Source organism: Pseudomonas sp. GW822-FHT02D10 (genome assembly GCF_058802345.1).
Genome location: NZ_JBXAOB010000001.1, coordinates 55,817 through 170,376, shown reverse-complemented (window position 1 = coordinate 170,376; position 114,560 = coordinate 55,817). Strand labels below are relative to the sequence as shown.

Annotated in this window: 104 protein-coding genes and 6 pseudogenes (2 of these 110 running past the window's edge); 45 read left to right on the top strand and 65 right to left on the bottom strand. The window is 56.3% G+C overall.

Going from position 1 to position 114,560, the window contains the following annotated elements; genetic code table 11:
* Nucleotides 1-91 carry the 3' portion of a CaiB/BaiF CoA transferase family protein gene (locus AC1RPZ_RS00825; protein WP_493133850.1) on the top strand. Its footprint begins 1,112 nt before the window's first position, so 91 of the gene's 1,203 nt are visible here — the last part of the coding sequence; the start codon falls outside the window, past its left edge; it ends in the stop codon at nt 89-91.
* 152 nt (nt 92-243) lie between these two features.
* Nucleotides 244-1,080: an HpcH/HpaI aldolase/citrate lyase family protein gene (locus tag AC1RPZ_RS00820; protein WP_493133848.1), complete on the top strand. Its 837-nt coding sequence runs from the start codon at nt 244-246 to the stop codon at nt 1,078-1,080.
* Between the two features lie 140 nt (nt 1,081-1,220).
* Here the strand turns inward: AC1RPZ_RS00820 and AC1RPZ_RS00815 are convergent, their stop codons facing one another.
* From AC1RPZ_RS00815 to gabD, 3 genes and pseudogenes are all read right to left on the bottom strand, one after another.
* Complete coding sequence (locus AC1RPZ_RS00815; RefSeq protein WP_493133846.1) at nt 1,221-1,853, bottom strand: alpha/beta hydrolase; 633 nt, start codon at nt 1,851-1,853, stop codon at nt 1,221-1,223.
* An 84-nt stretch (nt 1,854-1,937) separates the two neighbouring features.
* Nucleotides 1,938-2,123, bottom strand: a pseudogene (locus tag AC1RPZ_RS00810) (DUF7740 domain-containing protein); the annotation flags it as partial.
* A gap of 169 nt (nt 2,124-2,292) precedes the next feature.
* Nucleotides 2,293-3,735, bottom strand: a complete 1,443-nt coding sequence (gabD, locus tag AC1RPZ_RS00805; RefSeq protein WP_493133844.1) for an NADP-dependent succinate-semialdehyde dehydrogenase — start codon at nt 3,733-3,735, stop codon at nt 2,293-2,295.
* Between the two features lie 626 nt (nt 3,736-4,361).
* Here gabD and AC1RPZ_RS00800 point away from each other — a divergent pair.
* Nucleotides 4,362-5,939 carry an APC family permease gene (locus tag AC1RPZ_RS00800; RefSeq protein WP_493133842.1) on the top strand — a complete coding sequence of 526 codons (1,578 nt, stop codon included), beginning with the start codon at nt 4,362-4,364 and terminating at the stop codon, nt 5,937-5,939.
* 338 nt (nt 5,940-6,277) lie between these two features.
* Here the strand turns inward: AC1RPZ_RS00800 and can are convergent, their stop codons facing one another.
* Complete coding sequence (can, locus tag AC1RPZ_RS00795) at nt 6,278-6,916, bottom strand: carbonate dehydratase (RefSeq protein WP_493133840.1); 639 nt, start codon at nt 6,914-6,916, stop codon at nt 6,278-6,280.
* A 751-nt stretch (nt 6,917-7,667) separates the two neighbouring features.
* Between can and AC1RPZ_RS00790 the strand changes: the two genes are divergently transcribed.
* Nucleotides 7,668-8,435, top strand: a complete 768-nt coding sequence (locus AC1RPZ_RS00790; RefSeq protein WP_493133838.1) for a helix-turn-helix transcriptional regulator — start codon at nt 7,668-7,670, stop codon at nt 8,433-8,435.
* Between the two features lie 325 nt (nt 8,436-8,760).
* Here AC1RPZ_RS00790 and AC1RPZ_RS00785 read toward each other — a convergent pair whose 3' ends face one another.
* From AC1RPZ_RS00785 to AC1RPZ_RS00695, 19 genes are all read right to left on the bottom strand, one after another.
* Nucleotides 8,761-9,366, bottom strand: coding sequence for a thiamine pyrophosphate-dependent enzyme (locus AC1RPZ_RS00785; RefSeq protein ID WP_493133836.1), 606 nt, complete (start codon nt 9,364-9,366; stop codon nt 8,761-8,763).
* Between the two features lie 8 nt (nt 9,367-9,374).
* The gene (locus AC1RPZ_RS00780; protein WP_415769031.1) at nt 9,375-9,890 is read right to left on the bottom strand and encodes a thiamine pyrophosphate-binding protein; all 516 of its coding nucleotides are present in this window, start codon (nt 9,888-9,890) and stop codon (nt 9,375-9,377) included.
* A gap of 235 nt (nt 9,891-10,125) precedes the next feature.
* Nucleotides 10,126-10,578 (bottom strand): VOC family protein, encoded by a 453-nt coding sequence (locus AC1RPZ_RS00775; protein ID WP_493133834.1) that lies wholly within the window; start codon nt 10,576-10,578, stop codon nt 10,126-10,128.
* Entirely contained in the window at nt 10,578-11,372 is a 795-nt protein-coding gene (locus AC1RPZ_RS00770; RefSeq protein WP_493133832.1) for an NAD(P)H-dependent oxidoreductase, read from the bottom strand. Before AC1RPZ_RS00770 ends, AC1RPZ_RS00775 begins: the two co-directional genes overlap by 1 nt.
* A gap of 210 nt (nt 11,373-11,582) precedes the next feature.
* Nucleotides 11,583-12,860: an aspartate aminotransferase type Ic gene (locus AC1RPZ_RS00765; protein ID WP_493133830.1), complete on the bottom strand. Its 1,278-nt coding sequence runs from the start codon at nt 12,858-12,860 to the stop codon at nt 11,583-11,585.
* Nucleotides 12,857-13,462 (bottom strand): TetR/AcrR family transcriptional regulator, encoded by a 606-nt coding sequence (locus tag AC1RPZ_RS00760; RefSeq protein WP_493133828.1) that lies wholly within the window; start codon nt 13,460-13,462, stop codon nt 12,857-12,859. The genes AC1RPZ_RS00765 and AC1RPZ_RS00760 overlap by 4 nt, the downstream gene beginning before the upstream one ends.
* Nucleotides 13,463-13,480: 18 nt before the next feature.
* Nucleotides 13,481-13,876, bottom strand: coding sequence for an acetyl-CoA carboxylase biotin carboxyl carrier protein (locus tag AC1RPZ_RS00755; RefSeq protein ID WP_493133826.1), 396 nt, complete (start codon nt 13,874-13,876; stop codon nt 13,481-13,483).
* On the bottom strand, nt 13,873-15,243 hold the full coding sequence (gene accC, locus AC1RPZ_RS00750; RefSeq protein ID WP_493133824.1) for an acetyl-CoA carboxylase biotin carboxylase subunit: 1,371 nt from the start codon (nt 15,241-15,243) through the stop codon (nt 13,873-13,875). Before accC ends, AC1RPZ_RS00755 begins: the two co-directional genes overlap by 4 nt.
* On the bottom strand, nt 15,236-15,742 hold the full coding sequence (gene accB / locus AC1RPZ_RS00745; protein ID WP_493133822.1) for an acetyl-CoA carboxylase biotin carboxyl carrier protein: 507 nt from the start codon (nt 15,740-15,742) through the stop codon (nt 15,236-15,238). Before accB ends, accC begins: the two co-directional genes overlap by 8 nt.
* 11 nt (nt 15,743-15,753) lie before the next feature.
* Nucleotides 15,754-16,524 carry a LamB/YcsF family protein gene (locus AC1RPZ_RS00740; RefSeq protein WP_493133820.1) on the bottom strand — a complete coding sequence of 257 codons (771 nt, stop codon included), beginning with the start codon at nt 16,522-16,524 and terminating at the stop codon, nt 15,754-15,756.
* 37 nt (nt 16,525-16,561) lie between these two features.
* Complete coding sequence (locus tag AC1RPZ_RS00735; RefSeq protein ID WP_493133818.1) at nt 16,562-17,512, bottom strand: 5-oxoprolinase subunit C family protein; 951 nt, start codon at nt 17,510-17,512, stop codon at nt 16,562-16,564.
* Nucleotides 17,509-18,177, bottom strand: a complete 669-nt coding sequence (gene pxpB, locus AC1RPZ_RS00730) for a 5-oxoprolinase subunit PxpB (protein WP_493133816.1) — start codon at nt 18,175-18,177, stop codon at nt 17,509-17,511. The genes AC1RPZ_RS00735 and pxpB overlap by 4 nt, the downstream gene beginning before the upstream one ends.
* A gap of 9 nt (nt 18,178-18,186) precedes the next feature.
* Nucleotides 18,187-18,963 (bottom strand): SDR family NAD(P)-dependent oxidoreductase, encoded by a 777-nt coding sequence (locus AC1RPZ_RS00725; protein WP_123364314.1) that lies wholly within the window; start codon nt 18,961-18,963, stop codon nt 18,187-18,189.
* A gap of 95 nt (nt 18,964-19,058) precedes the next feature.
* Entirely contained in the window at nt 19,059-19,775 is a 717-nt protein-coding gene (locus tag AC1RPZ_RS00720) for an ABC transporter ATP-binding protein (RefSeq protein WP_493133814.1), read from the bottom strand.
* Nucleotides 19,772-20,647 (bottom strand): ABC transporter ATP-binding protein, encoded by an 876-nt coding sequence (locus AC1RPZ_RS00715; protein ID WP_493133812.1) that lies wholly within the window; start codon nt 20,645-20,647, stop codon nt 19,772-19,774. The genes AC1RPZ_RS00720 and AC1RPZ_RS00715 overlap by 4 nt, the downstream gene beginning before the upstream one ends.
* The gene (gene livM / locus AC1RPZ_RS00710; protein ID WP_493133810.1) at nt 20,644-21,978 is read right to left on the bottom strand and encodes a high-affinity branched-chain amino acid ABC transporter permease LivM; all 1,335 of its coding nucleotides are present in this window, start codon (nt 21,976-21,978) and stop codon (nt 20,644-20,646) included. Before livM ends, AC1RPZ_RS00715 begins: the two co-directional genes overlap by 4 nt.
* Before the next feature lie 2 nt (nt 21,979-21,980).
* Complete coding sequence (locus tag AC1RPZ_RS00705) at nt 21,981-22,895, bottom strand: ABC transporter permease subunit (protein WP_493133808.1); 915 nt, start codon at nt 22,893-22,895, stop codon at nt 21,981-21,983.
* Between the two features lie 80 nt (nt 22,896-22,975).
* Entirely contained in the window at nt 22,976-24,091 is a 1,116-nt protein-coding gene (locus tag AC1RPZ_RS00700; RefSeq protein ID WP_493133806.1) for a branched-chain amino acid ABC transporter substrate-binding protein, read from the bottom strand.
* A 338-nt stretch (nt 24,092-24,429) separates the two neighbouring features.
* Nucleotides 24,430-25,149 carry a helix-turn-helix domain-containing protein gene (locus AC1RPZ_RS00695; protein ID WP_493133804.1) on the bottom strand — a complete coding sequence of 240 codons (720 nt, stop codon included), beginning with the start codon at nt 25,147-25,149 and terminating at the stop codon, nt 24,430-24,432.
* A 362-nt stretch (nt 25,150-25,511) separates the two neighbouring features.
* Between AC1RPZ_RS00695 and AC1RPZ_RS00690 the strand changes: the two genes are divergently transcribed.
* Nucleotides 25,512-26,684: an NAD(P)/FAD-dependent oxidoreductase gene (locus tag AC1RPZ_RS00690; protein WP_493133802.1), complete on the top strand. Its 1,173-nt coding sequence runs from the start codon at nt 25,512-25,514 to the stop codon at nt 26,682-26,684.
* Between the two features lie 68 nt (nt 26,685-26,752).
* On the top strand, nt 26,753-28,021 hold the full coding sequence (locus tag AC1RPZ_RS00685) for an MFS transporter (RefSeq protein WP_493133800.1): 1,269 nt from the start codon (nt 26,753-26,755) through the stop codon (nt 28,019-28,021).
* Between the two features lie 14 nt (nt 28,022-28,035).
* Here AC1RPZ_RS00685 and AC1RPZ_RS00680 read toward each other — a convergent pair whose 3' ends face one another.
* Nucleotides 28,036-28,488 carry an Lrp/AsnC family transcriptional regulator gene (locus AC1RPZ_RS00680; protein ID WP_008004522.1) on the bottom strand — a complete coding sequence of 151 codons (453 nt, stop codon included), beginning with the start codon at nt 28,486-28,488 and terminating at the stop codon, nt 28,036-28,038.
* A 147-nt stretch (nt 28,489-28,635) separates the two neighbouring features.
* On the opposite strand from AC1RPZ_RS00680, the gene AC1RPZ_RS00675 reads away from it, so the two are divergent.
* From AC1RPZ_RS00675 to AC1RPZ_RS00665, 3 genes are read left to right on the top strand one after another with little or no spacing between them, the layout of a single operon-like run.
* On the top strand, nt 28,636-29,253 hold the full coding sequence (locus AC1RPZ_RS00675) for a LysE family translocator (RefSeq protein WP_248795887.1): 618 nt from the start codon (nt 28,636-28,638) through the stop codon (nt 29,251-29,253).
* 26 nt (nt 29,254-29,279) lie between these two features.
* A complete protein-coding gene (panB, locus tag AC1RPZ_RS00670) occupies nt 29,280-30,122 on the top strand; it encodes a 3-methyl-2-oxobutanoate hydroxymethyltransferase (RefSeq protein ID WP_248795886.1) in 843 nt (280 codons plus the stop codon).
* Between the two features lie 30 nt (nt 30,123-30,152).
* Complete coding sequence (locus AC1RPZ_RS00665) at nt 30,153-30,653, top strand: MaoC family dehydratase (protein WP_248795885.1); 501 nt, start codon at nt 30,153-30,155, stop codon at nt 30,651-30,653.
* Between the two features lie 85 nt (nt 30,654-30,738).
* Here the strand turns inward: AC1RPZ_RS00665 and AC1RPZ_RS00660 are convergent, their stop codons facing one another.
* From AC1RPZ_RS00660 to AC1RPZ_RS00650, 3 genes and pseudogenes are all read right to left on the bottom strand, one after another.
* The gene (locus AC1RPZ_RS00660; RefSeq protein WP_493133797.1) at nt 30,739-30,927 is read right to left on the bottom strand and encodes a tautomerase family protein; all 189 of its coding nucleotides are present in this window, start codon (nt 30,925-30,927) and stop codon (nt 30,739-30,741) included.
* 34 nt (nt 30,928-30,961) lie between these two features.
* A pseudogene (locus tag AC1RPZ_RS00655) lies at nt 30,962-31,588 on the bottom strand (DUF4011 domain-containing protein); the annotation flags it as partial.
* A gap of 166 nt (nt 31,589-31,754) precedes the next feature.
* Complete coding sequence (locus tag AC1RPZ_RS00650; protein ID WP_248795883.1) at nt 31,755-32,759, bottom strand: hypothetical protein; 1,005 nt, start codon at nt 32,757-32,759, stop codon at nt 31,755-31,757.
* A gap of 283 nt (nt 32,760-33,042) precedes the next feature.
* Here AC1RPZ_RS00650 and AC1RPZ_RS00645 point away from each other — a divergent pair, with 283 nt between their 5' ends.
* Both AC1RPZ_RS00645 and AC1RPZ_RS00640 read left to right on the top strand, forming a co-directional pair.
* Nucleotides 33,043-34,221, top strand: coding sequence for a phospholipase D family protein (locus AC1RPZ_RS00645; protein ID WP_493133795.1), 1,179 nt, complete (start codon nt 33,043-33,045; stop codon nt 34,219-34,221).
* 256 nt (nt 34,222-34,477) lie between these two features.
* Nucleotides 34,478-34,651: a type II toxin-antitoxin system CcdA family antitoxin gene (locus AC1RPZ_RS00640; RefSeq protein WP_248795881.1), complete on the top strand. Its 174-nt coding sequence runs from the start codon at nt 34,478-34,480 to the stop codon at nt 34,649-34,651.
* Nucleotides 34,652-35,027: 376 nt separating this feature from the next.
* Here the strand turns inward: AC1RPZ_RS00640 and AC1RPZ_RS00635 are convergent, their stop codons facing one another.
* From AC1RPZ_RS00635 to AC1RPZ_RS00610, 6 genes are all read right to left on the bottom strand, one after another.
* On the bottom strand, nt 35,028-35,363 hold the full coding sequence (locus AC1RPZ_RS00635; protein ID WP_248795879.1) for a hypothetical protein: 336 nt from the start codon (nt 35,361-35,363) through the stop codon (nt 35,028-35,030).
* A 23-nt stretch (nt 35,364-35,386) separates the two neighbouring features.
* Nucleotides 35,387-36,115 (bottom strand): metallophosphoesterase, encoded by a 729-nt coding sequence (locus AC1RPZ_RS00630; RefSeq protein ID WP_248795878.1) that lies wholly within the window; start codon nt 36,113-36,115, stop codon nt 35,387-35,389.
* Between the two features lie 154 nt (nt 36,116-36,269).
* Nucleotides 36,270-36,485, bottom strand: a complete 216-nt coding sequence (locus AC1RPZ_RS00625; protein WP_248795877.1) for a hypothetical protein — start codon at nt 36,483-36,485, stop codon at nt 36,270-36,272.
* 41 nt (nt 36,486-36,526) lie between these two features.
* The gene (locus AC1RPZ_RS00620) at nt 36,527-36,907 is read right to left on the bottom strand and encodes a hypothetical protein (RefSeq protein WP_248795876.1); all 381 of its coding nucleotides are present in this window, start codon (nt 36,905-36,907) and stop codon (nt 36,527-36,529) included.
* A 45-nt stretch (nt 36,908-36,952) separates the two neighbouring features.
* A complete protein-coding gene (locus AC1RPZ_RS00615) occupies nt 36,953-37,228 on the bottom strand; it encodes a hypothetical protein (protein WP_248795875.1) in 276 nt (91 codons plus the stop codon).
* 188 nt (nt 37,229-37,416) lie between these two features.
* On the bottom strand, nt 37,417-37,824 hold the full coding sequence (locus tag AC1RPZ_RS00610; protein WP_248795874.1) for a DUF6957 family protein: 408 nt from the start codon (nt 37,822-37,824) through the stop codon (nt 37,417-37,419).
* A gap of 246 nt (nt 37,825-38,070) precedes the next feature.
* Here AC1RPZ_RS00610 and AC1RPZ_RS00605 point away from each other — a divergent pair, with 246 nt between their 5' ends.
* On the top strand, nt 38,071-38,544 hold the full coding sequence (locus tag AC1RPZ_RS00605) for an XRE family transcriptional regulator (RefSeq protein ID WP_493133791.1): 474 nt from the start codon (nt 38,071-38,073) through the stop codon (nt 38,542-38,544).
* A 305-nt stretch (nt 38,545-38,849) separates the two neighbouring features.
* On the opposite strand, the pseudogene AC1RPZ_RS00600 reads toward AC1RPZ_RS00605, so the two are convergent.
* From AC1RPZ_RS00600 to AC1RPZ_RS00560, 9 genes and pseudogenes are all read right to left on the bottom strand, one after another.
* Nucleotides 38,850-39,296: pseudogene (locus AC1RPZ_RS00600) on the bottom strand (AAA family ATPase); the annotation flags it as partial.
* A 565-nt stretch (nt 39,297-39,861) separates the two neighbouring features.
* Nucleotides 39,862-40,407 (bottom strand): hypothetical protein, encoded by a 546-nt coding sequence (locus AC1RPZ_RS00595; RefSeq protein ID WP_493134813.1) that lies wholly within the window; start codon nt 40,405-40,407, stop codon nt 39,862-39,864.
* Nucleotides 40,408-40,494: 87 nt separating this feature from the next.
* Nucleotides 40,495-40,923 (bottom strand): annotated as a pseudogene (locus AC1RPZ_RS00590) (TniQ family protein); the annotation flags it as partial.
* A 1-nt stretch (nt 40,924) separates the two neighbouring features.
* Nucleotides 40,925-41,656, bottom strand: a complete 732-nt coding sequence (locus tag AC1RPZ_RS00585; RefSeq protein WP_493133789.1) for a P-loop NTPase family protein — start codon at nt 41,654-41,656, stop codon at nt 40,925-40,927.
* The gene (locus AC1RPZ_RS00580) at nt 41,653-42,528 is read right to left on the bottom strand and encodes a TniB family NTP-binding protein (RefSeq protein ID WP_493133787.1); all 876 of its coding nucleotides are present in this window, start codon (nt 42,526-42,528) and stop codon (nt 41,653-41,655) included. Before AC1RPZ_RS00580 ends, AC1RPZ_RS00585 begins: the two co-directional genes overlap by 4 nt.
* Nucleotides 42,528-44,357: a transposase gene (locus AC1RPZ_RS00575; protein ID WP_493133785.1), complete on the bottom strand. Its 1,830-nt coding sequence runs from the start codon at nt 44,355-44,357 to the stop codon at nt 42,528-42,530. Before AC1RPZ_RS00575 ends, AC1RPZ_RS00580 begins: the two co-directional genes overlap by 1 nt.
* A 2,244-nt stretch (nt 44,358-46,601) precedes the next feature.
* Nucleotides 46,602-46,799, bottom strand: a pseudogene (locus AC1RPZ_RS00570) (hemerythrin domain-containing protein); the annotation flags it as partial.
* A gap of 574 nt (nt 46,800-47,373) precedes the next feature.
* On the bottom strand, nt 47,374-48,741 hold the full coding sequence (locus AC1RPZ_RS00565) for an MBL fold metallo-hydrolase RNA specificity domain-containing protein (protein ID WP_493133783.1): 1,368 nt from the start codon (nt 48,739-48,741) through the stop codon (nt 47,374-47,376).
* Between the two features lie 124 nt (nt 48,742-48,865).
* Nucleotides 48,866-49,777 (bottom strand): universal stress protein, encoded by a 912-nt coding sequence (locus AC1RPZ_RS00560; protein ID WP_493133781.1) that lies wholly within the window; start codon nt 49,775-49,777, stop codon nt 48,866-48,868.
* Between the two features lie 478 nt (nt 49,778-50,255).
* Here AC1RPZ_RS00560 and AC1RPZ_RS00555 point away from each other — a divergent pair, with 478 nt between their 5' ends.
* Together AC1RPZ_RS00555 and fnr are read left to right on the top strand one after the other, a co-directional pair.
* Entirely contained in the window at nt 50,256-50,681 is a 426-nt protein-coding gene (locus tag AC1RPZ_RS00555; RefSeq protein ID WP_493133779.1) for a potassium channel family protein, read from the top strand.
* 151 nt (nt 50,682-50,832) lie between these two features.
* Complete coding sequence (gene fnr, locus AC1RPZ_RS00550; protein WP_493133777.1) at nt 50,833-51,585, top strand: fumarate/nitrate reduction transcriptional regulator Fnr; 753 nt, start codon at nt 50,833-50,835, stop codon at nt 51,583-51,585.
* Between the two features lie 40 nt (nt 51,586-51,625).
* Here fnr and AC1RPZ_RS00545 read toward each other — a convergent pair whose 3' ends face one another.
* Nucleotides 51,626-52,558: a universal stress protein gene (locus tag AC1RPZ_RS00545; protein WP_493133775.1), complete on the bottom strand. Its 933-nt coding sequence runs from the start codon at nt 52,556-52,558 to the stop codon at nt 51,626-51,628.
* A 222-nt stretch (nt 52,559-52,780) separates the two neighbouring features.
* Between AC1RPZ_RS00545 and AC1RPZ_RS00540 the strand changes: the two genes are divergently transcribed.
* Nucleotides 52,781-53,344, top strand: a complete 564-nt coding sequence (locus tag AC1RPZ_RS00540; RefSeq protein WP_493133773.1) for a GNAT family N-acetyltransferase — start codon at nt 52,781-52,783, stop codon at nt 53,342-53,344.
* A gap of 53 nt (nt 53,345-53,397) precedes the next feature.
* Here the strand turns inward: AC1RPZ_RS00540 and AC1RPZ_RS00535 are convergent, their stop codons facing one another.
* The 4 genes and pseudogenes from AC1RPZ_RS00535 to AC1RPZ_RS00520 all read right to left on the bottom strand — a co-directional run.
* Nucleotides 53,398-54,321 (bottom strand): universal stress protein, encoded by a 924-nt coding sequence (locus tag AC1RPZ_RS00535; RefSeq protein ID WP_493133771.1) that lies wholly within the window; start codon nt 54,319-54,321, stop codon nt 53,398-53,400.
* Between the two features lie 139 nt (nt 54,322-54,460).
* Nucleotides 54,461-55,699, bottom strand: a complete 1,239-nt coding sequence (locus tag AC1RPZ_RS00530; RefSeq protein ID WP_493133769.1) for an MgtC/SapB family protein — start codon at nt 55,697-55,699, stop codon at nt 54,461-54,463.
* 39 nt (nt 55,700-55,738) lie between these two features.
* The gene (locus AC1RPZ_RS00525; protein ID WP_493133767.1) at nt 55,739-55,981 is read right to left on the bottom strand and encodes a hypothetical protein; all 243 of its coding nucleotides are present in this window, start codon (nt 55,979-55,981) and stop codon (nt 55,739-55,741) included.
* Nucleotides 55,982-56,048: 67 nt separating this feature from the next.
* Nucleotides 56,049-56,199 (bottom strand): annotated as a pseudogene (locus AC1RPZ_RS00520) (NAD(P)-dependent alcohol dehydrogenase); the annotation flags it as partial.
* Between the two features lie 301 nt (nt 56,200-56,500).
* Here AC1RPZ_RS00520 and AC1RPZ_RS00515 point away from each other — a divergent pair.
* The 3 genes from AC1RPZ_RS00515 to AC1RPZ_RS00505 all read left to right on the top strand — a co-directional run bounded on the left by AC1RPZ_RS00515 (nt 56,501) and on the right by AC1RPZ_RS00505 (nt 59,110).
* Nucleotides 56,501-57,427, top strand: coding sequence for a universal stress protein (locus AC1RPZ_RS00515; RefSeq protein WP_493133765.1), 927 nt, complete (start codon nt 56,501-56,503; stop codon nt 57,425-57,427).
* A 131-nt stretch (nt 57,428-57,558) separates the two neighbouring features.
* Nucleotides 57,559-58,671, top strand: coding sequence for a CapA family protein (locus AC1RPZ_RS00510; protein WP_493133763.1), 1,113 nt, complete (start codon nt 57,559-57,561; stop codon nt 58,669-58,671).
* 247 nt (nt 58,672-58,918) lie between these two features.
* A complete protein-coding gene (locus tag AC1RPZ_RS00505; protein WP_493133761.1) occupies nt 58,919-59,110 on the top strand; it encodes a hypothetical protein in 192 nt (63 codons plus the stop codon).
* Between the two features lie 46 nt (nt 59,111-59,156).
* Here AC1RPZ_RS00505 and AC1RPZ_RS00500 read toward each other — a convergent pair whose 3' ends face one another.
* The 6 genes from AC1RPZ_RS00500 to AC1RPZ_RS00475 form a co-directional block, all read right to left on the bottom strand.
* Entirely contained in the window at nt 59,157-59,510 is a 354-nt protein-coding gene (locus tag AC1RPZ_RS00500) for a DUF1428 domain-containing protein (RefSeq protein ID WP_493133759.1), read from the bottom strand.
* Nucleotides 59,511-59,661: 151 nt separating this feature from the next.
* Nucleotides 59,662-60,954: a sensor histidine kinase gene (locus AC1RPZ_RS00495; protein WP_493133757.1), complete on the bottom strand. Its 1,293-nt coding sequence runs from the start codon at nt 60,952-60,954 to the stop codon at nt 59,662-59,664.
* Between the two features lie 26 nt (nt 60,955-60,980).
* Nucleotides 60,981-64,058 (bottom strand): efflux RND transporter permease subunit, encoded by a 3,078-nt coding sequence (locus tag AC1RPZ_RS00490; RefSeq protein ID WP_493133755.1) that lies wholly within the window; start codon nt 64,056-64,058, stop codon nt 60,981-60,983.
* Nucleotides 64,055-65,248, bottom strand: a complete 1,194-nt coding sequence (locus AC1RPZ_RS00485) for an efflux RND transporter periplasmic adaptor subunit (protein ID WP_493133753.1) — start codon at nt 65,246-65,248, stop codon at nt 64,055-64,057. The genes AC1RPZ_RS00490 and AC1RPZ_RS00485 overlap by 4 nt, the downstream gene beginning before the upstream one ends.
* A complete protein-coding gene (locus tag AC1RPZ_RS00480) occupies nt 65,245-66,606 on the bottom strand; it encodes an efflux transporter outer membrane subunit (RefSeq protein WP_493133751.1) in 1,362 nt (453 codons plus the stop codon). The genes AC1RPZ_RS00485 and AC1RPZ_RS00480 overlap by 4 nt, the downstream gene beginning before the upstream one ends.
* Before the next feature lie 143 nt (nt 66,607-66,749).
* A complete protein-coding gene (locus AC1RPZ_RS00475) occupies nt 66,750-67,439 on the bottom strand; it encodes a response regulator transcription factor (protein ID WP_493133749.1) in 690 nt (229 codons plus the stop codon).
* Between the two features lie 119 nt (nt 67,440-67,558).
* Here AC1RPZ_RS00475 and AC1RPZ_RS00470 point away from each other — a divergent pair, with 119 nt between their 5' ends.
* The 3 genes from AC1RPZ_RS00470 (at nt 67,559) to pmrG (ending at nt 70,580) form a co-directional block, all read left to right on the top strand.
* Nucleotides 67,559-68,251, top strand: a complete 693-nt coding sequence (locus AC1RPZ_RS00470; protein ID WP_493133747.1) for a response regulator transcription factor — start codon at nt 67,559-67,561, stop codon at nt 68,249-68,251.
* The gene (locus AC1RPZ_RS00465; protein ID WP_493133745.1) at nt 68,229-69,602 is read left to right on the top strand and encodes a sensor histidine kinase; all 1,374 of its coding nucleotides are present in this window, start codon (nt 68,229-68,231) and stop codon (nt 69,600-69,602) included. Before AC1RPZ_RS00470 ends, AC1RPZ_RS00465 begins: the two co-directional genes overlap by 23 nt.
* Nucleotides 69,603-69,899: 297 nt before the next feature.
* A complete protein-coding gene (gene pmrG, locus AC1RPZ_RS00460; RefSeq protein WP_493133743.1) occupies nt 69,900-70,580 on the top strand; it encodes a lipopolysaccharide core heptose(II)-phosphate phosphatase PmrG in 681 nt (226 codons plus the stop codon).
* Nucleotides 70,581-70,644: 64 nt separating this feature from the next.
* Here the strand turns inward: pmrG and AC1RPZ_RS00455 are convergent, their stop codons facing one another.
* Complete coding sequence (locus AC1RPZ_RS00455) at nt 70,645-70,809, bottom strand: hypothetical protein (RefSeq protein WP_493133741.1); 165 nt, start codon at nt 70,807-70,809, stop codon at nt 70,645-70,647.
* Nucleotides 70,810-70,954: 145 nt separating this feature from the next.
* On the opposite strand from AC1RPZ_RS00455, the gene arnT (AC1RPZ_RS00450) reads away from it, so the two are divergent.
* The 5 genes from arnT (AC1RPZ_RS00450) to AC1RPZ_RS00430 all read left to right on the top strand — a co-directional run bounded on the left by arnT (AC1RPZ_RS00450) (nt 70,955) and on the right by AC1RPZ_RS00430 (nt 78,374).
* On the top strand, nt 70,955-72,604 hold the full coding sequence (gene arnT, locus AC1RPZ_RS00450; RefSeq protein ID WP_493133739.1) for a lipid IV(A) 4-amino-4-deoxy-L-arabinosyltransferase: 1,650 nt from the start codon (nt 70,955-70,957) through the stop codon (nt 72,602-72,604).
* 158 nt (nt 72,605-72,762) lie between these two features.
* On the top strand, nt 72,763-74,298 hold the full coding sequence (locus tag AC1RPZ_RS00445) for an ArnT family glycosyltransferase (RefSeq protein WP_493133737.1): 1,536 nt from the start codon (nt 72,763-72,765) through the stop codon (nt 74,296-74,298).
* 329 nt (nt 74,299-74,627) lie between these two features.
* Entirely contained in the window at nt 74,628-75,644 is a 1,017-nt protein-coding gene (locus AC1RPZ_RS00440; RefSeq protein ID WP_493133735.1) for an iron ABC transporter substrate-binding protein, read from the top strand.
* Between the two features lie 4 nt (nt 75,645-75,648).
* Nucleotides 75,649-77,271: an ABC transporter permease gene (locus AC1RPZ_RS00435; RefSeq protein WP_493133733.1), complete on the top strand. Its 1,623-nt coding sequence runs from the start codon at nt 75,649-75,651 to the stop codon at nt 77,269-77,271.
* Entirely contained in the window at nt 77,268-78,374 is a 1,107-nt protein-coding gene (locus AC1RPZ_RS00430) for an ABC transporter ATP-binding protein (protein WP_493133731.1), read from the top strand. Before AC1RPZ_RS00435 ends, AC1RPZ_RS00430 begins: the two co-directional genes overlap by 4 nt.
* A gap of 10 nt (nt 78,375-78,384) precedes the next feature.
* Here AC1RPZ_RS00430 and AC1RPZ_RS00425 read toward each other — a convergent pair whose 3' ends face one another.
* A complete protein-coding gene (locus AC1RPZ_RS00425; protein WP_493134763.1) occupies nt 78,385-79,308 on the bottom strand; it encodes a site-specific integrase in 924 nt (307 codons plus the stop codon).
* A 541-nt stretch (nt 79,309-79,849) separates the two neighbouring features.
* On the opposite strand from AC1RPZ_RS00425, the gene arnB reads away from it, so the two are divergent.
* Genes arnB through AC1RPZ_RS00380 form a run of 9 tightly spaced genes read left to right on the top strand, consistent with a single transcriptional unit; the run spans nt 79,850 to nt 90,278 of the window.
* Nucleotides 79,850-80,992, top strand: a complete 1,143-nt coding sequence (arnB, locus tag AC1RPZ_RS00420) for a UDP-4-amino-4-deoxy-L-arabinose aminotransferase (protein ID WP_493133729.1) — start codon at nt 79,850-79,852, stop codon at nt 80,990-80,992.
* A gap of 5 nt (nt 80,993-80,997) precedes the next feature.
* On the top strand, nt 80,998-82,017 hold the full coding sequence (arnC, locus tag AC1RPZ_RS00415; RefSeq protein WP_493133727.1) for an undecaprenyl-phosphate 4-deoxy-4-formamido-L-arabinose transferase: 1,020 nt from the start codon (nt 80,998-81,000) through the stop codon (nt 82,015-82,017).
* Nucleotides 82,014-84,005 (top strand): bifunctional UDP-4-amino-4-deoxy-L-arabinose formyltransferase/UDP-glucuronic acid oxidase ArnA, encoded by a 1,992-nt coding sequence (gene arnA, locus AC1RPZ_RS00410; RefSeq protein WP_493133725.1) that lies wholly within the window; start codon nt 82,014-82,016, stop codon nt 84,003-84,005. Before arnC ends, arnA begins: the two co-directional genes overlap by 4 nt.
* Nucleotides 84,005-84,889 carry a 4-deoxy-4-formamido-L-arabinose-phosphoundecaprenol deformylase gene (arnD, locus tag AC1RPZ_RS00405; protein ID WP_123424690.1) on the top strand — a complete coding sequence of 295 codons (885 nt, stop codon included), beginning with the start codon at nt 84,005-84,007 and terminating at the stop codon, nt 84,887-84,889. The genes arnA and arnD overlap by 1 nt, the downstream gene beginning before the upstream one ends.
* Nucleotides 84,886-86,535 (top strand): lipid IV(A) 4-amino-4-deoxy-L-arabinosyltransferase, encoded by a 1,650-nt coding sequence (arnT, locus tag AC1RPZ_RS00400; protein WP_493133723.1) that lies wholly within the window; start codon nt 84,886-84,888, stop codon nt 86,533-86,535. Before arnD ends, arnT (AC1RPZ_RS00400) begins: the two co-directional genes overlap by 4 nt.
* Nucleotides 86,532-86,876: a 4-amino-4-deoxy-L-arabinose-phosphoundecaprenol flippase subunit ArnE gene (gene arnE / locus AC1RPZ_RS00395; protein ID WP_493133721.1), complete on the top strand. Its 345-nt coding sequence runs from the start codon at nt 86,532-86,534 to the stop codon at nt 86,874-86,876. The genes arnT (AC1RPZ_RS00400) and arnE overlap by 4 nt, the downstream gene beginning before the upstream one ends.
* A complete protein-coding gene (gene arnF / locus AC1RPZ_RS00390) occupies nt 86,873-87,286 on the top strand; it encodes a 4-amino-4-deoxy-L-arabinose-phosphoundecaprenol flippase subunit ArnF (RefSeq protein WP_493133719.1) in 414 nt (137 codons plus the stop codon). The genes arnE and arnF overlap by 4 nt, the downstream gene beginning before the upstream one ends.
* Nucleotides 87,283-88,656 carry a UDP-glucose dehydrogenase family protein gene (locus tag AC1RPZ_RS00385; protein WP_123424694.1) on the top strand — a complete coding sequence of 458 codons (1,374 nt, stop codon included), beginning with the start codon at nt 87,283-87,285 and terminating at the stop codon, nt 88,654-88,656. The genes arnF and AC1RPZ_RS00385 overlap by 4 nt, the downstream gene beginning before the upstream one ends.
* 14 nt (nt 88,657-88,670) lie before the next feature.
* Nucleotides 88,671-90,278, top strand: a complete 1,608-nt coding sequence (locus AC1RPZ_RS00380; protein ID WP_493133717.1) for an ArnT family glycosyltransferase — start codon at nt 88,671-88,673, stop codon at nt 90,276-90,278.
* A 201-nt stretch (nt 90,279-90,479) separates the two neighbouring features.
* Here AC1RPZ_RS00380 and AC1RPZ_RS00375 read toward each other — a convergent pair whose 3' ends face one another.
* From AC1RPZ_RS00375 to AC1RPZ_RS00365, 3 genes are all read right to left on the bottom strand, one after another.
* Nucleotides 90,480-93,146, bottom strand: coding sequence for an EAL domain-containing protein (locus AC1RPZ_RS00375; RefSeq protein ID WP_493133715.1), 2,667 nt, complete (start codon nt 93,144-93,146; stop codon nt 90,480-90,482).
* Nucleotides 93,143-96,466: an ATP-binding protein gene (locus tag AC1RPZ_RS00370; RefSeq protein WP_493133713.1), complete on the bottom strand. Its 3,324-nt coding sequence runs from the start codon at nt 96,464-96,466 to the stop codon at nt 93,143-93,145. Before AC1RPZ_RS00370 ends, AC1RPZ_RS00375 begins: the two co-directional genes overlap by 4 nt.
* 509 nt (nt 96,467-96,975) lie before the next feature.
* Nucleotides 96,976-97,941: a LysR family transcriptional regulator gene (locus tag AC1RPZ_RS00365; protein WP_493133711.1), complete on the bottom strand. Its 966-nt coding sequence runs from the start codon at nt 97,939-97,941 to the stop codon at nt 96,976-96,978.
* 294 nt (nt 97,942-98,235) lie between these two features.
* Between AC1RPZ_RS00365 and argH the strand changes: the two genes are divergently transcribed.
* The 9 genes from argH to AC1RPZ_RS00320 all read left to right on the top strand — a co-directional run bounded on the left by argH (nt 98,236) and on the right by AC1RPZ_RS00320 (nt 107,637).
* Complete coding sequence (gene argH, locus AC1RPZ_RS00360) at nt 98,236-99,663, top strand: argininosuccinate lyase (RefSeq protein WP_493133710.1); 1,428 nt, start codon at nt 98,236-98,238, stop codon at nt 99,661-99,663.
* A gap of 189 nt (nt 99,664-99,852) precedes the next feature.
* A complete protein-coding gene (locus AC1RPZ_RS00355; RefSeq protein WP_493133708.1) occupies nt 99,853-100,728 on the top strand; it encodes an amino acid ABC transporter permease in 876 nt (291 codons plus the stop codon).
* A 20-nt stretch (nt 100,729-100,748) separates the two neighbouring features.
* Nucleotides 100,749-101,513, top strand: coding sequence for an amino acid ABC transporter ATP-binding protein (locus AC1RPZ_RS00350; RefSeq protein WP_401113709.1), 765 nt, complete (start codon nt 100,749-100,751; stop codon nt 101,511-101,513).
* 24 nt (nt 101,514-101,537) lie between these two features.
* Nucleotides 101,538-102,362, top strand: coding sequence for an ABC transporter substrate-binding protein (locus AC1RPZ_RS00345; protein ID WP_493133706.1), 825 nt, complete (start codon nt 101,538-101,540; stop codon nt 102,360-102,362).
* Nucleotides 102,363-102,505: 143 nt separating this feature from the next.
* Nucleotides 102,506-103,354 carry a polysaccharide deacetylase family protein gene (locus AC1RPZ_RS00340; RefSeq protein ID WP_493133704.1) on the top strand — a complete coding sequence of 283 codons (849 nt, stop codon included), beginning with the start codon at nt 102,506-102,508 and terminating at the stop codon, nt 103,352-103,354.
* On the top strand, nt 103,347-104,234 hold the full coding sequence (locus AC1RPZ_RS00335; protein ID WP_493133702.1) for a polysaccharide deacetylase family protein: 888 nt from the start codon (nt 103,347-103,349) through the stop codon (nt 104,232-104,234). Before AC1RPZ_RS00340 ends, AC1RPZ_RS00335 begins: the two co-directional genes overlap by 8 nt.
* Nucleotides 104,231-105,580 (top strand): MmgE/PrpD family protein, encoded by a 1,350-nt coding sequence (locus AC1RPZ_RS00330; RefSeq protein WP_493133700.1) that lies wholly within the window; start codon nt 104,231-104,233, stop codon nt 105,578-105,580. The genes AC1RPZ_RS00335 and AC1RPZ_RS00330 overlap by 4 nt, the downstream gene beginning before the upstream one ends.
* Before the next feature lie 16 nt (nt 105,581-105,596).
* Nucleotides 105,597-106,772, top strand: coding sequence for an MFS transporter (locus AC1RPZ_RS00325; protein ID WP_493134761.1), 1,176 nt, complete (start codon nt 105,597-105,599; stop codon nt 106,770-106,772).
* 157 nt (nt 106,773-106,929) lie between these two features.
* A complete protein-coding gene (locus tag AC1RPZ_RS00320; RefSeq protein WP_493133698.1) occupies nt 106,930-107,637 on the top strand; it encodes an HPP family protein in 708 nt (235 codons plus the stop codon).
* Here the strand turns inward: AC1RPZ_RS00320 and astA are convergent.
* The 7 genes from astA to AC1RPZ_RS00285 form a co-directional block, all read right to left on the bottom strand.
* A complete protein-coding gene (gene astA, locus AC1RPZ_RS00315; protein WP_493133696.1) occupies nt 107,634-108,668 on the bottom strand; it encodes an arginine N-succinyltransferase in 1,035 nt (344 codons plus the stop codon). The genes AC1RPZ_RS00320 and astA overlap by 4 nt on opposite strands.
* Nucleotides 108,668-109,603, bottom strand: coding sequence for a citrulline utilization hydrolase CtlX (gene ctlX, locus AC1RPZ_RS00310; protein ID WP_493133694.1), 936 nt, complete (start codon nt 109,601-109,603; stop codon nt 108,668-108,670). Before ctlX ends, astA begins: the two co-directional genes overlap by 1 nt.
* A 228-nt stretch (nt 109,604-109,831) precedes the next feature.
* Nucleotides 109,832-110,308: an Lrp/AsnC family transcriptional regulator gene (locus tag AC1RPZ_RS00305; RefSeq protein WP_071550219.1), complete on the bottom strand. Its 477-nt coding sequence runs from the start codon at nt 110,306-110,308 to the stop codon at nt 109,832-109,834.
* Between the two features lie 12 nt (nt 110,309-110,320).
* On the bottom strand, nt 110,321-111,082 hold the full coding sequence (locus AC1RPZ_RS00300) for an ABC transporter ATP-binding protein (protein ID WP_493133691.1): 762 nt from the start codon (nt 111,080-111,082) through the stop codon (nt 110,321-110,323).
* 78 nt (nt 111,083-111,160) lie between these two features.
* Nucleotides 111,161-111,871 carry an ABC transporter permease gene (locus AC1RPZ_RS00295; protein WP_493133689.1) on the bottom strand — a complete coding sequence of 237 codons (711 nt, stop codon included), beginning with the start codon at nt 111,869-111,871 and terminating at the stop codon, nt 111,161-111,163.
* On the bottom strand, nt 111,868-112,629 hold the full coding sequence (locus tag AC1RPZ_RS00290) for an ABC transporter permease (RefSeq protein ID WP_493134759.1): 762 nt from the start codon (nt 112,627-112,629) through the stop codon (nt 111,868-111,870). The genes AC1RPZ_RS00295 and AC1RPZ_RS00290 overlap by 4 nt, the downstream gene beginning before the upstream one ends.
* A 39-nt stretch (nt 112,630-112,668) precedes the next feature.
* The gene (locus AC1RPZ_RS00285; protein ID WP_493133687.1) at nt 112,669-113,448 is read right to left on the bottom strand and encodes a transporter substrate-binding domain-containing protein; all 780 of its coding nucleotides are present in this window, start codon (nt 113,446-113,448) and stop codon (nt 112,669-112,671) included.
* A 457-nt stretch (nt 113,449-113,905) separates the two neighbouring features.
* Here AC1RPZ_RS00285 and AC1RPZ_RS00280 point away from each other — a divergent pair, with 457 nt between their 5' ends.
* Nucleotides 113,906-114,560: the 5' portion of an enoyl-CoA hydratase/isomerase family protein gene (locus AC1RPZ_RS00280; RefSeq protein WP_493133683.1), read on the top strand. Its footprint extends 452 nt past the window's final position; only the first 655 of its 1,107 coding nucleotides appear in the window; the start codon lies at nt 113,906-113,908; its stop codon lies off the right edge, out of view.

Sequence of the window (114,560 nt, the reverse complement as noted above, 5' to 3'; positions counted from 1 at the left end):
GGGATTGGGAGAACACAACACGGGAATACTCGCTGAGTTGGGCTTCTCCGACGAAGATCAGGCGCGATTGCAGGCAGCGGGGGTCATCTGAGACCAGCCCCTCCGACGATCTCTTTTAGGAGTCGACTTGTTGACGCGAGGCCAGACGCAGTGTGTCCGATAAAGCCTCGCCAACAAGCTGGCTCTAACAGAGGTCAATGAAGCAATCCAACCGCTAAACAATGACAAAAAAGGAAGCCTTCCATGTCCGGTTCCACCATTCGCTCCGCACTCTTTGTGCCTGGTAGCCGCCCTGAACGCTTTGCCAAAGCACTGGCCGCGGGTGCCGATGCAGTTATCGTCGATTTTGAAGACGCCGTCGAAGAATCCCTCAAGCGTCAGGCACGGGACAATCTCGCGGCATTTCTGCAGGCCGAAACACAAGCATCGGTCTGGGTGCGAATTAATGCTCCCGAGCACCCTGAACATGCCGCTGATATCGTGTTCTGCCAACAGCAATCGGGCATTGCCGGAGTGCTGTTGCCAAAGGCTGAATGTGCGGCTCAGGTCGCCGCTGTTGCTGTCACTGACAAACCGATATGGCCAATCATAGAAAGTGCACGCGGGGTTTTAAAACTCGCTGAAATCGCTGCCGGACAGGGTGTTCAACGCCTGGCATTTGGTGCATTGGATTATGGGTTGGATTTGAACCTGAAGATTGACTCACCCTCAGCTCAGTTCGTACTCGATCAAGCACGCGTTGAGTTGTTGCTGCGCTCACGGGACGCCGACTTGCTGCCGCCGCTGGATGGTGTCTACCCAGGCATTGATGACTTGGAAGGTCTGCATCACGCTATCTGTCACGCCCATGAAATGGGCTTCGCTGGCGCTATGTGTATCCACCCCAAGCAAATTCCAGTGATCCATCGGGCGCTGACCCCGGGTGCAGAAATGTTGGCTTGGGCGCAACGGGTCGTTGACGCCGGCGCACACGGTCGTGGCGCCTTTCAAATTGATGGGCAGATGGTCGACGCGCCAGTGCTGATCCGCGCGCAACGGATACTCGCGATGGCTTCAATCAATCTGAATGCTCAGCGATGAAGGTGAGATTCTCTTAAGTATCCGGTCTTGTGTGCACTGCCTGTACCCACGCACTACATTCGCTGAGGTAGAGTGCCGTGCACATATGACTTGTCTTTACGATGAGAAGATGACTTGCCCAAACGTAGACTGAGTTTCGGTTACATCTTTGACTTGATCCTTTCAGAGACCAAAGTTGCGAGCATATCCAGGCGCCCAGTGAAAAAATGATCCGCACCTGGTACGACTCTTACTGACGCGTTACTCCGCTCAGCCCACCGGAGAGCTTGCGACAGCGGAGCGCTCTCGTCCAACTCCCCGTGTATCAAACATGCTCCAGCGACTACCGGTGTTGCGTAGTGTCTCTTGCCAGGAACCTCGCCATCTGGAAGCCCACAGAGAATGACGTCATCACTGGATAGAGAGGCCTGTGCCAATGCCTGCTCTACCCTTGCGGCAATGAAGGCACCAAAGGAAAATCCCATCAGAATGAAGGGTAACCTACCCTCCTTTTCGCGCAGCAGGTTGGTCAGATCGATGATGTCCTGAGTCTCAAGAACTCCACCATCATATTGACCTGATGATTTCCCGACACCTCGGAAATTTGGACGATAGACACTCACACCTAGCGCGTTAGCGGCACGCATCATCGTGAAGGGGACTTTGTGATTAGCATTACCCCCCAGTAACGGATGGGGGTGGGCGATCAACGCAACCGCTTTCGGTGATTCCAGACGGTCGATCAACACTTCTGTGACGCCATTGGATACTTCAAATAACTCATGGGTTGCCATGGAAAACACCGCCGGCTAATTTGCATTTCCCTCTGCCTGGGCGCTCGCATCAGCGTCCGTCGCGGGACTTAACTCTGGGACAGGTACATCTTCAACAATGCGCGACAGCAGCACCATCGGTTTTTTGCTATTTATAACGGCAAACATCATACCCCTAGAGCTTCTGGGCAATTTCTTGACAAGACTCTTGGCCGTGTCCCTGAGCGCTTGATCCGTCCCGTGAATCTTGGCCGCCAGAAGTAGACAGATAGTTGCATCGATCATATTCATGAAACGTTGGTCTCGACAGCTACAACAGGGTTTATAACGTCCAGAAGACACCGTTTTCCCGATAGTTCATTACTGGATACGCTATCGAGGCTGAAAATCAGCCTCATGTGTCGCTCAGCACGACGCAGTAGAACTAACATCGTGCTGGCTCATTGGCCGAGTATTGGAACTAGACGCTAAGGCACAGGTATTTGATTTCCAGGTAGTCTTCAATGCCGTATTTGGAACCTTCTCGTCCCAACCCGGAGGCTTTAACACCGCCAAATGGGGCAACTTCGTTAGAGATCAGTCCTGTGTTGATGCCAACCATCCCATACTCGAGTGCTTCAGCAACGCGGAACACTCGACTCATATTTTGTGCGTAGAAGTAAGAAGCCAAGCCGTACTCTGTGTCGTTAGCCATCGCAATGACTTCGGCTTCGTCTTTGAAACGGAACAGCGGCGCCAGTGGCCCGAAGGTCTCCTCCTTGGCTACGGCAGCATTCGTGGGCACATCAATCAAAATAGTTGGCTCGAAGAAATTACCCTCCAAGCCGTTCCCACCCGAAAGAATCCTGGCCCCCTTACTCACTGCGTCAGCGATGTGCTCTTTGATCTTCGCCACAGCTTTTTCGTCAATCATTGGCCCAGTGGTCGTACCCAAATCCATACCGTTACCAACCTTCAGCTTAGCCACTCCTGCTTTTAGCTTTTCTGCGAAGGCATCATAAATAGCGTCCTGTACGTAGATCCGGTTGGCGCACACACAGGTTTGCCCGTTGTTGCGATACTTGGAAATGATCGCCCCCTCAACGGCTTTATCAAGATCGGCATCATCGAACACAATAAACGGTGCATTACCGCCCAACTCAAGAGAAACCTTCTTGATGTCCTTGGCACACTCACCCAACAACTGCCGGCCAATTTCGGTGGAGCCAGTGAACGAAAGCTTACGCACGATCGGATTGCTGGTCAGCTCTGAGCCGATATCGCCAGCGCTCCCGGTGACCACGCTGAATACACCAGCAGGAATTCCTGCTCGTTCTGCGAGTGCCGCTAAAGCGAGTGCTGAATAGGGGGTTTGAGAAGCGGGTTTGAGCACCATGGTGCAACCGGCGGCCAGTGCAGGGCCAGCCTTGCGAGTAATCATCGCCGACGGAAAGTTCCAGGGTGTAATGGCTGCAGTAACGCCGATGGGCTGCTTTAAAACGATCAATCGCTTGTCCGGTTGGTGGCCAGGGATCACATCGCCATAAATTCGTTTCGCTTCCTCAGCAAACCACTCAAGGAAGGAGGCCGAATAAACAACCTCCCCTTTAGCTTCAGACAAAGGCTTGCCCTGCTCCAGCGTCATCAAACGAGCGAGATCGTCTTGATTTGCAATAATCAGCTCAAACCAGGCCCGCAATTTACTTGAACGCTCTTTGGCAGTCAGAGCACTCCAGGCTGGAAGTGCGCGGTTTGCAGCCTCAATGGCACGCCGAGTTTCTGCTGCGCCCATTTTAGGCACAGTGCCAAGAATCTCATTGGTGGCTGGATTGTTCACCTTGATCGTCTGGCCACTGTCGGCGTCAACCCACACGCCATCTACATAGGCTTGCTGACGAAATAAACTGGAGTCTTTGAGCTGCATGATCACTTCCCGTCTTATGATTTTGTGTCGAAAACTGCTCCGGTGAGCGGGCCATCATCGTTGGACTCCAACGAGGGAAACTCGGCCACTGTGGTTACTTAGGGGGCATTAAAGTCTACCCCTAGCGTCACAGACACGAAGCAGCTTCAATCCTATCTCCAAAAGTTAACGGTCTGTTTTTTCGCGCATTCACATTTTCCGATGCCCCCGTTCACCGAAAAAATATTCAATCGTTAGTTTTAAATAGTTTCCTTCGGAGCCCACTCAATATACGAGCATATTTTGGGCTAACAACGATGACTTTGCTCAGGGAAACTACTCTTTTAAAAGGTTCGGCCCCTGATGACTTGGCCTGCACTATGCAGAAACCAGCGGCTAACTGACCGTATTCCTGCAAGCCGTCGCCAAAAGTCGCGGATAGACTGACCATTCCACTCGAAGATCCCGCTTACCGCGGAAATCTGACTGATCCAACAACAAGAAAAAGCTCAGTTGATTACAAAGCGGGTTCGTCCCGCCCAGATACAAGCTGTCCTTACCGTCCTACCTCTAACGCTGTGCGCCAATGATGTGTCACAACTCGTGCGTGGCCGCTGTTTGTTCACGCTTTCGAATGGAAGAAAAGAATGTCAAACCTCAATAATCTCAAACGCAAATTATCCCTACTGGATCTCACACTTATAGGACTGGGGGCTACATTCGGTTCTGGTTGGCTATTCGCATCAAGCCACGTTGCAGCCATTGCCGGGCCCGCGGGCATCATCTCTTGGATAATTGGTGCTGCTGCCGTGTTTCTCCTGGGTCTCATGTACTGTGAGCTTGGGGCGGCGATGCCAACCACTGGCGGGATATTGCAGTACCCGATCATCAGCCATGGCCCAATGCTGGGATACATGATGGGGTTTATCACACTCGTTGCTTACTCCAGCGTCGTAGCGATCGAGGTAGTAGCAGCAAGACAATACGCAAGCGCATGGTTTCCATCTTTGACCGAGGTGGGGTCAAGCTCACCGACAATGCTAGGGTGGATGGTTCAATTTTGCTTGCTTTGTTTGTTCATGTTGACGAACTACTTCAGCATCAAATCGTTCGCCCTCGCCAACAACATCATCAGTCTTTTCAAATTTATAGTGCCCATCTGCGTCGTTGTGGTGCTATTCCGACATTTCAACAGTGACAACCTGACTCAGTCTGGATTCGCTCCAAATGGTGTTGAAGGTATTGGCGCTGCGATATCCGCAGGCGGCATTATTTTCGCATACCTCGGATTGACTCCAATCATCTCAGCGGCAAGCGAGGTTAAAAATCCTCAACGCAATATTCCACTGGCTCTCATGCTCTCCATCGCTTGCTCAGCCGTCATCTATTTGCTTTTACAAATAGCCTTCCTGGGCAGCTTGCCCACTGAGATGCTGGCCAATGGCTGGAGTGATTTGGGTAGCAAGCTTCCACTCCCCTTCCGTGACATTGCGTTGCTGCTGGGAGCAGTATGGCTTGCGACTATTGTGGTTGCTGATGCCGTCGTGTCCCCAACAGGTTGTGGCAACATCTTCATGAACTCCACGTCACGGATCGCTTGTGGTTGGGCAGGATCGACAACTCTGCTTAATGCTTTTGCTAAGGTTGACCCAAAGTCAGGCATCCCGCGTCGGGCATTGTGGTTGGCATTTGCACTCTCAGTCGCCTGGACGCTGCCTTTCCCATCCTGGGAAAAATTGATCAGCGTCGTTTCAGCAGCGCTCGTGCTTAGCTACGCAATCGCTCCAATTTCGGTTGCGGCATTGCGGGAACGGAAGTTCACTCGGCCATTCAAGGTAAAAGCGCTTTTTTTGCTTGGGCCGTTGTCGTTCTTCGTCGCTAGCTTGCTGGTGTTGTGGTCAGGATGGGACGTCATCTCCTGGTTGGCAGGCTTGCAGATCTTGATCTTTATCGTGCAGTTGGCGCTTAAGTCAGTAAGCAGTACACGTTCTACGATGCCAAGAGAAATCAGATCTTCACTTTGGTTAGTTGTTTATTACGCCGGAATGATGGGACTTACCTGGGCATGCGGGCCTGGGAAAGTAAGCGAAGCAACCGTCATTTCTATCCTTGCGATTTTCTCGACTGCGATTTATTTCTGGGGGGCCGCGAGCTCTTACCCAGTCACCGAGAAAACAGACTCCCTTGTTATGCCATATGGCGCTTTAAAACCAGATACCGTCTAATCAATCATATATTTGCCCCAAGCCGGCCATCATGGCCGGCTTGTCACATGTGAAGTCTGCAACATTCCCCCCCGTTTTCCCATCATCCACGATTATTGACCTCCTTCTCCCCCCTCAGGCTCAGCGCCTCGTGATTTCGGATCCGTGAATCAGCGTCGATGCTGCATATGGGAAATGGCATTGTATTGACCACCTGGTTGCGTTCTCGTTGACCAGGTATTTGCATTCGCACTGACCAGCAGTTGCACAAACTGCAACTCAGACCAAGACTACTTGAGCGACCGGGCCCGTCGATCGCCCGTCCCTTTTGGAGACAGGATGAAGCAACTTAGGTCGACTCAGTCGATCGACCGCAGGCGATATTGCGGCGGCAGTTGCTCAAGGCCGCTGATGGTTGCGTTCAAGCTCTTCCAGCGGCCATCCTTGATACCATAGATGCAACCATGGATCGACAGGCTCTGGCCGCGGTGCCAGGCGTTCTGGACAATACTGGTATGGCCGACGTTGGCCACTTGCTGGATCACGTTCAACTCACACAGCCGGTCGACACGCTCTTCTTCTGTCGTAAACTGGCCCAGCTCCACGCGTTTCTCGTAGTACAGGTCGCGAATCGAACGCAGCCAGCCATCGATCAGGCCCATTTGGCGATCCTGCATCGAAGCACGCACACCGCCGCAGCCATAGTGACCGGTCACGAGAATGTGTTTGACCTTGAGCACATCGACCGCGTACTGAATCACCGACAGGCAGTTAAGGTCGGTGTGCAGCACCACGTTGGCCACGTTGCGATGTACGAACAAATCGCCCGGGAGCATGCCTACGATTTCGTTGGCAGGCACTCGCGCATCCGAACAACCGATCCAGAGGTATTCGGGGGTTTGCTGACGTGCCAGCTTGGCGAAAAAATCAGGATCTTCCTGCTTAATTGCATTGGCCCAACGTGCGTTGTTATCGATCAGTTCTTGTAGATCGTTCATGTTCAAACCTCATAAATGATCCGCAGCTTTGGCGCGCGGCAAGCGCCCGAGGTCACGTTTCCTTTCGCGGGTCGCGGGCAAAATCTCCGAATTCTCATGTTGAATGCCGGGCCTATTCTCAAATACAGCCCCAAGCATGAGTAGTAGTCATAACTTGGTCATTGCGCCTGATGGCGATTCAGTCGTTCTGCAAATTTGCATCTCCTCTCATAACCAAATTGCATCGTAGCAAGTCAGTACAAACGCAAATTCCTGGTCAACGGAAATACTTCTGGTGGTCAATTGGCGTGCAATTTTGCGACATTGCGATACTGACGTGCCTAACACCACCCCTTCCACTTGTGCCAAACGTGGGGCGTTTGAATCATTGCTGACACTCACATCAGAAACTCACCTGGCCACACCTAAGCAACCAAATTCGACGCATAAAAAAACCGCTTGGTATTTGCTAACCAAGCGGTAAAAAGCGCTGACCAAGCGCAAGCCAATAGTTCAAAGTTACTCGTCAACCATGCCGTGTTGTGCATAGCGAAGATGATAGCTTCATAAAAGCAAGCATTACTATCGTAACTGAGATGGTCATCAGCCTTCGCAAACGTTGATAAATCATACAACGACCCATATTCATTCGCTGTATGATCTCTCCGTGATATTTTGCGGCATTTAGCACAGCAGCCAGCGCCTGCACAAATTAATCTCATGCATTGCGAGAAAACTAACACCTTGGCTTCTTACTAGAGCGGCGTTTTAAATGATCGACAGTAAAGATTTGCTACATTGGATCGACAGAGATCTCTCCTTGATGGACAAGCTCTTTGATCGCATGCCTGACTTGATGTTTTATGTCAAGGATACGTTAGGTCGATACGTCGTGGTTAATCAGACTCTCGTTCGGTATAGCGGGAAACGAACAAAACAGGATGTCATCGGCCTGACAGCGGACGATTTGTTTCCAATTACGAGTTCGAGCATCGTCGCTCAAGATCTGAGTGTCATCCACACAAGAAAAGAGATAATTGACGCTTTGCGACTTTTTCGCTCTGCCGATGGTCATCGACAGTGGTGTCTGAGTTCAAAATTCGGAATTGTTGATGGTAGCGACCAGGCCACTGGACTGGTCGGGATATCTCGAATGCTTGCACGACCTGATGAGAAGCATCTGGGCTATAAGCGTCTAATGGAGTTCTCTAGGCTGGTTAAAGAAAACCTTGGCCAGCCGCAGCTGATTGCTGATATTGCCAGAGAGGTTGACCTCTCAATGGATACTTTGCAGCGATTAACCCGTGAGGTTTTTCAATTGTCGCCAAAGCAGATATTGATGAAGGCAAGGATCGAAAAGGCATGCGACATGCTCGAGCATAGCGAGACGAGTATTACCGACATAGCCACCGAGTGCGGGTATTCGGATCACAGTGCATTTAGCCGGCAGTTCAAGGCAACGTTACATTGCACCCCACAGCAATACCGCAGCACAACGATTAAAAATACGGCGCAAGAAAATTTGGCGTCAGCATTGTAAAGTGCTGCCCCCAAAAAAATATCCGCGATCATTGGAGGTCGATGTCGCGGACAAATATTACTTCAGAAGGTTGGAAGTTCTCCCAAGCGCTCAACAATGTCGATACACCAGCACTTGAAACGTATACACCAGAATTTTTTTATCATTATTGTCTCCACCCGAGAAGCAGTTACAATTCGACCCAGCGCCAATAAGGGCGCCCACGGCCTCCCTTTTTAATCGGTTACAACAAAGCAAAAATTGAATGACTCACCAGATTTGAAGCAAATACATTGATAGCGCAGGCACGCCATCAATGTATTGAAGGTTCCAAGTACGCCGATCATCAAACGTGACTGGCGCTTCCCATAAGGGCCTCTCTGAAACGACTTCTCAGGTAAGGGCCATCGCGAGGTGGCAATGCTGTCGGTGCTGGATCCGTCGTAACCTTCACACACAGCGTAACCGGGCCCTGGTGGCTATAAAGTGTGTCGATTGCCTTCTCAAGACCCTCCTGGTCGTGCACGAGAATGCTTTGGCTAAAGCCCACGGCAGTAGCGACAGCGTTGATACTGACACCGCGCCCCGCGTGGGCTGGCTGCATGCCAGTTTCTGCGTAGTGCTCGTTGTCAATTACGACAATGCTGAGGTTGTCAGGGCGATGGCACGCAACTGTAGCCAACGAACCAAGGCCCATCATCATTTCGCCGTCGCCGACAAATACAATGACACGTTTGGTCGGCTGAGCCAGAGCTATCCCCATGCCGAACATCACTGCTCCACCCATTGCCCCCCACAGGTAAAAATTCTGGGCGCAGTCGCCTGCAGCAGCAACGTCGAAAGTGGGGTTGCCGAGACTGGTAACAGCTAGTGCATCACCTCGATCTTGTAGGATCCGGGCCACGACTTCACGGCGATTAAGAGTCGGTTTAATCTTCTGAATAGCCTGCATGATCACACTCACTTATTAAAGTTTTTGGTGCCGATGACGCGCTGCCCAATCAGGACTGCAACCATACGGCCGGTCTGGTAAGCGAAGCGTGCGCCGGCGCTGACTGTCGCCTCGACCTCTTCGGCAGAATCGGCGCGGTATACATACACACCAGACGCTTCCAAAACTTCTTGAGTAGACTTACCCATAGCGACCTGCCATGGGTTGAACTCGCCCCATTCTCCTCTCATGGTAACAATCATGAAGAGTGGCATACGGGTTTCATGCTGCAAGGAAAGCATGTTGATGCAGTTACCTACACCGCTTGACTGAACCAGAAGAACGCCACGCTGCCCTCCCGCCCAGGCACCACCCAACTGAGCAACACCCTCTTCTTCTGTAGTCAGTGAAACGGAGTGAATTTCCGGATCAGCATCACACATCTGGATCAACTTGCTGTGTCCGGCATCCGGAACATACACAACTTGCTTTACATCCAGCTTTTTAAACTCGGCAAATATTTGCTCTGGCCAATTTATCGTCACGTCTGCTCAACTCCAGTTGTTATTTTTGGCAAGAAAAAGCATGCAGCCACCGCGAATTGCGGCAGCAAAATAACGTTGCTTAATAAATTACAGGTACATCGATATACAAGCCTTCGGGCAACCTGAAAGCTGACAAGAAACGCTCAACCAGACAACTTAGTTTCGCTTTATTTTCCACGACAGGCCTCCTTCGCGAGATGTTTTAGATCTCGCTAGTGTTCAATAAAATTTGATGCTACTTAACGGCGCGAACTTGGAGTGTCACCCCTGAACCATGCTCGGCGGAGTCAAAGTAGGTAAAGCCATTTCTGTTAGGCAAGCGACCGCGAAGAATCGGTGTCAGCCCGACAGCAAATGCCTCGGATTCCGCAACATCGCAGTCTGGAACTGTGAACCCTAGATGGAACACTCCCTCACCTCGTTCCTCAAGGAAACGACGTTGAAGAGTGTTTCCTTCGGGCGGCGCACATAATTGAAGCTGGAAATTTTCGAGATTGGCATATTTGTAGTGCAGCTTCACAAAGTCTTCGGCATTCGGAGCAAGCAACTCCCCTTTGAAAGCTTCCAATGAAGGAAATTGATTCCAAGGGCCTATTCCGAGAGACTCGTAGTAAGCGACAGCCTTGTCCATGTCGCGAACAATTACGCAGACATGATGAAGAGTTTTGAAGATGCTTGTGTCGCTCATCACTTCACCTGTTTTTTTGCAAAGGCATCAGCGGATTCGACAAAGCTTTGACCGATCAGCGGATTCCATTGCACACCGGATTTAGCTTCTACTCCTGGTTTAAGACGCTGAGTTTCGTCATAGTCACTCCACGGGTGCATGAACAAGGGTTCAGCACTTTCCAACGTCGCTAGACGCTCCGCATAGCCAGCGAGGTAAGCCACTCGCTCCTCAGCAGTCACACGGCCTGGCATCCATGCCGCAAATGGCGGCAGGACAGAGAAGCCGGTATATGCCAGAAGGCCGTTGTGAATTGGCCAAAGTACATGCAGCAAATCCCCATCAATGCCGTTGGGCTCATAGAGTGTCGACGCAGTCCCTGTCGTCAGGCACAGCATTGCCTTCTTGCCTTTGAACAGGCCCGAGTCGTATTTGCGGCCGGCAGCATAGGCAAAACCACGACTGAACACGCGATCGCACCAGCCCTTCAGGATCGAAGGCATGGAGAACCACCACACTGGAAAGTGGAACAAGACAAGGTCAGCCTCTGCGACTTTCTGTTGCTCACGAACAACGTCAGCACTTTGGGCATTCTGAGCAAATGCGTGCTCCTGCTCACGAGAGAGATCCAGGAACTCCGCATTCTCGCGGTCAGCAAAATCTGCTGCCGACAGCACTGGATTCCACCCCATTGCGTAGAGGTCGCTGACGACAACTTCATGACCTAGGCGGGTCAACGTTTCCACCGCTGTGTTTTTTAGCGATGCGTTGAACGATGCCTGCTCCGGGTGTGCATAAACGATGAGAGCTTTCATTAGGTACCACTCTGGATCTGAAAAAAGGAGGCTTAAAAAACAGCCGAAACGAATCTGCTGTGGTCAACTTTAGGTCGCAAAGGGTTCAGTGTCTTGATGATCCTCGACCAGTTTCTGCGGTTTTTTGCATAGTCCGAGTTTTCCTTTTCACCGCAAGGTTGGCCGCACAGGTGGCACCGCGCCTAAGAGCCCGCTCAACAATTGCAACGGTTAAGCCAGCTTTTGTTCACAAGCGGCCAACAACATCGACGCACAAATGACTTCCGAAGCTGTCCGCAGTGCGTCAACGGCAGGTGATGAAGGTGCTATGCGCAATTGCCGATCCAGAGGATCGATGCCATAGGGGAAGCACGCGCCCGCGTCTGTCAATTGAACGCCCGCTGCTTTAGCCAGTGCCACAACATGTTTCGCGGTTCCGGGGTAAGCATTCACGCTAATGAAATACCCGCCCTTGGGCGTACTCCACTGCGCAAAAGCGTGTTGGCCGAGCTTCGCTTCCAGGATTTCGAGCACCGCGTCAAAACGAGGTTTGAGAAGAGCCCTATGGCCATCCATTAGCGCCTTGAGGCCACTCAAGTCACGCAAGAACCGGACATGGCGCAGCTGATTTATTTTGTCGGGCCCGACGCTGCGCACGGAGGCATGTTTCAACCACCATTTAATATTGGCCTCCGAGCTGCCAAGCATGGCCAGTCCAGCCCCAGCCTGGGTGACTTTGGAAGTCGAGGCAAAGACAAGCGCACGATCTGGATAGCCATTTCTCGTGCAAGCTTCATGGACGTTTTCAATCTGGATATCCTCGTTGGTTAGGTGATGCACGCTGTAGGCATCATCCCAAAACAAGCGAAAGTCCGGCGCAGCCGTAGGCATTGAAGCGAGCGCTTCAATAACCAAATCACTGTAAACAGTACCCGTTGGGTTGCTGTACTTCGGGACGCACCACATCCCTCGGATGGAGGTATCTTGGGCAACCAGGGCGCGGACTTCATTCATGTCCGGGCCATCGTCCAGCATCGCAACAGGGATCAAGCGAATGCCGAAAGCTTCACAGAGCGTGAAGTGACGATCGTATCCCGGCACAGGGCAAAGAAAGGCCACCGACTCCTTTTCTTGCTGCCACGGCCGTATAGATCCGGGTACTCCGCCGCGCATGGCGAACGACAGACAGTCATACATAAGCGCAAGGCTTGAGTTGCCGCTGACCACTACCTGGCTTTCAGGCACTCCCAGCACTGGTGCAAACAGCCTACGAGCTTCAGGGATACCCTGTTGCCCCATGTAGTTTCGGCAATCCGTACCGTCCTCTGCGAGGTAATCCCCAATCCCTGGCAGCTCTAGCAACTTATTCGAGAGTTCGAGCTGCTCGCTACTGGGAACCCCGCGAGCCATGCTAATCGACAATTTCAACTCGCAGAGGCGAATGTAATCATTCTGCGCGCGCGCATGCAGCTGTGAAAGATCTTCCCTGGAGAGATCATCCAGTTTCATTTGTTAAGCCTCTGACTATTTTGAATACCCAGCAAACGTCGGGACAGTTCGGTAAGTGTCTGTACAGCAAGTGATTCGGAATCAGCTATAAAAGTTGCTCCGCCGGCCAACAATCCCATCAGAGCCCGAGCGGCAATATCGACATCTGAAACATTGAAAATGCCAGTTGAGACGCCTCGCTTGATAATCGCGATAAGCTCCTTGCGGTACCGCTCATCTTGAGCAACGACCGTCGCGCGCTGGGCCCCTTTTAGATTTTTGAGCTCGAGCATTACCAAGTCTTCCTCTCTAGCGTTTCGCAATACGCGACCCACATGGAACGAGATGAAGGCATTGAGCTGCGTTAACGCGCTGGCGCGTTTTGGCTTGATGGTCAGCCAGTCGTTTAGACGCTGCTGTAGCAAGGAATCCAGCACCTCTTCGAGCACATCGATCTTGCTAGGAAAATGGTAGTACAGGCTGCCGGCCTGCATGCCCGCCTTCCTAGCCAAACTGCGCATCGACATTGCAGAAAAGCCGCCCTCCATAATCAGATCAATAGCAGCGTTCACAATGAGCTGATCAGAGCCCACCTCAGTTGTTACCGCATTTGCCTGGTGCATATGGATAAAAACCTTGAGTTAACGGAGTTCAAATAGGGGCTGCGCGAAGCCAATGACTTGCCCTTCATGAGCAATAGCCGCGACCAGAACTCCTGAACAATTTGCTTTAACTTCCTCCAGCAGCTCGTCGTTCTGCAGAAAGGCAACGATCTGACCTTCCTTGATCTCACTCCCGACCTTTACAAACGGCTCATCTCGCTGAGGATGAGCGAGATGCAGGACGCCCATGGACGGCGAGTGGATAATTTTGCAAGGCTCCTCCCCTACTTTCTCAAGGTGATCAGTGGGTGATGCAGCGTTCGCCTTGGCGTCGAACTTGAGGCTTAAACAGGCACCCGCCTGCTCAAATTCAAACGCTCTCAGAGAATGCTTTTGAAGCAGAACCACAACCTTTTCGATGAATTCGGGGCTCATTGCGACGTCTCCTTATCCTGATCGAGATAGCGTTCTAGATGGTGAATATCGAATCCCCCTTGAACGAAACCTGGTTCGCTCATCAGGCGTTGATGCAGCGGGATATTGTGTTTTATGCCAGTGAGCTGCGCCTCTCCCAAAGCACCAGCCATACGGTTGATGGCTTCCTCTCGGGTGGCACCATGCGCGAGAAACTTGGCGACGAGCGAGTCATAGTGGGGAGGTACCTGATAGCCCGAATACAGGTGACTATCAATGCGAATACCTGGCCCTCCAGGTGGTAGCCAAGACTTCACAGTCCCTGGGGCCGGGACAAAACTGAACGGATCTTCAGCATTAATCCTGCATTCGACAGCATGGCCCCGAAGGATGACTTGGCTTTGATTGATCGACAGCGGGAAGCCTTGAGCGATCAGCAGTTGCTCGCGCACGATATCTACCCCTGTTACCAACTCGGTAACAGGATGTTCAACTTGAACTCGGGTGTTCATCTCGATGAAAAAGAACTCACCGTTCTCATAGAGGAATTCGAATGTGCCGGCGCCCCTGTAACCAATCAGTTGGCACGCCTTCACACAGCGCTCGCCGATGAATTCAATAGCCTCTCTATCGACGCCTGGTGCCGGGGACTCTTCGATAATTTTCTGATGGCGCCGTTGCATCGAGCAGTCGCGCTCGCCAAGCCATACGGCGTTGCCAAAATTGTCAGCCAGAATCTGGATTTCGATATGGCGGGGATGCTCTAGAAACTTTTCCAGATACACCTCAGGATTACCAAAGGCTCGCCCGGCCTCCTCACGCGTCATGGCCACCGACTCATTCAGCTCAGCCGGCGTGCGGACAATGCGCATACCGCGCCCTCCACCGCCTCCAGATGCTTTTACAATGAGCGGATATCCACACGTCTCAGCAATGTGGCGAACCTGCTCAGCATCATCAAGCAGTGCACCTGGTGAGCCCGGGACACATGGAACACCTGCTTCCAGCATCGCTTGCTTGGCCGAAACCTTATCGCCCATCAGGCGGATGGATGCAGAGCTGGGCCCAACAAAAACGAGTCCTGCTGCTTCGATGTCGGCAGCAAATCCTGCATTTTCAGCCAGGAAGCCATAGCCCGGGTGGATAGCCCCGGCGTCTGTCAGCTTCGCAGCTTGAAGCAGGCGCTTGGAGTTCAGATAACTTTCGCTTGCCGCAGCCGGGCCGATGCAAATGGCTTGGTCAGCCAATGCCACATGGCGCAGACCTGCATCAGCTTGAGAGTGCACTGCGATAGTTCGCAATCCTATGTCCCTGGCAGCTCGCAATACACGTAACGCAATTTCACCGCGGTTTGCGATAAGTACACTGTCAAATAGCGGCTTACTCATGATCGTCCATCGCCTCGATTGTGAACAAAGGGCTGCCGGCTTCAATCATCTCGCCGTCATTTTTAAGGATTGCCACAACGCGACCACTACGATCAGCCTCAATGGGATTGAGCATCTTCATGGCCTCAACGATTGCCAGCGTCTGCCCTTCCTCGACAACATCCCCCACCTCAACAAAGGGCGGTTTGTCTGGTGAAGGGGAGCGATAGAAAATTCCTACCAAACTGGAGGACACTGAATAGCCTGACTTATCTGATGACACGGATGGAGTTTCTTTTGAGTCATCTTGGGTCGACATGCCAGCAGGAGTGATGTTGGCGGTAACCAGCCCACGCTGTGCGGGAACGCCTTCGGTCAGACCGTGCAAGCCGAGGCGGATGCGACAGTCTCCCTCGCTGTATTCCAGCTCCGCTACTTTCGAGCGTTCGACAATTTCGATCAGGCGCTCGATAAACTCTATGTTCATATCTCTTCTCGCTTTGACGATACCGTCAGTCATTCGCTTAACGCTCAAACGAAACTGGCAATGACAACGTTTTGGGTTTCCAGAGTGCTTCGCACATGGGCGGCGATTGCGACAGCAGCCGGTGTATCGCTATGGACACAAATTGAATCGATGGGGCATGGAATGATCTTGCCCGATAGGGTTTCGATACCTTGAGCACGCACCATTCGTACAACCCGATCTGCAGCTTCGTTAGGGTCGTGGATTACTGCACCAGGCAATTTGCGTGAGACGAGATGCCCTTCTTCGGTATAAGCACGATCGGCAAAAATCTCCGAGCGCACTTCAAGGCCCATTTCGGAAGCAATGCGCGCCTGGTGTCCCAGGGCAATAACCAGACAGATCAAAGAAGGGTCTACAGCATGGATAGCGCGGCATACTGCGGCAGCGACGTCCGGATCAGTTTGCGTCAGATTTCCGAGTGCGCCATGAGCCTTGACGTGCGTGAGCGTATGCCCGGAAAAACTCGCCATAGCTTGCGAGGCACCGATCTGGTACGCCACTAACCGCTCAATTTCTGATACTGAGAATGGAATATTGCGACGGCCAAAACCCCACAGGTCGGGAAAGCCGGGATGTGCGCCCACGGCAACTCCACGATCTTTTGCCAATGCGTAGGTAGCAGCCATGATGTCAGGGTCGCCACCATGAAAGCCGCAAGCGATATTGGCAGAACTGACGATGTTCAAGATGGCTTCATCATCGCCCATCGTATATGCGCCAAAACCTTCGCCCATGTCCGAGTTCAAATCGACCGTCAATGAGTGCTGTGACATGAAAATATTCTCATAAAAAAGTGGGCCTGCCGGCCAGTCAAAGGGTCAGGCCCAACGTCCGTTCCAGCGTATTGAGTTCATGATCCAGCTGCTTCTGTGCTTCGATAGCTTCAGCCAGGTCAATCTCCAGAAATCGCAGTTTGCTGCCGACCGGCGCTTGAGCGAGCAGCGACAAGTCCGCGTCGATGACGTTGGCAATTTTTGGGTAGCCACCACACGTATTGGCCTCCGCCATCTGAATAATGGGCTGGCCAGAAGGAGGTACTTGAATCGTGCCGGGAAGAATTCCATGCGATAAAAGTTCCAGCGGGCTGCGTAACTTGAGCTCCGCACCGCTAAGTCGCATGCCCATGCGATTGGTTTCCTGGGTCACCTGCCAGAGCTCAGAAAAAAAACGCTCACGGGCCTCGTCCTTGAAATCCTCATACTGCGCAGCAGGCAATACACGGATGACGGTTTCTGTAGTCAATGACGGCATCTCACGAACACCAGAGAGTCCGTAGCTTCCGGGACTTTTCGCTCGGGGAGGATTCATCGTAAGTTGGTCGCCACGGATAAGGCCACGCCCCTGAAAACCTCCAAAACCACTCTTCAAGTCCGTCGCGCGTGAGCCCATTAGCACCGGAACATCGATGCCTCCTGCAAAGGCCAAGTAAACGCGCGCGCCTCGACGCGGGGCGTGAATAATCAATATCTGGCCAGCTTTGCCATTACACGCCCAATTGGGTGGTAACTCGAGGTCATCCAAGAGAGTTGGAGCGTCTGCACCGGTCATCGCAAAACGACAGTCCGTTACGAACCTCAGACGCATCGGAAAAAGGACAATCTCCAGACCCGCGTAATCAGCTGGATTACCCACCATGATGTTGGCAGTGCTTAACGCCAGCCTGTCCATAGCACCCGATTGGCCAACCCCAATATTGAGGTAACCCTTACGCCCTAAATCCTGAACAGAGTTCAAGGCGCCAGTAGATAGAATTTCGATCATGATTCAATTCCAGCGATGCTGAAGCGAATGCGATCACCTGGTTGCAAGAACGATGGAGACTCACGCTGCTGGTCGAATAGTTTCAGTTCTGTTCGACCAATGACGTGCCAACCGGAAGGGGCCGAGCACGGCATGATCCCCGCCTGGGTACCACCAATAATGATCGCGCCCTCCTCCAGCCGCATCCGCGGAACTGAGCGGCGGGGGGTTGCGAGCTTAGGGTTCAATCCAGATAAGTATGGGAATCCCGGCATCGCGCCGACACAGGCAACCTGATAAAGCGCCTCGCTGTGCAGCCGTATGAAAGTTAGGACGTCCATCTTCGCTAGCTCGGCGATGACAGCTAAATCCTCACCCTGATGACCACCATAGATAACCGGTACGTCGATCTCTCGTCCCACTTGCTCATTCACAGTCACATGCGACCAAGCGTGAAAAAGCTGCTCCGTGAGTGCACCGACTGAAGTGTCCGCGGGTGAGTAAACGACCAGCAAATTGTTCATTCCTGGCACAACTTCACGCACACCCGGCAATTGAGTCATCAGGTTCGCCGTCGCTAGCACACGCTGTTGTACTGGCTCACTGAATCCAGCTGAAGTGGCATCAAGAAATAGACCTTGGCTGCCCGCAATGCAGATTTTTGGCAAGGGATCGAGAGAGGACATATCAACGACTCACTCGTTAACAGGAACGGTGTAGTTGAGGATGAGGCGACCGCCATCTGGATAGATTGTTTGACCAACAATGTAAGACGCGTCCTCACTCGCCAGGAATGACGCAACACTGGCCACCTCTGACGCTTGACCTACGCGTGCGATTGGAGTGCGAGACAATACGGTGTGCCGCTGTGCAGGGCTGGCCATTACCGAGTTCATCACCAGATCGGTCGCAATCGTTCCTGGGCCGATGGCATTGACCCGGATTCCATGCGAGATCAAACCAACGGCCATAACGGCTGTCAGTTGCTTGATTCCACCTTTCGAAACTGCGTACGCAACCGCGGTAGGGTTGGCGAGCACTGCATTGATAGACGACATGTTGATGATCGAACCTTTGATCCCCTTTTCGATCATGACGCGGGCGGCAGCCTGGCCGATCAAAAAAGGAGACTTCAGGTTAACGCGCTGAGTTTTATCAAAGGCGTCTTCGGGGTAATCAACGAAGTCCGCGGTGATGATAATTCCGGCGTTGTTTACGACGATATCCAGCGAGCCAAAATGATCCACTGCCTTCGCTACAATGGCCTTGGCCATGGCTGAGGAAATATCGCTCAGATCAGCGGCATACCACGTTGCGTTTTCACCCAGGCGCTCGGCCTGTGCACGAACTTTATCCTCTTGCACATCGACCAATACCACCTTGGCGCCGTCAGCCAAAAAGCGCTCGGCACAAGCCAAACCCAAACCCTGAGCAGCACCCGTTACCAGTGCGACCTTGTTAGCATGTTTCATAGGTACTCCCGTTCACTTTGGATAATAGAAAACTTATTTCGAAGTTTTTTAGGCAGGCACATCAACAAACTCATTAACGAGTTGGAACGACATGGTCAGTGGCCTCCCAGGTATGCGTTGCGAACTTCATCGTTGGTCAGTAGCTCGTGGCCGGTGCCTGTGAGACGAATCTCACCGTTGACCATTACGTAGGCACGATCCGACAGCTTCAGGGCGTGGTTGGCGTTCTGCTCCACCAGGAAGATCGTCATCCCGGTTGCCGCAAGCTCACGCAGAGTGGAGAAAATCTGTTTAACGACGATTGGTGCCAGCCCCAGGCTTGGCTCATCCAGCAGCAACAGCTTGGGACGGCTCATCAGGGCACGTGCAATGGCCAGCATTTGCTGTTCGCCGCCGGACATCGTCATCGCACGCTGGTTCCTGCGCTCCTTGAGGCGTGGGAACAGTTCGAACATGCGCTGCATGTCTTCGCTGGCGTGTTTGTCCCCGATCGGGATGGTGCCCATCATCAAGTTCTCTTCCACCGACATATCGGGGAACACACGGCGACCTTCCGGCGACTGCGCAATGCCGTTAGAGGCAATGTAGTGCGACGACTTGTGGGTGATCTCGGTGCCTTGAAAGATGATCTGCCCGTAAGCTGCACGCGGCTGACCGAAGATCGACATCAGCAGTGTGGACTTACCCGCTCCGTTGGAACCGATCAGGCTGACAGTTTCGCCTTCGTTAACTTCCAGCGAGACTTTCTTCAGCGCCTGAATCGGCCCGTAGTACACGTCAATCTCTTTTAGTTCGAGGATCGGCTTTCTCATACCAACTCCTCCTCATCTGCGCCCAGATACGCAGCAATCACTTTCGGATCGTTGCGGATCTGTTCCGGCTTTCCCTTGGCGATTACATTGCCGTGGTCGAGCACGACGATATCGTCAGAAATCCCCATGACCATGCCCATGTCATGCTCGATCAGCACGATGGTCATGTCATGGTCGTCGCGTAGGTAGCGAATCATCCCGCTCAGCGCTTCGGTTTCCTGTGGGTTTAGACCGGCAGCTGGTTCGTCCAGGCATATCACCTGCGGACGGGTGCACATGGCGCGGGCGATTTCCAGCCGGCGTTGCTGACCATAGGAAAGCTCCCCGGCCAGGCGGTTGGCGCAATCCACCAGATCGACCACTTCCAGCCAGTAGAAAGCGGTGTTCATGGCGTCCTCCTCAGCCTTGCGGTAACCCTTGGTGTTGAGGATCCCGGCAACCATGCTGCGGTTGACCCACATGTGCTGGGCGACCAAAAGGTTCTCGATAACGGACATCTCCTTGAACAGACGAATGTTCTGGAATGTCCGTGCAAGCCCTGCACGGTTCACCAGGTGCGTACCGCCGAACATCTTGTAGAACAGACGTCTGGCGAAGCGGTTTGGCGAGATGAAGTCGGTGGGGAGAAATTGTTCACCAAGCAACTGAATTACATTGGTCTTCTTGCCGCGAGCATTAAGTTCTATACGCCCGCCTGTTGCCTTGTAGAAACCGGTCAGGCAGTTGAACACGGTGGTCTTGCCCGCACCGTTAGGGCCAATCAAGGCAAAAATAGAATTACGGCGCACCTGCAGGCTAACGTCGCTCAGGGCTTTGATGCCACCGAAGTGCATCACCAGGTTTTCAACAGACAGAACGATTTCGTTGCTCATGACGCGCCCCCTACTTTGGCCATCACGCCCTTGCGTGGACGTACACCGGTACGGCTGACACGGATCAGGCCACGTGGGCGCCACATCATCATCAGCACCATCAAAACGCCGAACAGCAGCACGCGGTACTCTGCGAAGCTGCGTAGCATCTCCGGCGCGACAGTCAGCACAAATGCGGCGATCACAACACCCACAGTTGAGCCCATGCCGCCGAGTACGACGATGGCGAGAATCAGCGCAGACTCAAAGAAGGTGAACGAGGTCGGGTTGACGAAGCCTTGATAGCTGGCAAAGAACACCCCGGCCAGACCTGCAGTCGAGGCACCAATGGCGAACGCCGAGAGCTTGACCAGGACGTGATTCAGACCCATAGAGCGGCAGGCGATTTCATCTTCACGCAAGGCCTCCCATGCGCGACCGATCGGCATGCGGGTCAGGCGATGTTTGATGTACAGCACAGCCAGCACCACCAAAAACAGCACGACATAAATGAAGATGAATTTGAGGTTGGGGTTGTAATCCATGCCCAGCAATTGGTGGATCGGTATTCCCCCCCCTTTCGCCTGCCTGCCGAACTCTATGCCCATGAATGTAGGTGCGGGCACCGGCAAGCCGTTAGGGCCGCCAGTGAAGGACAGCCAGTTGTTGAGCACCAGTCGAATGATTTCACCGAAGCCCAAGGTCACAATGGCCAGATAGTCGCCATGCAGCCGCAACACTGGAAAGCCCAATAGGCAACCGGCGAACCCGGCAGCAATCGCGGCCAGTGGCAACACAGACCAGAACCCGAGCCCCAGGTACTGATATCCCAATGCCAGGCCATAAGCCCCGATCGCATAAAAGCCGACATAACCCAAATCCAAAAGACCGGCCAGACCGACCACGATGTTCAGGCCAAGCCCCAGAAGCACGTAGATCAGACCAAGGATGACCACGGTAATCAGGTACTTGTCAGCGAAGGCAGGAAAGATCAGAGCGGCGAGCACCACCAGTGGCATGATCCAGAGCAGGCGTGATCTGTGATCAGGCTTTAGGACATGCACACCACTGTCGGCGTGAGTGAAGCGATGGGATAACCGCTGCCCTGTTTGAGTTTGTAGAAACAGGCTCAACGCAAAACGTCCAGCCATGACAATCGCTGTCATCCACGCTACTCGTGCGGGTTGCCAGTTGAAGCTGTAACCGTCCAGAACAACACCCACAACTGGGCCAAAAACGATCAACGCCAAGAGGCCAGCGACCAACGTCTCGATAAGGCTTTTTTTGATATCGTAGGATTTGAAGCGATGCGCTTCATTCCCTAGTGCTTTATTCAGGGTTATGGAAGACATGCTCACACCTTTGTAACTAGGGGGCGGCCAAGCAGGCCTTGTGGTCTCAGGATCAGGATGAGTACCAGCAGCGCGAAGCTAAAAACGTCCTTGTAATCGCTGTTAACCATCCCGGCGAATTGCGATTCAGCAACACCCAAAATCAAACCACCAAACATGGCCCCTGGTAACGACCCAATCCCACCGAGTACTGCTGCTGTGAATGCCTTTATGCCGATGATGAAACCTGCATAAAAATCAAACGTGCCGTAGTTCATCGTGATCAGAACACCTGCCAAAGCGGCCATGGCAGCGCCAATGATGAACACGTAAGAAATAACCCGATCCGTATTGATCCCCAGAATCGAGGCCATTTTTCGGTCTTGCTGCACGGCGCGACACATCCGTCCAAGCTTCGTGCACTTGATCAGCCACGTGAGGATCGCCATGCCGACGAAAGCTGCAATCAGGATGAAAATCTTGGTGTAGGTAAGCTGAACAAAGCCGGTGCCGATCGAAAACCTCATCGATCCTTCAAGCAAGGTAGGCACGCCCTGCTGATGCGCGCCCTGGCTGATTTGCACATAGTTCTGCAGGATCAGAGACATGCCTATGGCACTGATCAACGGTGCCAATCGGGTCGAGTTACGCAGCGGTTTATAGGCCACGCGCTCAATCACCAAGCCATAAACACCGGTGACCACGATTGTGAAAACCAGAGTGCCTAGAATGAGGAAGGGAAACGACTGGACGCCAAAAAAAGAAAATACTGCCAACCCGATAGCGGCCAAATACGCAGAGACCATATACACATCGCCATGGGCGAAGTTGATCATCCCGATAATGCCGTAGACCATGGTGTATCCGATCGCAATCAGCCCATACACAGAGCCAAGCGTCAGGCCATTCACCATCTGCTGAAGAAAGATGCCGTCCACGATTAGAATTCCGTCAGTGAATTGAGAAACACGCACCCTGCGCTCGACCCGTTAACGGGTCGAGGCAAGTGAGCACCCGGTCAAAGTTGCTTGTATTTGCCGTCGGGGCCCCACTGGTACATCACATAATCGGAAACCTTCAGATCACCGTTTTTATCCCACTCTTTATTACCAATCGCAGTAGGTACCGGATGGCTCTTCAACCAAGCAGAAGCCTTCTCACCGTTGGTGCTTTTGGTCGCATTGAACGCTGCCGCTAATGCTTGAACCGAAGAATAGGAATACAGGGTGTAGCCTTCAGGCTCGTACCCATTGGCTCGGAATTTTTCAACAACCGATTTGCCAGCAGGGTTGTTACGCGGATCAGCCCCGAACGTCATCATCACGCCGTTGACGTACTGAGCCCCCCCGGCGGCGCTGACTAGCTCATCAGTCACGATGCCATCGCCAGAAATGAATTTCGCTGTCACACCCTGCTCACGCAGCTGCCGTACAAGCGGGCCAGCCTCTGGGTGCAAACCACCGAAATAAACCACTTCAGGATCGGTCGCTCGAATTTTAGTAACGAGGGCATTGAAGTCTTTCTCTCCACGGGTCAGTCCCTCGTAAAGCACTTCCTTTACACCCTTTTTGTTGAGCTCAACCTTTGTTGCGTCGGCCAGGCCCTGACCGTATGTGTCCTTGTCATGAATAATCACGACTCGCTTGGCTTTAAGGACATCAACGATGTAATCGCCTGCGACAATGCCCTGCTGATCGTCACGTCCACAGTTACGGAAAACTGTCGGCAACCCACGCTCAGTCACTTTGGGGTTGGTTGCTGCCGGACTAATGGTGATGACTCCAGCATCAGCGTAAATCTCATTCGTCGGAATAACCGAGGACGAACAGAAGTGACCGACCACTGCGACCACTTTGTCTGATTCGATCAGCCGGTTCGCAACAGCCACAGCTTGCTTTGGGTCACAAGCATCGTCGCCCTTCACGAGGCGAATCTTGTCGCCATTGACACCACCATCTTTATTTATGACGTCAGCGGCAGCCTGTGCCCCGCGCCAAACCTGATCCCCGTAAGCTGCATAGGTGCCCGTAAAAGGCCCTGCCACACCGATCACCACATCAGCATGAACGACACCACTGACTAACGCAGCTGCCAAGGTTGTACTCACCAAAAACGGTTTCGCTTTACCACTCATATCGCTCGCTCCAAGGTAGAACAGCTCTATTGCGACCCTCAGCTCCAAACCGCAAACTGCACAACGCGACTGAAAAAGAAGGTCTTTAAGGGATCAGCAGAAGAAAGTTGGCAAACTCTGGGAAGCCGCCCGCCAACATCAAGGGCTTATTTTATTGATCTTCATATGGGTGCCGGCCCTGGCATGTGTGCTCATTCTGCCGACAACATGCGGGAACTGGCTTGCACTAACACAGCCGATTCGATGCGGTTTTTTGCATAGCATGCGGGCAAGCGGGCGCGAAATTCCCCACCTGGATACAGCAGCGTCCAAATGAAAAAAGTCGGATAAGCGAGGAGTTACTGAGCCTGAAGGCTCAGTCGGTACTGCTGAGGGGTGAAGTGCGTTGCGGCTTTGAACTGACGAGAAAATGCGCTGTGATCAGCATAGCCGCACTCGCCAGCGATGTCGGTGATACTGGCTTGCGACTCCTCCAACAATCGACAGGCCTTGTCTATACGAATCCGGATGAGCATCTGCTTGGGCGTAAGCTGGAAGATCTCTTTCGTTAAACGCTCCAGCGTATCAACGGACAGATTGACGCTCTGGGCAACATCCGAAATAAGCAGTTTTTGATCGCTATCTGTTTCCAGAATTCGTATGAAATCCATCAGTCTTTTATAGCTACTTTTTTTCTCATCCGGTCTAGGCAAAATTCGCGATATCCCGACCAGGCCAAAATTCCCCGTCACCGGATCCTTGAATTGGAATTTAGAGCTGAGACACCATTGCTTCCTTCCGTCAGCAGAGAAATACAAACGAAGCAGATCCACGATTTTTTTCCCGTCGTTGATCACGCTCATATCCTGAGCCAACGTGTTGTGACCTGTACCAGGAAAAAGCTCATCGGCGGTTAAGCCTATAACCTGCTGCTTGCTACGCATTCCTGCCTGATCAACGATCGCCTGATTGACCATTACATAGCGTGCTTGACTGTCTTTGACGAAAAACATCACATCAGGGAGTCGATCAAACACCTGCTCCAGCAATGGCAGGTTTTCGTCGACGCTACGTAGCAAATCATCACACCTGAACATGTTTGCATCCGATCCAACACTTACTGGGATTTACCTTACACCAGCCTAGCCAGAGGCATAGGGGAAAATCAAGGTATCTCATTGTGCAACCTCCCGCTAGAAGCCCGCCAAGGATACCGCACCCCATGGGGGCATCATCTACCAAGCGCGCACCGAACATGCTCAAGAAATGCTAGTAAACATACAAGCTGAGGAGGAACCTGCGTTAACTCAACGTGACAATCCTAGATCGCGCGGGCAAAAATGACTATGCAGAAAGCCGTAAAAATCCACGGAGTAAATCACAAGCCACCGCTACCCGGTTACAGCAGACTGTGCCGAGTTCGCTACTTGAGGATTTCCCCGTGACCCACCCAACCGATTCAGTTGTCATCATCGGCGGCGCCATCATCGGCAGCTTCGTCGCTTACTTCCTGCGACGTGAGGGCCATAAAGGTTCGATCAAAGTTATCGAGCGCGATAGCACCTATCAGTTCTCTTCCACTGCGCTATCCGCGTCCTCGATCCGCACCCAATTCGGCTGCCCATTCAACATCAATATGAGCCTGTTCAGTGCAGGAGTTTTCAAAGACATCAAGAAGTGGTTTGGTGAAGATGCCGACATTGGTTTTGAGGAGCGTGGGTATCTCATGCTCGGTTCGCCAGATGGAGCCGACGTGCAACGCACCACAGCTTTGATGCAACGCGAACATGGCGCCACGGTTGATATTCTGACCCCTGAACAAACCAAAGAGCGCTTCCCCTGGATCAACGCCGAAGACCTTGGAATCGCGACCTATGGAGCCGCCAACGAAGGCTGGTTTGACGCTTGGGCGCTACTGCAATTGGTTCGCCGTGAAGCCAAAAAACTTGGCGTTGAATATGTACAAGGTGAAGCCTGCAGCATCACCCAGAGCGATGGCAAAGTCGAATCCGTTCAACTCTCCGACGGAACCAGTTTGCCATGTGCCTGGTGCGTCAACGCCGCTGGGCCGGCAAGCGGAAAAGTCGCAAGCTGGCTGGGGATTGACCTTCCAGTAGAGCCCCGTAAGCGAACCGTCTTTCACATCAAAACACCGGTGCCGACCGAAGGCTTTCCAATGCTCTTTGATAATTCGGGTGCGTGGATTCGTCCGGAAGGCGATGGATTCATTGCTGGTATTGCTCTGGAGGAACCAGTGGACGTACATGCCGAGGGCGACTTCGAGCCGAGCCATCATTTGCTCGAAGAAACACTGTGGCCACTTTTGGCACACCGCATCCCTGAAATGGAACAGATTCGTCTGCAACGGTCGTGGGCAGGTCACTATGAAATGAATCTGCTGGATCATAACGGCGTCGTTGGCGCACACGACCAAATCACCAACTTCGTATTCGCAACCGGTTTCTCCGGCCATGGAGTCATGCACTCCCCCGCAACTGGCCGCGGAGTGGCTGAACTGATCGTTCACGGCAAATACCAGACTCTGGATCTGTCGCCCTTAGGTTATGAGCGCATACGTGACAATCAGCCCATCGTTGAGTCGGTTATCTACTAACTCCTGCGCGAGCCGGCATCGTCCGGCTCGCTATGCGATGCATCCTCGGTTACCTAGCGGAATTGAACGTGACAGCTGTCTCGAAAGTACTCATCCCCTCCTCCTCCCACCAGCAAAACCAAGTGCCATCTGACTTACCAGCTGCCTCGGGATACATCGAGACAGGAACCCCTGAGTTTCGTAAAACCTCATGGGCACTTCTAGCGGGTGGGTTTTCCAGTTTTGCTCTGCTTTATTGCGTTCAACCGATGATGCCTGCTCTGTCAGAGGCTTTTTCAATCAGTGCAGTCCAGAGCAGTCTCATCTTGTCTGTTTCAACCATTACCTTGGCAATTGGCCTCCTTTTTACTGGCCCAATTTCAGATGCCTTAGGTCGAAAGCGTGTGATGGTGGTCGCATTGATGGGGGCTGCGCTATGCACGATCCTGGAATCGATGATGCCAAACTGGCAAAGCTTGCTAGTGATGCGTGCGCTCCTCGGGTTGTCGCTTAGCGGCATAACGGCGCTTGCTGTGACCTACCTGAGTGAGGAGATACATCCTCGCAACATAGGCGTCGCGATCGGCTTATACATTGGCGGCAGTGCGATTGGAGGTATGTCAGGACGCCTGTTCAGTGGCCTGATTCTGGAGTACGGATCATGGCGCATCGCGGTGGGTGCGATAGGCATAGTTGGTGTGTTTGCCGCAGTACTTTTCTGGCGCTATTTGCCGGAGTCCAGGCATTTCACTCCGCGCGCGATCAACACGAAAAATTTAGTGGGAGGGTTTCTTCTCCACTTCCAAAATTCGGCATTGCGCCTCCTTTTCCTTCAAGCATTCTTGCTGATGGGCAGCCTGGTAACCTTTTTCAACTACATCGGTTATCACCTACTCCAAGGCCCGTTCTTTCTCAGCCAGCAGACAGTCAGTCTGTTGTCTTTTGTGTACCTGACAGGCCTCTACAGCTCGGCCAAAATTGGCTCTTTGGCAGACCGAGTCGGACGACCAAAAGTGTTCTGGAAGATCATTCTCCTGACATTGATCGGCGTAGTGCTCACGCTAGTGAATAATCTCTACTCACTCGTCATTGGCACAGTGATTTTCACCTTCGGTTTTTTTGGTTCTCATGCTGTTGCCAGTAGCTGGATCGGTCGATGTGCGAAGACTGCAAAAGGACAAGCTACGTCCCTTTATCAGATTTTCTTCTACATAGGAGCCAGCGTTGTGGGTACTTGGGGAGGGATGTTCTGGCAGCGTGCTCACTGGCTCGGCGTTGGACTTTTCATCGCTGGCCTGCTGACCGTTTCTCTTCTGATCTCACTGAAACTCGCTCAAAAGGCGGCCAGCCAATCCTGACACTCTGGCCCCGATCACAAAGGAAGAGGTCTGTCCTGAACGACCCGTTTCATGACAAGCGTTGAGGTCAGACGTTGCACGTTGGGCAGCGTTGAAAGGCTCTCATCATAGAGCCTTTGAAACGCAGGTAAATCCTGAGTAATGACGTGCAACAGGTAGTCCGGCTCGCCAAATAATCGTTGAGCGTCGACCACTTGCGGGATATCAACCAGCGCCCTCTCGAAAGCCTCAACCGCTTGCCTGTCACCTTCACGCAATGTGGCAAATACCATGGCGGAAAAGTTAAGGCCCAATGCGCCTGGATCAAGTTGTGCGCGATAACCGAGCAACACACCCGACTCTTCCAGTGCCCGCACCCGTCGATGGCAAGGGGAAAGGCTCAGCCCCACGCGTTCGGCGAGTTCGGTGACCGAAAGGCGACCGTCCTTTTGCAGTTCAGAAAGAATCTTGCGATCAATTCTGTCCATTTAGAAGAATCTCCCCATCTGCAGCAATCCGATGATTATCTTTGGAAGTAAATTCTAACAAGATTTCATTATTCTTCCTCGTATCAGTAATTATTGGAGCGAGACGATGCAACGAGCGATATGCCAGCAACTGAGGTGGGCAGCACCATGACCTTGAGCGTTTTTGTTGCCTTTTGGGCCGTGTCGATTCTATTCGTCATCACGCCGGGCGCAGATTGGGCCTATGCGATTTCAGCGGGCCTAAAGGGCCGAGTCGTCATACCTGCCGTGGGCGGACTCTTGTCCGGCCATTTGATCGCAACCATGATCGTTGCCGGTGGTGTCGGCACGCTGGTGGCCAACCACCCCACTGCCTTGGCCGTGCTGACCGTTGCCGGGGCAGGTTATTTGCTTTGGTTAGGTCTAAATATGCTTGCCCACCCCGCTACACCACATTCTGATGATGTTCAGGCGTCGAGTTCCTGGAAGCACTGGGCGATCAAGGGGCTTTGTGTAAGCGGGCTGAATCCGAAGGTATTCCTGCTGTTCCTGGCGCTGTTGCCTCAGTTCACCGACGCCACCGCTGCCTGGCCTGTTCCGATGCAGATGATTGCCCTGGGGCTCATCCACACGGTCAGTTGCGGCGTGATCTATCTGCTGGTCGGATTTGGCTCGCAGGTGGTGCTGCAAGCGCGTCCAGTCGCGGCTCGTTTCGTCAGCCGTTTCTCCGGCGCGGCTATGATCATCATCGCGGTCGTTCTGCTCACCGAGCAGGTGCTGGGTTGATCCATTTTCTAAACGAGGCAAACACCATGACCGATCAACCTTCACCATATGGCGGTGCTCCACAAGTCTCCAAGGCGCCACGAATCCGGATTCCGCATCTGAAACAGATGAAAGTAGAGGGGCAGAAATGGGCGATGCTCACCGCGTATGACATGTACAGCGCAGCTATTTTCGAAGAAGCCGGAATACCCGTCCTGCTAGTCGGCGACTCTGCGTCCAACAATGTCTACGGTAATGAATCCACGTTATCCATTACCGTTGACGAACTGATCCCTCTGGTTCGTGCAGTAAGCCGTTCGACACAACGAGCACTGGTAATTGCTGATCTTCCATTCGGCTCTTATCAGGCCTCGGCGGAGCAGTGCTTCCACACAGCCGTACGTTTCATGAAAGAAGCTGGAGCGCATGCGGTCAAACTCGAGGGTGGTATCGAAATGCTGCCTCAGGTCGAGAAACTCGTGAGTTCAGGCATACCCGTCATGGCGCACATTGGCTTCACCCCACAGATGGAACATCAACTGGGAGGCTACCGTGTCCAAGGTCGGGGCGAAGATGCGCAGCGCTTGATAGACGCAGCCAAAGCGCTTGAGGCCGCCGGTGCCTTTGCTGTTTTGATTGAGATGGTGCCCGGTGATGTGGGTCGAGCGATCTCTGAAGCCATTTCAATCCCGACTGTCGGGATTGGAGCAGGTAACCAATGCGATGCCCAGGTGCTGGTCTGGCAGGACATGGCCGGGCTACGCAGCGGATGTCTGCCGCGATTCGTCAAACAGTACGCAGATCTTCGATCGGTACTTCACACGGCAGCGAGGGACTTTGCGCTTGAGGTGAATGCAGGAACATTTCCAGGCCCTGAACATACTTTTTAGGTGCCTCCCCTCACCTTCCAAGGAGTTGTGATGAAAAGTCCAAGAGAACGTGCTGCCGAAGGTCTTGAGGTCGGAGACCGGTTCACGATAGTCCGCTGTTTTTCCGAGGACGATATTCGTCAATTCGCTCAGATTTCTCGCGACTACAACCCGGTTCACTGCGACGCACGCTACGCGGATCTGCGCAAGTTCAAGGCGCCTATTGCTCATGGCCTGCTGACAGCCAGCCTCCTCACCGAGATTGGGGGGCAAATAGGATGGCTAGCAACAGGAATGAGTTTCGAGTTTAAACGACCGGTATACGCGGAAGAACAGATCACCTGTCACTGGCTCATCACTGAAGTAGATGAACGCGGTCACGCAAAAGCCGAAGTCAGGATACTTAACGCAGAAGGAATCCCGGTGATGGAGGCGACGACTTCTGGTGTACTACCTGGAACTGAAGAACGTGAACGCCTTAAACAGATGCTCGCTGACGGAGATCCCACCAACGGCGCCATCCACGTCCTAAATCACCTGCCTCAGCGCTAGGGGTCTCCGCCACGAATCGGATGCTTCCCTAGCCTTGAGTAGAGGGATAGCTGTCCTTATCTTATGTAGCCTGTCGACGCATGATCTACTTTTCCGACTCGAATAATTCCCCCGCTACGGCCCAATTGCTGGCAGGGACATCCTCAAAAAGAACGTAGACCCACTTGGGATCAACCCCGGTATGTTTTATCAGCGTTTGAGTGATCTCTGCGGCAACGTGCTTCTTGGCATCCTGGTCTTTATCGTCGAACCAGGTTACACGTACAACAGGCATAAGCTTTTCCTCTGGATTGATTCAGTCATTTGTCTACGTGTTGGCCCGAATCGTCCCGAGGGAGCTCGGTCTCAAGCGACCCGAGATTCAATTCGAAATCTTGGCGAAGCATCTCGATGAGTGTCGGGTTGAATCTAGGTTCGTCGTCGTGCAGCACCATCGAAAAACCTGAACGCGCGCTTTTGCGCTCAAGCGTCACAGGGATCAGGACAAGCGGCGCCCGGTACTTCTGCCCGCCTTTGTCCGCTCGCTCCCAGCTGAGAAAACCCAGAGCAAGGTAAAGGGTGTTAGAGCCCCCTTCTTGCAAGGCAGTTCGAGCTCCCCGATAGAGTTCGATCAGCCGTGCTTCCATTTCAGTGCTGGAGAGGCCGACAAACACCTCATTCCGTTTCAAGGCGTCCAGGGCGTGGAGACGACGAACATCTTCTCGCTCACGTAATTCGTACAGTACCTGGTCACGTGGGTCAGCCCCATCCATCAGGTCGGGACGTGTCAGCAATTTCAGTTTTTTACCGCTGGCCAGGAAATCTTCCAGCGCTGCAGGATCGGGAGACTCGAGCTTCAGAGACTTTTTCCCGGCCTTGAAGTTGAGCAAATTATTGCGAAGCGACAAGTCCAGTAGCTTGCGTTGCCACCGCCCCAGGCGATCTTTTGGATCAAGCAGGCGCTCATGCGCTTCCCCTATCCTGCCTATGGTGGCGCACATGAACGCGGAGCATGGTGAGTGGGCTCAACGCGGCAAGTAGGCGCCGGAAATGATCGCCATCTTATAACGGGTTCCCGGGGGCAGTCCCCTTCAAAGGTGGTTCGCCAAGACCGTCTATCTGTTAGGCGTTCGTGACGAACTGTCGAGCATCCAACGCATTAACAGGTTGGAAACCGGACGTCTTTTTAAAGGATGTGTTGTGCACGAAATTTTTCATGGAATCGGAAGGATCGATCGAATCCATATTCAATGCTTCCAGGGTGTGCCTGGAGAGCGCTACGCTCAATATAGGTAACTCTTCTATATGCCCCGTAGCTGAGTTCAGCACAGCGTCGATGGCCGTCACGATCACAAGGTCATCAGGGAGCATCGACAAAAGCTCGCGCCCTACCCTCAAAACACAGCTGCACACATAGTCCTGCAAAAGCTCATTGTACTTTCCGGCTGGCATCTTCTTCGTTGAAAGCTTTCCGCTCTGCAGCAAGGACTTGATCTCAGCTGGAATGACGCGAACACCATGAACGCCAAGACTAGCCTCCACTAGACCCGTTTCCCCTATTGAGAACTTGATCGATGTGCCGAGATGAGAAATGTCAGTGAATGGATCGACGAGCTTGATAGCTTCTAGCTTCGCCTTCCCTGTACCGCTCAGGACACCCTGCGCGATAGTGTATTCCTGGTGCCAAGAGTCATGCTCGACTCGCCACTTCGCGACAGCGGCCTCATGCTGTTTAGCATCGTGTAGGCGCCCCGTCTCAATGGCGGCAGCCAAGTTTTTACGTTGGCGCGTTTCGAGCTTGAACAACTTTGCGAAGAAACCAGGCTTATAGGTTTGCTCTTGAGCTTTAGCATGCGCTTCACTCGTATCTGCGAATGCGGGCTTTACGGGTTCAGCCCTATCAACGAATGATTGCCAATCTATTTCCTCCCCACATTCTTTATGCACGGAGAGCAGAACATCGATTAGGTTTCCGTAGACTTCGACTTCGTAGGCTGCTTGCTCAAGCGCCTCCATCTTGGCGTATTCTTTTTGGCGTGACTGAAGCTCACGTTGCCTACGCTGGGCGTTACGATCAGCTTTACGCGAAGCTGCCTGCATCGAACGCAACGTTCCTTTCCAGCCCATATCTCATTCCTTCGAAGTATTGGTTGATCGGTTTCAGACCACGAACAGCCTCGGATGATGATGGCAGCTTAGCACCAAGACTCGATTTGGAAAGGTGATGAACTTGATGAAGACTGCACGAGCTTGATTGGGCTATACAACGAATCAGAAGACCAGCTTCTTCGCCGTATTCCGGGCTCGTTTGTATTGGGCTAACCGAAGGCCACTTTGGTAACCCTCGACCTGACCGCTGCCACTGGCAAACCCAGCGACGCCACCTCAACAACAACGCGGATTTTTTTGCATGAAATTGCTTTTACTTCCCAAACGTTCCGGCACCGAGCTTCAAGACGTCTATCGTCGCGCCCTTCGCGAATCGACTCATCTGTACATCGTCAGCGCTTACCTGACTCATTGGGACATCAAGGGCGACCTGGGCCACCAGTGCGAGTCATTCAAGTTCATAGTTGGCAAAGACTTTGGAATTACCCGCAAGGCAGCTTGCGAGGACGTACTCCGATGGCTTCCCTCAGACAGGCATGATGATTTTCTCGCCGCGGAAACAATAGACGGATTCCACCCGAAGGCCGTTTTTTGGAGAGAACTGGATGGCAAATCCTACGCGCTTGTCGGTTCTTCAAATCTCTCTAAAGCTGCTTTCTCTACCAATTACGAAGCTAATGGCTACTCACTGATTTCTGATGAGACTTTCAAAGCCGCCGAACAGTGGATCGAAAAGCTCGCAAACATGTGTGTAACCCTCGACGAAAATTGGATTCGTCGCTACCGAGAGGCCATCCAACCTAAGAAGCCGAAATCACCAGATACATCAGAAACAGAAGGCGAAGATGATGGAGCTGTCTTTGAGCTGATACTACCCGATCCCCATACGCTCAAGCGTTACGCGGCCGTTCTCGCCAGACGACGACAACAGATGCGCCTGTTCAAAAGCGTCAGGCCCGACCTCGAAACTTTATTCCGGACGACTGCGAGAGCCCGCGCATGGAATCCGTCTCGCAACCTAGACTTTTACGGCAACCTAAACGAGCTATGGTCACTCCATACCGGAAGCCGGTTCCAAGGTCTTGGTTGGGAAAGACACGGGCGAGGTAGTAATTTTCAAGAGCTTGCGAGAAGCCTGGTGCGAATATTGGACGCGCAGGTAGTATCCCGAGATCGTGTCGTGAAGGTAGAAATTGATCGCCTGCACCACATTGGCGTGAACACCAGAGGCGCCCTCCTCTCAGAGATGCTCTGCCAATTCTTCCCGAAGCAATACCACGTGCTCAATAAACCAGTCAGAGATTGGCTACGAGACTCAAGCCTAGACAGAGTACGAGGCGCGACCGAGGGCGAGAACTACATTCGCTGTGCACGCCTATTTCGTATAGCGCTCGAGCGCGCGAAAGATTATCCAGCGAAAAACATTGCTCAACTCGACGCCCTTATCTGGTTGGAGAGTAATCCCGACTCAGAATTTTAAACTGATGCGTCGAATGCGAGCTGCTTCCATCGGCTCAGGCCCATATGCGTCTAAGGACTCTCCCCCTTCGGAAAGCTGTTGCCCTTGTCACGCAGTAGCTTAGCCAAGAGGTGATGCAGGACGAGGATGCGCGGTAGTCATGTTTTCGTGCTTGACGAGTACAAACCAGAGCCCAAAATCTAACGCCGGGGCTAGCAGTTTGCGGCAACACGGCTACCGGTATCTTGTTGATAGCGATTCAGAAGAGGCGATGGCCATGCACCAACAGGAAGACATTATCCTCTCTGCGATGATGGAGCGGAATCGAGCGGAGGCGCTGCGTACGGAGCGGCACGAGGAATGGCTGGCAGAGAACAGGGAGGAATTAGATGCCTACAACCAACACGTAGAGGCCCTTGGAGTGTTCAGCGACAATGTGCGGAGCTTTTGAAGCAATCACTTCGCCAGCGGATCGCACTCACATCATCGAGGGCATGACTGCATCAAGTCAGTGGATGATATCGACCAGGGGCAAGGCACCGTTTTGGTACCACCAGTGGCAGATCACGTACCTACTACCATTACGTGTCTCGCAAACCCGATATCCCTTAAGCTCGAACACCCTTTCGATCCTGGAAGTGCGGATTCTCCCGCCGTCTACAAATCGGCCCCGCGATTCTGAAAAAACAACTCCAGTCATGCACGGAGGCTGAATCTCAGCAAAGCAAATGTATCCGCTGATCCGGAAACCGAAATCAATTTCCTGTGCCTCTAACACGCTCTTTGGGAATCCCAACTATCAACCCTCTTAGCATTCGATACCGACGTCAGTGAACTCGATCAAACCGGTCTAAAGCGCCATTGTCATAAAGCCAGTGGGCTACGACATACTTACCGCCATCGGCTGCAATCACGACTTCGTATCCATCTCGATTGTGTCGATCAGCAATGGGTTGCGTATGGATTGGCAACCCTTCCGGAAAGCTCCTGGCATGATCGCAAAACAAAAGCCCAGTCATGCGCGGAGGACGCTCCAATGCGCATAGCAAATAGCCAAGGACGTCTGGATCAGCAACAGCTTTGCGTGCTCGCTCAATGACCTTCGGCAGCCTGTACAACCGGAAGTCAGACAGCTCCGCTCCATAAGTTTTGATCCAGTGCACTTGGGCGTCCCCCTCTACAGCGATCAGATTTCTACAGTCAAATTGGGGGCAAAATCCGCGTTTCCCCCTGGGTAACCACGGGGATTCGAAATGATTCGGCATCCACCTAACGAGATATCCACCGCTCGATGCGTGTGGCCAAAAATCCACACGTCCACTAGCGGCAGAAGCGCGTGCCAGCGGTTGAAAAATGCGGCGCTGAGATGACCGTCATAGTTTTCACGGCCCGCTTCGGGGACAGGGCAATGATGCGTAACGACGACGGTTTTGCCATGAAATGGCTCGCTAAGCTCGCGCTTCAAAAATTCAAAAGCCACGCGATTTCGCTCAATCACATCTGCTGGGCATAGACGGCGAAAGTTGTCCTCAGTCGCAATCATCTTGAAGTCATTCATCAATTGCCCACATATCAACGTCGCCGCGATTACGTCCCCGGTAGATGAGAAATCCGTCCACCCTGTTGTGACCAAAAACCGGATTTCATCGTGAATCCAAACCTGGTTTTCCAGGACGTGAATATTGGGTGCGGCAGCGTCTCGCATTTTGTGAAGGGTGTGATCGATGTGGCCACCGTAAAATTCGTGGTTCCCACAGACATAAATGACTTCACGATCGAACGTCTGATTCGCCCACTCCACGCCACGACATTTTGTGTGGATGTCTCCCGCCAAGATCACCAAATCTGCGTCGTTCGGAGGCGGCACGAATTCAGAAAACTCGAGGTGTAGGTCTGAAAGGACGTAAACCTTCATCTGTGACTCCTCAAGCTCATTCGCTAGGTGCGCTAGGAAAAATATGAGCCAGTGAAAGGCGAGCAAGTTGCACCATGACGATTGAATCGCTCCTTCGCGCAAGCGCCTAGCTTCACCGTGTCCTCATCAGCCAGCGAACAATTGCCTGGGCTAATCAGTGCTTCGTAGGTTCTCCAGCACCCCACGTCGGTGGGTTTTCAACAATATCGATCGTCATCGTCAGCTCAAATTGCATACGAGCAAAAACAGCATCGAGGTTCGGATGAGATCCCGATTCACGAAGCGCTGTTACTAGCTGACGCAGCTCCTTGCCACTAGCAAGGGACATTTGAACATTGCAATACACGGTATCGTCGTCTTCCCGAGCCATATCAAATCCAGATTCCCATGCTGCGTTGGCGTGCCCTGTGCTCACTGAACAGTCGGTGACACGGGAGACCCATTCGTAGCGGGTTGCATGAAAGCTCTGAAACTTGGCCGCCCTACCCCTTTCATGAAAGAAGCGACCAAATATCGCGAATTCATGGTCGTCAACACCCAGAACTTCCCCTCCTTTTTTGCATAGCGAATGCTGGATGTGCGCATCAAATGTCCATCCGCGAAACGCCCAAAGCGATCCATCTTGGTATGGCCAAAAACCACACCAACAGCCACGCCATTTGATACGAAGACATCGCTCAAGCATGCAGTGATCGGCGCGTCATAGACGTATTCACTTGCACGAACGATCCGACGCAGCTGGAACTCCGTAAGACGCTTTGAGTGAAGATCGACTTCGTGGATGTCGCTCATTAATTTTCTCCGATTCAGTATTCGCCCAGCGATGGAGTAAAAACGTCAGTAAATTTTTCTGACGTTAGTTAACGCCTCCGGCTTGAAAGAGCGATCGTGAGTGTCTGTGTAGATCTTGCCGCTCTCAACCTCAAGCACGCATATCACGCAGCCATTACGGTCATGGCCGATGGAAATCGCCTTGATTATTTCCATTCGCCAACTTTTGCCGCCATTCATCCAAGAGGGTGTCAACGCTTGGATTTCAGTAATGACAAAGTCTTCATTCTGCGACTCAAGAAGCTCAAGCAGCCGTGTCTCGTCATTCAACATCTCAATCATGTTTACGAATCGACCGTCGTGCCTCTCTCTAACGCATACGTGGTACCAGTGAATATTCAACGCTCGCGAAATGCCATGCCAGTGAGCGAGACCCTCCCCGAACATACCAGGTACTCCCTCAATGTCTTCGATTTTGGTTCTGAACATTCTTGTCTCAGTTGGAAATCATTGCCTGGGCAACGCGTCGTCTAAAAGAAAGAAAAAATTGTTTTGAGGCTCGCTGGTTTTTCGTGGCCGCCCCCACAAAGGACATACACAGTGTTCCTCGTTTCGAAAAGAAATCCATCTTCAAACGAAACCGCAAAAGTGCTGCGCACCCAGTCGCCGACATCAAAACGACGCTGGCTGTCGAAGCGTACATTGTGAGCAAACAACACAAGCGGGAGCTGTCCCGCCGCGTGGATTTTTTGTAGCTCGTCTTCGGTGACTTCGGCTCGAAAAATCGTCCAGTCCTCCACTAAGCAATACGGTTTGCGGGGATAGAGGGCCTGCACCAGCCCCATCAGAATCTCATCTGAATCCACGACACCTTGGCGAGGTACGCCAGGATCGCCATCGAGTAGCTCCTCAGCACCTTCTTTTTTATGCGTGCTCAATCTCAAACCTCCGTCAATAAATCTGCTGTCTTCGTTGAGGGATGACCACCAGAAAGGGCTCTTGAACCGGAGTACCCATCACGGGTTAGGCGGTCTTGATGCTCCTTGAGACAGCTCTGGTGATGCCCCACTATCTTCACACCACTGCTTGCGGCCCACTGGGGCATCGCTTCAACGGATAATACACTATATTGACGTTTATTCGTAAACCTCAGTTATGGCTATATCCTGACTTTTGAGAAAGTCATGGAACTGAGAACCGCATTTGCAGGCGTACTTCGGGCGCTCCGCCTCGTCCGGCGCGCCAAGTACGCTGACGTCTCGGATGCGACTCACCGACGTAAAGTCAGTGCTCTCGAGAACGCGCAGACCAGCATCACCGTCGAGCAATTTGACGAGTTGGCGCAATCACTTGGTCTCGATCCCATAGCGATGCTTACCCTCTGCATCGCCCACCGCCAGGGTGAGGAGCCACTTACCGTAATTGGCCGTGCATTGACCGACGTGGCGGCCTTCGAAACTGAGGGTGGTATGAAGGTGCTCAGCGATCAGTTTGACGCTGAGGGTAACCTGATAAAACGAGGACGCGGCAAACCGCTAAACGCAGATAATGAGAGAGCGGTACTGGCACTCAAAGCGGAAGGTGCGACGCAGCAGCAGGCAGCGGCGCAGTTGGGGCTGGCGTTGACGTCGGTGAGGGAGTATTGGAGAAAGCGATAGCCGAGGTATCTTCGCTGGCAGGCGAAGTAATTTGTCAAGAGCGGCAAGTGAATGAGGACGATGGCTGAACCAAGATGCTCATTTGGTACATCATTGTGGCGAGACCTATAGAGCTCTCGCAGCCCGAGTATCAGGCCAAGTTCAGTCGCACCTTCACAGACAAGGATCCTGCGGGCGAATAATGCCCTCGGCGCGTGCTTCAGGACTTTAGCCAATGCATCCGTTTGCGCCCGATTGATCCATGCGACGCCATTGAATCGACGCATTACAAAAATCGATTCGCTCTTCAGCTCCGAAAGCACCACATCTGAGTGAGTCGTGATCAGAAGTTGACCCGTAGCAGTGCGTGCAGCCAACGCTCGCTCATGGGCAGTCCGAAGGGCCGAAACCGCTCCGAGAACACGATGAGGTTCCAGCCCCTGCCCCAACTCATCAACAAGAACGATGGCCCCTTTCATGATCGAGGCTCGCTGGATCGCGAGAGTAGCTAATCGACGTGTGCCTAGACCGGACAGCCTAAGTGGTGTCGTACCATCATGTAGAGCAATAGAACCTGAACTAAAACCGCCTCGACCGAGCTCTAGATCCCGAGCAAAACCATCCTTGACGTATGCGCCTAACTCTTTGGCCAATTGCTCAGCGCGTCCGGCCGCCGCTACCAACGAGGGAATGGATGACAAATTGGCTGTTTGCTTCGCAACCCGATACGCCTCTGCAAGTTGTTGAGCGGCGCCGTCCTGATCGCCTGTCATTCTAGAAAGTACAGAGCCTTGCCCCCAGGTCAGGTGACGAGACTCATCGCCGGCTAAGCGCACCACACCAAAAAGGGAGCGATCACGGTTGGATAGAACACGACGTGTAGGATAACGATCGCAGATGAGCTCCCACACTGGTTCCATGGTCGCGTCGACGGTAAGCCTGACGGTCAATAGCTCACCTTGCTGTCTGGCTTGTTCGCAACCATCACCGCGTCCCTGTAGATCAAGAGCTCGATCCTAGAGCTAGCCTGGCCTCAAGGTTTCACCGGTATATGTGAACCGAGTGGGTCACTCTAGTCGTAACTCGCTAGCTGGTGAGCTTCTAATACCGCAGTAACGTTGCCGTATTGAAGCTTCCAAAAACGGCCTTGAACAGTGGTGGTCTCAAATGCGCCTAGATCTACTAGATTTTGATCGAGATCAAAAACAGTCATGCACGACGCCTGAAGTCTTCACTCCGGCGCTGCCTGGGTGACTGAGTTTGGCGGCGCTCCGGGAATGGCGGTCTTGAAGACCTCATCGCCTGCGGAATGATTTGGCCCAGTAACGCGTGGACGATTTAACGCTTTGGCCGGCTTGAACGAAGGGAGCGGGATGTGGCTTCATCTAAACCTTCCAAAAAACTCGACATCATGGTGGATGGTATCTCCCCCAGATTGACCAGTTTCTCTCGAACGACCATCACTTCCTCTGCACTTAGGGTCAGGGTTACCAAGCGCCCCAATTGCTGTGGTGAGGGTGGCAGCGTTCTGCGGACGCAATGGTCATGGTGCCCCAAGTAGACGATTTCTGCCGGTGAAACCATACCGCTCAACCATCCGATCAAAAGCAAAGCCCCCATCCGCTGGTACGGATCACTGTCATTCAATCCAAACTCGATGCGCTCATGCAGATCCAAGTTTACTTTGCACAGGAGTTGTTGAGTGCGAGAAAACCCTGCTGATGCTATCCCACCGGGTGCAAACGCCGTCCGCTTCGCAAGCAGCAGTCCATACAGAGTTTCCACCCCTTCGTTGAGTGCCTGCCCTACTACCAGAGATTCAATCCATTGCTGCACGCGTATTGTGATTCCCGCAATCCGCCGATCAAATAAAGAGTGCTTCACTGGCCGCTCCCCTCTTGAATAGAGGTAAGCATCCCAGATCCGTCTTTCGGGGGTAAACGTATCTCGAGGCCTCACCAACACGCGTCGGTGATCAACGCAATATGCGCTGGTCATGTAACACCAAGATTGGCGCCAAATAGGAAATCCTGTTCTCCGCATACTTTCTTTTAGACATGTAGAGCAGTAGGCGTGTCGGTAATGAATGTGAAGCAAACGAGACTGCCGGGAGGCAAACAGCTGCTGCATCAAAACCCCATCGGTACCATAGGTGGCACGCATCACTTTGAAAAGCTCTGTGGCACAATCAAACTCAATGTCCTCGAATGCGGGGAAAGGCCACGACTCCACTATCCCGGGAAGCACGCGTTTGGGGACAGAAAGGCCTCGATTGATTGCCTCCCGAAATAAGTGAGGGTTTCGGAGCTTGTTGTGGGCAAGCCCCCGCATCACCCAGGAAAGTAGCGTTTCTCCCAGAACGAAACGAGGCGCTGCCCCTGATGAGAACTCGTCGAGCAAGTTAGAAATTCCACATGTTACGCAGACACTCGATTGGCAAAGATGGACAAGCCTTGTAGCTGGAGTTACGCGCTAGTGTCTGGAGGATTTGAATGAGAGCGCCACTGGCACCATGAGATCTATCCAAAAGACCCTTGATGAAATCGTCATTGAGCAATTGAGAACGTTTGAAGCCACATGCCTCCCCAACCCGTGTAATGAAGGTTCGGAACTGTTGGTCATCCTGCCACAAGCCGATGTCGACATAGCGAGCCTCCTTGGCAACGACCTTTTTCAGATCTCCATCTAAAATATTGAGCCCAGACACAGCCAATATTTTTAAGTTCTGAAATCGCCGTAGCAGGGCCCCGACTAAATCAATGGAATTATTTCGTTGCTCCGCACCGCCGCCAAAGTGAACTCTTGCATCGTCAAACACCAGACGAAACTCTCGACCACCGATCAGATCGTCAAGTGCATGTTCGACATTTCGAAAAGACATAAAATGACTGTTCAAGGGAAGGCCCAGAGCTGCCGCGAATGCCGAGTAGACGTTGCCATATGCCGTAGTAAACCTTCCAGGCACATAAGCAGTATACACTTGTGCCCGGTCGGCACTTTTAAGTAACCTCATGGCAACTGTAGTTTTTCCTGTTCGAGCCTCCCCACCCAAAATAGTAAATACGTTATCGGAAAAGCCTCCCATAATACCCTGTTGTGCTTGATGCTGCTTCGGACACAATAGATACTTCATTCGTCAACTTCTGACGGGAGTATGCGGGTATTCCATTTTGACCGATTAGCGGCCTGCAAGCACTTAAGAGTAATTTTCTCGTCGCCCCATATTACTGCCAAACAGGCCGCCGCTCGAAGTAGAGAGCAGATATTTCCAATTACCCCCGATGTAACGCCATAGATATAATCGGCGATTGGCTTAGAGGAAAGATGCGACTTCTTGGCGAGGGGAACGATTTCTTCCCAAGTATCCAAAAAATTAAGATACTCCGCATCTGTTTTAGACCACGGAGTAAGTTCGTAAAGCTCAAATCGGCGTACATACTGAGCGTCGATCGCGAGCGCGTTGAGAGCCTCATCAATACCAAAAACGAAAAAACTGAGATAAGCCGGTGCCCCGCATAAACCTCGCAACAAGGAGAGGAATGTATCCTGCTCACCCTTAGAAAGCCCCTTGATAGAGTCATGGAACTCATCCATAAATACACCGCGAATATCGTTAGCGATGCAGTATTCGGCTACCATACTAATAGGAATCCCAGCTTTCCCAGGATCCATACCCAAGGCCGTCAAGAGTTTCACCATAGGCTTTGTTTTTTCAGTGTCCTTGACGAACGTGACATACCTGACTTTATGGCGCCATGAGGCGTTCATCCCCCTAACCGCATTGCAAATTGTTGTTTTGCCGTGATTAGAACCGGCGGACACCACTAGACACGGAGCCTCCATACTGCCACGTGTGATGTTAAGCATATTATGAACAATGTTAGAAACGGTGAGCAAATGCTCCGTGTCGACCTTGATGTCTTGCCGAATGATCTGGCAGCGCTCCTCATCTGATAAGGCCAATGCATAACGCTGATTCTCATGCAAATGTTCTCCATCCAACATCAATTCTCCCACTTCAGTGTTTTACGAGTTTGATCAACACTAAGTTCTTTGGTTTTTCCCTGAAGCAGATGTCCTTCCCCGCCGTAGGAAAGAAAAGACATAGTTTCAGCGGCCGTAACTTTCTTGGCGACGTTTTGCCGGAGCCGTTTGGTCGTAGCCTTTGAATTTTCCACTAACTCATGATTCTCCAAGCGAACTTGGTGCAACTCCTCGTCCACCAGTGTTCCCGGGCGACGGTCGCGAGGTCGCGAAAACGCCCAGTATTCGCTGTACGAGACAGGTGTTTTCGTCAGATCCGAATAAGGAATTTCATGATACCGGCCATCTTGGCGCAACCATATCTTTGAAAGGTTCAATGGATTGTACTTAAACGAAAGTCGTGAACCAACGAACCTTCTGAGTATTGCCGAAGAGTAGAATGACCTACTAAACTCGACACCCTTTGGTTGCACCGTTCGTATAACACTTGGAAAGAAGTCAAGAGCAAATGTTTGAAAGTTCCCCGGCATAGGAGGTACATAACCCGGCCCCTTCTTGGCCATCTCTGCATCCCAAACCTCGAACGGCGCAAGTCTGTTCAACCCTTCATGAGCACGCCCATGATAGATCGCCACTTCATTTGCGAACCACTCACAAAATGCTGAAAAGGTCATAGCTGAATGCTTGGCAGAGTCGTAGTCTGCTTTCTTCAGCACATTCGAGTAGGTAGTACCTGGCAGAAGATGCACCTTCCCCATCAGCGTACCGATAATCCGTTCAACGTGCCCTCCGTAATGCTTTTTTCCAACAGGCCGCAGCATGGGGACGATTTTGTAATATTGCAGGGTGGCTTCAAGTTCTGGGCTAGTAAATTCCGCGGCGTTATCCATACCAATTGCACCAGGCACTCCCCAGTACCTGTGGCGAGTATTCTGACCACCACCGAGAGCGATTGGAAAGTCTTGCTTAGGAAAACAGGCAGAAAGCATCGCCATGGCAACGCTGAGTGAGCTAGGCGGATGGAGTGCAAGATAGTAACCAAGAATAACGCGACTCTTAAGTTCGATAACTACCGTCAGCCAAGGCCGCATGAGTGGCCGACCATGCTCGTCGCAGATAATTACATCCACCCGTGTGTGGTCGATTTGCACCATAGTAAGTATGGTATCTACATGAATCATCCCTGGTTTCAGATCAAACTTTTGAAGCATCGGCTCTCTGCCGTGCAGAAGGGAGTAAACGGCTTTCTGCCCGAACGATTCAAGCCTTCGCCTCAGAGCATTAAGACTCGGGGTTTTAACACCCATGGTATGACATAGAGAGTCGACATATTCCCAAAGAGAAGAAAACGCTTCTAATTTTTTAGTCTTATCATTGAGGCGTTTCGAAATTGCTTTCTCCATGATTTTCTCTTGAATATCAGAAAGCAATCGTGAATTTTTTTTACGCCCCCTGACACTTCTAACAAGAGAAACAGCACCGAGTTCTGGGTCATATCTTTTCAATAGACGTCGAATCGTTGTTTCTGATGAGTCGAGTTTTTCGATAAGCTCTGCCCGTGAAATTTTGCCCTGTAAGTAGTCGTTAATATTTTTTGCTCGATCCGAAGCAATAGCCAACTCTTTGATATTGACGTCTGTTTGTTCCATCCAAATCAAACGGCGATCGTTGTATAGCTCATGTTTTTCTTGATCGACCTCAACCAGATTTACCTGAGTAAAGAGCACATCAAAGGAGTGCTCACTTTCCAGGCTTTTTAGGGTAATGTTGCCATCAACTCCACAAGCTATTACTCGATATACCTTTTCCTCAAAGCTAACTAAGTTTCCTTCGACTATGGGTTGCAACATAAGGACTCGGCACCGACTGGTTGAAAATCTAGGTGTGCAAGCATAGTTCTAAACCCCCCGAACTTGTCAACAGTCATATATTTGGCGTTAGGCATCAACTAATTTTGCGTTAGGCACTGACTTAAATTTCGTTTATTGACGAAGGACTTGAACTTGATATTGTGTTAATTGACGCCGAACTTAAAAATATTGAATTAATTGACACGCCTAGTTCCAGCAATAAGCGGGCCAAGCACCTGTGAGCGCCGTATTTACGAGTCATGGATTATTATTTAATAAAATTTTCCGCTCGCCGCGTGAAGTGTCAATTATTCAATAAATACATCTAAGCTGAATAAAATTTAGGTACGAACTCTTGATGTATGAACCTCATTCACGTTGGAGGGGGCATTTCCTGAGCCAGCCCCAAATCAATTGACAGCCTTGAAAGAAATTATTCGATTTTGGGACTCGAAATAACCGCCAAGATAATGGCACGACTCTATAAACTGGAGTCCCAGGAGCTGTTTCCGACGCCAAAATAGGCTAATTATTGTATTAAAAAGCTGCTTTTACTTATATTGACAGCGAGCCAAGTCAGCCTATCAGAGCGCCTGTAATCTCAGCCTGTGACCCGCACTCCACATTCAATGGCATAGCAAGGGGTACCTAGCCCCTTCCCCCCTTCGTAGCCAGCCATGGTTAAAAGTCGACGTAATGTGCCCTCCAGCGCCCTATGGGGCTTACAGAAGGCGTTACCGCGCGCTGACCATCGTTCACGAGGCATGTATCCAACTTTGTTTCCGTGCACAAGGCTGTAGCTGAGAGTAGTCACTGTCTATTTGAGTCCTCCCTGATCCCCCGTGTTAGTAAACGCTCCTTGAACAACGGCTTTACGACGGAAAACAGGAGCGATCCTTCTGGACTTTTAGAACTGGCTGATTTCTCCAGGCCTCACGGGCTTAAACCTTTAAAAAAAACTTCTACAAATCAATAGGTTGGATGCCATTACCAAAACCTGGATGCAGCTGTTATTTAAGCCCCCCCGTGCGTATACGGGCTAAGACTGCACTCTCTTTAAAATGATCAAATCCACTATTGCATCTAGGCTTTCAGCCATTTTTAAAAGTCAGAATCGCTAGAAGCCACGGTTCCTGAGGGCTTGAGCGTTTAACCACTTTTAAAGGAGGGCCACACCGATAGCCTGCACTGATGATCCACGACGAGTTCATTTTTGGTCTCCATTGGTCCTCGTGGTCTCCGCTTAACGAGTTCACTTACCAGACCGGTGTGGGTCGTGGCGGGCTTCGGCGCGCCTGATTTTGCCTATTCGTTTGATTTAAGAAGGCTTTCTGGGGGCGGCTTGTTCGTTTACGGCATTACTTACGTCACAGGTCTATCTGCAAGCGCGTCGCTGTGTGAAATCTGAAGCGTTCAGCATGGAGTTGGCGCGTAGATTTCAAGGGCTGCCTACGTGTAGAAGACAGGCGCCGGCTGATGCACCTGAAAATTAGGTTTGGCGTTGCACTTTTTGTGCTTGAAGGCTGTAGAGCTTTTCCTGCCACCAAATACCCTGGAAGCTCACCAGAATTTGACTGGATGAAATGCTCAGTAAAATGCCAGTCCGTTACCGTTGTTAACCACAACTTTGACTTGTTAACCACCGTAGTTAACAAGTCAAAAAACAGAGTTACAGCGTTGTACTGAACCTCCATGGTAACCTTGGTTTGCCTAGCGCTCCTGGGATTTCAAGCCTCCGTATCGCTGTTCGAGCTCCGGGGTTTTCCGGTTGAAATGGTCACACTTATTATCACTCGTGTTGCTCTGTCAGCCGTGATAGTAATCATCGGTTTCGGTAGGTGTTGCCCCTCCTTATCTACCAATAAAACGTCGAGCTCAGACGTACAAAACTCAACGGACCTCTCCATTTTTTGGCACCCTGCAAGAATGGGTTGGAGAACATCAGAACGCCTTGGAGCAGCAAGTCTGACGAGTGATTTGTGCTTTAGAGGATAGTCAATGCACTACCAACCGCCAAAGGCACACTAACAGGCTCTACATGGAGAACATTAGCTAGCTCAACTAAACGTTCATTTAGTTGAGCTAACTTATGAGCGCCCTGCCCATACGGCTATTTACCCGAGGGCGCCCCTGCTTGAATAGTCAGGCTTTCTAAAATGCAAGATCTTTTTGCGTGATTACTTTGCGAGCTCAAGTATTAAGTCGGACCCCAATACTAGCGAAAGAGGACGGTAAGAACTCTGATTAATGCCACTGATGTTTTATTTCCTGCCACTGGATGTCTGATAGCCACTTATCTGCCATCGGAAAGAAAATGCTCTCCTCAGCTTCCATATGATCGTAGTATTTCCTGATGAAGTCATCGATGGCATCAGCGATGACTCTCGCCTCCCGAGTTGAGTCCTCCAACATATTGAGCTGTCCAGCAATACGCTCAAATGCCAATAGCTAGTCGGTGTGCTGTAGGTTGAAAAAACCAAATCCCGCTCATTCGGTTCCGGGGAAAGCGCTATGTTCTGGTTTCGCCATCATCAATGTGCTGTGGGTGTTAGCGTTCGGCATGGCACGGATGCCTGGCAAAACCCAGCCATAATCCGGCCACCTCCCACGTTTCACTCAACACCCTACAAAACAACGATGGTCACGACGTCCATGACATCGGCTGCCTTCAATACTGTGCTGATGCAACGATAGCTCCAGTCCTTCGCCCTGCCCTATTCTATCCCTTCCTATTGGACCTGCTACTCTTTCACCAAATAGCAACTCAAGGGTTCACGCCGTGAAAGGCGCTCTCCCTTCTTTGTGACTCACACAGCTGCTAAGGAGCCGGAAATGAAGCATGCTTTTTTTGCAATGATGGCCCTACTCTTTTGCTCTTTGAGGTTGATGCAATACAGCAATACCTGCATCAGCAGAAGTAGTGTATCCGTCTCGACTAGACGATTATGCTGAGCCTGACTTTCTCATTCTCGTGTCAGCCAGAACCCAAAATTTTGTCATCGCGCTTTTGGTGAAATTAGTGAGCGCCCGTCAGCTCAACGCTGTCACGGTACTCCGGCACCGAGACCGACCACCCCAGCTCCAGGCTGATGCGTCGGCGCAGCACATCCGAGGCATTGGGTTCCCCGTGCACGACATAGGTGTGTTTCGGCGGCCGCTTGAAGCCCCTCAGCCACTGCATGATTTCATCCCCGTCGGCATGAGCAGACAAGCTTCCCATAGGCACCACTTCGGCCCGAATCGGCACGTCCTTGCCATGGATGCGCACCGATGGAGCCCCGGCGACGATCTGTGCACCACGAGTTCCCCCCGCCTGGAAACCGGGAACCAGCAACGTATTGAGCGGGTTGGGTGCTAGCGCCTTGAGGTGGTGAAGCACCCGCCCCCCGGTGGCCATGCCACTGGCGGCAATGATCACCGCTGGGATGTGCTGTTGGTCAAGATCCATGGAGTCTCTGGCCGAGCGCACGAAATGCGCAACATGGCACATGCCTTCGCACTCCTCCATAGACAGCCGGTGCTCGCTGCGAAAGCGCTGATACAAGCGGGTAACATCGGTGGCCATGGGGCTGTTGAGGTAGATCGGCAGGTCGGGGATCACCTTCTTCTGTTTCAGGCAATACAGGTGATACATGAGCAACTGCGCTCGACCGACGGCGAACGACGGCACCAGGGTAATGCCGTGGCGAAGTGCCGTGCGGTTGATGACCTCGGCCAGTTGCTCCTCTGGAGCCTCGACAGGGTGCTGACTGTCGCCGTAGGTCGACTCCACCAGCAAATAATCGGTCTGTTCGATTGTTTCCGGGGCGAACATCAACGGATCATTCGGCCGCCCCAAGTCCCCGGAGCACACCAGGGTGATGCCATCTGCGACCACTTCCACCGTGGCCGCACCGAGGATGTGTCCGGCGCAGCGCAACTGGATGCTCATCCCTGGGGCAATGTCGACCCGATGGTGCAACGCCATTGGCCGCAATAGCTTCAGCGCCCTCTCAGCGTCTTGTTCGGTGTACAGCGGCAAGGCCGGGTCGTGCTTGGAAAGGCCATGGCGATTCGCGTACTCAGCCTCCTCCTCCTGTAAACGGCCACTGTCGAGCAGCAGGATTTTGACCAGCTCACAGGTGGCGGCCGTGGCATAGACCGGGCCGCGATAACCGTTGCGCACCAACACAGGCAGGTAGCCGCTGTGATCCAGATGAGCATGGGTCAGAACGATGGCCTCCAGGTCTCGAACCGGCAGCTGAAAAGGCTCCCAGTTGTGCAAGCGCAGCTGTTTGTAGCCCTGGAACAGGCCGCAATCGATCAGTACATGTTTGTCGTTATGCTCCAGCAGGTACTTGCTGCCCGTGACCGTGCCAGCCGCACCGAGAAATGTCATTCGCATGCCCATCTCCTTGAACATTGATAGGGGCTCTATTGATCGCTCTTTTACGTCCCTGGGCATTTGATTTTTATCAACCGAGGCCGTACCAACGACCAATATCAGCCTCCATCACCACTATTCGGCGCTAAAGCAGCGGTTTGACGATCATCAAACTGCAGGGAGCCCGATCCAGCGTGCTCTCGGCGGTACTGCCAATAAAAATGCTTACCCCCCTATGATGCACGGTCCCCATAACAATCATGTCGAAGGCATTATTCGCCGCGAAGCGCTCGATCATTGTGTGGGGAGTTCCGGTCACTCGATGCCGTCGTACCTGTGGAACCCCGTAGCGTTCGGCGAGCGTATCAAAGGCCTCTTCCTGGGCGTCGTTGACGGCATCTCTTAAACTTTCTCTCAGGGCCAGGTTTTGCAGGTTTACCTCGGAGTCACCCTCTACTGTCCAGCCACTGACGTTCAGCAGATGCAACTTCGCTCCACAGGACGAGGCCAGCGTCGAGGCCATGTCGAGAATCCGGTCATTGAGCCCTTGCGTCAGCTCTTCGAGATGGGAAAGGTCGATCGCCGCGAGAATTTTCATGGGCGACGGGTTTCTTGCATCGGTAACCAGGTGCAAGGGCGCCGGGCAGTCACGCAGCAATAGCCAGTCCAGGGGCCTGTAGAAAACCCGTTTAAATGCCGATACACGCTGTACATCCTTGATCACGATGTCCGCCCGAAAGTCATTCACGTACTCAAGCACCTCCTCGATACTCGGTTTGGCCCAGACCACTTCCGTGGTCACTTGCAGGCCTTTGCACTGCCCAAACCGGGCTTGCTGCTCAAGCCAGTGACGGTGTACCTGCAAGTACCCCTCGCGCGCCTGCACCATGGCTTCATGGTCAAACAGCCCAGCGACAGCCAATGCTTCGACGTAATCGAAAGCGACCATGTGCAACATCGCACCTGTCGCTCTGGCCAGGGACTCTGCCCGATCAAACGCGGGGGTACGGGCCATTTCGCTCGGAGTGATCAGCAGTAAACGGTGAATGTCTAACATCACACACCTCGTCGGCAGACGCTTTGTCAGTTGAGTCTGATGAACAGCACACCTGTGCTGGCTTTCCATCAGCAAACGGATCGACGAAAAAAACATCACTGATGAATATCAATAGTGAGTGGAAGGCGTTGGATGAGGTTGATAAAGATCACAAAAAGCAGTCGTCGTACGCTTAAGACTGAAAAGCGCCTTTTCTGAAAGAAATATTGTTGATACCGCTCAATAAATGCCCGGCCCCAAGCGTAGAACCATAAGTAGCTACCGGGCTCCCGCTGTCCGTTGCGAGCTACGTATCGAACACAGCGGCCCACACGCCTAGTCCGTATCAGGAGTGAAGAAAGTGGAAGATCACCTGCTGATCGCCTGATGCACAACAGGGTCTGACAGCTCGGGGTTCAGCGTAAACCCGGTTCCCGAGCTGATGGCGTCTAGAATCGTATTCAGATGCCCAAAGGGCTATCGGCACAGGAACTTCGCCATGCTTGCGGTAACGCTGATCAATACACTGGTGGTAATCGTGGCTGTGATTATCCACTACGAATGTTTGTTACGCCTGAATGACTGGCTACCCAGGCTCAAGCTTTGGAGTCGCTTCCGGATCGTCGTCGGGGTATTTGGCGCGCTACTCGCCCATGCTCTGGAAGTCTGGTGCTTCGCGCTGGTCTATTACCTGATGACACGCTCGGGCGAGTGGGGAGGTCTGAGAGGTAACTTCGATGGCTCGTTCATGGACTGCGTGTACTTTTCCTTCACCACCTTTACCACCATCGGATTCGGCGATATCTCGCCCATGGGCAAACTCAAGTACCTGACCGGGTTGCAGGCACTGACCGGCCTGGTGCTCATCTCCTGGACCGCATCGTTTCTGTTTCTCGAGATGCAGAAATACTGGAAGAGCAAATAGCCGCCTCGGGTGGACAATTGCTTCCACGCACCTAGTGTCTATCTGTTAGGCCCCATCTCCGTTCGTCGTACATCCTCCCCCCGGTTTACACATTAAGGGCTGGCCTGGGTTCTCAACACCTATGCTTGATACATTCATTGAGGGGCGCGTCATGTCACCGTTTGAGGTCCACCCCCATCAGGCTCATTACCTCAAGGCTGCCTGTTCCAACTGCAGCGTGCTGGAGTTGTGCCTACCAATTGGCCTGACCGGCCAGGAAGTCGAGCGATTGGACACCCTGATCATCCAGCGCGTGAAAGTCAAAAAAGGTGCAGCGTTGTATCGAACAAGCGATCCATTGCGCTCGCTTTACGCAGTACGCATAGGCTCTTTCAAGACTAATGTGCTGTCTCTAGACGGTCGCGAGCAGGTCACCGGTTTTCAAATGCCCGGCGAGATGCTCGGCCTGGACGCCATCAGCGAAGAGCGGCACGCCTGCAACGCTTTCGCTCTTGAGGATAGCGAAGTGTGCCCCATCCATTTCGCCCAGCTAGAGAAGCTCGCCCATGAGTTGCCTTCACTGCAGCACAACCTGAACAAACTCCTGAGCCGCGAAATAGTGCGTGATCACGACATGCTGATGTTGATGGGTAATATGAACTCGGACGAACGGCTGGCGGCCTTTCTGCTGAACCTGTCGCAGCGGCTTAACATGCGCGGCTACTCATCCAGGGAGTTCGTACTGAAGATGCGTCGCGAAGAGATCGGCTCCTACCTGGGGCTGCGCCTGGAAACCGTCTGCAGAGGCATTGCCCACCTGCGCGACCAGGCTCTGGTCGAAATTTCGGGCCGTAACGTCAAAGTCCTGAATATGGACGGGCTCAAGCATCTGATCGCAGGCTGTCACCGGGACACACCTCTCTGACGCCGTAGGTATCTTCGCCTCTGGAGAATCGTCATGCGCGCTATGGTGCTGCATACCCCCTGACCGCCAAACCGGGTGACCTCACCGCCAGAATGCTGCCAGGCACCGAATAAAGAGCCCGTTCAGTGGTGCTGCCAATCAACCGATCCAACCCGACCCGATGCACAGTGCCCATCACCACCACATCGGCCAGGTACTCTTCGACAAATTCACTCAATGCCCGAACCGGTTGGCCCATGACAAAGTGCCGACGTTCAGGGGGTACACCGTAGCGGTCGGCCAGGGTCACAAATGCCAGGTGCAGGGACTCACGCAGCTCCTCGATGAAATCCACACCCCATCCTTCGTTGACCAATGCTGAATCACCGTTGAAGGCTGGCGACAAGTCATAGGCGTACAGCAAATGCAGTGGTGCATCGCACTGCAGGGCAAGGGCGTTCGCGGTTTGAATGATGGTGTCGTTGAGGCCGCTGATTTGGGTTTGCGGGTCGAAGGGGTCCACCGCCGCCACGATCCGATGAGGCAAACCGTAACGGGCCTGGTTGACCAAGTGCACAGGCACCGGGCACTCACGCAGCAGATGGCAATCGAGTGGCGTGATGAACACCCGTTTGAGCGCGGGCTCCAACGTGGCGTCCTTGATCAGCAGGTCAGGCTTGAACTCCTCGACTTGCTTCAAGATATCCAGCAGTGGATGGGTGGTGAAGACCACTTCGACCGAAACCTTTAGCCCCTCTCCGCTCAGCCGCTGGATTTCCTCCGACATCCAGCGACGATAGCGACGCAGATAGCTCTGAAAAGCCACCTCGTCGACTTTTTCCTCCCACAAATGAATGATCGGCACCGGTTCGACAAAGGCACACACGTGCAAGGCCGCCCCGCTCGCCTTGGCCAGGGCGACCGCGCGCAGCAAGGCCGGAGATTGATGCAGGGTTCGGTCGGCGATCAGCAGTAAACGTTGATATTGACCCATCACACACCTCGGCGCGACGCCGGTCGATCCACCGGCATGTTCCAAGACTGCGCCCATTTCCCCCCCAGTCAGGTTGATCTACATCAAGTCCAGGCGATTGATGACACCCCACCGAGTATCTGATCCAGATCAGATTCGACCGCCGCCAATGGCGTAAAAAGGAATGAACCGCGTGGCCTTTTACCGCACGCGCCCCCTTTATGTCAGATGGAGGATTGCACCATGCTCACTGTCAAAGACCACAACGAGCGAGCCGCTGCCGCCTATGCCGCGGTCTCTGGACAATACTGGATTGAAGCGCTCAGGGATGGCCGACATGTACTGATCCGGCCATTGATGGAAAAGGACCGCGAGCGCGAGTACGCCTTCATCAAGCGCTTGTCCCCCGAATCCCGGCATATGCGCTTTCTTGCGCAAATCAATGAACCCGGTACAGCCATGCTCGACCAATTGATGGACATCGACTGCAAGCAGCGCATGGCTTACATCGCCTTGATCCACGAAAACGGTCAATTGATCGAAATCGGTATCAGCCGCTATGCCGTCACCGCCGAACATGAATGCGAATGCGCGATCACGGTCGCCGATGAATGGCAGCACCTGGGGCTGGGTACGCTGTTGATGGAGCATTTGATCAAGACCGCCCGCAAGAACGGTTTTCATCAGATGTATTCCATTGATGCCTCAAGCAATGCCCCCATGCGTGATTTGGCAAAAGCCCTGGGATTTGAAGTCCATAATGATCCTGACGATACCCGCCAAGTCATTCATCGCCTCATGCTGTAAAAAAACGCCCCTTGGAGCACCAGACACTGGCGCTCCAAGGGGCGATTCAACATCTATGACTGCAACAGCTCGCCCGGTTTGATCGCCAGCACACTGCACGGCGCTTGATGCAAGAGATGTTCGGCGGTGCTGCCCAAAAGTTTGTTCAACCCACCATGCTGCACCGTCCCCATGACGATGACGTCCGTCAGATGATCGGTCGCGAACTTGCAGATACTCTGCAGTGGTGCGCCCTCAATGAAGTGGCGACGATCAGGTGGAACGCCATGGCGCTCGGCCAAGGCTGCAAATGCTTCATGTTGAGCCGCCCCTAATGCCTCATAGACACCGGTGGCAAGGGGCAACGCGCCAAAGCCCATGTCCGAGGCGTATACCGCTACCCAGTCATACACATGCACCAACTCAAGGCGGGCGCCGCACTGTTCGGCCAGTTTCACTGCCGCCTCGATAATCTGATCGTTGAACACCAGGTCCTGGTCTTCACTGCGCAACACATCGACGATCGCCAGCATGTTGCGTGGCCTTGGGTTGCAGGCGTTGGTGACCAGATGCACCGGTACCGGACAGTCGCGCAGCAACTGCCAATCCAGTGGGGTAAAGAATATCCGCTTCAACGCAGACTCCTCCTGGGCATCCTTGATAATCAGGGCCAAGGGCATCTCGTTGACGAAGTGAAGGATCTCTTCATAGGGGTGTTGGACCCAGACCACTTCACACGTGACCTCGACCCCGTGTTTCTTCGCCAGCTCGGCTTGCTGCTCGAGCCATTGCCGATGCGTTTGAAGATAACCCTCCTGAGCCAGGCTTATTTGCTCGGGGGCAAACAGACCGGCCACCGCCAAGGCTTCGATGTAATCGAACGCCACGATATGCAAGGGTAATTGCGCCGCCAGAGCCAGGGCCGTAGCGCGCTCAAACGCCGGAGTACGGGTCATTGCTGGGGGGGCAATTAACAATAAACGTTGAGTCTGCGACATAAGGCACCTCGGCACGCGGCCATTTCAATGCGGTGAGTAGGACTCAAGGTTGAACGCTCCAGACGCAGACGACTTGATCTTTATCAGCTCTATGCATGCTGCTCCTTGCCTTAACGGATACGGCGAGGCATCAAACGCCTCAGTGCAACAAGATGCCCGTCCACATCGACAGCGTCAGCAATACCTGCCCTGGGATGACATAAGCGGCAAACCGTCGACCACCGCTGACCCAAGCCACCACACACTTGCTCAGCGAATTGCTACTGACAGCGATCATCGCAGGACCGGCGATGGCATCGAAGGGTATCTGGCCGGCCTTGGCGAGTGAGGCAATGGATGCCGTCGAGGAATGAGCATCGGCAAAACCGGTAAAGACCGCTGTCAGCATTATGCCCACCTGGCCAAAGTAACTGAGCATCACCGAAGACAGTAAGGTAATAGCGGTTATGGTCAGCGTCACAATCAAGGCCAGCCTGAGATTGAACGCACCACCGACCTTGATCGGCTCGTCGGCGCCTCCCGTCGGTTTGGGAAACATCAAGCAAACACCATACAACGCCGTGGCAACGATGCCGGATAACAGTGCCCCCCACATAGGCCGCAACAGACCAGGATCGACTGTCCCGAGTATCAGGCCCACTTGAGTCACAGTTGCCAGATTGGAAAGCACCGCAGCGGCGCTAAGGACTCTGATGTTCGCCGGTTCCTTGGCGACGATATGCCCCATGACCGCGATGGTTACAATACTGGATGCAAACCCTGACGCGATTGCACTGATCGGATAGCCATAGCGGGTGCCCACGGTGCGAACCGCGATATGCCCCACCGCACCTACCGCCATCAACAGCACGGTCAAGGTGCAAATGGTACGTAAATTGATTGCGGCATACGGCCCGATGAAGCGATCCGGCGCCAGGGGTAGCACCACCAGCGCGGTGATCAGCAATACCAGTCCATCGCGCATTTCCGCTTCGGTCAGCTGGCTGCGTGCAAAGTGATGCAACCTCTGCCGATAGGTCAGCAGTCCCGCCATCACCACGCCAATGGCAATGGCCAACTCGGGAGCGGTGTCACACATTGCCCCCAATACCAACACCGTGAGCAAAGCCACTTCACTGGTAATGCCAGGATCGTTGCCAAGGTTTCGCCAATAAGCCACGGTGAGCAGCAGCGCCAGACAAATTGCAACGATCCCCAATAGCAGACCGTCGCCCACCTGCACAGTGACATAACCCAACAACGCGGTGATCGCGAATGTCCGCAACCCGGCACAGGCCCGGCTGTCACCCCGTCCTTTATGGCGCTCGCGCTCAAGCCCCACCAGCATGCCGATCCCCAGCGCAGCGGCTGCATTGGCCATGCCGAAGGTTTCATTCATTGGATATGCACCTGGTCATGCCCTCCCTGAGCTCGGCACTTATCTCGCGAGGTCAGCCAACGCCCTTTGCACAACGGCAGCGCCAGATTGGTTACCAGGCGCCTGTCCGGTCAACGGTACTGTGGCGGCGGTTACCGGCCAGGCATGAGGCGCATTGATGCGCGCCTTGAGTTGCCTGACGAACGCCTCGGCTTCATCCAGACTGTCGAAACCCGCCTCCCACCCATCCATGTGTACGAGCCAGCGATGTCTTGCCAGTTGTTGTGTTATTTCAATGATCATAGCCAGCCTCGGTTCAAGTCCCGTAATCGGGTCTGCAGGCGGTGCGTCCTGGCTTCCAAATACTCCATCACAGTGTAATCGCGACCTTCATCATGCCGTCACGTTGATGACCAAACAACTCATAAGCCGCTTCAATATCGTCCAGTTTGAAACTGGTGGGTCACCAGCGGTGACAGATCTACGCCACCGCTGGCCACCACCACCGCCACCAAGCGGCGCTCGCCGCTTTCATGGTTGCCATGATGATCTCTCCCGCCCTGTACGAGGGCTTGAAATACGCACGAACCTCAGGCTGCACCGGGGTCGAGGACGAGAAATTGATCATGGTCAATAATTCCGGGATTCGAGGTGTAGCAAACGACCGTATGTCGGGCGACGGGGCCGGCCTCTCGCCCGTTTGATACAGATCAAACTCGGGCGCCTGGCTAGCGGCACGATCAGACCATGGTTTCAGGAGCTAACGATTCATCGCTCCCATAGAAGACCGCCGATTTTGTGTCTACCCATGAGAGGTTCGTCATGTCTGGTCAATCACGCTTTATGCTGATCGTCTCGCCACTGATGCAACACAGTCCGGCCTTCGGCAGGGCCGCAGCACTGGCCAAGGCCGAAGGTGCGGCGCTACACATCGTGGCCTTCGACTACCTGGAAGGCCTGGCGACTGCCAGCCTGGTCAACGACCAGGCCCGGGAAGAGATGCGTCTGGGTTATGTCGAACGCCACCGCCAGTGGCTTGAGGAACAGGCCAGGCCCTTGCGCAAGATTGGCCTGGAGGTCACCACCGAGGTGACATGGGTCGAACGCCCACTCCAGGAAATCCTCATCCACCTCAAAGAACAACCCATAGAGTTGGTGATTAAAGCGCTGGAGCATGAATCGCTGCTCTCGCGCCTGATGTTCACACCTCTGGACGTGCACTTGCTGCGCGAGTGTCCGGTACCGCTGCATTTCGTCAGTAATACAGCACATGCGTTGCCTCGCAAGGTGATTGCGGCGGTCGACCCTTTCCACCGCGATGGTCAGTACCAGGCCCTCAACGACCGGATACTCCACGAAGCAGTAAAACTGGCGAGCGCCTGCAACGCCGAGGTCGACGTCGTCTACGCTTATGACCTGTCATCCATCAGCGCAGACGAATTCGACTTCAACAACGTTTCGACCTTCTTTTCTTCAGGCAAAGCCAAGACGCTGTTCGACGCTCAGGGGGACACCTTCAACGCAATGGCCGAGCGCAATTGCATCCCGCCGGAACAGCGTCACATGATCATGGGCAACCCGGCCAAGGTCCTGGCCAGTTATGCCGATGCCTATGACGTCGACGTGATTGTCATGGGCCGGGTCGCTCATCGGGGAATGGGCCGATTGATTGGTAGCACAGCAGAAAGCATTTTGTACAAAATGCCATGCAGTGTGTGGGTGGTTTCACCCGAGGAGCTTGATGATTGATAACGGTGGATATTCACATGAGGTGATATTGGACAGGATGGCGTCCAGCGCTTTACCCGCCACTAGCCAGTTACTTGGGAGGTCTCGGTGGCCACGCCCTCAGGGTGTTTCGGGATATCCGGGAGGCTGCCATGGCAGCTGTTACCGATACGCTGAAGCTGTTTCTCGCCGGCGACGTCATGACCGCCCGCGGCATCGACTCAGTTCTGCCGCATCCTGGCGATCCGCGGCTTTACGAAGCTTACGTCAAGAATGCCGGCGATTACGTCCGGCTGGCAGAAAGACTCAATGGCTCGATTCCCCGCCCAGTCGATTTCAACTATGTCTGGGGCGCTGCGCTGGATGAGTTCAAGCTTCGCCAGCCACACGCACGCATCATCAATCTGGAAACTGCGGTGTCCCGCCGCGGACGACCGGAGCAAAAGGGCATCAATTACCGCATGAGCCCGGAGAACTTCCCGGCCATCAGTGCTGCCGGCATCGACTGCTGCGTGCTGGCCAACAACCATGTGCTGGACTGGGGGGCAGCCGGCCTGGCCGATACGTTAGATACCCTATCGAGCAACGGTATGTGCAGCGCCGGCGCCGGGCGCAACCGGCAATCTGCGCAAGCGCCCGCCGTGCTGCCGCAACCTGGCGGGCGACGCTTGCTGGTGTTTGGCCTCGGCGCACCCGACAGCGGCATTGCGCCGGACTGGGCCGCCACGGATAGGCGCGCGGGCGTCGCGCGGCTGGAGGACTTGTCGATGCAAAGTCTGCGCCCTGTGGCCAAACGGATTATCGAGGGCAAAAATCCTGGGGATCTAGTGGTCGCCTCCATTCACTGGGGCGGCAACTGGGGGTTCGAGATCCCGCGAGAGCAGGTCCGGTTCGCCCATGCCTTGATCGACGAGGCCGGAGTTGACGTGGTGCACGGGCATTCCTCGCACCACGTCAAGGGCATCGAGGTGTACCGCGAACGCCTGATTCTCTATGGCTGCGGTGATCTTCTGAACGATTACGAAGGCATCGAGGACCATACAGCCTTTCGCGGCGACCTGGGGCTCTTATACTTTGCCTCGTTGGACCCCGGCGGGCACCTGCAGTCGCTGGACCTGATACCCACCCGCCTCCGTCGCTTTCGCATCTGTCGTGCCGAAGGAGATGACCGTCAATGGTTGCACGACACCCTTTCTCGCGAGTGTGCACGCTTGGGCAGCAGCATCCAGCTGGGCGCGAACAATGCCTTCGAATTGCGTTGGTAGGAGCGTCTGGACACCGCCCAGGTCGAGGCATTTACAGACGCGCAACAAAAAACCCGCGCATGGCGGGTTTTCTGTTGATGGGGTCAAATCCTTTTGTCAGTTCAATCTGCGCTCCCGTATGTGAGCGATTCGTGAAAAGCATGTCGCAGGACTGAAAAGAAGACGGACCGCACCAAACACTCCCGAGTTCTGGCGCCCCCGGTCATCCACGTTATAGTTGAAGGGACCCAAACCACTTGGAGGGGGTATGCGCCAGATTGTCAGCAAAGAGCCATGGTGGGCTGCGCCGCCCAAACCTGGGCAGGATGAGTCTGAACTGGAGTGGGGTTGGCTGGTCACGTACAGCGAGGGCGAACCGCGCTTTGAGTTTGTCAAAGAGCGGCCGACGGATAACGAGATCCGCAATCGCAAGAGTTGCAGGATCACCACTCAGGAATAGGGACGGGGCTGCGTCCTTGCTCGCCCCGCTCCGGGTCACGCGAACCTCACACGCTTACGATCGTCTCGAAGCCGCCGAAGATCATCCGCTGACCATCGAAGGGCATTGAGTTGCCCTCCGAGCGGACTCGAGGGTCGGCCATGAACTGTTGCATGCCAGTGTCACGCGTTTTGCGGTCCGGCCAGATGATCCACGAGAAAACCACGGTCTCGCCTTCCTTGAGTTTCACCGCCATCGGGAACGAGGTCACCTTGCCTTCGGGCACGTCGTCCCCCCAGCATTCAGTCACGCTCAATGCGCCGTTCTCTTTGAAAATGGCGGCCATGAACTCGGCGTGTTGCTTGAATTTATCGCGGTTGGTGGTGGGTACGGCAGCAATGAAACCATCGACATAGGACATGATCACTCTCCTCGTTGAATTGCGTCATCGATTTACCGCTTAGTCGATCCGCAGGACCGCAAATCGACCGGCCTGTCACAGGATCCGACCAACGGGCACTTTCGCACCGGCTTCAGTGCTCGAACCCGCCATCGGTTTCATCGCCACGCTGTCAGAGCAGGACTTGCTCCTGATGCTCTGTCAGGTCCACGGCGAAGTGGCAGCCGTGGGGTTCGCGGGTGGTGAGCTCCACACGCCAGTTCTGATTGGTGCAGATCCGCTGAACCAGCGACAGCCCCAGGCCCAGCCCGTCGCCCCGGTGTTCGTCGCCCCTGACAAAGGGTTGGAACATCGCGTGGCGTTTTTCCTCCGGGATGCCGATCCCGCTGTCTTCCACGCTGAAGCCGTGGTCACGAAGGGTCAGGCGAATGAAACCATGATCAGTGTAGTGCCAGGCGTTGCGCAGCAGGTTGCCCATCACCGATTGCAGGAACGTCAGGTTGTAGGGGGTGTTTGAGGCCTGCTCGTTGACGTAGATGAACTCCAGACCTTTTTCCCGGATCAGCCGGCCCCATATTTCCGCCAGGCTGTCGGCGACTTCTTTCAAGGATGCGCTGACACCGTTGCCGGAGTCGCTGTCCCGATCACGCGCCAGCATCAGGAAGGTGTCGACCAGTTGCCGCATTTCATCGCTGGCCCTGGCAATACGGCTGACCTGGGCCATCGAGCGCTGATCCAGGGCACGATGGCTCAGCAAAAGCTCACACGAACTGGCGAGCACCATCAACGGGGTTCGCAACTCGTGACTCACATCGCTGGTGAAGAGTTTTTCCCGGCCCAGTGCCTCACGCAGTCGGCCCAGGGTTTGATCAAAGGAAACCGCCAGTTCGCCAACCTCGTCGACGGCATACTCGGGCGCCAGCGGTGGCGCGAGTTCCAGTAACTGGTCGCGGTGACGCACCTGGCGCGCCAGCCGGATCACCGGCGCCATGACGCGTCGGGCCAGCAGCCAACCCAACAGGATCGCCAGCAGGATGCTCAACACGAACCCGACAATCACCACTGCGTACAACACCCGTTCGCGTTGTTCGTGGCTTTGCTGATCTTTGAGCAGGATGTATTGGCGGCCGTCGACCACCCGCACCACGGCGTAGTAGTCCTCGCCGCGATAGACAATTTCCTGAAAGCCCGGATGCAGCGCCTTGAGCTGTTCGTCGGGGGTCATTTCGCCCAGCCCGCCCTCAAAGAAAAACAGCTCGTCTTTCTCCGGTCGATGGGTCCAGTCGTCGGTGTTGTCCATCAGCAGCAAACGTTGCAGCCCGCCACTCAGACTGGTCGTGGTGAGCTTTCCTTCAACGACGTGCACGGTCACGACAATACCGACCGCAAAGACCCCCGCGACAAACGCAGTCATCAGTGCGAAAACAATCACAATCCGTTTCGTCAGGCTCTGTTTGGAGTCCATGTCTTTCCAGTGTTTGAATGCCGGCTTCACACCTTGATGTCTTGCGCGACGAGTTTTTGGCTGCGACGCCGACGCTCAAACCAAAGGTAGACGACCGGTGTGGTGTACAACGTCAGGATCTGCGAGACCGCCAGGCCACCGACGATGGCGATGCCCAGCGGTTGGCGAAGCTCCGAGCCGGCACCGTGGCCGAACGCCAGGGGCACCGCACCGAGCAGCGCCGCCAATGACGTCATCAGGATCGGCCGCAGCCGCAACAAACAGCCTTCACGCACGGCGTCTCTGGCAGACAGGCCACGTTGCTGGGCCGAGAGCGTGAAGTCAACGATCATGATCGCGTTCTTCTTGACGATACCGATCAGCAGAATAATGCCGATCATCCCAAGTACCGACAGGTCCTGTCCACACAGCATCAGTGCCAGCAGCGCGCCGAACCCGGCGGACGGCAGGGTCGAGATGATCGTCAACGGGTGAATCGCGTTCTCGTAGAGCACGCCCAGCACGATGTAGACGGTCAGAATCGCCGCCAGAATCAGCCAGGGCTGGGATTTCAGCGAGTCCTGGAACGCCTGGGCAGTGCCCTGGAAACTGCCGACCACGGTGTCGGGCATCGCCACCGCCAGGGACGCCTGATTGATCGCGCTGACCGCATCGCTCAGGGCCTGACCGGGTGCCAGGTCAAACGACAGGGTAATGGCCGGAAACACCCCTTGGTGGTTGATGATGATCGGCACTTGCTCGGTCTTGATGCTCGCCAACAGACTCATCGGCACCAAGGTTCCGGAACTTGCACGCACATATAAATGGTCCAGCGTGGTGGTGGACGTCTGCCAGTGCGGGTCCAGTTCGAGAATCACATGGTTCTGGTCGAGTTGGGTGAACATCGTCGCGACCTGACGCTGCCCGAAGGCGTCGTACAGCACGTCGTCGATGGCCTGCACCGTCACGCCCAGTCGCGCTGCCGTGGCACGGTCGATCACCAGGGTTGCCTGCGCAATGGCCTGCTGCTGGTCAGAGGTCACGTGTTGCAGTTGCGGCAAGGTCTTGAGTTTTTCCAGCAACACCCCGCTCCAGTGGTCCAGTTCGGCACTGTCCGGGTCCTGAAGGGTGTACTGATACTGGGTTTTACTGGCGCGGCCACCGATCTGGATGTCCTGGTTAGCCTGCAGGTAGACCTTGACCCCGGACAACTGATCGAGGGCCGGCTGCAAGCGGCTGATCACCTCGCGGGCACTGTCGGTGCGCTCGCTGAACGGCTTGAGGTTGATCATCACCTTGCCCTGGCTGACCGTCGGGTTCGGGCCGATCCAGAAATACACCTTGGCCACCGCCGGGTCACGACCGACGACTTCGGCGACACGGTTGACCTGTTCACGCATGGCCAACGGCGAGATATCGGCAGCGGCTTCGGCCACGCCCTGGATCAGGCCGTTATCCTGCTGCGGGAAGAAGCCCTTGGGAATGCTCACGTACAACACCGCGGTCGCCAGCAATGTCGCCAACGCCACGCCGAGGGTCAGACGCTGATGGTCGAGTACCCAGTCGAGGCTGCGGCGATAGCCGTTGTGCAAGCCAGTGAACGCCCGCTCGCATGCCTGGGCGAAACGCCCCTCCTCGCTTTCGGCATGTGGTTTGAGCAGCCAGGCACAGAGCATCGGCGTGATGGTCAGCGAGACGATGCAGGACATGATGATAGCCACGCTGACCGTGACCGCGAACTCGCGCATGAGGCGCCCGACGATCCCCGACATCAACAGGATCGGCAAGAACACCGCGATCAGCGACACCGTCATCGAGACTATGGTGAACGCCACTTCGCGCAAGCCATCGACCGCCGATTGCAGGCGTGACTTGCCCATTTCCAGATGGCGCACGATGTTTTCCATCACCACGATGGCATCGTCCACCACAAAACCGACGGCAATCGCCAGGCCCATGATCGACAGGTTGTCGAGGCTGTAGCCGAGCAAATACATGACGCCGAAGGTCGACACCAGCGACAGCGGAATGGTCAGGCTGGGAATCAGGGTGGCGGTGGCCTTGCGCAGGAACACGAAGATCACCACGACCACCAGGGCAATCGACAGCAGCAAGGTGAATTGCATGTCATTGACCGAGGCTTCGATGGTCTGGGTGCGGTCGCCCACCACCTGGACCTGCACATCACGCGGCAATGAAGCGGTCAGTTCGGGCAGCTTGGCCTTGATCGTGGCGATGGTCGACAGCAGGTTGAAACCCGGTTGTTTGTGAATGTCGACGATCACCGTCGGCTCGGCACCCAACTGCGCGGCCTGCTGGGTATCTTCGGCACCGGCGATTACCCGGCCGAGGTCACCGAGTTTGATCGGCATGCCGTTTTTATAGGCAATCACCTGATCCCGGTAATGCTGCGGGTCGAGCATCTGGTCGGTCGCGCCGAGGGTGATGGAACGGGTCTGTCCGTCAAGGGTGCCCTTGGGCTGATCCACCGTGCTGACGCCGATCACGCTGCGCACGTCTTCCAGGCTCAGGCCGCGCGCGGCTAGCGCATCCGGGTCGATTTGAATGCGCACCGCCGGTTTTTGTTCGCCATGAAAATCCACCAGCCCCACACCGGGCATCTGCGACAAACGCTGGGCAATGTAGTTGTCCGCGTAACGGTCGAGTTCCGGCAGCGTGCGCGTCGGCGATGTCACGGCCAGCGACAACACCGTACCTTCCGCCGGGTTGACCTTGTTGAAGGTCGGCGTGCTGGTCATGGTCTTCGGCAAGTTCGGGGTGGCGGTGTTGATCGCGGTCTGCACATCCTGCGCGGCGCCGTCGATGTTCCGCGACAGATCGAACTGCAAGACAATCTGGGTCTTGCCGGCCGCGCTCGATGAGGTCATCGAAGTGACTTGCGGAACGGCGGCAAACGCTCTTTCGAGTGGCGTCGCCACCGATGAAGCCATGGTCTCGGCGCTGGCCCCGGAGAGTTTGGCGGTGACCTGAATAGTCGGGAAATCAACCGTAGGCAGGGGTGCCACCGGCAATTGGAAGTAAGCAAAAGCCCCGAGCAGCATGACCCCAAGTGCCAACAGGCTCAGGCCAACGCGTCGTTGAATCAGTCCGGCGAGCCCTTTCATCGCGCACTCTCCACGGGCGTGGCGGACACCAGCGCAGCGGCTTCGTCAGCCTTGATCGGCGCGACTTTGACGCCCGGCGCGATGCGTGACTGGCCTTGCACCACCACCGTTTCTCCAGCGGCCAGCCCCTGACGAATCCACTGTTGGCCATCGACCACGGCAGCTGCATCGACCTGACGCGTCTGCACTCGCTGATCGGCACCCACCACATAGACGAAGTTGCCCTGACGACCGAACTGCACCGCATTGGCCGGCACTACCGTGACGTCCTGACGGGTGCTGACCAGCAAGCGCGCGCTGACCAGTTCGCCGGGCCACAACTGGTTGGCACTGTTGTCGAACTCGGCCTTCAACTGGATCTGACCGCTGGCCGCAGCGACCTGGCTGTCGATGAAGCTCAGACGGCCGCGAGCGATTTCCTGATGGCCGTCGCGGGTCATGGCGACCACTTGCAAGGCGTTCTTGGCGTTTTCTTCGAGAATCTGCGGCAGTTCGTCCTGGGAGACCGCGAAGGCCACCGAGATCGGGTTCATCTGGGTAATCGTCACCAGGCCCGTGGCTTCCGCGCCATGGGCGATGGCGCCAACATCCAGCAAGCGCTGACCGGTGCGCCCGGTCAACGGTGCCTTGACCTGCGTGAACTCCAGTTGCAGGCGCGCATTATCCAGTGCCGCCTGGTCAGCCTGCACCGTGGCCTGCTGTGCCGCCAACTCGGCGCGATAGGTGTCGACATCCTGGGTCGGCCCGGCCTTGGCGGCCGCCAGTTTGCTGGCCCGGTCCAGATTCACCCGCAGGTTGGCCAGCTGTGCCTGATCCTTGGCCACCAGCGCTTGCGCCTGCGCCACTTGCGCCTGATAGACCCGTGGATCGATCACCGCCAACAGACTGCCGGCGTTCACTGTCTGGCCTTCCTTGAACAGGACTTTCTGCAACTCGCCATCCACCCGAACCCGCACATTGACGCTGTTGAGCGGCTGAACGTTGCCGATCGCACTGAGCCAGATCGGCAAGTCCTGTTGGCTGACTTGCGTCAGTTGCACCGGCACTGCCGTGGCTTCAGCCTTGGTGGGCGCGGCCTGGGCCCGTTTGATCCACTGAAAGCCGCCGACGCCGGCACCTATCAGGAGGACCAGTAGCGCCCAGGAGAGTGCTCGATGGCGAGGGTTCGCAACGCGTGGCTTGGCATTCATGGGTGAGACGCCTGAGAAGGAGAAAGAGAGGCGATGGCGTCGGGCGTGAAATCGCCGCCCAGCGCCCGAAACAAACCGACAGCGGCCTGCAGGTGTTGCAGGCGTACCTGCAACAACGTGTCTTCGGCCTGATACTGGGTGCGCTCGACGATCAGCAAGGTCTGGAAGTCGGTGGAACCCAGTCGATAACGAACCTGCGCCAACCTGGCGGCCTCGCGGGCGGAGTCCACCGCGGCCTGATTCAAGGCATAGCTTTTGTCCAGTTCGCGGGTGGCGCTCAGTTGGGTTTCGACGTCTTGCAGCGCCTCGATCACCGATTCACGGTAACTGGCGGTCAGTTCCTGTGCGTGGGCTTGATCAAAATGCAACTGGCCATTGAGCTGGCCGCCGGTGAATACCGGTTGGGCCAATGTGCCGACCACGCTCCAGATGTTGCCGCCAGCAATAGTGTCGATACCGCCGATCAGGTCCAGCGACAGATTCGGCAAAAACGCCGCACGGGCCACGCCTACATCGAAGTTGGCCGAGACCAGTCGCGCTTCAGCGGCTTGCACATCGGGCCGCTGACGCAGCAGGCCGATCGGCAAGCCAGCGGACGGACGCGGAACCTGCAAACCGTCAAGACCTGCGCTTTTCAGGTGGAAACCTTGCGGCGTCTCGCCCACCAGTACCGCCAATTGATAGAGCGCCAGATCGCGCTGCTGACGCAAAGGTGGCATCGCCGCCTGGAAGGTTTCCAGGGCATTGCGTTGCTGCGCCACTTCAAGATTGGACACGGCGCCCTGACTGGCCTGGACTTCGACCAGGTCGAGTACCTGCCTGGCGTCATCGGCAATCGACTGGGCCAGGCGCAGCCGTTCTTCCAGCGACAAGACCTGGAAGTAGCTGTCGGCGATGCTCGCCCCCAGGCTCATGCGCAGGGTTTGTGCATCGAACACACTGGCATTGGCCAGCGCGTCGGCGGAATCGGCGGCCGCGCGTTGTTTGCCCCAGAAGTCCAGTTCGTAGGTCGCTTGGGCGAACACGCTGCTTTTTTTCGTGGTGCCGTAATTATTCTGACGCTGAACGTTGCCACCCAGCGCCACTGTCGGATATTGACCGGCACCGACGACCTGAGCCGAAGCGCGTGCTTCTTCGATGCGGCTGGCCGCAGCTTTAAGGGTGTAATTGGCCGAGAGGCCGCGGGCGATCAGGTCATTCAGTTCAGCACTGTGGAATTCGCTCCACCACTGCCCTCCTCGTGCGGCGGAGGTTTGTTCGGCGCCATTCCAGTTTGCCGCCAGCGGCACGTCCGGCTGATGATAAGCGGGCACCATCGAACAACCGCTGAGCATCAAGACGCCCAGCAGTATCGACATCGGTAAGAGGTGACGCCTCGGTGAGGTTGCAACTGACATTGACACGCGATCTCCGGCTCAAGCCTTTGTGGAGCAAGTCCACGAATGAGCCGAAGATAGCCAACAGCGCCTAGCAGAGCGTTCGCCTGTAGGTAAACTTTTGTTTAATCGGGCTCGGGGCCGGCCTGAAAGCTGTAGCCCGCACCCGGGATGGTCTTGATCAGCGAGTACTCGAAACCTTCATCAAGTTTGCGCCGAAGACGATGGATATGTTTATCGATGACATTGTCGTTGGGGTCGAAAGCGTAATCCCAGGCGCTGTCGAGCAGCATGTCGCGGGTCACCACCTGGCCGCTGTGACGCATGAGTTTTTCCAGCAGTAACGCTTCACGCTGCTGCAAGGTAATGCTGCGCCCCTGACGCACCGCCGTACGCGTCGCGCAGTCGAGTTCCAGCTCTCCAACGATCAGCTTGCGCCCTCCAGCGCTCGGTTGATCGGCACCGCGCAACAAGGCGTCGAGTCGCGCCAGCACTTCGGCGAAGGCATAGGGTTTGGCCAGGTAATCGTCGCAACCGGCTTGCAGGCCTTCGACCTTTTGCGCGGTGGTCGACTGAGCACTGAGCATCAACACCGGAATACGCAAGCCACGACTGCGTATCGCCCGCACCAACGCGATACCGTCGAGCCCCGGCAAGCGCCGGTCGACAATCAACGCGTCATGAATGCCTTCCAACGCCATGGCCAGGCCATCGTTGCCTTCTTCGGCGACATCCACCACGTGCCCGCTTTCCGTCAGCCCACGCAACAGGTAGGTCGCGGTCTGGGCATCGTCTTCAACGACTAGAATGCGCAAGGAGCTTCCTCTCATAACAAAAAACTAAACTTTTATTTATCTGGCGGCGACGTTGGCGTCTGCCTGGATTTGACACACTATGCCATCTCTCACTCGTTCAAGTGGCCGGTTCAACTCCCATGACCCACGTTCTGGTCGTCGAAGACGACAACTCCACCGCTCGTGAAATTGAAGCAGCACTGCAGGATCACGGCTTTACGGTCACTTGCGTGAACAACGGCCGTGACGGTTTGCTCAAGGCCCTCGGCGAGCCCTTCGACCTGATCGTCCTCGACCGGATGCTGCCCGGTGGCATCGATGGGCTGGGCGTATTGACCGCCTTGCGGGCGGCGAGTGTGAGCACGCCGGTATTGATCCTCAGTGCCCTGAGTGCGCTGGATGAACGTGTTCGAGGCTTGCGCGCCGGTGGCGATGACTACCTGACCAAGCCCTTCGAATTCATCGAACTCACCGCACGGCTGGACGCCTTGAGCCGTCGCCGTGCCGAACCCAGCACCCGCGAGCCGGACAATCAGCTGCGCGTCGGCAACCTGCACGTCGACCTGTTACGGCGCAGTGTGCGCCGTGGCGATCGGACCATCGACCTGGTTCCGCGTGAATACGCGCTGCTGGAACACCTGATGCGCAACGCCGAACAGGTGGTCACGCGCACCATGTTGTTTGAAGCCGTATGGAATTACAGCTATGACGAGCGCACCAATGTCATCGAAGTGCACATCGGCCGTCTGCGTCGCAAGATCGACGCCGAAGGCGAAGCGCAGATGATCCACACCATTCGGGGGGCCGGTTATGTTCTCCGTTCACCTGAGTGAGATTCCGCGCACCATCAGCTTTCGCACGGGCCTGATGTTTCTGGGACTGTTCGGTTGCTCGTTTCTCGCGCTGTTTGGCTACATCTACTGGCAGACCGCGTTTTACCTGAAGACCGAGGCCGACACTGCGCTGTATCGCCAGGTAGAGAGTCGCAGCCAGCAAACCCCGCAGCTGCGTGAAGAGGAAATCCGCAAACACGCCAGTTCGGACACAGAAGGCCGCCTGCCCCATAGTTTGTTCGATGAAAAGGACCAGTACATTGTCGGCGCCATTCATCAACTGCCAGCGTTCAGCAAATATGATCGCCCCACCGAGTTCGACTGGCAGAAAAGCAACGATCGCTCTCGTCCCGTGCGGTTTATCGCCCATCGACTGGAAGACGGCAAAACCCTGCTGGTCGCCCAGGACATGCACGATATCCAGGAGTTCGACGAACTTCTGGTCCATGCACTGATTTCCGGTGGGGTCCTGCTGCTGGTGGTCGGCCTGTTAGGCGCGATCGGACTGGGTTACTCGGCGCGGCGCCGGCTCGACCGGTTGAGCGATTCGATCAAAGGCATTATCGAAGGCGACTTGAGTGGCCGCTTGCCAACCCTGGGCAACAACGATGACATCGACCGCCTCGCCAACGTCGTCAACAGCATGCTGGATGAACTGGAACGGTTGATGAGCGAGGTCAAAGGTGTCTGCGACGACATCGCCCACGACCTTCGCACGCCCTTGACCCGGCTGATCGCGGGCCTTGAGCGCGCGCAGCGTCGAGGTCTGCGTGAGGACGAATATGCCACCAGCATTGATTCGGCTCTGGCCGAGGCCAAGGGCTTGCTGATGACGTTCCGTGCCTTGTTGCGCATTTCGGAGATTGAGGACAGTGCGCGACGCAGCCACTTTGCACCGGTCGATCTGAACCTGATTGGCGCCGATGCCGCCGAACTCTACGAACCGCTGGCCGAGGAGCGCGGCATCAGCCTGGCGTTCCATGCCAGCACGGAGTCAGCGCTGATCGCCGGTGATGCCCAATTGCTGTTCGATGCGTGCTGCAATCTGTTGGATAACGCAATCAAGTTCTCTCCCGACCATAGCAGCGTCAGTCTCAGGGTTATTGCTGATGGAGCAGACGTCGGTATTCGGGTAACCGACAATGGTCCGGGCATTCCGGAAGCCGAGCGCGAGGCGGTATTTCGCCGGCTCTACCGTTCAGAGCTGAGTCGCCACACCCCCGGCAATGGATTGGGCTTGAGCATGGTCTCGGCGGTGGCGCGGTTACACGACATGAAACTGGCGGTTTACGACGCCGGCCCGGGTTGCAGAATAGATCTGCTGGGGAAGCCGCCCCACGAAGCAATTTGAAACAGGTGCGCCTGAGCGGGCACTTGCCGACTCCCCCGACGACCGCACTCGCGGTCCCGGCGAGGCGGCGCCCATGGTGGGCAATGTACTTGAAATCAACTAATTAGCCTTGATTAAGTGAAGGTTAAGAGTCCCCGCAAAATTTTCACATTCGTTTCACTTATCCCCCACCTGCCTGCCCCTAAATTGACCGGCACAATTCGACCTTCAATGCTCGCGTTTCTTATGTACTGACTAAGCTGCCTGCTTGAACGGTGTCGAACTTCTTCGTCCCAATACTATTGACAGGTGAAAGGCGTGGTTAATTCTGCAATGCCCAAGGACTCGCCTAAACGGGCGATCAAAAACCGCTTCATGAAAGTGACCCTCGCCGCATCGGCGGTGATCGTGGCAGCACTGGTCACCGGTTTCGTCTTGTGGCCCCACACTCCTGCGATGCTGGCGGAAGGAAATCACATGGCAACGGCTGGTGTCTTCGAACACTGGCAGGCTGGGGATGTGGTGGTGCTGGTTCGGCATGCCGAACGTTGCGATCAGTCGAAAAATCCTTGCCTGGGCCCGGCCGACGGTATTACCCAGGTAGGCAGTGCGGCATCGACCGAGGTGGGCAAGGGGTTCAACGCTCTGGGCATGGACCATGCGGATGTGTTCAGCAGCCCGGCGACCCGCACGATGCAAACCGCGCAATACATGTTCGGTAAAGAGGCGACGCATCAGGAATGGCTGGCCCAGTGCGGCAAGGCCATGCGTGACGATGTCGTTGCACACAAAACCGCGCATCGCAACCTGGTCCTGGTCACCCACAGCGGCTGCATCAGTGACTTCGAGAAGCAAACCGGCTTCAAGCATGCCCCCACCAGTGAGTACACCAGCGCCCTGTTCGTCTCGGTTACCGCTGACGGGCAGTTGAAAATCCTCGGCATTGTGAACTCCCAGGACTGGCCAACCGTGCTGGATAAACGATTCGCCAGCAAATAGTGCTTGCGGTCAGTGCACGCAGACGCGGTTAACGAACTCAAAACGTCGCCACTACGGCAGTTCGTCAGCGTTTGCGTGCGCTTGAAACAAGCTGAATAACTTTATTTTTTAATGTCATGCGTCGCCGTTTTTCTTTTGCCGAATAATACGGCCGGATCGTCGCTACAGCGATGTCTATGCCCCAGCGCGCGCCTTTGTTGGACAAAGCCTGCGCAGCACCGAACGTCATAACCAAAACACTAAAAACCGAGCAATGTCTTCCGGTATCAAGGCCGTCTCATGAAGCGAAAAATCATACTCGTCACGCATCACTTTACTGATTGCTCACGCAGCAATCCGAACCGTCGCATGAAGTCGCAGGGAGCACGAGTCAAATGATCAAACGCTGGGCTTTACCTTGCCTGTTGTTGGCCTTTGGCCTGTTTTACCTGCTGCCGATGGTGGGCCATGGGTTATGGATTCCCGACGAACCCCGCTACGCGCAGATCAGCCAGGAAATGTTGCTGAGCGGTGACTGGGTGTCTCCGCATTTCATGGGCTTTCGTTATTTCGAGAAGCCCATTGCCGGTTACTGGATGATCGCCATCGGTCAGGCGATCTTTGGCGAGAACCTGTTTGGTGTGCGTATTGCCTCGGCGGTCAGCACCGGGCTGAGTGTGTGGCTGGCTTATTTGATCGCCCGTCGGATGTGGAACGATCCGCGCAAGAGTTTCGCTGCCGCCCTGCTCTACATGAGCTTCGGCCTGATCGCCGGCCAGGCTGGCTACTCCAACCTCGATCCGCAGTTCACTTTCTGGGTCAACCTGAGCCTGGTTGCCCTGTGGTTTGCCCTGGATAACAAAACCCCACGCGGCAGACTCGGTGCCTGGGCCCTGCTCGGCCTCGCCTGTGGCATGGGTTTCCTGACCAAGGGTTTCCTTGCCTGGCTGTTGCCGGTGTTGATCGCAGTGCCTTATATGATCTGGCAAAAGCGCTTTGGCGAGTTACTGCGCTATGGCCCGGTAGCGATGGTTGTCGCCATTGTTGTCAGCCTGCCGTGGGTGTTGTCGATCCACAGCCAGGAACCCGATTTCTGGCGGTACTTCTTCTGGCAAGAGCACATTCGCCGGTTCGCCGCCGAAAATGCCCAGCACACCCGGCCGTGGTGGTTCTTCCTGCCGATCATGGTGGTTTCGAGCTTGCCGTGGGCGGCCCTGCTGCCATCGACGCTGGCCCAGGCCTGGAAAAACAAGACTCAGAACACCACTGGTTTCCTGCTGTTGTGGATGCTCCTGCCGCTGGTGTTTTTCAGCCTGAGCAAGGGCAAGCTGCCAACCTACATCATGCCGTGCCTGTTGCCGCTGGCCTTGCTGATGGCCAATACGTTGATCGATCTGGTGAACGAGGCCCGTGGCCGGTCGATTCGCATCAACGGCTTGCTCAACACGGCGATCGCGACGATTGCCCTGATTGTCCTGATCTATCTGCAGATCACCAGGCCGATCTTCGAAAACACCGAAATGTTCCCAATGTCGCTGGGCTTCATCGTGCTGGCCGGCTGGATCATCGCCAACGCCCTGCAAGCCCTTCGACCTCTGGTCTATTGGGCCACCCCGGCGCTGGGAATCTGGCTCCTGGTCGCCTTGTTACCGGCGGCGATGCCCAACGCCATCGTCAACAGCAAAATGCCTGACCAGTTCATCGCCGAGCATGTTCAGGAGTTGAGCGAGACCACTTCTTTACTGAGTAACGATTTGGGCGCGGCCTCGGCATTGTCCTGGCGCCTGAAACGCCCGCAAGTCGACCTGTACAACACGGTGGGTGAGCTGAAGTACGGCACTGACTACCCTGAGGCCGCACACCGCAAAGTCGACATGGACAGCATCCAGCAGTGGATGACCGAAGCCCGCAAAAAGGGTTCGGTGGGTGTGGTCATGCGTGTGAAAAACGCCCTGGAAGAACAGGAAGTCTTGCTGCTGCCAATCGATGGCAAACATTACAAGCGGGGCGAACTTGAGATCCTGATCTTCCCGAAACAACCCTGATCCATCATCCTGATGCGCTGGTTTGCCGGGTGACGATATCCCTATCGTCACCCGGCAAGTAGATGATTTGCACTTTCTGACCCTGGCGCGCAGGTCGCGGCGTCCATTGGCACGGAGCGATCCGGCGGCTGGCGGTCGAGACCTACAGGAAACACCACATGAAGTCGCGGGAAACGGAAACACGCGCGCTGCTGATCCTGCTTGGGGTTTCAGCGCTTCTCCTGTTATTGGGGCTGGGCACACGGGAACTCTGGGGCCCGGAAACCCGTTGGGCGAATATCACGTTGCAGATGCTGCAAAGCGGTAACTACTTCGACCCGTACCTCATGGGCGGCTCCTATTACGACAAGCCGCTGCCCTCCTACTGGTTGATTACCGCCACCACTTGGTTCACAGGCGGCCTTGGCCACTGGTCCTTGCGCCTGACGTCGGTGATTTCAGCCTGGCTGAGTGTCTGGCTGGTCTACCTGATCGGCGAGCAGCTGTTTCGCAAAGGCACCGGCCTGATCGCCGGCTGGATGCTGGCAACCACCTTCTATTTCGTCTTTTGGGCCCGGGTCGCGACGGCTGACATTCTGACCGTGTGCGGTGTGCTGGCGGCGGTCTGGTGGTATTGGCGCGGCCCGGACGATACGCGTCTCGGTCGCTATTGCGTATTCTTCCTGCTGCTGTCCGTGACCTCTCTGTTCAAAGGCCTGATCGGTTTCATCCTGCCGGGGCTGCTACTGCTGCCCCATCTGCTGCAAGACGGCCGCTGGAAACGTCACCTCAACCTGCGTCTATGCGTCGCCCTGCTGGTTGGCGGCGTTGTCTACGCGGTGCCGTTCGTGTTGTCGAATATCTACGGTGCCCCCACCTCCGCCGAGAGTGGTCTGGGACTGGTCTTCCGGGAAAACGTAGTGCGGTTTTTCCAGCCGTTCGACCACATCGGGCCGATTTACACCTACCTGATTTACTTGCCGGTCTACACCTTGCCATGGGCACCGTACTGGGTGCTTGGGCTGTGGGTCGCGGCTCGCAACTGGCGCACGCTCGAACCCAATGCCCGCTGGTTGATCTGGGGTCTGGGCTTGCTGTTCCTGTTCTTCACTGCCAGCGGTAGTCGACGCAGTTATTACGTCTTGCCGCTGGTGCCGTTTGCCCAGCTGCTGGCGGCCTGGTGGGTCACCCGGCGCATGGAACAACGGCGTGCTGCCGGCAAAGTCGAAGGACGCGGGCTGAAGATCGGCTTTGGCGTCACGACCGCCCTGCTGTTGCTGATACTCGGGATTATCGTGCCCTGGAGTAACGGTGGTGGCGGCGTCGTGCAGTTCGGCAAGGACGTCAAGGCTCAAGCCAGCCTGATTGCACCGTGGAATCAATGGCGGATGGTGATGGTCGAGGTCGACAACAAAGTCCCGATGTACCTGCAAAACGACGGTGCGCCTTTCTACTACGTGCCTGACACCCAGGACTTCCCCCGTGAAGGCAGCAGCGCACAGTTCATGGCGTGGCTGGAAAAGACCAGCGGCCAGCAGTGGAACCCGCAGCGCACCATCATTGTGGCGCAATACAAGCGTGGCGATCAGCTGCCGTTGAACTACTTGACCGTCGACCATCAAGCCGTCGTCACGCAACCCGACAACGGCGAACGGCTGATGCATCCGCGCTCGGACGCCAGCGTCGCCTTCATCCCCAACGCCCCCGCCCAATGAAAAAGCATCGAGAGGCCCATTGGGCCTCTCGATGCTTTCCAGCACTGCTCACGTGAAATCAGTGAGCCTCGTCGACGATATCGTTTGAATTCAGACCGCTCTGCCCTTCAAAATGCAACCGAGCGACTCAATCTAAATACAAACGACATTGATTAATGATTGTTTTGACGTTTTTTTCACATATCCCACACTAAATTGCCGGCGCATGAAAGGCATGCGAATGATTCGCATTGTTTTGAGCAAGCTGCAGGGACTGCAGGAACTGATTGACAGGCTTGCCCAGCTGATTCTTAAAGATTCTTAAAAAAACTGCAGGAGCTGCTAACAAAATGAATCCTCGTCTCCCTTCGTTTCTGAAAACCGCGCTGCTCGCCACGGCTCTTGTGGGTGCCGGCCATGTCTTTGCTGCGCCAAGTGCCGAAGGCATCGTCGTCTACAACGCTCAGCATGAGACCCTGACCAAGGCCTGGGTCGAAGGTTTTACCCATGAAACCGGGATCAAGGTCACGCTGCGCAACGGCGATGACAGCGAGATGGGCAATCAGCTCGTGCAAGAAGGTGCAGCCTCCCCGGCTGACGTGTTCCTGACCGAGAACTCCCCGGCTATGGTGCTGGTAGATAACGCCGGGTTGTTTACCCCTGTTGCGCCATCGACCCTGGAACAAATCGGTTCGGCCTATCGCCCAGCCCATGGCAAGTGGGTGGGCATCGCCGCTCGCTCCACCGTGTTTGTCTACAACAAAAGTAAACTGGCCGAAGCCGATCTGCCGAAGTCTCTGATGGACCTGGCGTCCCCAAGCTGGAAAGGCCGTTGGGCGGGTTCGCCAGCCGGTGCCGACTTCCAGGCCATCGTCAGCGCCGTACTGGAACAAAAGGGCGAAGCTGCCACCCTGGAATGGCTCAAAGGCATGAAAGCCAACGCCACCGCCTACCGCGGCAACAGCGCTGTGCTCAAAGCCGTTAATGCCGGCCAGATCGAAGGCGGCGTGATCTATCACTACTACAGCTTCGTCGATCAGAGCAAAACCGGCGAAAACAGCAAGAACACCTCGCTGCACTACTTCAAGCACAAAGATCCGGGCGCGTTTGTCAGCCTCTCCGGTGGCGCCGTTCTGGCCTCCAGCAAACACCAGGAAGAAGCTCAGGCTTTCCTGAAGTGGATCACCGGCAAAGAAGGTCAGGCCATTCTGAAAACCGGCAAGTCGTTTGAATACGCCGTAGGCCAGAATGCCGAGTCGAACCCGAAACTGGTGCCGCTGGCGCAACTTGACGCGCCTGCCGTCGACGCCTCCAAACTCAACAGCAAAAAAGCTGTCGAGCTGATGACTCAGGCGGGGTTGTTGTAATCTGATGTCCAAGCCAGTCGCGCTGCCAGAAGCTGCTGAAGTAGCCGGGGTCGCCCACCCGGTGACTCTAGCCAGCTCACGTCCACACCCTCGCCGCGCTCCCGGAGGGCGCGGCGGCACGTGGGTGATCGCAATCTCCATTCTGGTGTCGTTGCTGGCGCTGCTGCCGCTGGCGTTTGTCATCGGCATTTCCATCAAGACCGGCTGGGCGACGATCGCCGAGCTGGTCTTGCGGCCTCGAGTCGCCGAACTTTTGATCAACACTGTGTTGCTGGTGGTGATCACGATTCCCCTGTGTGTCGCGCTCGGCGTGGCACTCGCCTGGTTGACCGAACGCACCGACTTGCCGGGCCGCCGCCTCTGGTCGGTGCTGGCAACGGCACCGATTGCGGTGCCGGCCTTTGTCCACAGTTATGCCTGGGTCAGCCTGGTACCACCGATTCATGGGTTGTTTGCCGGGGTACTGGTTTCGGTTATCGCCTACTTCCCGTTCCTCTATCTCCCCGTCGCCGCCACCCTGCGACGCCTGGACCCGGCCATCGAAGATGTCTCCGAATCGCTGGGGCTGAAGCCCTGGGCGGTGTTTTTCCGGGTCGTGCTACCGCAACTGCGCCTGGCGATTTGCGGCGGAGCCTTGCTGGTCGGCCTGCACTTGCTGGCCGAATACGGCCTGTACGCGTTGATTCGCTTCGACACGTTCACCACCGCAATCTTTGACCAGTTCCAGTCGACCTTCAACGGTCCGGCGGCGAACATGCTGGCCGGGGTTCTGGCACTGTGCTGCCTGCTGATGTTGACCGCTGAATCCGCCTCCCGTGGTCATGCGCGTTACGCGCGGGTCGGTTCCGGCAGTGCACGACTGCAACGTACTCAGCGTCTGACGCGCAATACCAAAGCCGCCATGCTGTTGCTGCCAATCATCAGCAGCGTGCTGGCACTCGGTGTACCGCTGTTTACCCTGGCCCAATGGTTAATTGCCGGTGGCTCGGAGGTCTGGCGCATGGCGGAAATTCTCCCGGCGTTGAAGCAGACCCTCGTACTGGCCAGCATCGGCGCGGTCATTACCACCTGCGCGGCGGTTCCAGTGGCCTGGCTGTCAATCCGTTCGCCGGGGCGCCTGCATCGTATTCTGGAAAGCTGCAACTACATCACCAGCTCGTTGCCGGGGATCGTCGTGGCGCTGGCACTGGTGACGGTCACCATCAACTTCGCCCGGCCGATTTACCAGACCACCATCACTGTGCTGCTGGCGTACCTGCTGATGTTCTTGCCACGCGCGCTGGTCAGTTTGCGCGCCGGCATTGCCCAGGCGCCGGTAGAGCTGGAAAACATCGCCCGCAGCCTGGGCAGCTCGCCGAGTAAGGCGCTCTGGCTGATTACCATGCGCCTGGCAGCGCCGGGAGCGGCAGCCGGTGCTGCGCTGGTGTTCCTGGCGATCACCAATGAACTGACCGCCACCCTGCTGCTCTCGCCGAGCGGCACCCGCACCCTGGCCACCGGTTTTTGGGCCATGACCAGCGAAATCGACTACGCCGCTGCGGCACCTTACGCGCTGATCATGATTTTGCTTTCGCTTCCGTTGACCGCGCTTCTCTATCATCAATCCAAACGCACGGCAGGCCGATGAACGCTCTCGAACTGAACTCCATCTACAAAACCTTCGGCGCCCTGCCCGCCCTCGACAACGTCAGCCTGACAGTGCCTGCGGGCAGCCGCACGGCTATCGTCGGCCCTTCCGGCTCGGGCAAGACCACCTTGCTGCGGATGATTGCCGGGTTCGAGTTTCCTGATTCGGGCAGCATCTCGCTCAACGGCCAGACACTGGTCGACGGTTCGACCGAAGTCCCCGCGCATCAGCGCATGATTGGTTATGTACCGCAGGACGGCGCGTTGTTTCCGCACATGACGGTTGCCGGCAACATCGCCTTTGGACTCTCGGGTGACTCTGCCTTGAAGCAAGCTCGCGTCGCCGAGTTGATGGACATGGTGGCGCTGGATTCGCGCATGAGCCAACGCTGGCCGCACGAACTTTCCGGTGGCCAGCAACAGCGGGTAGCCCTGGCCCGCGCCTTGGCGCAACGGCCTCGGTTGATGCTACTGGATGAGCCCTTCTCTGCACTGGACACCGGCCTGCGGGCGTCCATGCGCAAGATGGTTGCCAAACTGCTGTCAGACACCGGAGTCACCACTATTCTGGTGACCCACGACCAGTCCGAGGCGTTGTCATTCGCCGACCAACTGGCCGTGATGCGTCAAGGCCGGCTGGTGCAGACCGGTCAACCGATGGACCTGTACCTGCGTCCTGATGATGAAGAAACGGCGCTGTTTCTGGGGGATGCGGTGGTCATGCCGGCGTGGGTTGAAAATGGCTACGCGACCTGCGACCTGGGGCGGGTTCATGTCTCCACCACCTCGCAAAACGGCGCGGCGCAGATCATGTTGCGGCCCGAGCAGTTGCAGATTTCCAGTCAGGCCGCAGATCTGGAACAAGTGGACGGCTGCATCGGGGTAGTGACCGATCGCGACTTTGGCGGCAATACCTGCACCTTGACGGTGGAACTGAAACTGCCCTCACCCTCTACGGATGGACAGTCAACGAGCCGCTCGTTGCTGGTGCGAAGTTCTGGCGTACATGCACCGGCCGCTGGCAGTCTGGTGCACATTTCGACCTTGGGTCTTGCCCACGTACTGAGTGAGCCCCTTCGCCGGCAGGCGGTTGCAGCGCCCTGATCGATCACCTTCAGAGGTCGAATCGATCAATCGCCCGCCGCCGCTCGTTGTCATCGCGTACGTCGTAATTGGCGGTCGTCTGGATGTTGCTATGGTGGGCCAGTTTCTGGGCGATCGACAGGTCATGCTCCTCGATCACCCGGGTGATGAACGAACGGCGAAAGTCGTGAGGCATGATCTTCACCCCCACCTGCGCACCGCGTTGCCGGGCAATGTAGTAGATCGCGTGCTTGGTAATCCGCTCGCGGGTGATGTGGCTGCCGCGGCGAATCCGGTTGAACAGGAACCCATCGTCTTCCTGCCCTGGCGACAACAGTGAACGACGCAAATCAAGCCACGCCTGGAGCTTGGCAAAAACCCAGCTCGGCGCATATTTGATCAATTGCTTGTTACCTTTGGCCGTGACCCGCAGACTACGCTCGGCAAAGTCGACCTGCGTCAGGTCCAGGTTCACCGACTCGGACTTGCGCATCCCCGAGCCATAGAGAATCGCAATAATCGCCGCATCGCGCAGGCCCTGAGGCCTTGGGTCGGCAGCGCAGACCGCCATCAGGTCGCGAATCAGCGTGCGCTTGAGGTTGCGCCCCTGAGACAACCGGGTGCCGGCGATGCCTTTGACCGAGCGCATCTTCAGCAGGTGCTCGTGACTGATCAGGCTCAGACGCCAGGCTTCGTTCATCACGCCGCGTACAGCGTTGACGTAAAGTGAGGAGGTGTTGGGGGCGTAACCGTCACTGCGCAGCGTCGCAACCAGCGCGATAACATGCTCGGGTTGAAGTTCGTGCCAGGGGATTTCTTCGATGTTCAGCTCTTCAAAGCCCAGTCGATCTGCGGCATCCTGCAACACGTAGCGCATGGTCAGTTGACTTGAAGGGGCAAGACGCGCCAGATAAAACGTCAGCGGGTTGGGTTTGGCCGACCGAATGGCTGTCATTTCTGACGGGGCGGTGGCGCAGCGAGGCAATGCGGTGTCAGGTAGATCAATCAAACGGAACCAGCCTTAAATGAACGCCCCTCAACTCACGGAATTTGTGTTGAGAACAATGGAAAGTTGAGATAAACAGGGTAGCGGATCGGCAATGCGCGGCCCCTATGATGAGCTTCCTGGTAGTGCCAAAAAAATGGCGAAGGCTGTCATAAGGACCTTAAGGTATGAAAAAGCCTGAATATTTGCTGTAAAGGTTACAGTTAAACATTCTCGGTACCGGTTTTTCATGTCCCTTTCACATTTTCGAGATTACCCTCTGCGCATCCGGAGCGATGCCTTTGGGTCGCTCAAACTGCCGACTGACAAAATTAAACTCAATTAGTGCACTTTTTCCAAAAGATTGGTTAACTGATTGATATACTTTTCGTTTTTTCGTCCATGCTGTCACGGATGACGCGTCGAAGCACCGCTTCGAGCTGATTCGCAAGTTGTGACCGCTGATGTGCTGCCCATCCAGGCTGTTGATATTTCCGAACCCGAGGTCCACATGAATCAGGCTTTTCTCCCCTTCTCCCGCCCGAGCATCGGTGATGAAGAAATCGCCGCCGTTGAGCAGGTTTTACGCTCCGGCTGGATTACTACCGGGCCGAAGAACCAGGAGCTGGAAGAGCAATTCGCACAGTACGTAGGTTGCCAGCACGCCGTAGCGCTGTCTTCGGCCACCGGCGGCATGCACATCACGCTGCTGGCACTGGGCATCGGCCCTGGCGATGAAGTGATCACGCCGTCGCAGACCTGGGTCTCGACCGCCAACATGATCTGCCTGTTGGGCGCCACCCCGGTATTTGTCGACGTCGACCGTGACACCCTGATGACCGACGTCCAGGCCATCGAAGCCGCCATCACCCCGCGAACCAAAGCCATCATCCCGGTGCACTACACCGGCGCCGCGTTCGATCTCGATCCGCTTTATGCACTGGCAGACAAGCACGGTATCGCCGTCATCGAAGACGCCGCCCATTCTGCCGGTACCCGTTACCGTGGTCGCGCCATTGGCGCTCAGGGCACCGCAATCTTCTCGTTCCACGCGATCAAGAACATGACCTGCGCCGAAGGCGCAATGTTCGTCAGCGACAATCAAGCGCTGGCCGATCGTGTGCGCATGCTCAAGTTTCACGGCCTCGGCGTCGATGCTTACGATCGCCTGACCCACGGCCGTAAACCTCAGGCAATGGTCATCGAGCCGGGTTTCAAGTACAACCTGGCCGACATCAACGCCGCCATTGCTCTGGTGCAGTTGCAGCGCCTCGACGAAATCAATGCCAAACGCACAGTGTTGGCGCAGACCTATCTGCAACGTCTGGAAGGCCTGCCGGTACAACCCCTGAGTGTGCCGACTACTTACCCGCAGCAGCACGCCTGGCATCTGTTTATACTGCGCATCGATGCGGAACGTTGCGGGATGGACCGCGAGGCTTTCATGAAAGCCTTGCAAGAACAGAATATTGGTACGGGTATTCACTTTGTGGCCACCCACCTGCACACTTACTACCGCCAGCGATTCCCGGGCATCCATCTGCCCAACACCGAGTGGAACTCGGCACGACTGTGCTCGATCCCGCTGTTCCCCGACATGACTACCGACGATGTCGAACGCGTCGTTGGCGCCATTGAAAACATTCTGGACTGAAGCCTTTGAAGCCATATCCAATTAACTGCGTGTCGATCGTTATCCCGGTCTACAACGAAGAAGAAAGCTTGCCTGAACTGCTACGCCGGACCGAAGCGGCCTGCAAGCAACTCAAGCACGAGTACGAGATCGTACTGGTCGATGACGGTAGCCGCGACAACTCGGCTCAAATTCTCGAAGAGGCCGCTCAGCGTGAAGGCAGTTCAGTGGTTGCGGTCATTCTCAACCGCAACTACGGCCAGCACGCGGCAATCATGGCCGGTTTCGAACACTGCAAAGGCGATGTGGTCATTACCCTCGACGCCGACCTGCAGAACCCGCCGGAAGAAATCCCTCGTTTGGTGGAACAAGCCGAACTGGGCTACGACGTCGTTGCCACCGTGCGCAACAATCGCCAGGACTCGGCCCTGCGCCGCTGGCCGTCGAAGCTGATCAACCTGGCGGTTCAACGCTCCACCGGTGTCGCCATGAGCGACTATGGCTGCATGCTGCGCGCCTATCGCCGCACCATCGTCGACGCCATGCTGGCCTGCCGTGAACGCAGCACCTTCATCCCGATCCTGGCCAACAGCTTCGCCCGCCACACCACCGAGATTCTGGTGCAGCACGCCGAGCGCGAGCATGGCGAGTCGAAATACAGCCCGATGCGCCTGGTCAGCCTGATGTTCGATCTGCTGACCTGCATGACCACTACCCCACTGCGCCTGCTGAGCATCATTGGCTTCAGTCTGGCGGCGCTGGGCATGTTGTTTGCCTTTATGCTGATCTTCCTGCGCCTGATCTTCGGCGCCAGTTGGGCGGGTGGCGGCACCTTCGTACTGTTCGCCGTGCTCTTCGTGTTCACGGGCGGCCAGTTCATCGGCATGGGCCTTCTGGGTGAATACCTGGGCCGCATGTACAGCGATGTCCGCGCCCGACCGCGTTTCTTTATCGAAAAAATCCTACGTAACCAACCCGCTGCCCCTGCTCCCGTTGTCACTGTCGACGGTCTGCCTTCCACCCCTACTGATCAGGTTTCGCCATGAGTTCAAAAGCTGTTGTTTTCGCCTATCACGACATTGGCTGTGCAGGTATCGAAGCACTGCTCAACGCAGGTTTCGAGATTGCTGCCGTGTTCACCCACGCTGACGATCCGAAGGAAAACACCTTCTACGGCTCAGTCGCGCAACTGTGCGCCCGTAAAGGCATTCCTGTGCACGCACCGGAAGACGCCAACCACCCACTGTGGATCGAGCGCATCGCCAAACTGAACCCGGACTACCTGTTCTCGTTCTACTACCGCAACCTGTTGGGTGAGCAACTGCTGGCTACCGCCCGCAAAGGCGCGTTCAACCTGCACGGCTCGTTGCTGCCAACCTACCGTGGCCGCGCCCCAGCGAACTGGGTACTGGTCAACGGCGAAACCGAAACCGGCGTGACCCTGCACCGCATGGTCAAGCGTGCCGACGCTGGCGCGATCATCGCCCAGCAACGTGTTGCGATCGAGCGTGCCGATACCGCTCTGAGCCTGCACGGCAAGCTGCGCGAAGCCGCTTCCAACCTGCTGCGCGACACCCTGCCATTGCTGGTCCAGGGCAAAATCACCGAAACCGCTCAGGACGAGTCCAAGGCCACTGTTTTCGGTCGTCGTACCGCAGCAGACGGCAAACTGGTCTGGAAGAAGCCGGCTGAAGAGCTGTTCAACCTGGTTCGCGCCGTGACCCAGCCTTACCCGGGTGCTTTCTGCGCCGTGGGCGAGCACAAACTGATTGTCTGGAGCGCTGAAGTCGTCAAGGGCAACGAAGGTCTGGCACCAGGCCGCGTGATCAGCGTTGATCCTCTGCGTATCGCTTGCGGCGAAGACTCCCTGGTCGTCACTTCCGGTCAGCGTAACGAAAACGGTCTGTACCTGAGCGGCCCGCAACTGGCCAACGAACTGGGTCTGGTCGACGGTTCCGTACTGCGTGGCGCTGAATCGGGCCGTGCCCCGCGTCGCACCCGCGTACTGATCCTTGGCGTCAACGGTTTCATCGGTAACCACCTGTCCGAGCGCCTGCTGCGTGACGACAAGTACGACGTCTATGGTCTGGACATCGGTTCCGACGCTATCGAGCGTCTGCGCAGCCATCCGAACTTCCACTTCGTCGAAGGCGATATCAGCATCCACTCCGAGTGGATCGAATATCACATCAAGAAGTGCGACGTGGTTCTGCCGCTGGTGGCCATCGCCACCCCGATCGAATACACCCGCAACCCGCTGCGCGTATTCGAACTGGACTTCGAAGAGAACCTGAAACTGGTTCGCTACTGCGTGAAGTACAACAAGCGCGTGATCTTCCCGTCGACTTCCGAAGTCTACGGCATGTGCCAGGACAAGAACTTCGACGAAGACACCTCGAACCTGATCGTTGGTCCGATCAACAAGCAACGCTGGATCTACTCGGTCTCCAAGCAACTGCTGGACCGCGTAATCTGGGCCTACGGCGCCAAAGGCCTGAACTTCACCCTGTTCCGTCCGTTCAACTGGATGGGCCCACGTCTGGACCGTCTGGACTCGGCACGTATCGGCAGCTCCCGCGCCATCACCCAGCTGATCCTGAACCTGGTGGAAGGCACCCCGATCCGTCTGTTCGACGGCGGCGAGCAGAAGCGCTGCTTCACTGACATCGCTGACGGCATCGAAGCCCTGGCCCGTATCGTTGATAACGAAAATGACGCGTGCAACGGTCAGGTCATCAACATCGGTAACCCGGACAACGAAGCCAGCATCCGTCAGTTGGGCGAAGAGCTGCTGCGTCAGTTCGAAGCTCACCCACTGCGCGCCAACTTCCCTCCGTTCGCCGGTTTCCGCGACGTAGAGAGCAAGGCGTTCTACGGCGCTGGCTACCAGGACGTGGAACACCGCAAGCCAAGCATCGAAAACGCCAAGCGCCTGCTGAACTGGGAGCCAACCGTCGAGATGAGCGAAACCATCGGTAACACGCTGGACTTCTTCCTGCGCGAAGCCATGCTCGAAATCGCGGACAAGCGCTGATGCAGGCAGGTCTTCGGATCGATGTCGACACCTACCGAGGTACCCGTGAGGGGGTACCCCGGTTGTTGGAGATGCTCGATGAAGCACAAGTCAAGGCGACGTTTTTTTTCAGCGTTGGTCCGGACAACATGGGGCGCCATTTATGGCGCCTCATCCGTCCGCAGTTTCTCTGGAAAATGCTCCGCTCCAATGCCGCGGGTCTGTACGGCTGGGATATTTTGCTGGCCGGCACTGCCTGGCCAGGCAAACCCATCGGCCGTGACCTGGGGCACCTGATGCGCCAGACCCTCGCGGCTGGCCATGAAGTGGGTTTGCACGCCTGGGATCATCACGGCTGGCAAGCCAACGCAGGGCGCTGGAGCGACGCCGATCTGATCGAGCAGATTCGCCGGGGCGTAGACACCCTCAGCGATATTCTCGGGCAGAGCGTGGACTGTTCGGCGGCCGCCGGTTGGCGTGCCGACGAGCGGGTCATCGAAGCCAAGCAGCGTTTTGGCTTTCGTTACAACAGCGACTGTCGCGGACAAAGCCTGTTCCAGCCTCGGCTGGCAGACGGCAGCCTCGGCACGCCACAAATTCCGGTCGACTTGCCAACCTTCGATGAAGTGGTGGGTCCCGTCGTTGCAGCCAATGAGTTCAACTCATACATTCTTGACCGATTCAGCCCCTCGAAGCTGAACGTATATACGATACATGCGGAGGTAGAAGGGATTCTGATGGCTAACGATTTCCGCCAACTGCTGGTCGACGCGCGCCAGCGCGGCATCCAGTTCCAGCCTTTGGGTGATTTGTTACCCGCCCAGCCGACAACTCTGCCTCAGGGCCGCGTAATACGTGGTGCCCTTGAAGGCCGTGAAGGATGGTTGGGAGTTCAGGGAGCATGAGCAAACGCTGGGCTTTGCCGTTGTTGCTGATTGCTTTCGGTCTGGTCTATCTGTTGCCGCTGGGCACGCATGGCCTGTGGATTCCGGATGAAACCCGCTACGCCCAGGTCAGTCAGGAAATGCTCCTGACTGGCAACTGGGTGTCGCCGCATTTCATGGGCCTGCGTTACTTCGAAAAACCGATTGCCGGTTACTGGATGATCGCCATCGGCCAGGCCCTCTTCGGTGACAACCTGTTCGGTGTCCGCATTGCGTCGGCACTCGCGACCGGTTTGAGCATCGTGCTGACCTACCTGATCGCACGCAGGCTCTGGAACGATCCGCGCAAAAGCATCGCCAGCGCATTGCTCTACATGAGTTTCGCGGTGGTCGCCGGTCAAGGCGGTTACGCCAACCTCGATCCGCAATTCACGTTCTGGGTCAATCTGAGCCTGGTGGCCTTGTGGTTTGCGCTGGACAGCAGCAATCGCAATGCGCGGCTGATGAGTTGGGCAACCCTGGGGCTGGCCTGCGGCATGGGCTTCCTGACCAAGGGTTTCCTGGCCTGGTTGCTTCCGGTATTGATCGCCCTGCCCTACATGATCTGGCAAAAGCGCTGGCGTGAACTGCTGGCGTACGGCCCGATGGCTATCGTGGTGGCGATTGTCGTCAGCCTGCCGTGGGTCCTGGCCGTGCATGCGCAGGAACCCGATTACTGGCGTTTCTTCTTCTGGCACGAGCACATTCGCCGCTTTGCCGGTGACGACGCGCAACACGCAGCGCCGTGGTGGTTCTATCTGCCAATGCTGGTAGCGTTCAGCCTGCCATGGGCGGCGTTCCTGCCTTCGGCGCTCAAGCAAGCCTGGCAAACCAAACGTCAGGCGAGCAGCGGTTTCCTGCTGCTGTGGCTGGTCCTTCCACTGGCGTTTTTCAGCCTGAGCAAAGGCAAGTTGCCGACCTACATCCTGCCGTGCCTGTTGCCCTTGGCACTGTTGATGGGGAATGCGCTGATTGACCGACTGAACCAGGGCCAAAGCCGGCTGTTCAAGATCAACGGCCTGCTGAACCTGGTTATCGGTCTGACTACCCTGCTGGCGATGGTTTACCTGCAACTGAAAAACCCCGTGTATGTCGATGAAATGCACAATCTGGTGCTGGTGTTCATCGTGCTCATGGGCTGGATCCTGTCCAACCTGTTGCTGGTGGTCCGACCGTTGAGCGCATGGGCTGCACCGGCAATCGGCAGCGGGCTGCTGATCGCCATTCTGCCGGCCGCACTGCCGCACTCGGTGGTCTACAACAAGATGCCCGACCAGTTTGTCCTCCAGCACATTGACGAACTCAGCCAGACCAAAAGCCTGCTGAGCAATGACCTGGGCGCCGCGTCCGCCCTGGCCTGGCGTCTGCAACGCCCTGAAGTGGCGTTGTACAACAGCATCGGCGAAGTGAAATATGGCCTGGAGTACCCGGATGCCGCTGCACGTCGGGTCGATACCGAGCACGTGCAGCAGTGGATGAGCGAAGCCCGCAAGACTGGCCCGGTCGGCGTGGTCATGCGCGTCAAGGGTGACGACGAAATCCGCGAGCTCGAATTGCTGCCTAAAGATGGCAAGCATTATGAGCAAGGCAACATGGTTATTTTGATCATCCCGCAGAGCGCGCCATGACCCTGATTCTGTTGTTGTCGGCCTGCCTGCTGACCTGCCTGGGCCAGATCGCCCAGAAATACGCCGTCGAAAGCTGGCGCGGCAAAGACTCCGGCTGGGGCGAGAAACTGCTCACGCCTTGGCTGTGGCTGGCACTGGCCAGTCTGGGCTTTGGCCTATTGGTGTGGCTGTTGGTGTTGCAGCGCCTGGAAGTCGGTATCGCTTACCCGATGCTGAGCCTCAACTTTGTGCTGATCACCCTCGCCGCCCACTTCGTCTTCCACGAAACCATTGATCGCCGTCACTGGATCGGTGTTGCGCTGATCATCGCCGGCGTCGTTCTGCTCGGGAGGCACGCATGAGCCTTCGTCGCGGAATCAGCTTTGCCATGGGCAGTGTGGTGCTGGTCAGTGCCGCCCAATTGGGTATGCGCTGGAGCATGAGCCATTTACCGCTGCCCGATCAGTGGCTGCAGGCCCTGAGCACTGGCAGTATCGACCTGCTCGCGCTCGGCGTGGTACTCGCCTCGATCTGCGCTTACGCCCTGTCCATGCTGTGCTGGCTCGCCGCGCTGCGCGATCTGCCGCTGGGCCGGGCCTACTCGCTGTTGAGTATCAGCTATGCACTGGTGTATCTGTTGGCCGCCAGCCTGCCGCTATTCAACGAAAATTTCAGTCTTTCCAAAACACTTGGGGTGGCCTTGGTCATCCTCGGTGTCATCACTATTAACTCTCGAACTGCCAGCGCCCCAGAAGTCAGGAATGCCTCATGAAAATCAGTGTAATTGGTAGCGGTTATGTCGGTCTGGTGCAGGCGACTGTCCTGGCTGAAGTCGGTCATGATGTCGTGTGCATGGACGTCGATCAGAACAAGATCAAAATGCTGCAGAAAGGCCACGTCACTATCTTTGAACCAGGGCTGGAGAGCATGGTCAAGGAGAACCTGGAGAGCGGGCGCCTGCACTTCACCAGCGACGAGAAGATGGCCATCGAGCACGGCCAGGTGTTGTTCATCGCGGTCGGCACGCCGTCGGACGAGGACGGCTCGGCCGACCTGAAATATGTCTTGTCCGTGGGTGATGCGGTCGCGCGCCATCGGGTCGAACCGCTGATTCTCGTGGAAAAATCCACTGTTCCGGTCGGCACCGGCGACACCCTGCGCGCGCACATTGAAGAAGTGCTGAAGAAAGCCGGGCGTACGCTGGAGTTCGATATTGTCTCCAACCCGGAATTCCTTAAGGAAGGCTCGGCCGTCAGTGACTGCCGTCGCCCTGACCGCATCGTCATCGGTTGCGAACGTGAAGAAGTCCGTGAAGTGATGCGCGACCTCTACGCCCCCTTCAACCGCAACCATGACCGCATCATGTTCATGGACCTGCGCAGCGCCGAACTCACCAAGTACGCAGCCAACTGCATGCTTGCGACCAAAATCAGCTTTATCAACCAAATCGCCGAACTGGCCGAACACCTGGGTGCGGATATCGAAGCCGTGCGCATGGGCATCGGTGCAGACCAGCGCATCGGCTACCACTTCATCTACCCTGGCTGCGGCTATGGCGGTTCGTGTTTCCCGAAAGATATGCGCGCGTTGATCCACAGCGCCCAGGAAGCCAATTGCTCCAGCGACCTGTTGCAAGCGGTCGAGGCCATCAACCAGCGGCAGAAACACAAGCTGTTCGAGCGCATCAACGCGTTCTACAAAGGTGAGCTGAAAGGCAAGACCTTCGCCCTCTGGGGTCTGGCGTTCAAACCCAACACCGACGACATGCGCGATGCGCCAAGCCGGGTGCTGATGGAAGCCTTGTGGGCTGCCGGTGCGCACGTACGGGCCTTCGACCCTGAAGCCATGCAGGAAACTCAACACCTGTACCCGGATCAACCGAACCTGTCGCTGATGGGCACGCCGGAATCCGCACTGGTAGGCGCAGACGCCTTGATCGTTTGCACCGAATGGCAACAGTTCAAGGCACCGGATTTCAAATTGATCGAAGAGCGTCTCAAAGCTCCAGTGATTTTTGACGGCCGTAACCTGTACGACGCCGATCGCCTGGCACGCAAAGGCTTCAAGTACTTCCCGATGGGTCGTGGCGAGTCGCGCAATCTGCCAATCCCTCAGCAGCAGTGGCCAGCCTCTTCCGTCTAAGCCCAGGAGGCCGCGTGCACACCTATCCATCGACAGGGATCCGTCAACAATCGTTAGGTCTGGGGCTACTGGCGCTGCTGCTGTTCTGCGCCGGTGTCTACCAGCAATCGGCGATTGGATTCGACTCGCGGTTTGTACTGTTTGCCCAGGAAATGCTGCGCCATGGGCCGGGATTCTTCCCGACCACCTATGGCCAGCCTTACGCCGATTACTGGGCCACCTCGACGTTTTTTACCTGGCTGCTTTCGTTGCCCTTTGGCCAGGTAAATGCATTGACTGCCTGGATGCCCAGCGCCATCGCATCAGCGTTGATCGTGACGCTGATGTACCGGCTGGTAGCGCCCTACTCCAGAACCTGGGCATTGATCAGCATCGCGTTGATGCTGCTGAGCAATATGTTCATCACCGAAACCCGCGCCGTGTCCCTCGACCAGATGGTCGCGGCCGTGACCTTCGCCGTGTTCTATCTGGGCTATGCCGCTGACCACTTCCACGCACCGCGACGACTGTTGCTGATACTCGTGTTGCTGGTGCTGGGCTTTGCCATACGTGGGCCGATCGGTTTAGTGGTCCCTACCGGCGTGCTGTGCACTTATTACCTGCTCAATGACCAGTGGCGCCGGATGATCATCGTCGGATTGCTGGCGGCAGTGCTGCTGGCAGCCGGTATCGGCCTGTTGCTGTGGCTGGCGAACGTCAGTGGTGGCCCGACCTTCGTAGAAGACGTGATCCGCATGCAGTTCATGGGGCGCATGGACGGTCGCGAAGGTGCGAGCGGCGCGCTGTATTACTTCAGCAGCTCCTTGGGCAACTATGCGCTGGCCTTTCCCTTGGCAGTGGCGGTGTTGGCCGCGGTGTTGCTGACTGGCCGCAAGGACCGTGGGCCGGCATTACGTCTGCTGACCTTGTGCACCACTGCCGGGCTGATCGTAATGATTGGCCTGTCGATTCCCATGGCGAAGAAAGCCCGCTACATGCTGCCGATGCTGCCCATGGCGGCGATCGTCGCGGCGTATCCGTTCCAAGGTGCGCAGGGTCGGGTATTCCAGTGGCTACGCGGCCTGATGCAGGGCCTGTGGCTGCTGATGCCTGGCCTGCTGATCATCGGGCTGGTGGTGGCCAAGCGACGTTTTCCGGATCATCTCACTTCGCTGACGGCGGTGATGGTGATACTCGGTGTGTTGCAGGTGATCGCACTCGGGCTGCTGTTCAAGCCGCATGTGCGTGCGGTGGGCCTGGCGTTCGCTGCGGTGCTGGCGCTGTGGTCGACCTACATTCTGGTGTTCGAGCCGGTGGAGCGTACGCTCTACGACACGCGCACGTTCAGTCGTGCAGCCGTTGAGCTGATTCAGAAAGACCCGGCTCCCGTGGTGTTGCACGCCATGGGCAAAGACGCCAAGGCCATCAAGTTCATGGTCAACGTCGATCACGACCTGATTCCGCTGTTCACCCAATCGGTGCAAGAGCTAGAGAGCCTGACAGGCCCTGCGTGGCTGGTGATGGACAAGAGCGACTACGAAGCCCTGAAAGGCTCCCGGTTGGCGTCACTGCAACCGGTGCTGAGCGGGAACTTCGACAAGAACGATTATGTTCTGCTGCACCTGGTACCTGTGCAGCCCTGAACGGGTTGCACATTGTCAGGGCGCTTGCTTAAGCTTACGCCCATGACGCCTTCCCTCCGCCGTGCCCAACTCGCCGATGCCAGCGCACTGCCCGCCGTAGAGCGTTCAACCGCCCTCTTCCGTTTGGCAGCGCCGACCCTACCGCGTTTATGGGGTCGCCTCAGAAACGCGAAAATACCGCACGCTAAGCCAATTGGCGGGTTACCGGTCTTCGGTTGATAAGTCATTCGCCGAAAACAGTTCTTCAATTTCATGCGGTGAAATGGGTTTGCTGAAGTGATAGCCCTGCATTTCATCGCACATGTTGTTGCGCAGGAATGTAAGCTGATCGTCGGTCTCGACACCCTCCGCTATGACTTTGAGATTCAGTTGGTGGCCCAACGAAATCACCGCTTTGGTGATGGCCGCGTCAGCCGGGTCGGTGTGGATGTCGCGCACGAACGATTGATCTATTTTCAGTCGCATGATCGGGAAATTTTTCAGTGCGCTAAGACTGGAGTAACCGGTGCCGAAGTCGTCAATCGAGAGTGCGACGCCCATTAGGTTGAGTTGATTCATGGTGACGATAGCCTGCTCGATATCCCGCATAATCATACTTTCGGTGAGTTCCAGTTCGAGATAGCGGGCTTCCAGTTTGCTTTCCTGCAATGCATGGGCGACGCGCGCGACCAGATTTTTTTCCCTGAACTGGCGCGCGGACACGTTCACCGAAACGGTGGTGGGCGGGAATCCTCGTAACTGCCAGTCCTTGTTTTGTTTACAGGCGGTTCGCAGCACCCAGTCGCCGATCGGTACAATCAGTCCGGTCTCTTCCGCAAGTGCGATGAAGTGTTCCGGCTTAATCAGACCCGATTGCGGGTGCTGCCAGCGAATCAGCGCTTCCACCCCTATGATGCGGCGTGTTTGTAGATTGACCTGCGGTTGGTACAGCAACAGAAATTCGTTGCGGGTGATAGCATTTCGAAGTCCTTCCTGCATCACCATCCGATCGCGAATCTTGGTATTCAACATTGAAGTGAAGAACTGAAAATTGTTGCGACCAAGTTCCTTGGCGAGATACATGGCGGCATCCGCGTTCATCAGCAAGGTATCCGTATCTTTGCCATCGTTCGGAAAAGTCGAAATACCCATGCTGCACGTTACATCGATCTGATGGGCACCAATCATGGTTCGCTGCGAGACCATATCCATTATTTTCTGGATCACGCCGGCAATGGTCTCTGTTTGGGTCGGTTGATCGAACAGGATGATCACGAATTCGTCGCCGCCCAACCGCACCACCGTATCGGCGCGCCGTATGCATTGCTCCATTCGGCGCGCGATGATTTGCAGCAGTTCGTCACCGACATTGTGACCAAGGCTGTCATTGATCAACTTGAAATTGTCCAGGTCGATAAAGACTATCGTCACGAAGCGACCGTAGCGCTGTCCATGCAAAATGGCCTGGTCGAGACGATCCTTGAGCAAGGTGCGATTGGGCAGGCCAGTCAATATATCGTGGTGCGCCATATATTTGATGCGTTCTTCCGCACGCTTGTGTTCGACCGCAATGCTGGCGATTCGGAGCGCCATCTCGACGAGCTGGATTTCGGACAGGGAGGGCTCACGTACCGTCTTGCCATACAGTGAGAGTGCGCCAAGCACCTGGCCCTTGCGTGACAGAATCGGCCACGACCAGCAGGCCGCAAAACCAAACGGGGCGACCAATTCGCGGTAATCGTCCCACAGTGGATCGGCCTGGATATTGGCCACGGTGACCGGCTCGCGGCGGTAGACCGCCGTGCCGAAAGAGGCGGTCTGCGGACCGATGGCAATGCCGTTGATGGCCTTGGCATAGGCTTGCGGAAGCTGCCCGGTCGAAACATGCCGCAGGTGCAGGCCGTCGTCGTCGAGAAGTTGAATCGAGCCCATCACCCCTTCGGATTGGGACTCGATAAGTAGGGTGATGCTGTCGAGAACGCGTTCCAGCGGGGAACCGGTCGCGATCATTTCGAGTGCACGCCCTTGTTCAGCGCGCAAAGATTCCGCTCGCTTGCGCGCATCAATGTCGTGTGCAAGCCAGATCACCCCACTGGTTAAGTCGGACGGATCAATCGCTGTCAGGATGGACTCGACCCAAAAGAGAGTGTCATTGCAGCGCCGGAGTTGGGTTTCGATCGTGTGTGTTTTACCGACCTCAATTGCCGCGAAAATGTGCTTTCCGAGGTTTTGGAACGCCTCCTCTGAGACATACAGCGAGCGTGTCGACGATCCGATCAACTCGTCGATCCGGTATCCGAACATCGTTGCGAACATGTGATTGCAACGGACAATCCGACGATTCTTAAGAAATGCGATACCGACAGCGGCGTTTTCGAGAATGGTCTGCTGTTCTGCCGCGATGCTCCGGAGATTCTCCTCGGCTTGGATGCGCACCGCCGATTCCTGTTTCAACTCGGTGTTTTGCGCGGCAAGTTGCCGTTTTATTGTCTGTAACGCCAGATGCGTCTTGACCCGGGCCAAGAGCTCCTCAACCTGAAATGGTTTGGTCAGATAGTCGACGCCGCCCGCGGCAAATCCGGCGACCTTGTCGCGGAGATCGGTCAGCGCGGTCATGAAAATCACCGGAATTTCGCGCGTCAGATCGATTGCCTTTAGGCGTCGGCAGGTTTCGAAACCGTTGATGCCCGGCATCATCACGTCGAGCAGAATCAGATCGGGAACGATCAACTGAGCCCGTTTGATCGCCTCTTCACCGGCCTGCGCGACCAGCACTTTGAAATTGTGCTCCTCCAGGTAGTTGACCGCCAACTCCAGATTGGCCGGCGTGTCGTCGACCACCAGGATCGTATGCGTGTCGATTTCGGGCGTCACGGGGAAGTTTGTCATTCGGCCACCGGCGTGGGGTTCATGTAGGTATCGACAAGCCTGACAATAGCCTCGGACCGGAAGCCTTGCGCCAGCTTCTGGAGCTTTTCTGCGAACGGCTGATATTGCGCATCGCGCGCGGCGAGTTCGCCGGCCCACTGCTTGATGCCGCGCATGTTTCCAGCCAGTGCCAACTCGTGCAGGCGCTCCATTTCCGGACCTGCGGGAATGGCCAATTGCTCCGTGCCTTGAGCGGATGATGAAAGCAGCTCCGGTATCGCGTCCTCGACGATCCAATCCAGCCGGAGGTGCGCACCGATTTTCTGCAGCAAATGTCCATTCTCGATGGGCTTGGACAGAAACGCGCAGGCCCCGGCCGCCAGCGCATGGGCCTGATCTTCTGAGGTGATGCTCGCCGACACGATGATGATCGGGACCAGCCGCAAGGCCTCGACCTGCAGTATCCGCCGCGTCGCTTCCAGTCCGTCCATCACGGGCATCCTGATATCCATCAGGATCAAGTCCGGCTGCATGGTACGCGCCAATTCGAGCCCTTCGAGGCCGTTGCTCGCTTCGCGAATCGCGAAACCCAAATTGCCCAGCGTGTCGGCGAGCATCGCGCGGTTCGCCGCGATGTCGTCGACGATCAGCACCGTCTGGCGTGGCCCGTGGTATCCGCTCACCTGCTGCACTAGAAGCGCGGTCACGGGTGCAGTGTCCACAATTGGCAGGGACAGGTCGAACCAGAACCGGCTGCCATCACCAGGCTGGCTTTCGACACTGATTTCACCGCCCATCAAGCGGAGCAGCTGTCGACTAATGCTCAAGCCTAGCCCGGTCCCACCCGAGCGACTCTGCACTTCGCCCACTTGCTCAAACGGCTCAAAAATCGCTTGCTGCTTGTCTTGTGCGATCCCCACGCCCGTATCTCGCACTTCGAACCTCAGGCACGCGAGCCCCTCAAGGCGTGACAGTAACGTGATATGCAGGCCCACCTGTCCACTATCGGTGAATTTGACCGCGTTACTGAGCAGGTTCAGCAGCACTTGGCGCAAGCGCTTGTCGTCGCCTTGCACAAACCGAGGGAGATCCGGTGCCACGTCGAGGATGCAGGTGAGTCCTTTTTCCTCGCTCTTGATGCGAACAATGTCGACCACGCCCGACAGGGTAGTCGGTAGATCGACTACGCAGGGACAGAGTTCGAGCTTACCGGACTCGATCTTGGCCAGGTCCAGGATGTCGGTAATCAACATCAGCAAATGTTCGCCGCTTTGCTGGATTGTGTTTGCCGCGCTCGTCTGCCGCTCGCTCAAGGTGGTGTCCCGCTTGAGCAACTGCCCGTAGCCCAGGATGGCGTTCAACGGGGTTCTCAGCTCATGGCTCATGTTGGCGAGGAACGTCGACTTGGCCCGATTGGCCGTCTGGAGCTCACTCGTGCGCTCCCGTACACGTTCCTCAAGGCCATCGCGCGCACGTTGCAGATCCAGATTGGCGTTAGTCAAGTCGCCGCGTGCTCGTCTCAATCCTTCGCGGGCGCCGTCCAGTCCCACCGCGGCGATGCCGATCTCGGCCTGAAGCAGGTTGAAGCTCTCAGTCATCCGACCCAGCTCGTCCCGTGAATGGATTTGCAACGGTTCAAGCGAAAAGTGGGCATGAGCCTCGTCAATATCGCCCCGACCCAGCGCACTCATGGCATTCGAAAAATCCTTCAGCGTGCCGAGCGCGAGCCGCCGAGCGGATGTGCTGACTCGTTCGGCCGAGTGGGCGATCATCCCCGGCAACACAATCCCGACTGTGATAGTCAGGATCGCTACCGCGACGAAGATGTCCTCCAGAGCGGTCACGAACGCGCCGTGCTGGTCGGGGATCTGGCCGATCGCCAGGATGTAGCCGGCCCCGTCCAAGGCAAGCACCGCCAGCATCGCACCGGTCAGTTTCACGTGCAGTGTCGGGCTGAGCAGTGGCAAGCCCTGTAGCCGGCGATCCTCAATTTTGCGCCATGCGAACAGTGCCGCGCCCGAATAGGCCATGGCCAGCCCGAACACCACGGTCGGCAGGCCGAACTGCTCGAAACCGAACAGCGTCGATGCCCCCCACCCAGCCGCAGCGGCGATGCCCAGGCCGATCGTGCCGCGCGGAGCACGGTACGGCCGGGGCGCGTCAGGCGCATCGCGGCGCAACAGCCACACTGCGACACTCGCCAGCGAAATCGCGATCAGGTAATTGAAGTTCGCTGCCGCGATCAGCCAGATCGGATCGCCGATCAGCAACAACCCGATCGATACGCCGGCGGTCACTAGCGTGGCGGCCCACGGCGCATCGGTGGGGATCCGCAGCGCCAGAAACCTGGGCGCCAGTCCGTCTTCGGCGAGCTGCGCCAGCGTGCGCGAAGCGCCCGCAAGCGGTTGGAGGGTACCGTGGAACATGTTGAACATCATGAACCAGATGGCCATCGCCTTGGCGCCGCTGCCGAAGATCGGCGTGAAGGTCGGGCCAAGCGCCAGAGCCAGGTCGTCGCCGAGCGGCGTGGGCCCGAGCGTGCCCAGCCACACGACGGGCAGCACCGCGAAATACACCGCCGCCATCAACGCACTGGCGAGCATCGCGCGCGGCACGTTGCGATTCTGGTCGATGGTCTCGCCGACGTGGCAGGTCGCCGCCTCGAATGCGGGGGCCGCGAAGCCGACCAGGTAAAGCCCCGCCATCAGCGAGGTCAGGTTGCCGAACCATCCGGGGAACGGCACGGTGAGGTGAAAATCGGTCGCTTGGTGCCAGTCGACCTGACCGGCGAGAATCGGCGCGAGCGACGACACAAAGGCCAGCAACGCGGAAGCGGTGGCGACCGGGGTCGCCACCCGCGTGGTCCATTTGATCCCGCACAGATTCACCAGCGTAAAGAGCGCGACCAGCGCGCAAGCCAACTCCGTCACCGACACGTTCGGCAGATACCACTGTTTGATGGCCGACGCGGAGAAGATCGCGGTCAGCCCGCAGGCCGGAACCCAGCCCCACCAGTAGCACACGCCCGTGATGGTCGAGAGCATCGGGTTGTACGGCTTGAACGCCTCGGCGCAGCTGGCGGCAATCCCGCCGACCCGATTGGGCGACATCAGCGCCAGTTCGGTCCAGCCCGGCGCGGCTGCGTAGCTGAGCAACAGGCCGACAATCAGGAGCGGTACAGCCGCGCTACCCTGCCCGGGTATTGCGTCCTGTCCGACAAAGAGGGCTGCGATCAGGAAGAGACTCTGGTTGCTGCCCCCCATTGCCAGCGCCGTAGTGCCAATCCATCCGAGTCGCCGCGGGTGTGGACGGGGGGTGTTGCCTGTTGCCTTGATATCCATATCCATGCACCCCCGGATTCGACTTCTTGTTTTACGCGGAACCTCTGAAAATACTTCAAACCTGAAGCGCGACTACCTCGTGTCTAATTCGGTTATGCGGCACGATTAAGCAAGTTATGGCCTGAGCGCATTTTAGGTGTAGGTGAAATGTTGCACATATGCAAGACAGGGAATCGCGCCGCCACGCCAATCTTCATCGTCGTACCCAGTCCGATCGCGCCTTGTAAATGGCGGTCGGAATCCGCCGTTTGTCAGCGTTGACCATCTTCTAAACCCTGTCGAATGGGAGCCCAATGACTGGGCGGGCGCGGGGTGGCCGGTACTTTCACTTCATCAATCGGTCTTCCCTCGAACAGTCTCACACCGATATCAGCCAACACTTCAGGTGAAACAGGGCTGCTGTTTGACTTGTCCGTCGAACATTTTAAATGTGTGTTCGACAATTCCTGGCAGGCGCTATAAACGCCCAACCTCGCGACGACTGAGCAGGCAGACTTCTACGCTCAATGTCAGACACTCGCCTTCAGATCCACCCCTAACGCCTGGGCGAACGCTTTGACCAAAGGACTGCGTACCGTGTTGTGCCGCAGGATCAGGTTGAACGGTGTATTGAAGCTGATCAGGTCCGGCCGCAAGGCTCTGAACGTGCCTTGTGCAACCAGTGGCGCCGCATAGTGCTGCGGAAGAAAACCCAGGAAACGCCCGGTTTTGATCAGCATGGCGACCGCTTCAACCTGCGACGCCGAGGCCGAAAAACTGTCGTATCGGGCAAACGTCAGCTTGTCGCGGTGAATGGCGTAACGATGGTTGATGAACTCGTGCTGCTTGAGCACATCCTCGCCCATCTGCTCGTCCGCAACGCTGAACAACGGGTGCCCGACCGCACAGTAAGCTTCCGATCTTTCTTCGTACAGTGCGAAGTAATCGAACTCTTCTCTTTTTTGATACACCGGTACTATTCCAGCCACTAACCGACCTTCTACGACGCCTCTTTCAACCTCATCAAGTTGCGAAGCATGCAGTTGAAAACGCACTTTGGGCGACTGCTCGTTTATTCGTTTAAGCGCTGCAACTAACGGAGAGTTGTCATCGGAAATCGTATTGTCGATCACCCCCACGCCAAGGTCGCCAATCAATTCATTTTGCGCACAACTAAGCCGATCTCGAAAGTTGTCGACCGAGGCAAATAAGTCGATCGACGCCTGGTAGACCAAACGCCCCTCTTCGGTCAGGCAAAACCCCTCTCGCCCCCGTGTGCACAAACGCATGCCGATGCGAATTTCAAGGTCGGAGATCTGTTTGCTGATGGCTGCAAGCCCCACATTCAGCTCATTTTGAGCCGCGCTGAAACCACCGGCCTCGACTACTGCCTTGAACACTTTGAGCAGTTTGAAGTCCAGCCCGCTAAGGGCCAACGGGGCTCGATGGGCCGTTTTCAACGGCGGGTTTCCAGAATTGGAAAGTGGGGTTTCCATAATGCTTATTTACCTCTGGCGCCCGATTCAACAGTCTGTGTCCAACAACAAAAATAGTGCTGGCCAATAATAATGAACACAGAAAACCAGGCTTGGCAACCACCAATAATTCCCCCCCGCCAGCGCCAAGTCGCTGATTTAAAACTATTAAAAGCTGACACTTCGATCAGCTCTCACCACTTGCAACTGCCCTCTTGAAAACTGCATGAGCCGAACCACGCCCGGAAGATCCCGGCGAGCGTTCAAGGCTCTGCGTAACGACTTCAGTTCGTGTTACCGACGAGGAAAACAACAATGACTCAAGCAACCGATCGTTTGTGGGGAGCACGCTTCAAAAGCGGCCCGTCCGAAGCCCTGGCGGCCCTGTCCCGCTGCCCTGAGCGGTACTTCCGTCTCACCCCGTACGACCTGGCCGGCTCCAAGGCCCATGCCGGGGAACTGCAACGCGCCGGGCTGCTCGATGCGCAGGAAACCCAAACCATGCTCGACGCACTGGAGCGCATCGGCGAAGACTTCCGCGCAGGTCTCGTCAGCCCGACGCTGGATGACGAAGACGTCCACACCTTCATCGAGCGTCTGCTGACCGAACGCCTGGGCGCACTGGGTGGCAAGCTGCGCGCCGGACGCTCGCGCAACGATCAGACCGCCAACGATCTGCGGCTGTTTCTGCGTGATCACGCTCGCACCCTGACCACTGAAGTGCTGGCCTTGCAACAGGCGCTGGTAGACCAGGCCGAGCAACACATCGAGAGCATTTGCCCAGGCTTCACTCACCTGCAACAAGCGCAGCCAATTGTGTTCGCCCACCACGTGCTGGCCCACGCTCAGTCGATGCTGCGCGACGTGCAACGTCTGGTGGATTGGGACGTGCGCACTTCCCTGTCGCCATTGGGCGCAGCCGCCATGGCCGGTTCCGCCATTGCACGTCAGCCACAGCAATCCGCCAAGGAAATGGGTTACAGCGGTGTCTGCGAGAACTCCATCGACGCAGTAGCGAGTCGCGACCACGTCGCCGAGTTCCTGTTCGTGGCGAGCATGCTCGGCGTCAATATTTCGCGTTTGGCCGAAGAGTTTTGCCTGTGGTCTTCCCGGCAATTTCGTTGGGTCGCACTGGACGATGCGTACGCCACCGGCAGTTCAATCATGCCGCAAAAGAAAAACCCGGACATCGCCGAACTGGCGCGTGGCAAAGCCGGCCGTTTGATCGGCAACCTGACGGGCCTGCTCTCGACCCTCAAATCCCTGCCGCTGTCCTACAACCGCGATTTGAGCGAAGACAAAAACGGCGTGCTCGACAGCGTCGACACCCTGCTGCTGGTGCTGCCGGCCATGGCCGGGATGGTTGCGACCATGAAGGTCAACGTCGAAGAGCTGCGCCGTCAGGCACCGCTGGGCTTCACCCTCGCTACCGAGGTCGCCGACTGGTTGGCGGTGCGCGGTGTGCCGTTCAAGGAAGCCCACGAAATTACCGGGGCGCTGGTTCAGGCCTGTGAAAAACACGACATCGAACTGTGGGAAGCATCGCCGGCGCTGCTCGCCGAGATCGATGTGCGCCTGACGCCCGAAGTTCGCGACAGCCTGACCCTGGAAGCCGCCATCGCTGCCCGCAGTGGCTGGGGCGGCACCGCACCGCAGCAGGTTCGAGAGCAGATCGGCCGCTTGAAAACCGCCCTCGCCGCACAACAGCAATGGGCGGCGGATTATCAGGGCTTTCGTCTCTGAAGCACTGCTCAGAACCTGTGGGAGCGAGCTTGCTCGCGATAGCGGCGGATCAGCCAACATCAATGTTGAATGTAATACCGCCATCGTCGGAACGCCGCCCGGAGCAAGCTCGCTCCCACAGGGGTTGCGTTTAACCTGAAGAACCACACACCCGTCTGCATCAGGAAGGGCGGTGTTCGGAGAACCCAAATGAACCAGACTCAGGCAGAGCTCCTCGCGGAGCGCAAACAAGCCGAAAACCAGTTCGACATCACCCAGTACGAGCATGTGCCTCGGCGCTATTACGGGCGAATCTTCTTCGCCACGCTGATCGTCGTCGCCATCGTCGGCCTGGTCAGGGCCTTTGCCGAGGGCAAGATCGAGTGGTCGTACATCGGCCAGTTCCTGACCTCCCAGGCGATTTTGTTCGGCTTGCTCAACACCGTCATCATGGCCGTGCTGGCGATGGCGTTGGGGATTGTCTTCGGGGTGATTACCGCCGTGATGCGCATGTCGGCAAACCCGATCCTGCGCTATGTCGCGGTGACGTACACCTGGCTATTCCGTGGTACGCCGCTGATTTTGCAGCTGCTGCTGTGGTTCAACCTGGCGCTGATTTTCCCCACCATCGGCATTCCCGGGGTGATTCAGCTTGATACCGTGAGCCTGATGACGCCTTTCGTCGCCGCGCTGCTGGGCCTGAGCATCAACCAGGGCGCCTACACCGCTGAAGTGGTGCGTGCCGGTCTGCTCTCGGTGGACACCGGCCAGTACGAAGCCGCCAAGTCGATCGGCATGCCGCGTCTGCAGGCACTGCGCCGGATCATCCTGCCGCAGGCCATGCGCATCATCATTCCGCCGGTCGGCAACGAGTTCATCGGTATGGTCAAGATGACCTCGCTGGCGAGTGTGATCCAGTACTCGGAACTGCTCTACAACGCCCAGAACATCTACTACGCCAACGCCCGCGTGATGGAGCTGTTGATCGTCGCCGGGATCTGGTATCTCGCCGCTGTCACCGTCTTGTCCTTTGGTCAAAGCCGTCTGGAGCGTCGTTTCGCTCGTGGCGCCGGCAAGCGCTCGTGAGTCGCGCAGGAGAATCGAACATGAGAAGCATCGTCAAGGCTGTTGGCCTGAACAAGTACTACGACCAGTACCACGCGCTCAAAGACATCAACATCGAAGTCGAACAGGGCGAAGTGCTGTGCATCATCGGGCCGTCCGGCTCCGGCAAAAGCACCCTGCTGCGCTGCGTCAATCAGCTGGAAAAGATCGACAAGGGCGGCCTCTGGGTCGACGGCGAACTGGTCGGCTACCGCATCGCCGGCAACAAACTGCACGAGCTCAACGAGTCGCAGATCGCTCGCCAGCGCTTGGCCACCGGCATGGTGTTCCAGCGTTTCAACCTGTTTCCGCACATGACCGTGCTGCAAAACATCATCGAAGGCCCGTGCCAGGTGCTCAAGCGCTCGCCCAAGGAAGCGCACGAAGATGCGCTGGAACTGCTGGCCCGCGTCGGCCTGGCCGACAAACGCAACAGCTACCCGATCGAACTCTCGGGTGGTCAGCAACAACGGGTGGCCATAGCCCGGGCGCTGGCCATGCGGCCCAAGCTGATGCTGTTCGATGAACCCACTTCGGCACTCGACCCGGAACTGGTCGGTGAGGTGCTGTCGGTGATGCGCGACCTGGCGCAGACCGGCATGACCATGATCGTCGTCACCCATGAACTGGGCTTCGCCCGCGAGGTTTCCAATCGCATGGTGTTCATGGACGGCGGACAGATCGTGGAGGCAGGAAGCCCCGAAGAAATACTAATAAGTCCACAAAACCCGCGCACCCAAAGCTTCATTTCTGCCGTTCGCACCTAACGACAACTCAAAAAGAGAACGACCATGAAAAACCTCCTCATCCCTGCAGTACTGGCTGGCCTGATGGCCTCTTCGGTGACCTGGGCAGCTGATTTGCCCGCGAGCATCAAGGCCAAGGGCGAAATCGTCGTGGCGATCATGCCCAACTATCCGCCGATGGATTTCAAGGACCCGGCCACCAACACCCTCACCGGTCTGGACTACGACCTGGGCAACGCCTTGGCCGAGCGTCTGGGCGTGAAGATCAAATGGCAGGAAACCGGCTTCGAGCAAATGATCAATGCCCTGACCACCGACCGCGTAGACATGGTGCTGTCGGGCATGACCGACACCGCCGAGCGTCAGCAGAGCGTGACCTTCGTTGACTACTTCACCAGCGGGCCGCAGTTCTACACCCTGCAAAAGAACAAGGACACGAACGAGATCACCGACCTGTGCGGCAAGAAAGTCGGGACCAGCCGACGTACGACGTTCCCGGCGGAAATCGCCGAGTGGAGCAAGGCCAATTGCGAAGCGAAGGGTAAACCGGCGATCAACGTGATCGGCACCGAAGGCTCCGCCGACGCCCGCGCGCAACTGCGTCAGAGCCGCATCGACGCGGCGATGCAGGGCAGCGAAACCTTGTCGTACCTGAAGACTCAGGAAAAGGACACCTACAAGACTGTGGGGGCGCCGATCTCGGTGCAGTTCAGCGGTTTGGGCGTCAGCAAGAAAAAACCTGAGTTGAGTGAGGCAGTGAAGGTGGCGTTGCAGAGCATGATTGATGACGGTAGCTATCAGGCGATCTTGAAGAAATGGGATCTGGAGTTGGGGGCGATTAAAACCGTGACCATTAACGCCGGGAAGTAAGCATCTGAGGGATGCCCTTTGTGGGAGCGAGCCTGCTCGCGATTACGGCCGCACATTCAAAATGGATGTGACTGAACCTCCGCTATCGCGAGCAGGCTCGCTCCCACAGGATCCGTGTAACACCTATAAATGTATGGAGCGCCATGATGTCCTCGCCCCAACCGACCTGGCCCGACGGCCACAACGCCTGCCTGGCCCTGGCCTTCGATCTCGACGGCCCCACCGGCGATGCAATGCTCAACGGTTCGATCTGGCACAAGCCCGAGTACTTCGGCTTTGGCGGTTACGGACCCTATCGGGCCTTGCCGCGAATTCTCGACCTCCTCGACGAATTCCGCATCCCGACCACCTTCTTCGTCCCGGCCTGGGTCGTGGAAAACTGGCCGAAACAGTGCCAGTCGATCATCGAGCGCGGGCATGAAGTGGCTTACCACGGCTACAAACACGAGTCCTTCTATGCGCTGACGCTGGAGCAGCAAAAGGACGTCATGAATAAATGCCGCGAGGTGTTCTGGAAGCATTTGAACATCCGCGCAGAAGGTTTTCGCACCCCATCCGGCGACTGGCGAGCCGAGACACCGGCCATGCTGGTAGAAGCCGGTGTCACTTACTCCAGCAGCATGCGCGGCGATGATCGGCCGTACCTGGTGAAAGTCCCGGGCTATGAAACCCCGCTGGTGGAAATCCCCGGCCGCTGGGAAATGGACGACTACGCCTCCATCGCCTACACCCGCGCACCGGACTTCCCCTCGGGACTGGACCGTACCGCCAGCTACGAGCTGACCCTCGACAATTGGTGCCGCGAATTCGACGGCGCAATGAATGAAGGGTTGTGTCTGACCACCCTCTTCCACCCCAAGATCACCGGCAAACCGGGGCGCATTCTGCTGCTGGAGAAACTCTTCGAGCACATGCGCCAGCGTGATGACGTGTGGTTCGCCACCTGCCGCGATGTCGCCCACTGGTGGCTCAAGGAGCATCAACATGGCTGAGCCCACTGTCTGGCCCGAAGGCTACCGTTGCGCCGTGGTGTTGACCGTCGACTACAACGATGTGCACGGCATCCTGACCCAGGCCCCGGAAGTCGCCGGCCGCGACAAGACCCTCTCGGTGTGGCGCTACGGCACCCAGCGCGGGGTCGAACGCTTGCTCGCACTGTTCAAGGAACTGGGTGTTTCCAGCAGTTGGTGCGTGCCGGGCATCGTAGCCGAAGAAAACCCGGAACACATTCGCTCGATTCAGGCGGCCGGTCATGAAATTGCCTGCGCCGGTTATCGCCACCAGAACTACGACACCCTGAATCTGGCTGAGCAGACCGCCACCCTTGAGCACGGCTGCCAGGCACTCGCGGCCATTACCGGCCAGCGCCCAACGGGTTTCCGGATTCCCGCCGGTAACTGGGCGCCGGGGTTTACCGCGGCGCTGCGCGAGCAAGGTATTCGCTGGTCATCCTGCTGGCGTGGCGATGACCTGCCGTTCGCCCATCCAACGGCGCCCGAGGTGATCGAACTGCCGTTGCACTATGAGCTGGAGGACGAACCCTACTTCGCGTTCAACCTGAGCCCGGCGGTGCCGCCAGCCCAATCGCGGATCGCCTCTTACAGCCATACCTTGGGCAACCTGCAAATGGACTTCGCCGGGTTTCATCGCTTTGGCCTGTGCTACGTGCTGCGCCTGCACCCGGAAATCATCGCGACCCCAGGGCGCATCGGTGTCCTGCGCGAGTTGCTGCTGGGTATCCAGCAACACGACGACGTGTGGATCGCCACGGCGGGCGAAGTCGCCCAGTGGTGGGCCGAGCGCGCCGCACCGATGGACGAAGAACATCCATCAGCCGTATATGAGCGGCATTATCGAGCGTGCTTGCCATGAGCGAACGATTGCAGCGTCTGGCGCAATTCTGCGTCGAGAGCCGTTTCGAAGACTTGCCGCCGGCACTGGTGGCACAAGCCAAACGACACATTCTTGATACCGTCGGCGCGACCCTGGCCGGAGCCGCCAGTGAAATTGCCGTCGCCGCCCGGCAAACCTTTGCCAATGAAAACGGCAAAACGCTGGTCTGGGGCAGTGCACAGCATGTGGGTGCGGCGCAGGCAGCGATGCTCAATGGCATTGCCGCCCATGCGCTGGAACTGGACGATACCGGCGGTTGCGATCACTCCGGCGCGGTGGTGCTGCCCGCGGTGATGGCGGCGGCCAGCCTGAAAGCTGCAGCGGTGAACGGTCGCGAGCTGATCACCGCCGTGGTGATCGGTTATGAGATCGGTCGTCGGGTGCTTGAAGCCTGTGGCGGTTACTCGGCACACAACGGCGCCGGTTGGCATTCGACCGCGACCTGCGGCGTGTTCGGTGCAGCGGCGGCCAGCGCGCGAATACTCGGTCTTGATCAGGCACAAACGCTCGCTGCACTGGGCATTGCCGGCAGTTTCAGCGGCGGCCTCTGGGCGTTTATCCACGATGGCTCGCAAAGCAAAAAACTTCACAGCGGCCGCGCCGCGGAAGGTGGCCTGCTTGCGGCGCGGTTTGCCGAGCAAGGGATCAGCGGGCCAACGAAACTGTTCGACGACGTTTGGGGGGGCTTTCTCAAAACCCTCGCGGCTGAACACGCGCAACCCGAGGCGCTGGACGTAGACCTCGGCGTGGTGTGGAAACTCGCCCGCTGCTCGATCAAACCTTACGCCTCTTGCCGTGGCACGCATTCGGCCATCGATGCCTTGGGCCTGCTGCTTGAGCAGTTGCAGATCGAGGCCGATCAGCTGGAAGACGTTCAAGTGTCGCTGTGCGGTTTTCTCAATGAGATGTGCGGTGCGCGCGATGTCAGCCGTTTGGCAGCCGCGCAGATGAGCCTGCCGTATGCCCTCGCCGCACGGCTGGTCTATGGTCACTGCCGGCTTGAGGCTTACGACGACGAACAACGCAGCGCGTCAGAAATCGCTCATTGGATGTCGCGCATTCACCTTGTAGTGGATCCGCAACTGTCAGAGGATGGCGAGCCGCGGGTGAGCATTCGCAGCCGCGATGGACGCCAGGCCAGCCTGTGTGTCGAGGTGCCGTTGGGCGCACCGGGAAATCCGTTGAGTGATGCAGCGCTGGAGGAGAAATTCCTCAGCCTGGCGACGCGGGTGATGCCGAAGGAACAGGCGACCGGGTTGCTGGAACGGTTGTGGCAACTGGATAAACTGGAGTCGGTCGGTACGTTGATCGAGATCATTGAATAAGGACATCCGCACCACCGTGGCCACTTACTCGCTCGTTATTCGCCGTTTGATGATCTGCTCGCTGACCATCGTCGTCAGCCGCGCCATCACCAGCCCGCTGCTGACGCTGTTCCTCAGCAACAAGCTGGGCCTCAACCAACAGGACGTCGGCCTGCTGTTGGGCATCGCGGTGTTCATCGCCACCCTGCTTGCGCTGTATGGCGGTTACATCATCGACCGCCTCGAAAAGCGCCGCTTGCTGATTCTGGCGATGCTCTCCAGTTCTATCGGCTTCGTCCTGCTGACCTTCGCCCACAACCTTTACCTGACCACCCTGACGCTGGTGATTACCGAAACCGCTTCGGCGCTGTTTCTGATCGGTTCCAAAGCGATCCTCAGTGAACATTTGCCGATGGGCCAACGGGCCAAGGCGTTTTCGCTGCGTTACACCCTGACCAACATTGGCTACGCCACCGGCCCTATGCTGGGGGTGGTGATTGCCGGGGTGCAGCCATTGGCACCGTTCCTGATTGCCGGTGGCATCGCATTTTTCAGTACCTTCCTGATGAGAGGGATCCCCGGATCAGTCAAGGACGAAGTTGTTGGCCAACCGCAAAGCTTTCTGAAAACCCTGGTGACCCTGAAAAACGACCGCACGCTGATCATGTTCACCTGCGGTTGCCTGCTCAGCACCGTGGTTCACGGGCGTTTCACCCTGTACCTGTCGCAATACCTGCTGGTGACGCAAAACGAGCATATTGCCCTGCAAACCATGGCGGCGATCCTCGCCTGCAATGCGATCAGCGTGATCCTGTTGCAGTACCAGATCGGCCGTTTTCTCAAGCGTGAACAGCTGCGTTACTGGATTGTCATCGGCAGCAGCCTGTTCATCCTCGGATTGATCGGCTTCAGCTTCGCGCAGAACCTGGTCCATTGGTGCCTGGCGATGTTTGTCTTCACCCTGGGCGAAATGATCATCTACCCGGCAGAGTTCCTGTTCGTCGACACCCCGGCTCCGGAAGAACTGCGCGGCAGCTATTACGGTGCGCAGAACCTGGCGGCGCTGGGGGGGGCGGCGAGCCCTGTGATTTGCGGCTTCTTGCTGACTCACACGGCACCGGCAACGATGTTTTATGCCCTCAGCGCACTGACCGCCATGGGCGGATTGCTGTGTTTCCTGAGCGGCCGACGCGTCGCCATACTTCAAAATTAATGCACTGAAGGCTCATTAATATGAATTTGTCAGGGGTGAGATAGATCGGCACACTGTGCTGGTTCCTCCCCCAAATGTTGGAACACTTAAAGGGCTTTCTGGTGATCCAGACAAGCCCTTCTTTTTGCCCGTTCTTTGCCACTGGATCGTTTTCGTTATGCTCGCTCGCTGGATACCCGCTGCCGTCAACACCCGTCCCTCTGAATGGAGCCGAGCCGCCATCGGCATGTCGCTGGGCACACTGCTGAGCGTCTGGCTTTGTGGCCAGGTGTTCGGGATGGACGTGGCCTTGCACTTGATCGGGCCGTTGGGCGCATCGGCGGTGTTGCTGTTCGCCGTGTCCTCCGGCGCGCTGGCGCAACCGTGGTCGATTCTCGGCGGTTATTTGTGTGCAGCGGTAGTGTCGCTGCTGGTAGCCCATGTGCTTGGGCGCACGCTGGGCAGTGCCTGTCTGGCGGCTGGCATGGCGCTGATTCTGATGTGCTGGCTGCGTTGCCTGCACCCGCCGGCGGGTGCGTTGGCGTTGCTGCTGGTGGTGGCGGACCCGGCGACCATCGCGATGGACTGGCGCGAACTCGGGCCGGTGATGCTCGCCGCGACGTGCATGCTGCTCAGCGCCCTGGTCTATAACAACCTGACGCGGATCCGTTACCCCAAGGGCCACAGTGAACCGGTCGCAATGGTGCCCGCCGATCATCCGCCCGCAGACGCGCTGGCGATTACCGCCGAAGACCTCAAGCTGGCCCTGGCCGACATGCAGGAGTTCTTCGACGTCACGCCCGAGGACCTTGAGCAGTTGATCCACGCCAGCGAGCTGCACGCCAAACGCCGCAGCATCGGCGAAGTGTTCGGCAATCGGCTCTAGGCCGCAGCGGACTGCTGCTTCGGCACGGCCAGGCTCACCGCCCGCACCGAAGATCCGGCAGTCAACCCCAGTGATTTGGCGGTGTGTGCATCGACAATCAAGGTTCCGGCGGCGACCCGCGCTGGCGCGGCGGTGATCCGGCAATCGGCGAACTGGCGGTTGTGAATCAGATACACCGCCGCCTGCTCTCCGGGTGTGCCGATGCTCAACTGCAATACCTGACTGTCACGTACGGCGCGGATGTCGCCGGTGGCACACTCGATCAACGGGCCGCCGTCAAAGATATCGATGTAGTCCTTGTGCTCGAACCCTTCAGCCTTGAGCATTCCCAGCGCCGGTTCAGTGTTGGGATGAACCCGGCCGATCGTCGCCCGCGCCGCCTCGGGCAGTAAGCAGGTCGGCAGCGGGAACTTGGGCATCAGCTCGGCAATGAAGGTCTTGTTGCCCAGCCCGGTGAGGTAATCGGCGTCGGCAAAGTCCATCTTGAAGAAGTGCCGGCCCAGCCCTTCCCAGAACGGCGAGACGCCGTCTTCGTCCGAGTAACCACGCATCTCGGCGATCACTTTGTCGCCAAAGTACTGGCGGAATTCGGCGAGAAACAGAAACCGCGCCTTGGACAGCAAGCGACCATTCAGACCGCTGCGATGACCGGCGTGCAGGAACAACGAACACAACTCCGATTGTCCGGTCATGTCATTACCGAGAAACAGCGTCGGCAACTGCTGGTTGATCCCGAGATTTTTCGAGGCGGCGACAAACAGCCCCATCCGGTAGTTGTACCAAGGCTCGCGCAGCCCGACCGCACCGGCCAGGGCGCAGATACCGACGGCTTCGCCGTTGTCTGCTTCCAGCACAAACAGGTAATCGGCATCGCCTCGTTCGGCTTCGCCAGCGAAGGTTTTCTCGGCCCATTCCAGGCGCTGACGCAAACGCCCGACATCGGCGGGCAAGGTGGTCAAACCGGTGCCGGCGCTGTGGGCGAGTGCCAGCAATGCCGGCAGGTCATTCATCGTTGCAGGACGGACGATCATCAATGGTGCTCCTGTGGGCTCACGCGTTTAGGCAGATAGACTTCCGCGAGCATGCAGCGCGCACTGCCGCCGCCAATCCGCTCGATGGTGTCGATGTTTACTGGAAGTGGTTTGGCATGCGCTTCGACCATCCGGCGCTGGTCGGCATGCAGCGACCGCCAGGCGGTGCGCGACATCACCAGTAAGGGCTCGCCGGCACGGTTGTGCACTTCAAGCATGTTGCCGGCGAAGGACTCCAACTGATCGAAGCTCAGGGTCATGACCTGCTTGCCGCTGCGTTCCAGACGCGAGCGCAGTGCATTGCGTTCGTCCAGGTCGCTGATCGACTCCAGACAAACCACCGCCAGTTTCGTACCGACGCTCATCATCACGTTGGTGTGATAGATCGGCACACCGTGACGGTCCACCGCGTTGAACGCACAGAGCTCATAGCCGAGGTGCTCGACCAACTGATCCAGCGCTTTGGCATGGGTACGGGTCGAATAGCCGGCGTAACAGATCCGTTGTTCGCGATCGAGGACCATGCTGCCGGTGCCTTCAAGGAACATTTCCTGCTGCTCGAGGCTGGAGAGGTCGAGTAATTGCTCGACGCGGTACGCATCACGCAGCCCGTCGAGCACACCTTTGTCGCGTTCAAGACGGCGGTTATGACCTTGCATCGGGTACAGCACGAGCGTGCCGTCGGGATGGCTGCTCCACCAATTGTTCGGAAAGATCGAATCCGGGGTATGCGGGGCTTCGCTGTCGTTATGCACCATGACTTCAACCCCATGCTCACGCAGGGCCGCGACGTAACCGTCGAACTCTTGCAGGGCTTTGAGTTGTACGTCTTCGGCCGCAGCCGCCGGACGCTGGAAACGGTTGTTGGCCGCCGTGTCCTGGTTGAAGGAGAAACGTGTCGGGCGAATCATCAAAACGGTATTGGTGGTTTGCATGGGCACAGAATCAATGAGGGTTGAGAGGTGCTCATTGTCTGATTCGGCGCCGGAAAAACCCGGCTGATAAACAGGGAGGCGGTGCTGGAAATGGCTGAAAATGGGGGGGGCTTGCAGCCGATTTGGTGGGCATCAAAAATCAAAAGATCGCAGCCTTCGGCAGCTCCTACGCGGTGGGTATCTGTAGGAGTTGCCGGAGGCTGCGATCTTTTGCGATGTGTGATGTGATTACGTCGAGGTCTTGACCATCGCCAGCTCAGGATGGCTGACCAGTTTGTCGATGTGCAGGTCCGGGTCGTCGAACCAGACTTCGGTCAGCACCCGGTAGTGTTCCATGTCGCGACAGCGCATCCGCAGGCTGTAGTCGAAGGCACCGCTGATCAATTGGCACTCCAGCACCTGCGGACAGGCGCGGACTTTGGCTTCGAACGCTTTCTGCGCGGCGCGCCCACTCTGGTTCGACAGCGCCACCAGCACCAGCAGCGACAAACCGGGGGTCAGTTTCTTCTCGTCGAGAATCGCCCCGTAGCCACGAATGACGCCGAGCTGTTCGAGTTTGCGTACCCGCTCAAGGCATGGCCTTGGCGTCAGGTGCACACGCTCGGAAAGCTTCTGATAGGTGATGCGCCCTTCGTGGCGCAGCACCTCAATGATTGCCTGATCGATTCGATCAAGCACGATCGACAGATCGCGGATGTCCGCCATGTACGTTTTGCCTCACTTCAAACGGCCTGATAAAAATTGCTGCAAACGCTCACTTTTTGGCTGGTCGAGAATCGTTGCATCGCCCTGCTCTTCGACCCGGCCTTGATGCAGGAACAACACCTGACTGGACACCTTCCGGGCAAAGCCCATTTCGTGGGTCACCATCAACATGGTACGGCCCTCTTCGGCCAAGGCCTGAATCACCTTCAATACTTCACCCACCAGCTCCGGGTCGAGGGCCGAAGTCGGCTCGTCGAACAAGAGAATCTGCGGCTCCACCGCCAACGCGCGAGCAATCGCCACCCGTTGCTGCTGGCCGCCGGACAGGAATGCCGGGTACTGCTCGGCCACTCGTTGCGGCAAACCGACCTTGTCCAGATAGGCCCGGGCGCTGACTTCCGCGTCCTTGCGGCTGACACCCAGGACTTTGCACGGTGCAAGCATGATGTTCTCCAGCACCGTCAGATGACTCCACAGGTTGAAGTGCTGAAACACCATCGCCAGCCGTGTGCGCAAGCGCTGCAACTGCGCCGGGTTGGCAACCCGCATGCCACCGGCCGCCTGACGGGTGACGATCCGCTCGCCGTCCAGTTCGATGGCGCCATCATCCGCCCGCTCAAGGAAGTTGATACACCGCAGCATAGTGCTTTTGCCGGAACCACTGGCACCAATCATGCTGACGACATCACCGGCGCGGGCATTCAACGAGACGCCTTTGAGCACTTCGTTGTCACCAAAGCGCTTGTACAGATTTTCAACGGTCAGTTTGTACATGGAACACTCCTGGAGCGCTGCCGTTGGCGACAGCGTTCTGGACAGAAAAGGGGGAGAAAAAAAAGCCGGTTCCAGATTTCAGTGAGCCGGCCCGAGGAAACTCAACCAGCGCCGCTCTGCCAGGCGGAACGCGCCGACCAGGCCAAATGACAGCGCGAGGTACAGCAGCCCGGCGATACCGAAGGCCTGAAAGGTCATGAAGGTCGCGGCGTTCGCGTCCCGGGCGATCTTGAGGATGTCCGGAATGGTCGCGGTGAAGGCCACCGATGTGGCGTGCAGCATCAGGATCACTTCGTTGCTGTAGTAAGGCAGCGCCCGACGCAGCGCCGAGGGCAGAATCAGCTTCACATACAAACGCCAGCCACTCAGGCCGTAAGCATGGGCCGCCTCGATTTCACCATAGGGAATGCTGCGAATCGCCCCGGCGAAGATTTCCACGGTGTAGGCGCAGGTGTTGAGGGTGAACGCCAGCAAGGTGCAATTCATCGCATCGCGAAAGAACGCTTCGAGCAACGGCTGCGAACGGACCACGGCGATGCCGTAGATCCCGCTGTAGCAAATCAGCAACTGGATATACAGCGGCGTGCCACGAAACACATAGGTGAACAGCTGCACCGGCCAGCGCAGCAGGCCCCAGCGCGATGTGCGCATGATCGCCAGCGGCAGCGACAGGCAGAACCCGAGCACGATGCTCACCACCAGCAACCATAAGGTCATGGCCAGACCCGTGAGGTTATAGCCGTCACTGAACAGGAACGGTTTCCAGTATTCAGAGATCAATTCAATCATCGCGCCATCCCCCGTACGCCCTGGTTGTAGCGCCGTTCAAGGACGCGCAAAACATAGTTCGAAGCGCTGGTGATCAGCAGGTACAGCGCTGCCGCCAGCAACAGGAAATCCAGCATGTTGAAGGTGCTTTTGCCGGCCTCTTGCGCAACCTTGACCAGGTCCGACAAGCCGATGATCGACACCAGCGCCGTGGCCTTGAGCAGCACCAGCCAGTTGTTGCCCAGACTCGGCAAGGCGAAACGCATCATCTGCGGGAACACCACACAGCGAAAACGCTGCCAACGGGTCAGGCCAAACGACGCGCCGGCCTCCTGTTGACCGCGAGGGACACTGAGGATCGCGCCACGAAAGGTCTCGGTGAAATACGCGCCGTAGATAAAGCCCAGGGTAATGACACCGGCCACGAACGGATCGATTTCCATGTAGGCCCAGCCCAATGCTTCAGTCAGGCTGCTCAGCCAGCCTTGCAGGCTGTAGAAGATCAGCAGCATCAACACCAGGTCCGGAACGCCACGGATCAACGTGGTGTAAAAGGTTGCCGGCAGGTTCAGCAGCCGCAGCGGCGAAAGCTTGGCCGCTGCACCGAGCAGGCCCAGCAGCATGCTGACCACAAGCGACAGCGCCGAGAGTTTCAGGGTTACCCAGGTGCCGTGCAGCAACAGTGGGCCATAGCCTTGCAGGGCCGAGAAATCCAGGCCCAGAGCATTGAGGAAGGTATTCACGCAAATCACCTGTCTTGATGCACCACAGCAAGGCATTGGGTCGTGAACCACGGCCCAATGCCTCAGGTGCGCTGATCAGTTGTTGTAAAGGTCCAGATCGCCGAAGTATTTCTTCTGGATCTGCGCGTAGATGCCCTTCTCGTGCAGGGCCTTGATGGCGGTATTGAGCATGCCTTTGAGCTCCTCGTTGTCCTTGCGCACACCGATGGCAATGTCCGCCGGCACCAGCGGATCACTGATGCCTTCGCTGTTCTTGAAATTGGCGCCTTGTGGCGATGTAAGGAAGCTCATCTGCGCTTGCAACTTGTCCTGAATCGAGGCGTCGAGGCGGCCGTAAACCAGATCGGCGTAGACCTGATCCTGGTTCTGATAGGCCCGCAGTTTCACCCCGCCCGGCGCCAGCTTGGCCCTGGCATAGGTTTCCTGAATGGTGCCTTGCATGAAGCCAATGGTCTTGCCCTTGAGCGACTCGGCAGTGGGTTCCAACCCCGAGTCCTTGCGGGTAACGACGGCAGTCGGGCCGGCATACAGGCGGTCGGTGAAATCGATCTGCTTCTTGCGGGCGTCGGTGACGGTCATCGACGACTCGATGGCGTCGAACTTGCCGGCCTTGAGCGCAGGAATCAGCCCGTCGAAGTCATTGCTGACCCACACACATTTGAGCTTCAGTTCGGCGCAGATTGCGTTGCCCAGGTCCACGCCAAAGCCTTGCACGCCACCGTCGGCGGTGGTCGACTCAAACGGCGGGTAGCTTGGGTTGGTGCCGAAGCGCAATTCGGTCCACTCTTTGGCGCTAGCGCCGGCCGAGCAGAACAGCATCGCGAGTACAGGCAAAGTCAGCCATTGGGTTTTCATCTTCATAAGTCCCGATTTGATTGGAATTATCGCGACCGGGCACGAATGCCTGGACGCCTTTATGGGCAGGAACAGAGAGTCGATGCGGCATTTGCCGCAGCAGCGTTCTTATTGTTTGTGTTCGGTGCACCGCCAAAGGCTGGCCACACCCCACCTGAAACCCTTGGCGCAGACGGCTTCGAATGGAAGGCCAGAATGCCAATAGACGATTGTGTCGAGGTGTCGAAAGGGCCGTCGCAGACAGCTCGCTTGTGCTGATGTCGGCATTTTCACAGCCGATTCTGTCGCGAATGCCCTATTGGGGCATTTACACGATGAATGAGCGTGTAGGTATTGCAAAAATGCAGACCGAACCTGCATCTATCACGGTTGTACATCGCAAATTTGCACTGTTACGATCCGGCATCGTTCGCGCGCGAACACTTCTATAAAGAACAATAAAAGCAGGGAGTTAGTGATGACTGCTCAGGTTTCATCCCAGGTGACTCGAGGCATTGATACCACCACCAACGACGTGCTGGCCGAGGTCCGCAACCACATTGGCCACCTGACCCTCAATCGCCCCGCCGGCCTCAATGCCATTACCCTGGACATGGTCCGCAGCCTGCAGCAACAGCTCGATGCCTGGTCGAACGACCCGCACATCCACGCCGTAGTGCTGCGCGGTGCTGGCGAGAAAGCCTTTTGTGCCGGCGGCGATATCCGCTCGCTGTACGACAGTTTCAAAAGCGGCGGCACCCTGCATGAAGACTTCTTCGTCGAGGAATACGCCCTCGACCTGGCGATCCACCATTACCGCAAACCGGTACTGGCGTTAATGGACGGTTTCGTCCTCGGCGGCGGCATGGGCCTGGTGCAAGGCGCAGACCTGCGAGTCGTCACCGAACGGAGTCGGCTGGCGATGCCGGAAGTGGCCATCGGTTATTTCCCGGACGTCGGCGGCAGCTACTTCCTGCCACGGATTCCCGGCGAACTGGGCGTCTACCTCGGCGTCAGCGGTGTTCAGATTCGCGCCGCCGATGCGCTGTATTGCGGGCTGGCCGACTGGTATCTGGACAGCGAAAAGCTCGCCGAACTGGATCAGCGCCTCGACAACCTCAAGTGGCATGAAA

Bases quoted from the DNA above. Each gene is read 5' to 3' on its own strand.
- AC1RPZ_RS00820 (WP_493133848.1), top strand. From the start codon at position 244: ATGTCCGGTTCCACCATTCGCTCCGCACTCTTTGTGCCTGGTAGCCGC.
- AC1RPZ_RS00815 (WP_493133846.1), bottom strand. From the start codon at position 1,853: ATGGCAACCCATGAGTTATTTGAAGTATCCAATGGCGTCACAGAAGTG.
- gabD (WP_493133844.1), bottom strand. From the start codon at position 3,735: ATGCAGCTCAAAGACTCCAGTTTATTTCGTCAGCAAGCCTATGTAGAT.
- AC1RPZ_RS00800 (WP_493133842.1), top strand. From the start codon at position 4,362: ATGTCAAACCTCAATAATCTCAAACGCAAATTATCCCTACTGGATCTC.
- can (WP_493133840.1), bottom strand. From the start codon at position 6,916: ATGAACGATCTACAAGAACTGATCGATAACAACGCACGTTGGGCCAAT.
- AC1RPZ_RS00790 (WP_493133838.1), top strand. From the start codon at position 7,668: ATGATCGACAGTAAAGATTTGCTACATTGGATCGACAGAGATCTCTCC.
- AC1RPZ_RS00785 (WP_493133836.1), bottom strand. From the start codon at position 9,366: ATGCAGGCTATTCAGAAGATTAAACCGACTCTTAATCGCCGTGAAGTC.
- AC1RPZ_RS00775 (WP_493133834.1), bottom strand. From the start codon at position 10,578: ATGAGCGACACAAGCATCTTCAAAACTCTTCATCATGTCTGCGTAATT.
- AC1RPZ_RS00770 (WP_493133832.1), bottom strand. From the start codon at position 11,372: ATGAAAGCTCTCATCGTTTATGCACACCCGGAGCAGGCATCGTTCAAC.
- AC1RPZ_RS00765 (WP_493133830.1), bottom strand. From the start codon at position 12,860: ATGAAACTGGATGATCTCTCCAGGGAAGATCTTTCACAGCTGCATGCG.
- AC1RPZ_RS00760 (WP_493133828.1), bottom strand. From the start codon at position 13,462: ATGCACCAGGCAAATGCGGTAACAACTGAGGTGGGCTCTGATCAGCTC.
- AC1RPZ_RS00755 (WP_493133826.1), bottom strand. From the start codon at position 13,876: ATGAGCCCCGAATTCATCGAAAAGGTTGTGGTTCTGCTTCAAAAGCAT.
- accC (WP_493133824.1), bottom strand. From the start codon at position 15,243: ATGAGTAAGCCGCTATTTGACAGTGTACTTATCGCAAACCGCGGTGAA.
- accB (WP_493133822.1), bottom strand. From the start codon at position 15,742: ATGACTGACGGTATCGTCAAAGCGAGAAGAGATATGAACATAGAGTTT.
- AC1RPZ_RS00740 (WP_493133820.1), bottom strand. From the start codon at position 16,524: ATGTCACAGCACTCATTGACGGTCGATTTGAACTCGGACATGGGCGAA.
- AC1RPZ_RS00735 (WP_493133818.1), bottom strand. From the start codon at position 17,512: ATGATCGAAATTCTATCTACTGGCGCCTTGAACTCTGTTCAGGATTTA.
- pxpB (WP_493133816.1), bottom strand. From the start codon at position 18,177: ATGTCCTCTCTCGATCCCTTGCCAAAAATCTGCATTGCGGGCAGCCAA.
- AC1RPZ_RS00725 (WP_123364314.1), bottom strand. From the start codon at position 18,963: ATGAAACATGCTAACAAGGTCGCACTGGTAACGGGTGCTGCTCAGGGT.
- AC1RPZ_RS00720 (WP_493133814.1), bottom strand. From the start codon at position 19,775: ATGAGAAAGCCGATCCTCGAACTAAAAGAGATTGACGTGTACTACGGG.
- AC1RPZ_RS00715 (WP_493133812.1), bottom strand. From the start codon at position 20,647: ATGAGCAACGAAATCGTTCTGTCTGTTGAAAACCTGGTGATGCACTTC.
- livM (WP_493133810.1), bottom strand. From the start codon at position 21,978: ATGTCTTCCATAACCCTGAATAAAGCACTAGGGAATGAAGCGCATCGC.
- AC1RPZ_RS00700 (WP_493133806.1), bottom strand. From the start codon at position 24,091: ATGAGTGGTAAAGCGAAACCGTTTTTGGTGAGTACAACCTTGGCAGCT.
- AC1RPZ_RS00680 (WP_008004522.1), bottom strand. From the start codon at position 28,488: ATGGACAGAATTGATCGCAAGATTCTTTCTGAACTGCAAAAGGACGGT.
- AC1RPZ_RS00675 (WP_248795887.1), top strand. From the start codon at position 28,636: ATGACCTTGAGCGTTTTTGTTGCCTTTTGGGCCGTGTCGATTCTATTC.
- panB (WP_248795886.1), top strand. From the start codon at position 29,280: ATGACCGATCAACCTTCACCATATGGCGGTGCTCCACAAGTCTCCAAG.
- AC1RPZ_RS00665 (WP_248795885.1), top strand. From the start codon at position 30,153: ATGAAAAGTCCAAGAGAACGTGCTGCCGAAGGTCTTGAGGTCGGAGAC.
- AC1RPZ_RS00660 (WP_493133797.1), bottom strand. From the start codon at position 30,927: ATGCCTGTTGTACGTGTAACCTGGTTCGACGATAAAGACCAGGATGCC.
- AC1RPZ_RS00650 (WP_248795883.1), bottom strand. From the start codon at position 32,759: ATGGGCTGGAAAGGAACGTTGCGTTCGATGCAGGCAGCTTCGCGTAAA.
- AC1RPZ_RS00645 (WP_493133795.1), top strand. From the start codon at position 33,043: ATGAAATTGCTTTTACTTCCCAAACGTTCCGGCACCGAGCTTCAAGAC.
- AC1RPZ_RS00640 (WP_248795881.1), top strand. From the start codon at position 34,478: ATGCACCAACAGGAAGACATTATCCTCTCTGCGATGATGGAGCGGAAT.
- AC1RPZ_RS00630 (WP_248795878.1), bottom strand. From the start codon at position 36,115: ATGAAGGTTTACGTCCTTTCAGACCTACACCTCGAGTTTTCTGAATTC.
- AC1RPZ_RS00625 (WP_248795877.1), bottom strand. From the start codon at position 36,485: ATGGCTCGGGAAGACGACGATACCGTGTATTGCAATGTTCAAATGTCC.
- AC1RPZ_RS00620 (WP_248795876.1), bottom strand. From the start codon at position 36,907: ATGAGCGACATCCACGAAGTCGATCTTCACTCAAAGCGTCTTACGGAG.
- AC1RPZ_RS00615 (WP_248795875.1), bottom strand. From the start codon at position 37,228: ATGATTGAGATGTTGAATGACGAGACACGGCTGCTTGAGCTTCTTGAG.
- AC1RPZ_RS00605 (WP_493133791.1), top strand. From the start codon at position 38,071: ATGGAACTGAGAACCGCATTTGCAGGCGTACTTCGGGCGCTCCGCCTC.
- AC1RPZ_RS00585 (WP_493133789.1), bottom strand. From the start codon at position 41,656: ATGAAGTATCTATTGTGTCCGAAGCAGCATCAAGCACAACAGGGTATT.
- AC1RPZ_RS00580 (WP_493133787.1), bottom strand. From the start codon at position 42,528: ATGTTGGATGGAGAACATTTGCATGAGAATCAGCGTTATGCATTGGCC.
- AC1RPZ_RS00575 (WP_493133785.1), bottom strand. From the start codon at position 44,357: ATGTTGCAACCCATAGTCGAAGGAAACTTAGTTAGCTTTGAGGAAAAG.
- AC1RPZ_RS00565 (WP_493133783.1), bottom strand. From the start codon at position 48,741: ATGCGAATGACATTTCTCGGTGCGGCTGGCACGGTCACGGGCAGCAAG.
- AC1RPZ_RS00560 (WP_493133781.1), bottom strand. From the start codon at position 49,777: ATGTTAGACATTCACCGTTTACTGCTGATCACTCCGAGCGAAATGGCC.
- AC1RPZ_RS00555 (WP_493133779.1), top strand. From the start codon at position 50,256: ATGCTTGCGGTAACGCTGATCAATACACTGGTGGTAATCGTGGCTGTG.
- fnr (WP_493133777.1), top strand. From the start codon at position 50,833: ATGTCACCGTTTGAGGTCCACCCCCATCAGGCTCATTACCTCAAGGCT.
- AC1RPZ_RS00545 (WP_493133775.1), bottom strand. From the start codon at position 52,558: ATGGGTCAATATCAACGTTTACTGCTGATCGCCGACCGAACCCTGCAT.
- AC1RPZ_RS00540 (WP_493133773.1), top strand. From the start codon at position 52,781: ATGCTCACTGTCAAAGACCACAACGAGCGAGCCGCTGCCGCCTATGCC.
- AC1RPZ_RS00535 (WP_493133771.1), bottom strand. From the start codon at position 54,321: ATGTCGCAGACTCAACGTTTATTGTTAATTGCCCCCCCAGCAATGACC.
- AC1RPZ_RS00530 (WP_493133769.1), bottom strand. From the start codon at position 55,699: ATGAATGAAACCTTCGGCATGGCCAATGCAGCCGCTGCGCTGGGGATC.
- AC1RPZ_RS00525 (WP_493133767.1), bottom strand. From the start codon at position 55,981: ATGATCATTGAAATAACACAACAACTGGCAAGACATCGCTGGCTCGTA.
- AC1RPZ_RS00515 (WP_493133765.1), top strand. From the start codon at position 56,501: ATGTCTGGTCAATCACGCTTTATGCTGATCGTCTCGCCACTGATGCAA.
- AC1RPZ_RS00510 (WP_493133763.1), top strand. From the start codon at position 57,559: ATGGCAGCTGTTACCGATACGCTGAAGCTGTTTCTCGCCGGCGACGTC.
- AC1RPZ_RS00505 (WP_493133761.1), top strand. From the start codon at position 58,919: ATGCGCCAGATTGTCAGCAAAGAGCCATGGTGGGCTGCGCCGCCCAAA.
- AC1RPZ_RS00500 (WP_493133759.1), bottom strand. From the start codon at position 59,510: ATGTCCTATGTCGATGGTTTCATTGCTGCCGTACCCACCACCAACCGC.
- AC1RPZ_RS00495 (WP_493133757.1), bottom strand. From the start codon at position 60,954: ATGGACTCCAAACAGAGCCTGACGAAACGGATTGTGATTGTTTTCGCA.
- AC1RPZ_RS00490 (WP_493133755.1), bottom strand. From the start codon at position 64,058: ATGAAAGGGCTCGCCGGACTGATTCAACGACGCGTTGGCCTGAGCCTG.
- AC1RPZ_RS00485 (WP_493133753.1), bottom strand. From the start codon at position 65,248: ATGAATGCCAAGCCACGCGTTGCGAACCCTCGCCATCGAGCACTCTCC.
- AC1RPZ_RS00480 (WP_493133751.1), bottom strand. From the start codon at position 66,606: ATGTCGATACTGCTGGGCGTCTTGATGCTCAGCGGTTGTTCGATGGTG.
- AC1RPZ_RS00470 (WP_493133747.1), top strand. From the start codon at position 67,559: ATGACCCACGTTCTGGTCGTCGAAGACGACAACTCCACCGCTCGTGAA.
- AC1RPZ_RS00465 (WP_493133745.1), top strand. From the start codon at position 68,229: ATGTTCTCCGTTCACCTGAGTGAGATTCCGCGCACCATCAGCTTTCGC.
- AC1RPZ_RS00455 (WP_493133741.1), bottom strand. From the start codon at position 70,809: ATGACGTTCGGTGCTGCGCAGGCTTTGTCCAACAAAGGCGCGCGCTGG.
- arnT (WP_493133739.1), top strand. From the start codon at position 70,955: ATGATCAAACGCTGGGCTTTACCTTGCCTGTTGTTGGCCTTTGGCCTG.
- AC1RPZ_RS00445 (WP_493133737.1), top strand. From the start codon at position 72,763: ATGAAGTCGCGGGAAACGGAAACACGCGCGCTGCTGATCCTGCTTGGG.
- AC1RPZ_RS00440 (WP_493133735.1), top strand. From the start codon at position 74,628: ATGAATCCTCGTCTCCCTTCGTTTCTGAAAACCGCGCTGCTCGCCACG.
- AC1RPZ_RS00435 (WP_493133733.1), top strand. From the start codon at position 75,649: ATGTCCAAGCCAGTCGCGCTGCCAGAAGCTGCTGAAGTAGCCGGGGTC.
- AC1RPZ_RS00430 (WP_493133731.1), top strand. From the start codon at position 77,268: ATGAACGCTCTCGAACTGAACTCCATCTACAAAACCTTCGGCGCCCTG.
- AC1RPZ_RS00425 (WP_493134763.1), bottom strand. From the start codon at position 79,308: ATGACAGCCATTCGGTCGGCCAAACCCAACCCGCTGACGTTTTATCTG.
- arnB (WP_493133729.1), top strand. From the start codon at position 79,850: ATGAATCAGGCTTTTCTCCCCTTCTCCCGCCCGAGCATCGGTGATGAA.
- arnA (WP_493133725.1), top strand. From the start codon at position 82,014: ATGAGTTCAAAAGCTGTTGTTTTCGCCTATCACGACATTGGCTGTGCA.
- arnD (WP_123424690.1), top strand. From the start codon at position 84,005: ATGCAGGCAGGTCTTCGGATCGATGTCGACACCTACCGAGGTACCCGT.
- arnT (WP_493133723.1), top strand. From the start codon at position 84,886: ATGAGCAAACGCTGGGCTTTGCCGTTGTTGCTGATTGCTTTCGGTCTG.
- arnE (WP_493133721.1), top strand. From the start codon at position 86,532: ATGACCCTGATTCTGTTGTTGTCGGCCTGCCTGCTGACCTGCCTGGGC.
- arnF (WP_493133719.1), top strand. From the start codon at position 86,873: ATGAGCCTTCGTCGCGGAATCAGCTTTGCCATGGGCAGTGTGGTGCTG.
- AC1RPZ_RS00385 (WP_123424694.1), top strand. From the start codon at position 87,283: ATGAAAATCAGTGTAATTGGTAGCGGTTATGTCGGTCTGGTGCAGGCG.
- AC1RPZ_RS00375 (WP_493133715.1), bottom strand. From the start codon at position 93,146: ATGACAAACTTCCCCGTGACGCCCGAAATCGACACGCATACGATCCTG.
- AC1RPZ_RS00370 (WP_493133713.1), bottom strand. From the start codon at position 96,466: ATGGATATCAAGGCAACAGGCAACACCCCCCGTCCACACCCGCGGCGA.
- AC1RPZ_RS00365 (WP_493133711.1), bottom strand. From the start codon at position 97,941: ATGGAAACCCCACTTTCCAATTCTGGAAACCCGCCGTTGAAAACGGCC.
- argH (WP_493133710.1), top strand. From the start codon at position 98,236: ATGACTCAAGCAACCGATCGTTTGTGGGGAGCACGCTTCAAAAGCGGC.
- AC1RPZ_RS00355 (WP_493133708.1), top strand. From the start codon at position 99,853: ATGAACCAGACTCAGGCAGAGCTCCTCGCGGAGCGCAAACAAGCCGAA.
- AC1RPZ_RS00350 (WP_401113709.1), top strand. From the start codon at position 100,749: ATGAGAAGCATCGTCAAGGCTGTTGGCCTGAACAAGTACTACGACCAG.
- AC1RPZ_RS00345 (WP_493133706.1), top strand. From the start codon at position 101,538: ATGAAAAACCTCCTCATCCCTGCAGTACTGGCTGGCCTGATGGCCTCT.
- AC1RPZ_RS00340 (WP_493133704.1), top strand. From the start codon at position 102,506: ATGATGTCCTCGCCCCAACCGACCTGGCCCGACGGCCACAACGCCTGC.
- AC1RPZ_RS00335 (WP_493133702.1), top strand. From the start codon at position 103,347: ATGGCTGAGCCCACTGTCTGGCCCGAAGGCTACCGTTGCGCCGTGGTG.
- AC1RPZ_RS00330 (WP_493133700.1), top strand. From the start codon at position 104,231: ATGAGCGAACGATTGCAGCGTCTGGCGCAATTCTGCGTCGAGAGCCGT.
- AC1RPZ_RS00320 (WP_493133698.1), top strand. From the start codon at position 106,930: ATGCTCGCTCGCTGGATACCCGCTGCCGTCAACACCCGTCCCTCTGAA.
- astA (WP_493133696.1), bottom strand. From the start codon at position 108,668: ATGATCGTCCGTCCTGCAACGATGAATGACCTGCCGGCATTGCTGGCA.
- ctlX (WP_493133694.1), bottom strand. From the start codon at position 109,603: ATGCAAACCACCAATACCGTTTTGATGATTCGCCCGACACGTTTCTCC.
- AC1RPZ_RS00305 (WP_071550219.1), bottom strand. From the start codon at position 110,308: ATGGCGGACATCCGCGATCTGTCGATCGTGCTTGATCGAATCGATCAG.
- AC1RPZ_RS00300 (WP_493133691.1), bottom strand. From the start codon at position 111,082: ATGTACAAACTGACCGTTGAAAATCTGTACAAGCGCTTTGGTGACAAC.
- AC1RPZ_RS00295 (WP_493133689.1), bottom strand. From the start codon at position 111,871: ATGATTGAATTGATCTCTGAATACTGGAAACCGTTCCTGTTCAGTGAC.
- AC1RPZ_RS00290 (WP_493134759.1), bottom strand. From the start codon at position 112,629: ATGCCTTGCTGTGGTGCATCAAGACAGGTGATTTGCGTGAATACCTTC.
- AC1RPZ_RS00285 (WP_493133687.1), bottom strand. From the start codon at position 113,448: ATGAAAACCCAATGGCTGACTTTGCCTGTACTCGCGATGCTGTTCTGC.